This is a genomic window from Verrucomicrobium sp. BvORR106, assembly GCF_000739655.1.
Taxonomy (GTDB): Bacteria; Verrucomicrobiota; Verrucomicrobiia; order Verrucomicrobiales; family Verrucomicrobiaceae; genus Verrucomicrobium.
Genome location: NZ_BATR01000075.1, coordinates 1 through 115,343, shown reverse-complemented (window position 1 = coordinate 115,343; position 115,343 = coordinate 1). Strand labels below are relative to the sequence as shown.

At 58.6% G+C, this 115,343-nt stretch carries 62 protein-coding genes (1 of these 62 running past the window's edge); 30 read left to right on the top strand and 32 right to left on the bottom strand.

Translation table 11 applies throughout. From position 1 onward, the window contains the following. Positions 1–1,747 carry the 5' portion of a tetratricopeptide repeat protein gene (locus BV106_RS11330; RefSeq protein WP_081891665.1) on the bottom strand. 1,259 nt of this gene lie to the left of the window's left edge, so only the first 1,747 of its 3,006 coding nucleotides appear in the window; the start codon lies at positions 1,745–1,747; its stop codon lies off the left edge, out of view. A 203-nt stretch (positions 1,748–1,950) separates the two neighbouring features. Between BV106_RS11330 and BV106_RS11325 the strand changes: the two genes are divergently transcribed. Then, entirely contained in the window at positions 1,951–4,776 is a 2,826-nt protein-coding gene (locus BV106_RS11325; RefSeq protein ID WP_038164530.1) for a hypothetical protein, read from the top strand. A 158-nt stretch (positions 4,777–4,934) separates the two neighbouring features. Here BV106_RS11325 and BV106_RS11320 read toward each other — a convergent pair whose 3' ends face one another. From BV106_RS11320 to BV106_RS11295, 6 genes are all read right to left on the bottom strand, one after another. Further along, positions 4,935–5,579 (bottom strand): glycine zipper 2TM domain-containing protein, encoded by a 645-nt coding sequence (locus BV106_RS11320; RefSeq protein WP_265595558.1) that lies wholly within the window; start codon positions 5,577–5,579, stop codon positions 4,935–4,937. Positions 5,580–5,658: 79 nt separating this feature from the next. Beyond that, positions 5,659–6,126, bottom strand: a complete 468-nt coding sequence (locus BV106_RS11315; protein ID WP_038164526.1) for a hypothetical protein — start codon at positions 6,124–6,126, stop codon at positions 5,659–5,661. Next, entirely contained in the window at positions 6,126–6,950 is an 825-nt protein-coding gene (locus tag BV106_RS11310) for a hypothetical protein (RefSeq protein WP_038164525.1), read from the bottom strand. The genes BV106_RS11315 and BV106_RS11310 overlap by 1 nt, the downstream gene beginning before the upstream one ends. A 7-nt stretch (positions 6,951–6,957) precedes the next feature. Continuing rightward, entirely contained in the window at positions 6,958–8,190 is a 1,233-nt protein-coding gene (locus tag BV106_RS11305; protein WP_038164524.1) for a hypothetical protein, read from the bottom strand. Between the two features lie 14 nt (positions 8,191–8,204). Continuing rightward, complete coding sequence (locus BV106_RS11300) at positions 8,205–10,403, bottom strand: hypothetical protein (RefSeq protein ID WP_038164522.1); 2,199 nt, start codon at positions 10,401–10,403, stop codon at positions 8,205–8,207. Then, on the bottom strand, positions 10,396–10,917 hold the full coding sequence (locus BV106_RS11295; protein WP_038164521.1) for a DUF4062 domain-containing protein: 522 nt from the start codon (positions 10,915–10,917) through the stop codon (positions 10,396–10,398). The genes BV106_RS11300 and BV106_RS11295 overlap by 8 nt, the downstream gene beginning before the upstream one ends. Positions 10,918–11,430: 513 nt before the next feature. Here BV106_RS11295 and BV106_RS11290 point away from each other — a divergent pair. After that, positions 11,431–15,504, top strand: coding sequence for a toll/interleukin-1 receptor domain-containing protein (locus tag BV106_RS11290; protein WP_038164519.1), 4,074 nt, complete (start codon positions 11,431–11,433; stop codon positions 15,502–15,504). 119 nt (positions 15,505–15,623) lie between these two features. On the opposite strand, the gene BV106_RS35445 is transcribed toward BV106_RS11290, so the two are convergent. Next, positions 15,624–16,433 (bottom strand): toll/interleukin-1 receptor domain-containing protein, encoded by an 810-nt coding sequence (locus BV106_RS35445; protein ID WP_051945657.1) that lies wholly within the window; start codon positions 16,431–16,433, stop codon positions 15,624–15,626. 281 nt (positions 16,434–16,714) lie between these two features. Between BV106_RS35445 and BV106_RS11280 the strand changes: the two genes are divergently transcribed. Together BV106_RS11280 and BV106_RS11275 are read left to right on the top strand one after the other, a co-directional pair. Next, on the top strand, positions 16,715–17,383 hold the full coding sequence (locus BV106_RS11280; RefSeq protein ID WP_038164517.1) for a DUF429 domain-containing protein: 669 nt from the start codon (positions 16,715–16,717) through the stop codon (positions 17,381–17,383). A gap of 28 nt (positions 17,384–17,411) precedes the next feature. Beyond that, a complete protein-coding gene (locus tag BV106_RS11275; protein WP_038164515.1) occupies positions 17,412–19,247 on the top strand; it encodes a DUF262 domain-containing protein in 1,836 nt (611 codons plus the stop codon). Between the two features lie 1,224 nt (positions 19,248–20,471). Here the strand turns inward: BV106_RS11275 and BV106_RS35440 are convergent. Together BV106_RS35440 and BV106_RS11265 are read right to left on the bottom strand one after the other, a co-directional pair. Beyond that, entirely contained in the window at positions 20,472–24,440 is a 3,969-nt protein-coding gene (locus tag BV106_RS35440) for an ATP-binding protein (RefSeq protein WP_051945655.1), read from the bottom strand. After that, positions 24,440–25,864 (bottom strand): toll/interleukin-1 receptor domain-containing protein, encoded by a 1,425-nt coding sequence (locus tag BV106_RS11265; RefSeq protein WP_038164514.1) that lies wholly within the window; start codon positions 25,862–25,864, stop codon positions 24,440–24,442. Before BV106_RS11265 ends, BV106_RS35440 begins: the two co-directional genes overlap by 1 nt. A 339-nt stretch (positions 25,865–26,203) precedes the next feature. Here BV106_RS11265 and BV106_RS11260 point away from each other — a divergent pair, with 339 nt between their 5' ends. From BV106_RS11260 to BV106_RS11245, 4 genes are all read left to right on the top strand, one after another. After that, positions 26,204–27,655, top strand: coding sequence for a toll/interleukin-1 receptor domain-containing protein (locus tag BV106_RS11260; RefSeq protein ID WP_038164513.1), 1,452 nt, complete (start codon positions 26,204–26,206; stop codon positions 27,653–27,655). 6 nt (positions 27,656–27,661) lie between these two features. Continuing rightward, on the top strand, positions 27,662–31,459 hold the full coding sequence (locus tag BV106_RS11255) for a hypothetical protein (protein WP_038164512.1): 3,798 nt from the start codon (positions 27,662–27,664) through the stop codon (positions 31,457–31,459). A gap of 49 nt (positions 31,460–31,508) precedes the next feature. Beyond that, positions 31,509–32,591 carry an endonuclease/exonuclease/phosphatase family protein gene (locus BV106_RS11250; RefSeq protein ID WP_051945653.1) on the top strand — a complete coding sequence of 361 codons (1,083 nt, stop codon included), beginning with the start codon at positions 31,509–31,511 and terminating at the stop codon, positions 32,589–32,591. Between the two features lie 185 nt (positions 32,592–32,776). Beyond that, the gene (locus BV106_RS11245) at positions 32,777–34,153 is read left to right on the top strand and encodes a TIR domain-containing protein (RefSeq protein WP_038164510.1); all 1,377 of its coding nucleotides are present in this window, start codon (positions 32,777–32,779) and stop codon (positions 34,151–34,153) included. A 13-nt stretch (positions 34,154–34,166) separates the two neighbouring features. Here the strand turns inward: BV106_RS11245 and BV106_RS11240 are convergent, their stop codons facing one another. Next, entirely contained in the window at positions 34,167–37,313 is a 3,147-nt protein-coding gene (locus BV106_RS11240) for a TIR domain-containing protein (RefSeq protein ID WP_038164508.1), read from the bottom strand. 156 nt (positions 37,314–37,469) lie between these two features. Next, the gene (locus BV106_RS11235; protein ID WP_051945652.1) at positions 37,470–40,121 is read right to left on the bottom strand and encodes a hypothetical protein; all 2,652 of its coding nucleotides are present in this window, start codon (positions 40,119–40,121) and stop codon (positions 37,470–37,472) included. A 230-nt stretch (positions 40,122–40,351) separates the two neighbouring features. Between BV106_RS11235 and BV106_RS11230 the strand changes: the two genes are divergently transcribed. Next, entirely contained in the window at positions 40,352–44,389 is a 4,038-nt protein-coding gene (locus BV106_RS11230; protein ID WP_038164506.1) for a TIR domain-containing protein, read from the top strand. Between the two features lie 298 nt (positions 44,390–44,687). Here the strand turns inward: BV106_RS11230 and BV106_RS11225 are convergent, their stop codons facing one another. From BV106_RS11225 to BV106_RS35435, 4 genes are all read right to left on the bottom strand, one after another. After that, entirely contained in the window at positions 44,688–45,806 is a 1,119-nt protein-coding gene (locus tag BV106_RS11225; protein WP_038164504.1) for a hypothetical protein, read from the bottom strand. An 88-nt stretch (positions 45,807–45,894) separates the two neighbouring features. Then, positions 45,895–46,263: a hypothetical protein gene (locus BV106_RS11220; protein ID WP_038164502.1), complete on the bottom strand. Its 369-nt coding sequence runs from the start codon at positions 46,261–46,263 to the stop codon at positions 45,895–45,897. 223 nt (positions 46,264–46,486) lie between these two features. Continuing rightward, positions 46,487–48,676, bottom strand: a complete 2,190-nt coding sequence (locus BV106_RS11215) for a hypothetical protein (RefSeq protein ID WP_038164501.1) — start codon at positions 48,674–48,676, stop codon at positions 46,487–46,489. Between the two features lie 31 nt (positions 48,677–48,707). Further along, positions 48,708–50,336 carry an N-acetylmuramoyl-L-alanine amidase gene (locus BV106_RS35435; RefSeq protein ID WP_051945650.1) on the bottom strand — a complete coding sequence of 543 codons (1,629 nt, stop codon included), beginning with the start codon at positions 50,334–50,336 and terminating at the stop codon, positions 48,708–48,710. A gap of 452 nt (positions 50,337–50,788) precedes the next feature. Between BV106_RS35435 and BV106_RS11205 the strand changes: the two genes are divergently transcribed. Together BV106_RS11205 and BV106_RS11200 are read left to right on the top strand one after the other, a co-directional pair. Then, positions 50,789–52,582 carry a toll/interleukin-1 receptor domain-containing protein gene (locus BV106_RS11205; RefSeq protein ID WP_038164499.1) on the top strand — a complete coding sequence of 598 codons (1,794 nt, stop codon included), beginning with the start codon at positions 50,789–50,791 and terminating at the stop codon, positions 52,580–52,582. Between the two features lie 35 nt (positions 52,583–52,617). After that, positions 52,618–53,583: a hypothetical protein gene (locus BV106_RS11200; RefSeq protein ID WP_038164497.1), complete on the top strand. Its 966-nt coding sequence runs from the start codon at positions 52,618–52,620 to the stop codon at positions 53,581–53,583. Between the two features lie 76 nt (positions 53,584–53,659). On the opposite strand, the gene BV106_RS38320 is transcribed toward BV106_RS11200, so the two are convergent. The 4 genes from BV106_RS38320 to BV106_RS35430 all read right to left on the bottom strand — a co-directional run bounded on the left by BV106_RS38320 (position 53,660) and on the right by BV106_RS35430 (position 57,608). Further along, positions 53,660–53,980 (bottom strand): hypothetical protein, encoded by a 321-nt coding sequence (locus tag BV106_RS38320; protein WP_265595555.1) that lies wholly within the window; start codon positions 53,978–53,980, stop codon positions 53,660–53,662. A gap of 741 nt (positions 53,981–54,721) precedes the next feature. Continuing rightward, positions 54,722–55,558, bottom strand: a complete 837-nt coding sequence (locus BV106_RS11185) for a hypothetical protein (protein WP_038164491.1) — start codon at positions 55,556–55,558, stop codon at positions 54,722–54,724. Further along, on the bottom strand, positions 55,543–56,730 hold the full coding sequence (locus BV106_RS11180) for a hypothetical protein (protein ID WP_265595554.1): 1,188 nt from the start codon (positions 56,728–56,730) through the stop codon (positions 55,543–55,545). Before BV106_RS11180 ends, BV106_RS11185 begins: the two co-directional genes overlap by 16 nt. 164 nt (positions 56,731–56,894) lie before the next feature. Next, positions 56,895–57,608 carry a toll/interleukin-1 receptor domain-containing protein gene (locus BV106_RS35430; RefSeq protein WP_051945647.1) on the bottom strand — a complete coding sequence of 238 codons (714 nt, stop codon included), beginning with the start codon at positions 57,606–57,608 and terminating at the stop codon, positions 56,895–56,897. A 170-nt stretch (positions 57,609–57,778) separates the two neighbouring features. Between BV106_RS35430 and BV106_RS11170 the strand changes: the two genes are divergently transcribed. The 4 genes from BV106_RS11170 (at position 57,779) to BV106_RS37240 (ending at position 61,348) form a co-directional block, all read left to right on the top strand. Beyond that, positions 57,779–58,417 (top strand): SLATT domain-containing protein, encoded by a 639-nt coding sequence (locus BV106_RS11170; RefSeq protein ID WP_265595553.1) that lies wholly within the window; start codon positions 57,779–57,781, stop codon positions 58,415–58,417. A gap of 171 nt (positions 58,418–58,588) precedes the next feature. Beyond that, complete coding sequence (locus BV106_RS11165; RefSeq protein WP_038164485.1) at positions 58,589–59,644, top strand: DUF2278 family protein; 1,056 nt, start codon at positions 58,589–58,591, stop codon at positions 59,642–59,644. A gap of 40 nt (positions 59,645–59,684) precedes the next feature. Next, positions 59,685–60,689: a phospholipase D-like domain-containing protein gene (locus BV106_RS37245; protein ID WP_051945645.1), complete on the top strand. Its 1,005-nt coding sequence runs from the start codon at positions 59,685–59,687 to the stop codon at positions 60,687–60,689. Next, positions 60,686–61,348 (top strand): phospholipase D-like domain-containing protein, encoded by a 663-nt coding sequence (locus BV106_RS37240; protein ID WP_051945643.1) that lies wholly within the window; start codon positions 60,686–60,688, stop codon positions 61,346–61,348. Before BV106_RS37245 ends, BV106_RS37240 begins: the two co-directional genes overlap by 4 nt. A gap of 84 nt (positions 61,349–61,432) precedes the next feature. Here BV106_RS37240 and BV106_RS11155 read toward each other — a convergent pair whose 3' ends face one another. After that, positions 61,433–62,266 (bottom strand): hypothetical protein, encoded by an 834-nt coding sequence (locus BV106_RS11155; RefSeq protein ID WP_038164482.1) that lies wholly within the window; start codon positions 62,264–62,266, stop codon positions 61,433–61,435. A gap of 18 nt (positions 62,267–62,284) precedes the next feature. Then, positions 62,285–63,523: a hypothetical protein gene (locus BV106_RS11150; protein ID WP_265595552.1), complete on the bottom strand. Its 1,239-nt coding sequence runs from the start codon at positions 63,521–63,523 to the stop codon at positions 62,285–62,287. Positions 63,524–63,839: 316 nt separating this feature from the next. On the opposite strand from BV106_RS11150, the gene BV106_RS11145 reads away from it, so the two are divergent. Continuing rightward, entirely contained in the window at positions 63,840–64,664 is an 825-nt protein-coding gene (locus BV106_RS11145) for an FRG domain-containing protein (RefSeq protein WP_265595551.1), read from the top strand. A 104-nt stretch (positions 64,665–64,768) separates the two neighbouring features. After that, a complete protein-coding gene (locus BV106_RS11140) occupies positions 64,769–67,936 on the top strand; it encodes a tetratricopeptide repeat protein (RefSeq protein WP_038164479.1) in 3,168 nt (1,055 codons plus the stop codon). 11 nt (positions 67,937–67,947) lie between these two features. Here BV106_RS11140 and BV106_RS11135 read toward each other — a convergent pair whose 3' ends face one another. Then, the gene (locus tag BV106_RS11135) at positions 67,948–68,511 is read right to left on the bottom strand and encodes a toll/interleukin-1 receptor domain-containing protein (RefSeq protein ID WP_265595550.1); all 564 of its coding nucleotides are present in this window, start codon (positions 68,509–68,511) and stop codon (positions 67,948–67,950) included. 223 nt (positions 68,512–68,734) lie between these two features. Here BV106_RS11135 and BV106_RS11130 point away from each other — a divergent pair, with 223 nt between their 5' ends. Both BV106_RS11130 and BV106_RS11125 read left to right on the top strand, forming a co-directional pair. Then, a complete protein-coding gene (locus BV106_RS11130; protein WP_081891662.1) occupies positions 68,735–69,913 on the top strand; it encodes a toll/interleukin-1 receptor domain-containing protein in 1,179 nt (392 codons plus the stop codon). A 13-nt stretch (positions 69,914–69,926) separates the two neighbouring features. Beyond that, positions 69,927–71,861: a pYEATS domain-containing protein gene (locus BV106_RS11125; RefSeq protein ID WP_038164472.1), complete on the top strand. Its 1,935-nt coding sequence runs from the start codon at positions 69,927–69,929 to the stop codon at positions 71,859–71,861. A 134-nt stretch (positions 71,862–71,995) separates the two neighbouring features. On the opposite strand, the gene BV106_RS11120 is transcribed toward BV106_RS11125, so the two are convergent. The 5 genes from BV106_RS11120 to BV106_RS11100 form a co-directional block, all read right to left on the bottom strand. Next, on the bottom strand, positions 71,996–74,443 hold the full coding sequence (locus BV106_RS11120; RefSeq protein WP_038164470.1) for a TIR domain-containing protein: 2,448 nt from the start codon (positions 74,441–74,443) through the stop codon (positions 71,996–71,998). Positions 74,444–74,562: 119 nt separating this feature from the next. Next, positions 74,563–78,006, bottom strand: a complete 3,444-nt coding sequence (locus tag BV106_RS11115) for an HD domain-containing protein (RefSeq protein WP_038164468.1) — start codon at positions 78,004–78,006, stop codon at positions 74,563–74,565. Between the two features lie 135 nt (positions 78,007–78,141). Next, positions 78,142–80,046 (bottom strand): hypothetical protein, encoded by a 1,905-nt coding sequence (locus BV106_RS11110; protein WP_038164466.1) that lies wholly within the window; start codon positions 80,044–80,046, stop codon positions 78,142–78,144. Between the two features lie 6 nt (positions 80,047–80,052). Further along, complete coding sequence (locus BV106_RS35415) at positions 80,053–80,895, bottom strand: hypothetical protein (protein WP_051945642.1); 843 nt, start codon at positions 80,893–80,895, stop codon at positions 80,053–80,055. A gap of 89 nt (positions 80,896–80,984) precedes the next feature. After that, complete coding sequence (locus tag BV106_RS11100; RefSeq protein WP_038164464.1) at positions 80,985–83,267, bottom strand: alpha/beta fold hydrolase; 2,283 nt, start codon at positions 83,265–83,267, stop codon at positions 80,985–80,987. 881 nt (positions 83,268–84,148) lie between these two features. Between BV106_RS11100 and BV106_RS11095 the strand changes: the two genes are divergently transcribed. The 5 genes from BV106_RS11095 to BV106_RS11075 all read left to right on the top strand — a co-directional run bounded on the left by BV106_RS11095 (position 84,149) and on the right by BV106_RS11075 (position 97,973). After that, positions 84,149–84,511 (top strand): hypothetical protein, encoded by a 363-nt coding sequence (locus tag BV106_RS11095; RefSeq protein WP_038164462.1) that lies wholly within the window; start codon positions 84,149–84,151, stop codon positions 84,509–84,511. 632 nt (positions 84,512–85,143) lie between these two features. Further along, on the top strand, positions 85,144–86,943 hold the full coding sequence (locus BV106_RS11090) for a hypothetical protein (RefSeq protein WP_265595549.1): 1,800 nt from the start codon (positions 85,144–85,146) through the stop codon (positions 86,941–86,943). Then, entirely contained in the window at positions 86,927–89,557 is a 2,631-nt protein-coding gene (locus tag BV106_RS11085) for a TIM barrel protein (protein WP_038164460.1), read from the top strand. The genes BV106_RS11090 and BV106_RS11085 overlap by 17 nt, the downstream gene beginning before the upstream one ends. A gap of 604 nt (positions 89,558–90,161) precedes the next feature. Then, on the top strand, positions 90,162–92,561 hold the full coding sequence (locus BV106_RS11080; RefSeq protein WP_038164459.1) for a hypothetical protein: 2,400 nt from the start codon (positions 90,162–90,164) through the stop codon (positions 92,559–92,561). Positions 92,562–92,795: 234 nt separating this feature from the next. Beyond that, complete coding sequence (locus tag BV106_RS11075) at positions 92,796–97,973, top strand: toll/interleukin-1 receptor domain-containing protein (protein ID WP_038164458.1); 5,178 nt, start codon at positions 92,796–92,798, stop codon at positions 97,971–97,973. Positions 97,974–98,313: 340 nt separating this feature from the next. Here the strand turns inward: BV106_RS11075 and BV106_RS11070 are convergent, their stop codons facing one another. From BV106_RS11070 to BV106_RS11060, 3 genes are all read right to left on the bottom strand, one after another. Next, complete coding sequence (locus BV106_RS11070; protein WP_038164456.1) at positions 98,314–98,532, bottom strand: hypothetical protein; 219 nt, start codon at positions 98,530–98,532, stop codon at positions 98,314–98,316. Between the two features lie 60 nt (positions 98,533–98,592). Next, positions 98,593–100,584, bottom strand: coding sequence for an SEFIR domain-containing protein (locus tag BV106_RS11065; protein WP_038164454.1), 1,992 nt, complete (start codon positions 100,582–100,584; stop codon positions 98,593–98,595). A 901-nt stretch (positions 100,585–101,485) separates the two neighbouring features. Beyond that, positions 101,486–103,543, bottom strand: a complete 2,058-nt coding sequence (locus BV106_RS11060) for a TIR domain-containing protein (RefSeq protein WP_038164452.1) — start codon at positions 103,541–103,543, stop codon at positions 101,486–101,488. Positions 103,544–103,848: 305 nt separating this feature from the next. Here BV106_RS11060 and BV106_RS38315 point away from each other — a divergent pair, with 305 nt between their 5' ends. The 4 genes from BV106_RS38315 to BV106_RS38310 all read left to right on the top strand — a co-directional run bounded on the left by BV106_RS38315 (position 103,849) and on the right by BV106_RS38310 (position 106,933). Further along, positions 103,849–104,022, top strand: a complete 174-nt coding sequence (locus BV106_RS38315; RefSeq protein ID WP_265595548.1) for a hypothetical protein — start codon at positions 103,849–103,851, stop codon at positions 104,020–104,022. A gap of 1,125 nt (positions 104,023–105,147) precedes the next feature. Then, complete coding sequence (locus BV106_RS11055) at positions 105,148–105,708, top strand: hypothetical protein (protein ID WP_038164450.1); 561 nt, start codon at positions 105,148–105,150, stop codon at positions 105,706–105,708. A 133-nt stretch (positions 105,709–105,841) separates the two neighbouring features. Further along, entirely contained in the window at positions 105,842–106,258 is a 417-nt protein-coding gene (locus BV106_RS11050) for a hypothetical protein (protein ID WP_038164448.1), read from the top strand. Positions 106,259–106,402: 144 nt separating this feature from the next. Continuing rightward, positions 106,403–106,933, top strand: coding sequence for a hypothetical protein (locus BV106_RS38310; RefSeq protein ID WP_265595547.1), 531 nt, complete (start codon positions 106,403–106,405; stop codon positions 106,931–106,933). Positions 106,934–108,565: 1,632 nt separating this feature from the next. Here the strand turns inward: BV106_RS38310 and BV106_RS11035 are convergent. Further along, complete coding sequence (locus BV106_RS11035; protein ID WP_038164443.1) at positions 108,566–108,802, bottom strand: hypothetical protein; 237 nt, start codon at positions 108,800–108,802, stop codon at positions 108,566–108,568. A 338-nt stretch (positions 108,803–109,140) separates the two neighbouring features. Here BV106_RS11035 and BV106_RS11030 point away from each other — a divergent pair, with 338 nt between their 5' ends. Both BV106_RS11030 and BV106_RS11025 read left to right on the top strand, forming a co-directional pair. Further along, the gene (locus BV106_RS11030; protein WP_038164441.1) at positions 109,141–114,924 is read left to right on the top strand and encodes a hypothetical protein; all 5,784 of its coding nucleotides are present in this window, start codon (positions 109,141–109,143) and stop codon (positions 114,922–114,924) included. Between the two features lie 137 nt (positions 114,925–115,061). Beyond that, a partial coding sequence (locus tag BV106_RS11025) for a hypothetical protein (protein WP_265595546.1) occupies positions 115,062–115,343 on the top strand: 282 nt, incomplete at its 3' end.

Below are 115,343 nucleotides of genomic sequence, written 5' to 3'. Positions count from 1 at the left end.
GCACCCCCATATAGGATGTCTTGCCTAGATGAGCGTCGGCCTGCGCCAGGCAGGTCTCATAGAGCTTTCCTGCTTCTTCATTCCTGCCCAGGGATTCCAGAAGCCCCGCCTGTCTCTGTAGGGCCATGATTACACCCAGCTCGTAGTTCCGCCCCGCCTGGCGAAACAGGTCTGCAGCGTCCGTCAGCAGCTGCAGCGCCCTGTCCACATGGTTGTCATCCGCCTCCAGACCGCCCAGCTCCAGCCTCACCGTCGCCTTGAGTGCATAGCGGGCCAGCATATGCCCGTCTACATCCACCAGCGCCGTTTCAAGCAGCCGTTTGGCCTTGCTCCTTTGGGAAGACTCGGTCCGCAGGCCAATCCTGACTTTGGCGATTTTTAACAGGTCACTGGCACGCACCAAGGGATGACGTTCATTGGCGACGATCATTCTCTCCGCCTCCTGGAGCAGCGACTCGATCTCCTGCTCCGTGAGGGCATTGCGCCGTTCGCGAGACAGCCTGGCAGAGAGCACTTCCGCCAGGTTGGCACATTGTTCAGCCAGCTCGGTTGAGTTGTTTCCTTTGCCAACTTTGAGCAGGGCCACCACGGAGCGCTGCCAGTTCTCAGCCTCATCCCACTTGCCCATCCATTGCGTCACCGCGACCAGCCGGTTCACGATCCGTGCCCATCGGCCCGGCTCCGCCTCGCGATCGGCCAGTTTCAACGCGTCTTCATAGAATTGCTTCGCCTTGCCCAGATCCCCCACGGAAAAAAGCGCATCCCCGGTCACCAGCAGCGGACGCAGCAACTGGTCTTGCTTCTTGGTTGAAAAATAGGTCGCTCTGTTCGCCTCCGCCTTAAGTGACTCCACCAACTTGACGCCGCGAGAGGTCACTGACGCGTATTGCCCCGTCAAATAGTCCCGAATGACCAGCTCACAAGGATCAGCCCGCCAACTCGTCGCTACGCGTTGTGCCCAGACATCCAGTTTCTTCCTCAATTTACCCGGTGGTTCGTTGTGCTCTTGAGTCAGTTCATCCAAGGCCTTCTCAAGCAGGTCCTCACCTCCCACTGGATCATTCTCACAAGCAAGTCCTGCCATCCTTTCACTCACGTCATAGGCCAGGCTGGCCAGGTCCGTTGCGTAAGCTCCGCTCAGCACCTGCCCCTCACGCGCCAAGTGCTGCTGGTATAGCCCCAGCGCGACGGCCAGCACCAGCAACAGGCACACTGCCCACCTCACCCACCCATGCCGGTCGCGCAATTTCTCCAGTTTCGGCCCCAACGTCAACACGTGGTTCTCGAGCTGCAGGTATGAAGTCACCTTTTCGCGCGATTTGCCATCCCGCTCGACTGCTAGCCTGTGCCTCTTCTGCAGTTCCTGCAGCACCTCCTCCTCGCGCTCAGGATCCACGGGTCTGGGAGGATCATAGGGATACGCCTCATCACAGAGAAAAAGATAGAGAGGCTTCTTCAACTTCCGAGCCAGGTCCACCTCCATCTGCGTGTAGGAGCGGCGCGATTCACCGTCTTCCCGTCTTGAGGGCTCGAACCCATACCTCAACCCCGCGATGTGGATCACCGCATCGCAGTCCTTGATGGTCCGTCGCAGCACTTCCGGCACCGGACCATGCTCCAGGGGGAACTCGTCATGCACCTTCGGCAGACAATCCATCCTCCGCAAGGTCTTCGCCACCGCCATTTTCGTACTGCGCAAGTCCGCCGAGACCGCAGAGACGAATATGCGAGGCGCCCGAGTCTTCATTACATCATTTTTTGCACAAACCACACCCTCACGCAACCATCACCGCACCGCCGCTCCAGCAACACCCTCTCAGCAAGAACGAACTACGGTGTCTAAAATTTTGCGGAACGGAGTGTTGGCAGGTGACGTATGCTGAACTCAACAACTCATAGACCAAAATCCCCGTATGGCACGTGTCCTGCGTGGAACTTTCCCCATTGCCCATGTCCGCACAAGACTCCCCTGCTGCAGCCCCCCCTTTGCCAGCACCGCCTGCCCCACCCGCCCTGATCAACGACTTTCCCCTGCGCCCCGCATTCATCCTTGGCGTTACAGGAAATACAGACCCGGTGGGCTACGTGCACTGGCCTCCCACTTACTCGCCAGACGGACCAGTCGCCGGGCCAGATCTGCATCCCGCCATCCAGGCCATCTATGAGTCCGTCTTTGGCATTCTGGACTGGCTCACTCACACCTCCGCTCCCGAGCTTCCTCCGGGCCGGCTCGATCCCCAGACGCGCAGATTTCACCCCTTGGTCCCCACTCAGCCGGACACAGCAGGCACCTACCACAGCTGCTGGCAGCCCCTCGGCCTGGGCTCCACTCCCGTTGTCATTCTCAGCTCCCTCGCCCCCGGCATTGACACCCTCGTGGTCGAGGCCGCATTCGCCTACAAGAAATGGCACCCGGAGGCAGACATCACCGTCCGCGCCCCACTCCCCTTCCCGGAGGCAGTGTACCTGCAGTCCTCCACCTTCGGCCCCTGCACACCTCACCAGAATCCCTGCGCCCTTTCGGACGCCCCCCGGCGTCGCTTCCAGCACCTCGTCGGGATGATCCAGGCCCAGCCCGGGTACTGCCAGGAGCGGGATCTCTTTTGCGTTCCCCTTCACGACAGCGTTCGCACCGACCCCTTGCTCAATCCCACTGGGGATCCCGCCGTAGACCTCGACGCCAAAACCGAGTCGCCGGAGAAATTCACCCGCCGGTACATTCGCTTCCGCGCTGCTGGCGAGTACATCGCAGCTTACAGCGACATCCTACTCGCCGCATATGATGAGGAGCATGACCGCGCCACCGAGGAAGATCTCGTCTCCTTTCAGAGTCCCGGCAGTGCCGTCATCGCCCTGGCCAAGCGCCGCGGCCTCTCAGACGGCCTGCTGCCCATCCCCAACATCATCGCCTGGGCAGACACAGGCCCCGTCCTGCATCTCCCGCTCGATCGGGAGAAGAAACTGGCCCCAGCCACCGTGGCCACCGCCCTCCCCTGCACCCGCCCTCTCCAGTTCCTCCAGCCGTTCGACGCCCTTCCAGAGGACATCCCCATTTCATCGAACCCACCCAACCACCATCCCCGCTGGCAGGAGAGCGGGCACCGCCTGCTCCTGGCACTGGCGAGAAACCTGACCGCCTATCACAAGCTCCTGTCGGCCCCGGACACCCCTCCCCAGCCCTCCCGGGACTCCTTGCGCCAGCTCTTCAGCGGCAGCAGCAGGGCCACTCAGGCCAATGCCCGTTTTGAGCCAGCCATTGCCGCCACCCTTGCCTGCCCCACCTTCCCCTTTGGCGCCTACGCCCAGCTGCGGGACCTCACCGCCAGCATCAGCAAGCAATGGGGCGGCTGGGCCACCACCCTGCACCGCATCATCGGCGCACTCGCCATCCTCTCCCTGCTCTGTTTCGTCATCTCCACCACCGCCTTCACGAACTTCCCCTCCCTCGCCCCTCACGAAGCCCTGCTGCGACTGGCCGCCTTTGTCATCGCCACCGGTTGTTTCATCGTAGCCTGCCTGTTGCACAAGGGCATCGGCAGCACCGGCTGGCTGGAGTTCATCCTCAACAGGAAAGTGCCCACACCACGCGAGATCGAGGACCGCCAGTTCGACTATCGCGCCATCGCCGAGGGCATGCGGGTCCAGTCCTACTGGTCCGCAGCCGGGCTCTTCTCCGCCGTGGCCAGCCGCTACATCCAGCGCCTGCGCGGGGAGCTGGGCTGGGTCCGCTGCGTCATCAGCAGCGTCACCTTCCCCTATCTGCGCACCCGGGAGTGGTTCCTCCAGCGCCCCCTCCCAGAGCAACTCCTCCTCCTGGAAGCCGTGCAGAAAGGGTGGGTGGAAGGCCAGATCCGCTACTTCGACAATGCCGTGAAGAACCAGCGCCGCCAGCTCGAGTCCTTCGGAGCGCTCAGCCTCGCCCTGTTCGTTGCCGCCTTCCTCATGGCGCTGGTCTCCCTCTACAGCAGCCTCGCCGCGAGCCACCAGGTCCCTCCGTCCGACCTGCCCCAGACCCTTCTGCACTCCAGCCCTCCCTGCCTCGGCGGCGCCTTGCTCTTTCTTGGCGTTCCATTCCTGTGTTGGCTCATCGAACGCTCACTCAGAACCCCCGCCATGAAGGCCGACGAAGCCCGCTCCTCCACCAGGCACCACCCCTGGCGGATCTTCTTCCCCAGCCTCTGGCTGGATGACCCCCGGCTCCTGCAGGCACTGGCCACCGGGAGCGCCCGGCCGCGCCTCATCATGCAGCCCCTCGGCCGCCTGCTGGCGACAGAGGCCCGGCGGGAGCATCTCGCCCAGGCGCTTCATCTCATCAGCGCCATCGGGTTCGGCCTCGGTCTCACCCTCCTCCTCAGCGCCCTTCCCATGCAGTGTGCCGGACTGCCCGCCGCCGTCTGCACCCCGGAACTCTCCGGGTTCTGGAAATCCTTTCTCCTGGGCGCCAGTGGTCTGGCCGTGGGGTGGATCCAGCACCACACTCATGCGGAAAATGTGCGACGCTATGCCGCCACCCAGAGCCTCTTTCGAGGAGCCAACACCCGCCTCACCCAGAAGCTCAATGCGCTGAGGGCCAGCCTCGCCACCCCCGCTCCCGCACCCGCTCCTGCCCCTGCCCCTGCCCAGCCCCTGCCAGCAGGCGCAGTCACCCCTGAATCCCTCGTGCACGACATCCAGGAACTGCTCCTCTCCCTGGGACAAGAAGCCCTCACGGAAAATGCCGAGTGGGTCGTCATGCGCCGCACCCGCCGCATCCAGCCCATCCCCCCGGCTCCTTGAGCAAAAGCACTCCAGACACCGACAGCGGGACTTTTTCACAGTCCCCCAGAAGCACATCTCCCGCATTACACCGCTCACCTGCCACGTGCCCCATCACCTTTCAGAATCGGGCACGAGGCAGGCCATAGCTGGGACCAGCCTCCTATGTGAACGCCCGGTCAGAGTCTCGTCCCGCTCGGGCGCACCCCATCCGGGTCAGCCGGCGTCCACCTTGATATCTCCCGCTGCAGAGCTCTTTTCTCTCGCTCCAGTTCACCGATCTCATCTCTTAGGTCATTCGCGTCACTGGAGTTTCTCCGGAGCTGTCTCGCCTGCGCCAGAGCCTGCTTCTGGTTCCGGATGTCACGATCCAGACCCGCCACCACCGCACGGGCATCGGCGATCATAGCCGCCCGCTCCCGTGAATCCGCCTTCGTCGTTCGCAATTGCGCTCTCAACACCGCGTTGAACCTCGATGCCCTCGCGTTCGCACTCCGGGAATTGGCGATCGCGTTGTTGAGATTCTCTTCCATGGCCGCGTAGCGTCTCCGCTCCGCCACCTTGGCCTGCGCATACTGGTTGCCCGCCATAGCCCCGCCCAAGCCTCCGATCACCCCGCCAGCCCAGGCTCCGTTCTTGTTGTATCCACGCCCTCCAGAGTGCCCCCCCACCACCGCGCCCAGCGCTGCACCGATGACAGCCCCTCCCACCGTGCCCTGGATGAGGGTGTTGGTCGTTTTCAGCTGGGTCCGGTTTTCAAAGTCCCTCCGCGCCTGACGCACCTTTGAGGGTCCGGGTCCGGTCGGTGCTGCACATGACGCCATGAGCAGCACCAAACAAAGACCTAGCGGGCGAATGACACCTTGCATACACATCTTCATCGTTGCCATGAGGTTGATTCAGTTACTCTGCTTTCATCACTTCCTGATACCTGTCGCGAAGCTCATCCAGCTCATCCTCCAGATCCCTGCGCTGCTCCTCGAGAGCCCGCAGATCCCCTCGCGCCCCGTTCTGAACTTCGTGAATCTCATCGTTTAGATCATCCAGCTCCCTCCGCTTCCTGCGGATCTCATCTCGGAGCCAGTTTAGCTCCACCTGCTGGTTGTAGCTGATGCGCCGTGCACTCCCCAGCTCTTCAGAAAGGTAGCGCGTATCCTCCTCCTCACCTGCCCTGGCGTAGTTCGCCTCTCGCAGCGCCTGCCGCCGCGGGTTCAGCCGCTCTTGCTCAGCCAGGGAGCCAGAGAAGAAGAGACTGTCCTCATAAGGATTGCTGGTGGCACAGGAAGCAAGGCTCGTTACAAGAGCCACGACGGTCAGCAGCTGGATGAGACTGCCGCCGGCACAGAGAGCATGGAGTTTGAGTCTGGTCATCAGGCACCCTTTCTGTAGTCTTGAATCACTTGTTCCAGAGTGACAGCCACCCCGGCCTTGAAACTGTCCACATGCTCCCGGACCAGGAGTGACACCCCGAACTTCCACTGGAAGGAGTCAATCTTGAGGTCCTGCACAGCTGCGTTTGGCTCCAGCCGCGCCTTCTTTTCATTGGTGTCCACGTGTGCGCCGATCAGCGTCTCGACACGCCCGGGGGGCAGTTTTGCCACCTCCCCCAACTTCTCAAAGTAAGCCACCGCCTTGGACATGGCCCTGCCTTCGTGCCCTTGCCCCACCGCCTGAAAAGTCTGCGCATCCTCCACTCGCCGGCGCGTTTCTTTCAGCACCCCGTCGGCGTCGCGTCGCGCGCTCGTTATGCCACTGGCCCCTTCCAGCGCCCCCTTTTCCTGCCTTTTCAGGGAGGCCACGGCAGCATTGATCCTCCGGAGCTCGTAGGCCAGCGTCATCAGTTGTGCCACCTCCTTCTGGATCACCTCATCAGGGACCGGCGGCACCGGCGGCACCGGCTCCTCCAGCTTCTCCCGCCGCCCTCCTATGTCAACCTGCTCTGCCTGCTGCCGTGGCCAGTAGGCGTGCAAGAGCATGGCAGCGATGAAAGCCGCCAGCAGCCCCAGCGCCGCCTTGCTCAAAAAAACATGATCCTTCCAGAAGGGCACCGGCTCGGGCTCCACCCGCCCCTCCATGATCGCCATGCCCAGACAGCCTTCCCAGTCGCACGAGAAGCCCTTCGTCAACTTTGACTGCTTGCTCTTCGAATACCGGAAACACTGCTGGTTGTCACAGATGAACGACCGCGTCTTCATGGCTCAACTAATTCCTCGCCGACCGGCCGTACTTGCGTTGCGATTCTGCGTTCTCCTCAAGCTGCAGTGCCCGGATGAACTTCTCGTGCACGTCCTGGTTCTGCCCCACCTTCGATTCACCCAGCCTCTCAGTGACATGGTTGTTGGAGTCAACCCGTGTCTGCGCCAGCTTCTTCACCTCCTCCTCCGCCTTGGCAAGAGACTCGTCCAGCCGCTGTGCAGCCGGGAAGGAACCCGCGGCAATCAACTGCGCCCGCTTGTCTGCCAGCGCCAGGTAGGTTTTCTTGGCCAGATCCATCCGGGCGTCATACATCTCTGCCAGCGATCCGCTTTTGATCGACTTTACCAGGGCCTGGTTCAGCTCCACACCGAAGTCCCCAAACTTGACTACGTAACCAAATTCGCGGGCGATCTTCGAGCTCACCACCGAGGCAAATCCATCATGCGCCAGCTCGCGGATCAATTCGCGGTTCCAGACATCCACCCCGGTCACCACCGCACGGAAGGCAGACTTCGTCATCTCCCGCACCCGCTCAAAGATCCGCTTCACCTCCGTCCCCGCATCAGAATTCTGTCGGGCACGCCGCTCCGCCACCACGATGTTGGGCAGGTGCACCTTCTCAATCGAAACGGAGAAGGTCAGCGTCAGCGCTGTCTCCTCGAACTCCTCGTTGAAGACAAGGCTGTCCGACACTGGCGGGTGGGTCGCCCCCACGAGCGTCCGGATCCAGTTGGACGTGGTGGGCTCTGGATTCATCGACCACTCAATCTTCAACCCCAGATCATGAGAGATACGGTCCAGAAGCTCACTGGGCGCTTGGTGCTGGGTCGCCACCTTTTCGATCGACTCAAAGGTCGCCCCCTGGGTAAAATATCGACGGAAGATGCCGTCCAGTCTCTCCCGAATGGCAGGTAGTTGATCATCCAATCGCTTGTACAGCGCAGCGATCAGCCTCTCCGCACCCGTCTCCCCATCCACCTCCACGATGCGGATCCTCGGGTATACCGTGGACACCTCACCCGTCTCGCGGTTGGAGATCGTCAGGGGCGTGCCATCCATGTCGACCGGAACTGCCAGTCGGCCCACCGGCACCACAAAAGGCTCCTTCGCCAACCCCCTGGGCAGCATCTCCCCCAGAAACGACTGTGCGGGCGGCGAGTAGTTGATGCGCCTTTCCCCAAACGTTTCCTGCCTCTCCCTGCCTCTTTTCACCAACTGAATCTGCGGATGATTTTGCATGATATAGAAAATTTTTAGCACCCCAGGAGATCCTGACACACCGTGTAGAGGCGCAACGCCTCAGCCTGCCTGGCCACAGCGCGGTCTCCGAGCGCCACCGCAGCCCTGTCCATCTCTTCCAGCCAGTGATTGGAAAACCGGTCCAGCCACTGGCTCACACGGATGCGATCATCCAGCGTGAAACCCTCCAGTATCTGGGAGAACAGATCCAACGCCATGGTGCGTCGGCTGTCAGGCAATCCCGCCCCCAACTGATAGCCAGCCAGAGCCACGGCAAAGGCCTGCTGATGGATCTCCCTGAGATAGTCCATGTTATGAAACGGCGCCGCCGCCGAGGAAAAATCCTCATCCGTCATCGCCTTGCGGCAGAGATCCAGCGCCGTCACTTCGGCGCTCATCTCCAAGTTCAGGACGTTTAGCAACGGAGACTCCTCCTTGGTCGCGTCAAACACGCTGCCCGTCACGTTGTCCAGCACCAGCGCTGGCAGTGCCAAAGCCACCTTCCTCACCGGTTGCATCTGGCGACGCTCAGCCTCCGTCAGCCACTTGTCGGCTATCTGCAGGTACACAGGGGCCAGCCCCTCCTGCTCAGAAACGATGCGGGCCATCCGCCGTGTCACGAACTCCCGCACACTCGCCTTGCCCTCATTGATGATGCGGGAAAACCACTTCAACCGGTTCTCCTCACTGCAGCTCTCCTCCATCGCCACCACCACTTCAAACGCCATGGCATGCAGCCCGCGCGCCAGCATCTGGTAAATAAAATCCTCCGCCACGCGTCCAGCTTTGGCCACTGTCAGGCGTCCACATAGATCTCCCAGCCTCACCGCACTCCGCCACCAGTACCGGGTGAACTCGTGCGCTTGATCAATGAGGACCAGCATTCCCAGGAGATCCTCCTTCGCCACCTGCACGCCCGACTGTTTCTCCAGCCACGATCTCAGGTCGCTCTCCATCAACTCCCGCCATCTCATGGCGAAGAGCCCCGGCGCCTGCACCGCAATCATCGAAGCCGTGGAGGCGAACTCCCAGTACGTATTGCGCTCCGCCTCACTCGTCACGTCCCCGAAGTAAATCGGCCGATCCTTGCAGATCGTCAGCAACAGCTCAAACAACTCCTCAGGGTAGCTCCACACCCACTCAGTGATCCGCTCTGCATAGGCGGTGGACTCGAACTTGTAAGGCGCCTGACCATCTGCCCCACCCCGGCCCACGCCAGCTTGCTTCTCAAACATTCCTCGCCCTTTGCGCCAGAGCTCCCCAGCATTGATCCGCTTCGCCTCCACCTTCTCCGTGGCGGGCGTCACCTCAATCATGCGCTCCCGCAGCGCCCCCTGCAGCAGCATCTCCACACTGGATGCTGCCAGCCCCTGAAAGAGCACCACCAGCCGCGCCAGAGTCCGCGGAACATGCATCTTCTCATCAGATGTCAGGAGACTCTCCAGGCTCTCGGCACTTCCGCCGACGAGGTCTTCCAGCTTGTCCCGCCCTGCCTGCTCCATGTCCACCTGCTGCTCCACACCCAGCCCCAGCAGGTCCAGGCGGTGGAAGTAGGCCCACCGGTTCTCATTCACCAGCGAGACACATCCCTTCTGATGCACACACAAGATCAGCGCATGCGGCGTTCGCTCCAGACCTTCTGCCACCTTGACCAACGACCTAAACCAATCGGCAAAGGTTTTCGCGTGAATCTGATCGAGAAACTTCCAGATAATGCATACCGGTTCGGCATCAAACCTCCGCAAACGCTCCTGCAGCTTCTCAATGTTGATCCCCACCGTCACCGGCTCACAGATGAAAATATGGGCAAAAGTACTGTTGCGCAGGGCGATCTCAGAGGCGCTCCACAGACAGGAGTCCCAGTCGTTGCCTGAAATAGCCAGTTGCCGCACCTTCCCGAAGTCATTGACCCACCGGTCAAACTCCGGAATGTTGCACCGCACCCCCAGGGGACGAGTCACCCGATTGCTGTCTGAAAGAAACTCATCGAACCGGTCCCGCGTGGCATCCGCCCGATCCTCGTCATGGGAAGCCCCTTTTTTGCCAGTGGGATTGGCACTGTTCTCCTCAGGGTCGGCTCCACCGGACGAGCCAACGCCCGCCGCAGCATGACTGCCGCCTCCGCCGCCCACATTACCTCCATTTGCTCCCGCACCGGGAGCTTGAGCGCCCGCAGCTGCAGCCAATCCCGATATCGATGGATCTTCAGCCATTCAACCATTCCCTCCAGTTCACTTTCGCAAGTTCGTACGCCAGTTGCAGTTCAGACGAGACCGTGACCCGGGCGGATGATTTGGAGCCTGCCCTGACCTCATCCCAGAAGCTGCGCTGCCACTCCGTGAACTTCCCCTCGTCAGGGAAGCGCCCCTCCCTTCCGGGCTCCGGCTCGCTCTCCACGCTAGGAAAAAACTTGTCCTCAATGAGATACGTGAGCGAGCGCTTCCCCCACCGCTTGGCCAGATGCCACTCGTACTGGGTGTAGGAATGCCGGCGGGCCAGATCAGGCTGAACATCCTGCATGGGATATCCGTAGTACGGCCCCACCAGAAACAACACGCCGTCCGCCCGCGAGATCTGCTCTTCGATCTCGCGCTGCACGATCTTGGACGCCGGAGTAAAATGCTCCTGCTCAAGCACTTCAATCCGCTGATGCTTCAGGATCATTGCGATCTGCTTCCGGAGCTCTGCAAACCCCTTCGTCGTGGCGCTGATAAACACAGAGTTCATGGACGAATTCCAATAAAGGCTCGAACAGCCAATCAATATTCGATACGCCCCACGTCCAATAGTTTTTCTATTATATTATTTAACATTAGCACACACTTGCATGTAACTTTTACATATACACCTTAATGGGTACGCCCCACATCTTCCTGGTGTCATTCCTGACACACAGGCCGCTCGCCTCCCGCACCCGCCCCCCTCCGGTTGCAGCCTCCTCCGGAAACGACGCACAAGATGTCAGCCCCGCTGAACCACCCCCAGCCCCCCTCACCATGCCAACACCCTCAAACACAACCCTCTGCATCAAATTTCTTGCTCCACCCCTTGTTGTTTACTACTAGATGGCCCCATCAATCGCTCCGTTGCAGCTTTGGCTCCGTTACACAGCCAAGGAAAATGCCCGGAAAGTCGAATCGAGCGCCATCACTTCGAAGGTCCAGCGCGGCCTGAAACCAGAGACGGGTCATAATACCCTGTTTTTCCAGAGAGGCTATGATACGGTTTGAGCATCCGCCCATGACGAAGTCGATCAAATACAAGACCTTCCTCTCCCACAACTCGCTGGACAAGGGTTACGTCAGAGCGCTGGAGGGGTGGCTGAAGCAGCACGGCATCTCCTGCTTCCTGGATGATCAAGTGCTCCTGCCGGGAGATGTGCTGACAGACCGGTTGAGTGAGGCGATGGACCAGTCTGAATCGGCGGTGATCTGCATCGGCCCGCAGGGGGAGGGCCCGTGGCAGAGAGAGGAGGTGAACTCCCTGTTGAACCGTGCGATCAAGCTCTCGCAGGAGAAGGATGAGTTCCGACTCATCCCGGTCTTGTTTCCTGGAGCGGACCGCTCGAAGCTGCGCTGGTTCATGGACACGCGTCTGTGGGTAGACCTGAAAAACGGGATCACGGATGACGAAGCCCCGTTGCACCAGATCAAGCGCGCCATCCTGGGAGAGCACAGTGCGGAGGGCAGGACCACGGAGACGAAGAACCCGTACCAGGGCTTGGACGCATTTGATGTGGAGAACGCGGACTCCTTCTTTGGCCGGGCGAAGCGGAGCCAGGAACTGGCCCAGATGCTGAGGGACTGGCGCTTCGCGGCCATCGTGGGCCCATCAGGCAATGGCAAATCCTCCCTGGCGCGGGCAGGCTTGGTGACGGAGGCAGTGCATCAGGGCGGCTATCTGCCGGGGCTACGGGAGTCCCTCGCTCCCTCGAAGGACGGCACGGTGGGGGCAGCCCAGAATTCTGCCAGCAAGGAGCTCCCCCATTGGGAGCGGCTCGTGGTTAAGCCGGGGCGGGACCTGCTGGGTGCGCTGCTGACGCAACTGTACGCCGGGGCGCCTGCTGAGGAGCGCGGGGACAAGGTGGCAGCGGCACGCAAGCGTATTTTTCCGGAACCCTCGAAGACGACTCCGAAGGAGTGGGCGGTGAACCTGGATGCGGAGCTGCGTCTGTTCTTCCCGGAGGAGCGGCGAAGGCTGCTGCTCCTGGTGGATCAGTTCGAGGAAATCTTCACGCACGCCCCTTCCACAGGGGTGACGGAGGAGAAAAGACAGACGGAGATTCGCTTCCAACTGGAGGCGCTGGCGCACTTCCGCGGGCTGGCGGACAAGCGCTGGCACGTGGTCTTGACGCTGAGATCGGACTTTCTGGACCGGTGTCGCGCATCAGAAGCGTTCTGGCAAATGCTGGAGAAGGACCACCTTAAGATCACGCTGGATGAACTGGACGAAGAAGGCTGGCGCTCCGCCATCAAAGGGCCGGCGGAGCGGGCAGGTGCCTATCTAGAGGCCGGGTTGGTGGAGAAGATGCTGGAGGATGTGTACCGCCAGCGGGGCTCCATGCCACTGCTGCAGGTAGCGTTGCAGAGCCTGTGGAAAGAGTGCTCCGGCCGTTGCCTGACCCACGCGGTATACACCCAGATGGGTGGCGTGGACAAGACGCTGCAAGGACGGGCGGAGGCGAGCCTGGAAAAACTCGAAAAGGAAGAGAAGTTACAGTGGGACATCGCGCGCAACCTCTTCATCCGCCTGACGACGCCGGGTGAAGGTGTCAGCGACTCTCGTCGCCGCATGGACCTGGCGGAACTGAAGTGGGCCGGCGTGGACGCCGATAAAGTGGAGCACGTGAAGAACGTGCTCTCTGATCCTGAGAACCGCCTGATCGTGGCCGATGGCGAGGCTCTGGAGGTGACCCATGAAGTGTTGATCACCGACTGCCCGACGATTCAGGAATGGATCGAGAACGTGCGCGGCGAGATCCCGAAACTAAGAAGACTGACGCATGCAGCCCGGCAATGGGATGCTGACCCCTTGAATCTGGCGCTGTTGACGACGGCGGATCCTTTGAAACAACTGCAAAATTGGCAGAAGACAACCACCCTGTGGCTGACCCAGCTGGAGAAGCGGTTTTTGAGGCGCTGCGTACAGTACTCGTGGCTAAAGAGCGCGGGAGTCTGGTTTCTGATTCTGTTCCTCGCTGTCGCGGCGAGCATCGCCTATTCCATGATGGGCACAGCGAAGCAGGTTGCGATCCTTGCCAAGGCGAATGAGCAAAGGGCACAGGAAGCCTTGTCAAAGACCTACTTCAGAATCATCGGAAGAAGCGAAAAGCTATCCAACATTGAAATAGAGACACTATGGGAACTGGCGGAGACCCCAAAATCACATGAGCGCGTTCGTCAATTATTGATGGATAGTTGGTTCAACCAAAATCCTGAATTTCCGTTCCACAATCATGGGGCAGGCATGAACGCCGCATTAGGACTGGGCACCCAAAGAAGTGACACGTCCAAATGGGCTTCCGCGATTGAAAGATACCTGGATCATACGGTAACGGACGAATCACGGTTCAGAGAAAAATTACAGATGGCATTCGATCGCCTGACGAAGGAGCAACAACTGAACATAATCCAAAAGTCCCTCTACTACCTTGTGCAAACATCTTTCGATAAATACGTGTCCTCGCCTGACGAAAATCGCCTTGCGAGCTTGATCGCACAAACGCACGATGAACTCGGCAACACGCCCCTCATAGATATGGCAACGCGGCTTGGGCGACAGTTCAGAAGTGCCAGTTATGTGGACTCGATGAAAATCAGCAGACCCCTGGCACTCACACTTGACAAAATACCGCCTGCAGAGGCTTCCGCTATTAGCGATTCACTCACATCATATTTGGAACCTCTCATTCCAACAGTCTATTGCTCGCGCCCGACCAAGCACTCACGCGTCCCAGCACTAGCAGAAACGGTGGCAAACGTTAGCAGCAAGACACCATCCGCCTCATCGTCCACCCTAATCCAAAAAACTCTATCACACATAGTTGAAACGCTAGCATACCCAAATGCAAGCACTGATTACGACTTACCCTATTTACTCTTGTCACTAAAGCAACTGAGCGCCAACCCGAACTTCCCTCTCCAAAATGACATACTCCTCAAGTCGTTGCACCGATCAATAAATGATGAAAAACAACCCGACCGCACCCCCTATTTGATAGAGGCATTCTCAATACTTTCTGGTGAAACACATTCTGACGACACGGCTCAGATGGCTGAAAATATCGCACAATTCGTCACCCCACAACTTGATGACTTATCAATTTACGATGACAGATTCTCAAAAATTCACCCAAAGACTCCATCCGAACTACTTCTACTCCTATCCGCACAACTCCCTGAACAAACAGTTTTCGACGGGTCACTCAAGCTGGCTGATGGGATGAAGCGACATGCATCTAGCGAACTCTATTTCCTTTATCGGAACACGAGCATACTCATCTCCCTGCTCGACCACGTAAAAGCCAGTCAAGCGGCTGAATTGTCCAGAAGCATGATCGGCACCTTAGAAGCTGAGGTTGAAAGAATCACAAACCGAGGAGAACCTTCTGACCTCGCTTTTTTCGTAAATTCCATTATCAAGCTGACGACAATAGCAGCCTCTCAATCGGATTTAATCACCCAAAAATTATCAACACGCCTGCCATCTCTAGCCTCCAGTTCGCCAACCAAATATCTTCACGAAATAGCCGAATCATCAATGGCTCTATCGGCAATATTTCCCCCTCAAAAGACAAAGAATCTCAACACCAAGGTTACCCTTGATATCCTCAGCAGGCACGACCTCCCCTCGCTCACAAGTTACCCGAAGTGCACCCACGCACTACTACACTTAGCCACAGACGGCCCCGCTCCCATAAATAACCCAAGCTTGACTGAATTCCTATTGCAACAGGTGACTCAGTCCCGCACGAGCTCGACTTTGCCCAAGCAAGAAACTTTTTTTCCTCCCAATAAAGCCCTCCTCCGACAAGCTTGCGTTACGTTGGATACCCCCCATTTGGTCAACACCCTCAAGACCCCGTTCTGTTCCGGACCGCTACTGAGCGCAGTGCTGGAGGCGCTGGAGGAGAAGACGGGGCAGAAGTTCAACGGGGATGTGTGGCAGTTTGTGGACTATGTGGAGAAGGAGCAGAAAGAGGGGCGGATGAAGGAGATTGACCTGAGCGCTCCAGTGCGGCGCATTACGCTGGAGGAGGTTCGCAAGTCCCTGAATCTGCCGGAATCACCTGATGTATCGGTGGAGAAACAATGAAACATTCACGAAGCCGCACGGCGTACTGCCACTCATGACCGCACTTTGAGAACGGTGGGCATGGAGGATGGGCCATTGCCTCTTGCCAAAAAGGCATAAGAGGGAAAGCGATAGTGGCCTTAAGCGCCGGGATAGGGTTGCTTGATATCGTAGAGTTTGTCAAGAGCATGCCGCGACCTATTCCCCTCACGGAAGTACTCCACAAAGCTCATCCGCGACTGTGCACTCCATTTCTCCAGTTCTGCCTCGCCCAGCTCTAGAATCCCACTAAGGTCAACGGGATAGCGAACATCTAAAAAACTTGCTGAGCCTGCGGATTCTGAGAAATTCTTCATCTCGGTCCGATGAACCTCCTTTTTCCGACGCCCCAGAAGCTTAAGCATAGCAATCTCGTGGAAAAGCCACGGAGAATGGGTAACCGCCTCCCCGGCCGCTTTCTCAACGGAAACTCTCTTGATTGAGTTCGATGTATTCAGGAAAAAGACGCACTCACATTGATTCATCATCTTGGTCAATGAGGTGCTGAGCATCAGGTGAATGTGTGAGGCGGCTTTTCTGGCGTTCTCGTATGAAGCATGCCTCTTCCCCAGCGGACCGAGTTTCTCATCCAGCATTTCAAAGATATTGTCCATATGCCCCCAGCAAGTGGAATCAATGAAGGATGTAAGGCCCAACTTATTTTCCAACCATTCTGAAAGTGCCAACGCTATTTTTTTGTCGCCGCGGGCATGGGAGATGAAGACATGATGTGGCGTGTTGGTGAACCACTCGTCCATAATCTTGGTAGCGTCCACTGTGCCTTCTGGAGTCAGAAAGGAGTCCAGATGAGGACGAACCAATGCTGACTTTTTCTCTTTTCGACTTCTCCCCGTCTCGACGAATTCCATCGCATCTTTCGGGAGTTGGCTGATTTGATAGGCGGCGTACATTGCGTGCTCGAATAAGTTATTACAGATATTTTATGCCGATACGAGCACATTGCAATCCCGGTTGCACAAACATTGTTTGGGGCATCCCCAGACAGGAACCTAGTGACTTGAGGCGTCGGACCTGAGCACCTAGCGATTCAACCACAGAGGAGGCTCTTCGTCAGACACCCTGGGATTTTGGTAATGTCGAAAGCGCAAAAGCTCCTCATCGCGCAACTTTTTGCAATCGAATCTAGAAGTGGCGGTTGCGGCAGGCATCTTCCTCAACACTTTGATTCCCCATGCACGCAAAGTCATCTTCCACCACCGTCGTCGGCATCGATGTGGGTGGCACCAGAAAGGGGTTCCACACTGTCGCCTTGAAAGATGGCAAGTATCTGGATCATGCTTCATTCAAGGAGCAGGAGAAAGACAGGACCCATCTGTTCGAACGCATCGTTAGCTGGTGCCAGGGACACGGGGCCCAGATGATCGCCGTGGACGCTCCCTGCCGATGGAGCACCGATGGCCGCTGCCGGCCTGCAGAGCGCGAGCTGGCGCAGAAGGGAATCACGTGCTTTGCCACGCCGAAACGGGAGACGGCGGTAAATCACGCGACAGGGAACTTCGAATGGATGCGACAAGGCGAGGCGCTGTACCAGGCGCTCGGGCCCACCTTCCCGCTGGCAACCGCGACACCAAAACGCGGGCAGCAATGCAGCTTTGAGACGTACCCCCATGCCATCACCTGGCACCTGAGGGGCGGAGATGCGGATGCCAGGCAGAAGCGCACGCAACGCCGCGCACTGCTGGAGAAGGCGGGGATCAACCTCACCCACCTCACCAACATCGACCTTGTGGACGCCGCGCTTTGCGCCCTCACGGCCCACCATGCTGCCCTGGAGTGGGAGTGTTTGCCATTGGGCACCGTGGAATCCGGCTTGATCATTGTGCCCACCCGGTTGAAATGATGCCCGCCCCTGGCTGGCCCCACCCTACATGAGCAAAGAGAACCACAAGATAGACGCGGATGACCGCAAGATCTTCGACGTGCTGAACGAGCGGAAGTACACGGTGGATTACTTCCAGCGCGAGTACTCCTGGGAGCAGAAGCACATTGCGCAGCTCGTCACAGACCTCTCATCCACCTTCCTCGATGCCTATACTGAGGGAGACCCGCGGGCTGCCGTGGAGCACTATACGAATTACTACCTTGGCCCCTTCGTCGTAAGCAGCAAGGACGGGATGAAAAGCATCATCGACGGTCAGCAAAGACTGACGTCGCTTACGCTGTTCCTCATCTTCCTCAACAACCTGCAAAAGGAGCTGGGCGGCAAGGAGTCCATCGAACCCTTGATCTTCTCAGAGAAGTACGGACAGAAGTCATTCAACATTCAGGTGGAGGAACGCAGGCCCTGCCTTGAGAAACTCTTCCTCACGGGCAGCTACGAGGTGAGAGAGGAAGACGACGAGTCCACCCGCACCATGGCCCTGCGCTATACGGACATTGCCGAGGCCTTTCCCGACGAGTTGAAGGGCAAGGCATTCCCCTACTTCCTGGACTGGCTGAAGTACAACGTCGTGCTGGTGGAGATCACCGCCTACTCGGACGACAACGCCTACACCATCTTTGAGGCGATGAACGACCGCGGAAAAAACCTCAATGCCACGGAGATGCTCAAGGGTTATGTCCTCTCCCGCTTCGCTGACACCAAGGATCGGGAAAAGGCGAACCGGTTCTGGAAGGCATCCATCCAGGAGCTGCATACGCAAAACAGTGAGGAGGACCAGACATTTTTCCAGGCATGGCTGCGCAGCCAGTACGCGGATACCATCCGGCAGGGCAAGGCCGGATCTTCCAACGAAGATTTCGAAAAGATCGGCACGAAGTTCCACAGCTGGTTTCGCGACAATCTCGACAAGGCCGGGCTGAGTGCGGATGCGCCTGAGGACTTTCACCGATTTGTGCATGTGGAGATGAAGTTCTACCTGCATGCGCACCTGCAGATCCTCCAGGCGCAACGCCAGGAAATGCCAGGCTGGGAGCACGTGTTTTACCACTACCAGTGGGGTGTGGCGGACTCCCTGTGTTATCCGCTGATGCTGTCCCCCCTCAAGTCCACGGATCCCGCAGAGGTAGTGCGGCAGAAGATCAATGCAGTGGCCCGCTACTTGGAAGCCTTTGCGGTACGACGGGCGGTGAACTTCCGCAAGTTTGGCGCGAGCTCCATCCGCTACACCATGTACTCGCTGGTCAAGGAATTGCGCGGGAAGGACCTTGAAACACTCAAAGCCACTCTGCGCAAAAAGCTGGAAGAGATGGAGGAGTCGTGGGACGGGCTCGCCAACTTCAGGCTGCATGCCATGAACGGGTATTTCGTGAAGTTTCTGCTCTCACGCATCACCGGCTACATTGAGCAGCAGTCGGGAGCGTCCACGAGCTTCACTACTTATTTCATCAGTCCGGGCACGAAGCCTTACCAGGTGGAGCACATCTGGGCGAACAAGTTTGAGGAGCACAGGGACGAATTTGAGCAGCAGCACGAGTTTGACACCTACCGCAACCGGATCGGCGACCTGGTGTTGCTGCCGCAAGGCACCAACCAGTCCTACGGAGCGATGCCCTATGCGACGAAGGTGGATCACTACCTGAAGGAAAACCTGCTGGCGAAGTCCCTGCACCCGAGCTGTTACCAGAACAACCCCAACTTTGTGGGAATGGCGGGTCGCTTGGGTCTCCAGTTCAAGCCGCACCTCAAGTACGCCAAGGCGGACATTGATGAGAGACAGAGGCTGGTGCAACGGATCTGCGAAGTGATCTGGAATGGGGAATAGAAACACTGACCGATGTACAAGCTCCATGAGCGAGGTCTGGAGGCAGGCTGAGCCCATGGAACCGCTGCGAAGGAGGCGGGTAGGGAAGGCGGGCTATCCCCTTGCCAACAAGACGTGATTGAAAAATCACGTTTCCGCGACATGTTCTCGCATCGTGTCGCTTGAGGGAGCACCTCCCAAGAACATGTCTCAAATGACGTCTTTTTGCGACACATTCCATTAACCTGTTCCCGCTGGCGACATAATCCGCTCCAGGGCTAGGAGCCGACTGTCAGGGCTCAGAAACGATGGCACCGCCGCCTACGGCACCAGAAGATTGCCGTGTTTCCGGGCTTGGTTCAGGTGGTTCGCCGATCCAACCACGGAGGTCGCAAAGCTTCACAGAGGTCGCCTTGGCCACAGTTTCAAGATGCATAAACCCTCTGTGAAACTCCGTGACCTCTGTGGTTAGACGTTCCAGCGCATACCCGCCCGGGCCCGCTCATTGATCACGGTTTCGAAGTGCGGATCAGTCGGCAGAACCGGCGGGGCTTGTCCACCATATCCGTCAATTGTCCCGGTGTTGTGCGGAGCATCAGGCAGCGGCAGCCAGGTGACGAGATCCTCTGGATACGGTATTCAGGATCTTCACCCGCACCGCGGTGCTGTTCCGCACCAGCGTCGCGCCAGCCCCGCTGCTGATCGTCACATCATCACCGGTGGCAGGGACCGCGTTGCCAGACCAGTTGGCCGCAGTGTTCCACGTGAGGTTGTCGACCGCACCCGTCCAGGAAACCGCCGCCTCCTCAGCCGCCCCCTGGCCAGACTACCATCATCAAAATCACCGCCGCTCGAGTGATCCTCAATGCTGCAACGTTAGCATGCATATCGCATAAATACTTAGACGGGGAAACTCTCCGGTTCTTATCACGACGCTCAAACTTCAGAGCGAGAAAGCACGCACGGGCAGCCTGCCACGCAGATGTCCCCGATAGAGATAGAGAAGTTCCTCCTCCATCTCCACCGCCACACCGCGCCTCTGCCTCACGCTCTCTCGATCCTTGGAGTAACTGACAGGTTAAGTCTCATCGCGTGGAACCTCACACTGAAGGCAAACAACTGTTCGTCACCTCATGGGAAAAAGTCACTGCTTCATTGTGGCATTTCCTCCACACATTCTGATGACACCGTGAAGCCCGCAGAACGTGACATCGGGCTTACAGATGCAACCCCTGCACATCCACCCTACTGACCGCCTTCCATCTGGATGCCGTCGACTGGCCCGGCGGCACCGAGCAAATGCTTTCGAGGATCCGGCCTGCGGGGCGGACGCTCAAGATTCTTGATCCCCAGCCCCGGTGCCTTTTCCACGAACTTCCAGACGTCCCCGTTGAACTCAGCGCCCAGCCGTTGCTCCAGCACCTTCAACACAATTTTCTGTTTCTCCCCACCACAGCTCGGCCATTTCAGCATGTCCACCAGCGTCTCAGTGTCCATTTGCTCGCACAACAACCGCACGTCCCTGCGTCTCTCCGGTTCCTCTTGTTTTCCCGAGGAATCGACCTCCATTTCAGGAACTGATTCCTCGAAGGACCATTCAAGGGCGAATTCACGATACATGATTAAACCACCGGGCAAGCGTCTGGCAAAGCCTGCCATGAGCGCCCGGCACTCCGAATCGTTTTGACCTACCAGCCGATTCCAACCTTTCTGAGCAAATAGTTCAGCTGTCTCCTCATCCATTCCTTCCATCGTGGCCAACAACGCAGAGCCGAGAGGGGCGAGCCGGTCACCCTTTCTCTTTGATGTCGGATCCATATGCTGAACAAGCTTCTCCGCCGCGCCTATCCGCAACCTATTTGCCACAGTAGATTCCAACAAGCCGGCTAGCTCGGCAACAGCTCTCCCAAACTCCGACACCCTCATTTCGTCAATACTCTGCGAGCTTGTCATGGCTGAAAGCAACCCTTCTGCCGATTGCTGAAACTGTGACTCAGGAATCCGCCCTCTGCTACATTCAGCCACGGCCCTAAGCGATCGTGCCAACCCCACCAAGTCATCGACCTTGGCTATCCGCTGTCCAGTCATGACATCCTTCATTTGATCTGCCACCCGCTGCAAAATAGAGATTCGATCATTTAGCTCCACTCGCTTCCCCATGGACGACAGTGCCTTGGCGATTGGTGCAATTCGCTTGATATCTGAGCCATGCGGATCCTCCACTAGATTAGCCAACCGAGTCATCAACACCTTCACCGAATCAGTATCCAGTCTAGCCTGAAGCAGATCGAGAAAATCAACCAGTGCATCTAGCCGCTCTGGCAACATTTCATCTTGGGTCTCCAGCAATTTAAGCACTCGTTCGGCTGTATCTCGCACCATTGACGTTTCAGCCCGCTGAATCAGCTTTCGATACGCCGAACACTCTCTCTCACCAATAACCGTAAAAATTGAGGCATCCGGATTCAACTCTAGCACTGAGGCCAGATGGTTGATTCCTCGGTGCGAAATGGACACCGCAACATGCGGATCCAGCCTTGAGACAAGGTAATCAAGCATCTCAGCATCCTCGACTAAGTTGATTCCCGAAGGCTTAGCCGAACCATCTGGAATCGGGAACAACCCTTCTGACAACTTCAACGCCACCTCTGGACTCAAATGTTGGGACATTCCTTTTATCATCTCGCGCAATGAACTAACCCGAACTCCTCTTTTGATCGCCACTTTCTCAATTGCTTCAGCGAGAATATTTGCGCCTTCCACCAGATTGCCTTTCCCAGACTCACTGTTGACCCGGTCCGCCAATGTTTCAAAAGAAGTGACATAAACTCCGATCGAAATATAATCCAGGTTCTTTTCTGCACGAAGTGCTACCAACTTCTGGTTCAAAAGCGATTCCGCTTCGACAGGGGTGAGCCGTCTACACAGACGCCGCAATCCACCAATATCAAAGTACAATGCATTTGCATCAAAGCCGCCAGACGCCCTCAGGCTATCGAGCAAGACACCTACCCCTGAGTCCGCAAGCTTGCCTGCCGACGAATCGTCAACTCGATCCAACAACGCTGCTAAAGCATCGCCTAGGATGAAGCGCCGGGGTTCAACCTGATCCATTCTGGCCGTCTTCATCTCCGCAAGGATTTGCTCTGCCAGGGCGGTGCATGCCGCGGAGTCAATCCGTTTCACCAACTGCCCGACCATCTTAGCCTGTTGGCTCCCTCCATACTCGCCCCCCTCACTCGCAATCAAAGACGTGACTGCAGCATCTGCCATCCGCGGCCAAGAGACCCTGCTTCTATCCAGCCCAACGGCAGCTCTAAGGCCCGCCCACTCATTGCCCTGAGCGAGAGTCGGGGTACCGCCCGGCTGAAACCATGCATTCTGCACCTTGACCCGAACAATTTCATTATTGCCATCCAGCGTCGCGAGCTCCCACAATGCATCCCACTCCACATCAGATATTGAGAATGAGAATCCTCGTCCGATGGTACGTACAAAAGACAAGGCCAACGCGTCTTGTGCTTTCACCTTCGCCAGATTGGCATCCTCCGCAGCCTTCTTAGCAATCACTGCCGCCTCTTTAGCTTCCTTAAAGTACCAGGTAGACACAGCAAAAGCGGTCGCCAACAGGACGACGACTCCTATGACCGCATGCCGCACTCTGGTGGCATCGCGAATGGCCCTGTCTTCAGCGTTTTTTCGGTCAATAGCCCGCCGCCCCGCTGCATCCTGTTCCTCACGATAGAACCCCTCCACCTTGTCCCACTGCCCAGGCACATAGCGCTCCGCCCACGCCTGATCCGGGCATCTGCGATCCCACCATGCTGCCAGTTTTTCGAGTTGGGCATCATCATAGCGCATGCCGCGCTCCGCATCATCCAGCACCCGGCGTAGTTGTCTCGCATCCTCAGCCTCCTCGCGCACCCAGTGCTTGAGCGTGCCCCAGTGGGAGATGAGGGACTCATGAGAAATGTCTAGGGACGTCTCCGATTCCAGCTCCACTGGCGGCGATGCAGGCGTCAGAAAGCCCGCCTGCTCCACACGGAATGGCAGGGTTAGCAGCGTTAGATTCTGAAGAGCCTCTTCCCCGGACAAGGAAGGCCAAAGCAACGCCGCCAGCCGCTGCGCTGTCTCCGGGCGCCGGATCGGCCGGTTGTCGGGTGCCAGTTCCGTCAGGGCCTTGAACAGCTGTTCCACTTCACTCCTCGAAGCCTCATCAGGCAGGCTCTCATACACCTCCTGCGCATGTCGGTGCAGGGCTCCATGCAGCTTCAGTTCCTCTGCCGCCTCCACATCCCCGTCCAGAGTCCCCACCTCCTCCACATACAAACTGAGCGGCATCGCCTCCGCCGATCTGCCCTCACACCCCTCGACCCGGCACGCCTTCCCGTCTTTCTCCCAGCGATCCCACAGCCGCCGCAGCGCATGTTGCAGCAGCGGCAGGCGGTTCGGCTCCTCCCCCAGATCATTGAGCAAGCGCGTCACCAGGGCAGGGTCAACCTCCATCCCGGCCAGCCGCGCCGGCCCCTCGATGGCCGCCCGCAGGTCCTTGCGCTCCAGGCGCGGAATGATGTACTGGCTGCGGTTCAGGTGCTCCGGCAGCCCACGGAACCTGGCACAATCGCCCAAGAAGTCCGAGCGCATCGTCAGCACCACATACACCGGCACCAACCGCTGGTCGGCCGCGGATAACAGCAACTGAATGAACTGGTCCGCCTCATCGGCAGATCCCAAACGCGCAAACCGGAAGATTTCCTCGAACTGATCCACCAGCACCAGCAGGCTGTACGCGTTCGCCCGCTCTCCTGTCAGCGGCTGGCCAGCCAGAGCCGCCAGCCCCGCAGAGCTGTGCCGCAGGGCCGCCTCCGCATAATCCTCACGGGAGCCCAGCTCCTCCGGTGCCCCCTCCAGCACGGCAGACCGCGCCAGGGCCTCTGCCAGATTCCGGATCGGCTGGCTGCGCGGCTTCATGTCCACCACCACCCACTCCCGCTGCCCCGTGGGCAGCCCCCCTGCATGCAGCGCCGGCAGCAGGCCCGCCCGCACCAGGGAAGACTTGCCACTGCCCGAGACCCCCACCACCCCCAGGAAACGGTTCGCCGCCAGGAGGTCCACCATCGGGTCCACCTGGCCATCCCGGCCGAAGAAGTAGCGGGCATCCTTCTCCTCGAACGGACGCAGCCCCACATACGGATTCGCCAGCGCCCCTCTCATCACGCCGCCCTCCCTTCAGTCACCGCTGTTGCCAGCGCCTGCAATTCGTCAAACCGGTCCGCCTGCAGAAAGTTGGCGTGTTCCGGAGTGAAGAACATGCGCTTTTCCTCCGCTCCCTCAGGAGCCAGGCAGTAGTGCAGGCTCGGACCAAAACCAGGCCGGTGTTTGATGATTTCATCGTACCTGGCCTTCAACCAGGGGGCCTTTCCCCGTGCGGAGAACAGCACCATCGCCTGCGCCCGCTCCGCCAGATCCGCCCGACGTCGTCGCAACGCCCCAGGGTCCAGCCCAGCCGTCCAGGCCACCTCCAGCGTACAGCGACCTACGGCTTGTAAGACTGCCAGTCCCGCCATCAGCAGCGGATGCCCCGCATCACTGTCGTGGTGGTCAATCACCAGCAGCGGCAGCGCCGGAGCCGTAGGTGCCTCAACCGGCACCAGCCCCTTCATCAGCCCCTCCAGATCCACCAGGAATTGGTGAAACGGGCACCGCAGCAGCTCCACGCCCGCCACCTGCCCGATTGACTCGATCCACGCCTCCTGCGCAGCGTCAACGGACGTACGACGGTCATCCACCCAAGCCAGGCACTTCAGCCGCTTCTGCTCCAGGCGCGGCCGGATCGCCTCCCACTCCACCCGCTCCACATCCACCCCCGCCTTCACCATAGGCCGGCGGCCCGGCAGCATCACCACCACCTCGCTCTGGTCGAGCATCTCCGTCAACGCCTGCTTCAAGGCAGGTTCGTTCAGCGCCACCGCCCCATGTTCCTTCTCCACGATCTGATAGTCCAACTTCATCAACTCCCGCCTCATCCTCGGCAATTGCCCCTCCCGGTCACTGTGTGCCAGATACACCTTCCGCCCCTCCACCGGCACCAGCCCCTTTTCCAGCGCTCCCCGGATATCTTCGCACAGACCATAGAGCGCCTCCGCAAAGAGCGGCGCGTGGGCCGGGTTCGTCGGGTCCCATTGCTGGACTCTCTCTGACACCTCATCCTTGTGGAAAAACGGCACCCCCAGCTTGTTCGTCAGGAGACTCGGCAACTCGTACTCCGGCGTGGGCAGCTTCACCGCCGGGTGAATGAGCGAAGCCGCGCGCTTTTCTTCCCCGATATCGCAGAGGTGATCCAGGAAGATCTGAAACTCGTCCGAACACCAGCCGGATCCCGCGAAGCAAGGTGAAACCAAAGGCACCAACACTTTGGAACTCGCCACCGCATTCCGGATCTCATCATCCAGCTCCCCCTCGTTCCGCAGCCTGCGGTCCCGCCACACCTTTACATCCCGTTGCAACAACTGGGCCAGATACGTCTGTAGTCGCAGATGAAACCAGTCCACCCATTTTTCTGGGTCCTCCGGTCGCTGTCTCACCGCCAGCGGCAGGTTGTCCTTGTGACTGTAGCTGATAAAGACGTCGTTGAGCATAACCTACTTCCGAATCCGTTCCTGTACTGACGCACCCCATCGTCAGGCACCTGGCAAGGCGCCTGCCCGATTCCCCACCTGAATCGACACGCCATCAAAACTAGATTGTTTACCTCTCTGGAGCAATTTTTTTGTGCACACCACACCAACTCGCAAGAATGCGAGGCACCGGAATCAGACGGGGTCCATTTTTCGGACCGTGCTATTTTTTGTAATATTATTGACACATCGGCAAAAATCCTGCTTAACTTTTTTGTCGCCGAACTATCAAAATCCGGATTCTCCTCTCGCGACGCGTGACACCCCAGTCACCGCCATCTGTCAACCCGCAAGACGACCATGGCCTACACCCCAGGATTCGTTCACGACGTGTTCATCAGCTATGCCACTGCGGACGACAGGGCCACAGATGGGCTCATCAACTATATCGACGGCAAGTTGCGCATCAAACTGGAGGCAAGGCTGTCAAAACGCTGCAAAGTCTACCTCGACAGCAATGAAGGAATAGCGGCCGGCGCACCCATTCAAGACCAGATCATAGCGCATGCCCGCAGGTCTGCTATTTTTGTGATCGTGTACTCAGAAGCCTATCAGCGGTCTGACTACTGCAAGCGTGAACTTCACGAGTACTCCAGCTGCGATGGCAATGCCATCTGCGTTCTGCACCTGGCCTCAACCTCCAACTCGCAGCAAGATCACAGTCCGCTGATCAATAGCCGCCGCGCCCACGAGTTGTTTGAGACAACACACGGTGGCAATGAGCAGCGCAACTTCCGGCACGATGCCAAACCGCAGATACAACGGAACAGGGACAACCGCACCCTCGACGAGGCACTGGACTCGCTTGCCAATGAGATGGCAGAGCACCTGAAAACCGTCCGGGAAAACTCCAAACTGCCCAGGATCCATCTCGCCTGGGCGCTCGACGAGTTCACTCCCCAGGCAGAACAGATTGCCAACAAACTGGAAGCTGAAGGATTCATTACCACATCCTCTCCATCTGTCAGCATCATCACCCCTGCCGCCCAGAACAGTGCTGCGCTGTGCCTGAAATCCTGCTGTCTGTACCTGGAACTTGTAGGCGCACCAGACGCTCTTCGGGAAGAACACGTTGCCGCCCTCTCGACGCTCCAGAGCCAGGCCGCCTCTGCAAAGATGCTCACGTGGGTCAACAGAACCAATGCTTCCACTCCGGTTGAAAAATTCCTCCCGGGCAAACGACGAGTCTTTGTCGGCACCGACTCCGAACTCTACGACGAGGCCGTACACTGGCTGAAGAACGCGGCGGACCTGGAAGGCCAGCCCGCCTATCCCGCCCCGAATGCGGGTGATTCCCCCCGCAGCTTGCTCATTATTGCGTCCTCCGAACAGGCGGACGGCCCGTTCGTGGACTGCGTTTGCGCTGAGGTCGACGCTCACTATCGGGAAGCATTCAATGTTGGAAATGATGCCTTCTTTTGGGCGGCCGAATGTTGCGGCTCAGACTGCCCCCGTGACACCCCACCTCCCCCGGAGTGGATCCAGCGACTGGACAATCGCATCAAGCGCAATCGATCCACCGGCATCATCTTCATCCACGGAGAAACCCCCGGTCTCGTGCAGGGGCAACTTCTGCGCGACTTCTTCTATGCCTTCGAAGACGGGCTGTTCAAGACCTTGCGCGCTCGACCAGGCATTTGCGAGTTCCCTCCTGTTCCCAAGCCCCGTCGCTATTATCGTCCGGCTCCAAGCTCGGTCATTGAGTTCGGTGCGGACAATCTCGCCCCCCTCAGGCACATCGCTACAGCTTAGCTCATCATGCTGGAAACCCTACGTCCTCAGTCGCAGGTCGTCTCTGGTCTGCCCGCAGCCCCCTACCCAGGTCTTCGCGCCTACAGTGAGGAGGAGAGCCTGATCTTCTGCGGTCGTCGTGACCACAAGCTTGAACTCCTCCGGCTCTTGGAATCACGGCGTTTTCTGGCCGTATTGGGAACCAGCGGCTCCGGCAAATCCTCACTGGTTTATGCCGGGCTCCTTCCCGACATCAAAAAGGGCTTCCTGGTGGGAGTAGACCCCGACCGCAACATCCTCGCGCGCACCACACCGGGCCTTGATCCACTTGCCCGGCTGACCACCGCTTTGGCCAATGCTGCAGACTTCAACAAATGCCCCTCTCCGCTCGAGGGAGGAGCCTCCGGTCTCGCCAGTGCGCTTGGTTCGGGGTTGATTCGCATGGACGTCGCAAATGCCCCCCAGCCTTTCGACGGCGCCCGCCCGACACCGTCATCACTCATCATCTACATCGACCAGTTCGAGGAACTATTTGGATTCCTCGACGATGCTGAAGATTCCGGGTCTGCCTCCTCGCCAAACCTGTCCACCAGCAACTACGAGACCGCACTCAGTCAGGCTCAGAGCTACGTTCGGCTCCTGCTGGACTGCACCCAGCAGAAGACGTTTCCCATCTACGTGGTGATCTCCATGCGTTCAGACTTTTTCTGGCGCTGCGAATCCTTCCCTGGGCTGGCCAGAGCGGTGAGCCAGAGCCAGTTCCACACCCCACGCCTGGAGCGGCGTCAGGTGGAGGAAGCCATTCGCAAACCGCTGGAACTGTACAAGAGCGAAATTGAAGACGATCTGGTGGCGGAACTGCTCAACCAAGCCCCCCATGAGGCGGATCAGCTTCCGGCACTGCAACATGTGCTCTTCCGCCTTTGGCACCTCGCCAAAGCCAGAACACCTCAAGACGGACCAGTAGTATTGAAACTGGACGACTTTCGCAATCCCGAAGTCGGCGGCTATGTCTCATCGATGGAGCAGCATGCTTCCGAGGTCATTGCCAGCATTGCATCCTCCGAGCAAGTGCCGGTTGACGAGATCCGCAAGGACGTACGCAGCATCTTTTGCGCCCTGGCATCATTTTCCAGCCGCGTTCAATCCGGGCTGTCCAACTCCACGCTCTGGGTGCGGCGGAGACTCACCTTTGAAAAACTCGATCATTTCACCGGGATCGGCCGTGCCCGGCTGCAATCCATCCTCTTCGCTTTCCGTTCTCCTGAGTGTTGCTTCCTCTTACCTCTATCCCATCCGACGTCACCAACCCGGCAGCAGCACTTAAAGAGGCAGGAAATCATTCAGGTCAGCCACGAGGCCATCTTTCGTCGATGGTCGTCCCTTGTGGAATGGCTCGGGGCCGAGCGCGTTCGTGCACAAACCCTTTCCCTGTATCTTGAAAACACAGGTTCCGGCCCCATACCAGAACGGACCCCCTCCCATCCGAAGGACTGGAATGGATATCTGCATCACGTCCATGACATGCTCATGGGGGCAACAGAGCTGGCGCCTTCCTGGCTCCAGCAGCGCTCCAAGGACTATCTCGAAAACGACCCGGACGACTACGGCGTCGCGTGGGGCAAGCGACATTCGATGGATCTCCCCTTCCTTCACCGTGCGTGGGTGGAAAATGACCGCCGGATCAAGCTCAACCTCCGGAGAAAATTCCTGTTTCCGGTTTTCGTCGTCTTTGTATTGCTGGCATGCATCGTAGCTTCCACACTGCTCACTAAATCAGAAGAACTCAAGGAAAGTAACAACAAGTTGGAGAAATCCAACAGTGATCTGGGCACCGTAAACCACAACCTTGAGTTAGAGAAAAACAACCTTAAACAGGCTAATGCTGACTTGAAAGTAAGCACTGAAAAGCTTGCCGCAGAAACAAAAGCCAAAAGCGATCTTCTTGCTGAAGTCACCATTCAGAAAATGGATCTTGAGTCTACAAAGATCAGCCTAGAGAACACGGTGACGCTTCTCAACTCCAAGATGGACGAGGTTGTCAGTGCCATTGTCTTACGCACTTCAGGAGTCACCTTGCAAAGGCATCAACTGGGCGACGCAAAAAATTGTGGCATCCAAAGCCTCTTCACCCCAGTCGTGCTCAAGAAGCTCGCCGCGGCGGCCAGGCCCAAGGATGCAGGTGTCGCCGCCTGGTGTCGAATCCCCGACCCCAATTCCAGCACAGCGCGCAAGGTGGACTCACTCGTCTACGCTTTGAATGGCGAAGCCGCCATCCAGGCCCTGGGCACTCTTACCTACTGCCCACCCCCACCTGCCATCCCCGCAGATGCATCGGTGAGCGCCGATCGCGAAAGCCTTGTCTACGTGCAAAACCACGCCCTCAAGCTCTTGCAACCAGGCAGAGGTGATGTTTCTGAAGTTCCACTGAACAACCTGCTTAGCGGTCAGAAGTTGACGTGTGCCGTATTCGATCCAACCGATCCTCTTGTGGGCTATGTTGGAACCGAATCGGGAGAGGTTCACAGCTTTGCGCTAGGGCCCAATGGCTTCACCTCCCAGGTTCTCATCAGCGGGAAGGCCCCTAAGGTTCCAGTCACGCGTCTTCACTCTTTGGACACCTTTCTCGCTTACGAAACGATTCCGGGCCGGCTCGCAGGCTGTTGGAACGCGGGAGAAACCATCGTCTTCCCATCAGATTGGAATCTCTCGTCCCCCTGTGCACTCCTTGGCAAGGAAAGTTCCTGGCTCGTCGCCACTCAGGGACCAGAGCTCGTTGCCATTCCCTTGAAATATATCAATTCCCAGGAGTGGGACCAGGCACGTCAAAGCACCCTTCGCCTCAAGTGCGACGGCCGGGTGAAGCAACTTGCTGTGAACAGCGGGGGCGACATTCTCGTGGCAGGCACAGAGACCTCTGATCCTCTTAAAGGTGAATCTCGCGGCAAAGTGATGATCTGGCACGTCTCCGCCCTCAACGCCGCGAACGACATACGAGCAGGCAAAGCAGATCCCACTCCTGGCGAGGCAGTCTCGCCAGGCAGATTGCTTCCCGGTCACAAAGGCGGCATCACCAGCATCCTCTGGGGAAGCCGTAAAGGTGATTTCCTTGTCACGGTAGACGATGATGCGCTGGTGCTCGTTTGGCCCCGCCTTTGGTGGGATTCGCAATTGAAAGCCTTGCGATACAAGGAACCGATTTCTGCGAGATTCAGCGACAGTTCCAACACATCCGCACGGCTCGACAAGGCAGCCCTGTCCTTCAGCGAAGACTTCCTGGCGGTCAATTCAAACAAGCAGGTGGGCCTGATTCCCCTGGCACCACGGCTCCTCGTCAAAGCCTCCCAGTACGAGGTCCAACGAAGTGACTTAAGCCTCCGCCAACCAGCCTCTGCTTACTTCAAGGGGGAAATCACGGGCACCCCCATCGGTCCCAAAGAGACACTCTCCCTCGTTAGCTGGAGTGATGCAGACCCGGAACGCAATCCGTCCCTGAGCAGGCTCTTCAAAGCTGACCCCAACCGTGACATGGGCACCGCCTCGCAACTGGATACTGACAAACTGTTTATCGCCGCCGCTTGGGACCCCAAATTCACCTCCAGAGCTTTGCTCCGCTCCACCAAAGTCCGAGTCTCCCGAGTTCGTGGAAACTCAACGAGCTCTGCCATTGAAGTCACCACCGTGGACATCGTGCCTGATGGTATTCCCATGAAAGCCAGCCTCTCGGAGGGACTTGTCAAAAAGCTGGATCTCAAGGAGACCGACTCCGTCCTCATCGAGCTGCCCCTGATCCCCACCGGCACCGCAGCCGAGAACGCACGGTAGCAAGGTTGACCCTTTCTCCACCTTATTCCCCATACCTTCACCAAACACCATGCCCGCTTACTGGCCCATTCGAAACTTCGATGACGCCGCTCGCCGCGAGTTTGTCATCGAAAAACTCCTCCTCCTCCGCTCTCAGCTCGCCAAGCTGGTCCCCCGCAAGAGTGAGGACACCCTCCTCCTCTGCACCTGGAACATCCGCGACTTTGACAGCGACAAGTTCGGCTACGGCCTCCGCCTGCCCGAGAGCTTCCACTACATCGCGGAGATCCTCAACGCCTTCGACCTCATCGCCGTCCAGGAGGTCAACCGCGACTTGCAGCCTCTGGAAAAGCTCATCTCCTTCATCGGGCCCAACTACGACTACATCCTCACCGACACCACGGAAGGCACTGGCGGCAACGGCGAGCGCCTGGCCTATGTGTATGACCGTCGCAAGGTCCGCTTCCGCAAGATCGCCGGCGAGGTCGTCCTCCCCTCCAAGCGCGGGCAGTCCGCCCCGACCCAGTTCTCCCGCACCCCCTTTGTCACCGCCTGGCAGGCTGGCTGGTTCAAGTTCAACCTCTGCTCCGTGCACATCTACTATGGCGCGGACACCGGCCCAAAACTGAAGCGCCGCATCGCTGAGATCGAAGCCCTGGCCAAGTTCTTCAAAGAACGCCAGGCCAAGGAACCCGGCGACTACTTCCTGCTCGGCGACTTCAACATCGTGGACCTCGCCCACCCCACCATGGAAGCCCTTACCAAGCACGGCTTCCAGTTGCCCCAAGGCATCAAAGGCGACCAGATCAAGCGCTCCGGCTCCAACATGGCCCAGGACAAGTTCTACGACCAGATCGTTCTCCGCCCCTCGGACAAACGCCTGGAGATCGGCCAGTCTGGCGTCCTCAACTTCCGCGAAAGCATTTTCACCGACGAAGACTTCAAGATCTACAAGTCCCATATCCCCGTCGACAAGCTCAAAAACAAGACCGGAGCCAAAGCCCTCGCCGAGTACCGCAAGTGGCTCACCTGGCAGATGTCAGACCACTACCCCCTTTGGGTCCAGCTCAAGGTCGACTTCACCACCGCCTACCTGGAAAGCCTCAAACCCGGCCGCCAGATGCTGGCGATAGAAGAAAACAAACCGGCCTAGCGGTTGACTGAATCGAGCGCCCCCGTCCGCTGCGAAGTGATTGCGACATCGCGTTACGCGAGGTACGCCATAGCGACCTCACGTTTGCACGTGCCCCCCCTCCATCCGCAAGGGAGAGTCGTGTCCGACGTTGATGCCTTTGCATAACAGCATATCGAATCGTTTGCTCACCACCCCTCCCCGCTATGACGCTTTCAAAGCCATTGCTCAAGAGCTCCTGGGCCGCCCGCATCTTCCCACCGGCAAAGATCTTCATCAGCTACGCAACCATTGCCCATAAGGAGCTTGCTGCCGAACTTTGCGAAAAGCTCGTGGAAAACGGGTTCGGGGTGTTTCTCGATGCGGATGGCATCCTCATCGGAGAAAGATTCAAAACAGAAATACCGCAGCATTTGCGGGAGTCCGACGCCATGCTTGTCCTTGTATCTGATGCGTACGGGCAGAGCACCTGGTGCCAGGCCGAGTTCCATGTGGCGCACACCATGAAGCTTCCCGTGCTCCCCGTAAAGTTCAAGGCTGCGACACCCGTGGTGCTGCCGGAGCCTCTGGCAACCCTCATCAATGAGTGCCAGCACGTAGAAGTTCCAACCCCCGCCTCAGCCACGGTCATCTTTGAGGCTCTGAAAAAGCGGTTCACAACGCTGAAAGCCCGTGTCCGTCGGAAGCATCTCATCCGCGCCATGGGCTCCCTCGGCCTGCTCGCGGTGCTCTGCACCGGACTCGCTGCCGGCATCACAGAACTGAGTCGGGAATGGCATCGACGGCATCTCATCAACCGGATCCTGACCGCAGAGCAAATGCTGCCAAACACCTCGGTGCAAGCAGACATCTCCCGCTTCCAGCGCGACGACCGGCTCCGCAAACAACTGCTGCTCCTGGCAGATGACGCCACCGCTCCAGCGCACCGGAGGCTCAATGCCATGGCGCTCACGACTGCCACCGGAGATGATCGCAACCGCTGGTTCGTAGAGGGCTTGAACTGGAAGAATGCCGACTACAAGGGCGGATCATTCACCAACACCACATTCCTCTCAGGCGCCATCTCTGGAGCGACCTTTGAGCGAGTGCACTTCGGCGGCGTTCTCTGGGGAGAGGCCCCTTCCTTCGACATCAGCACAGCTGCTTACCGGGACTGCACCTTCGCCGGCGGAGCCTTCCTGGCGACCAACATCATCGACGCCGAGTTCACGAACTGTCAGTTCATAGGCACGAATGTCGATGTGCAGAACTTTGGTCAGGTCCGCTTCAAGACCCAGCCGCCCGAGGAATCGTCAAAATTTGTCGTCACAGGCAGCGTCTGCTCTTTTGAAAACGCCGTGATCTCCAACTGCAAAGAACCCCCTCCTCCCGGAGTGCTGGACTTTAGCGGTCCTGAAAACGAAGTCACCTTTCATGACGTCGTCTTCGAGTCCTGCCGGTTCCGCGGCTTGATCCGCCCCTCATGGTTCCAGAAGTGCCACTTCACCCGCTGCGTGTTTCCTGAGTCCTTCAAAGTGGAGGAACTCAAGCAGGCCGGCAACCACGTGGTGGGCGAGCTCGTGACGAATGAAGGTTGCCCGTAGTGTTTTACGGCAGTCACTTCCCTGACATAGCCCCCTTCAACACGGCCTCCAATCGCATCCACTCAGCAGAGGTGGCGGCTTCCTTGGCCTCAATGCCCCCATGCGGATTGAAAATCATTCCGGCAACCGGCTCCGCCGCGTCGAGAATGGACCTGGCCACGGCTTCCGAAGGAACAACACCTGACTGGCCACATCTCACTCGCGTCGAACGATCCAGCGCAAACCAACGTGTCCCATCGCTGCTGGACACCGCCATGGCGACATCAAGACTTTCCTGTGGAGCGATCTCCTCCGCCACGGGAAGCCCAGAGGCACACTCCCAGAACCGGACTCCCCCTTTGATCGTACAGGTCACAAGGCGCTGGCTGTCTTCGCTGAATTGAGCGCTGACGATCCAGTTGTCATGCTCCAGATTGCGGGTCATAGGCTGACCCGTTGCGGCATCCCAGATCCTCGCCTGCGGATACCGTCCATATGTGACGAGGTAGCGCCCGTCCGGCGAGTATCGGGCCCCCATAGGCTCTGCTTCAGAGCGCATCTTCCCGGGCAGAGATTCGCCAGAACCGGCCTTCCACTGCAGGACCAGATAGTCATTGCCCCCGCTGCACAGCCTCCCCCCGTCTGCAGAGTAGCCAAGTGTTTGGACTGCCCCATCATGTCCTTCTATTTGACTCAAGAGCGTGCCCCGACAGGCATTCAACTGCCAGATCCTGCCTGCATCATTCCCGACCGCCACCATCCTCCCAGAGGGCGAGACGGCCGCACACTGGATTTTCTCTGTGGCATCCATATTGAGGTCAATGGAACGCGTCTGCCCCCTCTCTACGCACCAGAGGGTCGCCCCCTCTCCCGCTACCAGCAAGGAGTCTTCCTGCGCGACTCCTTCTCGATTAAGAAACTTGAGCACTTCCAAATTCTTGCCGGAGAGTTCGCTTTTCCAGGTTTCCTGCTCTCCATACACCTTCATCACCGCAAGCCCCCCCACGGCGTCCACCCACGCAACGGCATTCCCATCAGCCCGGAGGTCCATGGCAGAGACGCCACTCGGAACGGACACCTCCAACACGGCCTTCACACTGCGCCCAGGATCGATCTCAAACACCCTCACGACGGCCTTCTCCGGCAGATTGGTCACGACTGCCAGCTTCCCCCCATCCGCCGACTGGGCAGTTGTGTAGACATGCTCACCTTCAGCAACTGCCAGTCGCGTGTCAGTTGTTTCCGCGATAGCCGGCATGATTTGCCAGAGTCGCAACCAGGGGGAGGATGTGGCGGTCACCAGACGATCTGACGCACCCATGAACTTCGCCTGACGCACCCCGGCGTCATGCACAAGCGGTTCACAAGCGGGGGCTCCGCCAGGAACCTTCCAAACCCGAGCGAAGCGATCTGTGAAATGCTGAGTGATCATCAACCGATGATCAGGTGCCAGATCCAATCCTCCTGAGCCCATCGCAGTCACGTGGTAGCCAGTCTCTCTCACGGGGTGCACGACCGTCCAGAGAGGAGCCGCAGATTCAGCCCCCTCAAAGGCATAGACCCGCCATGCGTCAGAGAAACCCTGACCAAAGGCTCCATACCAGGACGAAGAATCTGCGCCTGCCATGATCAGATCCAGGGGCTGCCCCATGGGCAACACCCAACTTCGTGCTGGTGGTGCTGAGTCCCACCAGGCGACCCGCCCGTCTTTGCAGATGGCAGCCCCCCGGTTCTCCGCCGCCCACCATGTCGATGAAACAACAGGATGCGAAGCACTCTGAAGTTCCCCCATGCGATGACCGTCACTCGAGCGAAGAATGAGTCCTTCCCCCTCCGTTGGAGCCATCATGACATACTTGCCGTCAGGACTCGCGTGAAGGTGCCCCTGCCTACCCAGGCCATTGATCTGCCACGCCAGGCCGTCATCACGGATACGGTACACTTTCAGCCCACCTTCCACGTCCAGGACCGCGAGCTTTTCCCTGTTGTCCAGGAACTCCACTTGGGCCGCAGGAACAGGCAGAGGCAGGCTCCTCACGAACTCTCCCGTAGACAGTGACCACAGCTCGAGTCGATTCCCCTCACCGTAGGTCGCGATCAGATTCGCTTGCTCATCCACTGCAACCTGTTTGAAGCGGCCTGAGGTCCACTCCCCCTCTTTCGGCAGAATGGGAGTGTATCGTCTCGCTCCCGTCGCGGTATCAAAGACCGAAACTCCCCCTGTTGGAGAGGCCGCCAACACCCTTTTTCCCTGCTCGAGCAGGGCCACCTCATCGATCATTCCCCCGGCGTCCATGGGTGGGACGGTCAAGACTGGCCAGCGACGTTGAGTCAATGCAGAAGTCAGGCGCTGCATCGCGCTGCTGTTCTCCGGATTCTGGCGGACAGCACGAACAAGATGCAGCAACGCTTGATGAGACTCCCCCTGCGCAAGCAGCCGGTGGGCATTGGCAAAGTCGGACTGGGAAAGGGTCACACGCACTTGATGCTCCCGCTTCGCCGCCAGCTGCCACATCCCCAGGGCAAACAGCAGAACTGCGGTAAGGACACAGACAACCACAGTGACATGCCGGAGAATGCGGCGCGTTTCCCGTACGTGGTCCCCGATGAGGTCCTCCTTTCCCTTCCCTTGAAGCTGGGCCGAGATCGAGGCCACATTCTCCAGGAACAGAGGGTCAGACAGGTGATACTGTTCCGCTGGAAGTTTGGAAAAGTCCGCCCAGCGGGGGACCGTTTTGAACACTCCCCTCAACGTCTCGGGGATGGCGTTGCTCAGGGTGAAGTCAAAGTCGCCAGCGTCATCATCCCAGACCAGATCCCCTTTTGTGAGCACGAGCATCAAACTTCCCGGAGGTTTCCTATTGATCCAATACTCAAGCTCTTTCTTAACCCACTTGGAGGCGGCAGCCTGAGGCGATGCCAGCAGGATCAAAAACTCCGTGACCTGCAGGGCCCTCTCGATTTCAGGCCAAAGTTCGGGGGTTACGCTAAGGTTGGTCGTATCGCGAAAGATGCGAAACAGCCGGGGCTTGTACCACGGCTTGGAATAGGTTTGCAGAGCCTTTTGAAGGCTTGCCGCAAGTTCCTGGGTGGCCCCATGACTATAGGAAATAAATGCCCTGTGCTGTGAGACAACAAGGCCGGGATGGGGGAGCTTCTCATTGGCAGGGGCAGAGTTCATGGGACACGACTTTGCAAATTTCTCTCTCTCTCTCGTGATGAACGTTGATAACATGGCAGCGTTGATGCCGCCCCACTGGCCCGCCTCGCATGCCCTCTGTCAGTCTTTGCTACAGAATCAACATCACCAGCGAATAGCAACCCCATTCCCACAGTCTCATTCCAACAGGTTCCTCGCCAGTTTCGTAAACCAGTCCCTCATGGATGTCGGTTGATAGCCACCCGCCGGAGGGACTGCCACCTCCATCAAACACGGCTGAAACAGCCCCTCTGCAGCATGCACACCCAGTTGGCGGTAGGCCTCGAACTGCTCTTCATCAAAGAACTGGTCCAGAGTGGACTGGTGGGGGAAGGCAGGATTCGAGCCCCGATAACGGCGGATCAGCTCACTTTCGTTTCCCGTGACGGAAAGCTTGATGTACAACAAGAGCCCAGTGCCCGCCGGTCTGCCGGGACCACGGTCAGGATAGTGAATTCTGCACAGGTGATAGTGAGACCGGCTGTAAGTCGTCTTGGCGTCCTGCCGCACGTCATCCAAATCTGGGTCAATGCGCACTCCCAGATCGATCTGGGCATGGCGCACCACAGTCATCAGCCCCTGGAAGGTGAACTCCGGGTCGGCCTCGCCATCGACACAGACGATGAACTTGCAACGGCGACGCAGGAGCTCGTACACGCCCAGGTTTTCGATGTGGCCGCCATCGGAGAGGTTCAGCCAGCGCCTGTCCTCCTCCAGCCCAAGGGCGGTCATTTCCTTCAGCAAGCAAGTGAACCCTGGCGAGGCGATTTGTGCCCACCAACCTGACCCACCAATATCGGGTCTGCGGATCCAGAACCCAAGTCGCACATTCAGGAAGGCCAGGAGCGCCCGGAGAGGCGGGATCGATCCCAGGCCCATGTTCGCTGAGAATGCCGCCCCTGAAATAGCCATGGCCGTGGCCAAGTCCATCTCGCTGCTGTTGGCATGCCAGGTAGCGGTGTTGTAATATCCCACAGCCGGAGAACCAGACCAGTACTTGGAGAACAGGAAAAAGTCACTCTTCCTCTCTCGAAGTGCTTCAGCCTTGCTCCCAGGCAGATTCACCGTGGTGTTGATCAGATGGTAAGGGGCAAAGTCCGCGGGATTGATCTTGGACATGGGTGTATTGCCTGGCCCGGCCGCATTCACTTCAACGAACGTCTTACTCAGCCCATCACGGTAGAGACGGTGAGGACCCGTCTGGTTGATATTGAGCGCCAACAACGTCACCAACGTGAGGACACCAAACGTCACCCAAAGGAGATAGAGCCCGCTGACTTCCCCCCCAAAGAAATCTATCGTCCTTACCTCAGCCAAACCCACGAGAAGAAGAAAGACAAACAGCCCCAGCACGGGCACAAACAACGCCGCGACCACCAACGCACCTTTCAAGACCCACTTGCGCTTCTTTGGATCCTCCAGCACGCGGAAGTAGCGAGCAACGGTCGGGACCAGCGTTGAGAGCCCTCCCGCCACGACCCCTGAAACGCCCATTGCCTTCCACAGAGGCGACGACGATAAACTGGCCCAGAGCTTGTCGAGGTTACAAAACTGAGCCCCTGCATTGGGAAACAGAACATCGTATAAGGCAAGACCTCCCTCGACAGTAAAAAAGAGTCCGGTCACCAGCATAGACAGCGCCAGGATCCCGGCGGCGAGCAGGTCGCCCCACTTCAGACGCCAGCGGAGCGCACCGAAATACAAGCAGCCCCCCACAACGGAGCCCCCCAGGCCAACCCAGAGGGGCCACAAAGGCAAATGCTGACGCAGGTTCGTTGAAACTGCAACCGCTGCCATGAGCACCAGAATGGCGAGAGGCACCATCCAGTTGACAAACATCCCAGCCAGCGTCGTCACCGCCATGTCCCACGCCTGCCAGGCACTTCGGGCAGAGATGAATTTGGCATTCAGCCGGAGTTTCCGAATGCCAGCCGTATCTGGGCCATGCGGGGATGCTACCTGGGTCCAGGCGCCCCCACCCCCAATGATCTGCGTCAAAAAGCTGCCCGTGTAACCGCCACCTGATACGGTCGAGAGAAAGTCCACATCCCTGAGCAAGTTTTTCTCTGCCAAAACCTGCGCCACCCCCAGACAAAAGGTGGCGGAGCGAATGCCCCCGCCGGAAAAGGCCAGCCCAATCGCATCTTCCGGTGCGGTTGTGCTACAGGCAGCAGAGGCCATCTTCTTCCGCCGCGCCAGCACATCCGCACTCTCGGCAAGATTGACCGTCGTTGCCATGCTGGCGGCAGCCATCTGTGACCCCACGCATTTCCAAACCTCAGCATCCTGCTCCGGGATGCCAAACGGCAACGATGCCTCAATTTCCGCCATGGGATCCACCGGCGGGTTGCCGCGCGGCGCCATCGGCCCCTCTACCAGGGCATCCCGCACACGGGTGCCGTAAGCCAGCTGCTGCAGATCCAGGGAAAAATCCTGCAGCTTTTTCTGCACCTTCAGCAAGTCGCCACGGAACTCGTCGCCCCCATCCCGCGTGCTCAGCCATCCCTCCTCACTTGCAGCGTGCCACTTGGCCGTCACGGGGCGAATGACGGTGTTCAGCACTTCGGTGGCCAGTTTGGCAAAGGTCTGGCAACCCGGATTGTCATTGATAGCCTTCCGCGTAAGCCCGAAGATCTCATAGAGGCTCTTCAGAGCACAGTCCTCCCTGCCATGCTGGTACGGCAGCGGCTGCGTGGCGATGCGGGTGCGCAGCTCCGTCAGGAGCAGGTGCGCGGCCTTCTGGTCAGGAGTGAGTGGCGAAGACGGTTGTGGCACAGGGTTCACATTCATGGGCGGAGGTCAGGATGCCTGGCGAGACTTCAACCCAATAGAGTAACTACCCAAGAATTTTTCGCCACCGGATAATAACCCAGAAATCAATACCGAGCCGCTGCAGGCAAGCCCTGCCCAACTAAGCAAGCACGACGACCTGCACCATTCTTGCCATCAAAAAAATCCCTGTACCCAAAGATCGCTTTGCGCAATGAATAGTGGTTGGAGTAATCTCACGCCGTCCTGCCATGCCTCCCTACTTTGAGTACGACGTCTTCCTCTCCCACAACAGCCAGGACAAACCAATCGTCCGAGCCTTGGCAGAGTGGCTGAGACGTCACGGTGTGAAATACTGGCTTGATGAGAACAACCTCGAACCTGGCGATATCCTCAGCGACAAACTGGGCAAGGCCATGGAGCGCAGCCGCTCCGCCCTCATCTGCATCGGGCCTCACGGCGAGGGTGATTGGATGCAAGAGGAGGTGAACTCCCTCCTGGGGAAAGCCATCAAAGTGTCCCGGACGACTGATGAGTTCCGCATCATCCCCGTCCTCCTGCCTGGCGCAAACACAAGCAACCTCAGGTGGTTCCTCAAAACTCGCCTCTGGGTAGACCTAACGGAAGGCCTTACGGACAAAGAAGCGGAATTGCACCGCCTGAAACAGGCCATCCAGGGCAAGCCCGACACCTCTGCTCCCGATGAGCCAAAGCTCAATCCCTACCGGGGCCTGGAAGCCTTTCAACCGGACGACGCCTCGTTCTTCTTTGGCCGGACCGCGGAAAGCAAAGCACTCGCCACGAAGGTCAGGGACTGGCGCTTCGCCGTCATCGTGGGTCCGTCCGGCAATGGCAAGTCCTCGCTGGCACGAGCCGGACTGGCCACCGAAGCGGCCATGACCGTGATTCCCGACTTGGGGTCCTGGAAACGGCTCATCGCCACACCTGGCAACCACTTCCTACGTGAGGTCCTGACCCAACTGTTCATCACAGAGCCTGACGCTTCGAGATCCGCCACAGTCGGCGCGGCACTGGAACGGATACTCCCTGGCAACTCCCAGGCTCTCCCCACAGCAGAGCAGTTGGCCGCAGGACTCGATGCGGAGCTTCGTGCTTTCTATCCTAAACCTGAAGACAGGGTTTTGGTAATCATTGATCAACTTGAGGAGATATTCACGCATCGGGGTATCGTGGCAAGCACAGAGGAAGAACAGAGAAACCGTGCCCGCGTCATTTTGGACGGGCTGGTTCATCTGCGCGAAAACGGCGACCGCCGTTGGCACATCGTCCTTTCCCTCCGTTCCGACTTTGAGCAGCGCTGCCGCGTCTCCCCCTCTTTCTGGAACCTGTTGGAGAAGGACCACCACCGCCTCAAGCTCAAGGAACTGGATGATGAGGGCTGGCGCGAGGCCATCAAGGGTCCCGCAGCCCGATCGGGTGCCTACCTCGAAGCAGGCTTGGTGGAAACCATGGTCAAGGACGTCTATCGCCAGCGGGGTTCCATGCCCTTGCTTCAACTCGCCCTGCAGAGTCTCTGGACTCATCGAGTGGGCGCATGCCTTACCCATGCAGCTTACACCGTCATCGGAGGCGTGGAGAAGGCCCTGCAAAATCGCGCTGAGGATTGTCTGAAACAACTCTGCGTCGAGGGCACCGAACATCTGGATATCGCAAAGAACCTGTTCCTCAGGCTGACTTCTCCCGGTGAAGGCGTCACCGACTCGAGGCGCAGGTTGGATTTTGATGAGCTCGACTGGGAGAACATCGATCAGAGCCTGGTCTCAAAGGTCGTCGCATTCCTGACTCTGCCTGAGAACAGACTCATCGTCACGGACAGCCATGCGATAGAGATCACTCATGAAGTGTTAATCACAGATTGCGGCACCATTCGCGGATGGATTGAACACTTCCGGCACGACATTCCCGTTCTCCGAAGCCTGACCCACGCAGCCAAACGTTGGCAGAACAGCGAAAAGGAAGAAAGACTGCTTAATGCCGCAGGTCCTTTGCCAGATCTCACAAAGTGGCTGAAGGCAACCAAACTCCGGGTCACCTTGCTTGAGCGCGCCTACTGGAAAGCATCCCGGGCAAACGTCGCTCGTACCCTTCACGACAAACGCAATCAGCGCCGAGCCTTGCTTGCGGCGGAAAAGCAGCGAACACAGGCAGCGGAGGCTGCCGCAAAGGTTTCGGACGACGCGACAACTTCAGCTCAGCAGGCAGCACATGAAGCCGAAATATCGAGACAGCACTCTGATTCGCTAAGAAGAAAATTTCAGCTGGCTACCATCGTGGCTGGGTCGCTTGTCATCGTGGCCCTGTTAGCCTTCGGGATTGCATTTGGTTACTACCGCACTGCTGAAGATGAGAAGGAAGAGGCTGACAGACAGCGAGTTGCGGCATTCGACTACAGCAAGAAAGCCAAATCGGAACGACGAAATGCCGAAATAACCTTAAACCAAGTGCTCCTCAACTTCAGGGACTCTCTGCGCAAAGAAGGGCGCCTTCACCTCTTGGAGGCGGCCGTCCCTCCCGCGCAAAACTACTTCAAAAATCCTACCTCCGGTGAGATGCCCGACGTGCCACCAGAAGAGCAGCACGCCCTGTTCTTGTTTACGGCTGGCGATGCCCTGCTGGCACTGGGCAGAACTTCATCTGCCAGAGAAATGCTGGAGGAATGCAAACGGCATCGAGAATATCTCTGCAAATCACCAGGCGTGCCTGCCCATTGGAAAGCGGATCTCGCTCGCACCTATGATCGGCTTGCTGAAGCGAACATCAGAGACCAGCAAGGAAGTCGTTCCGAGGCTGTTAACCTCCTTAAAAAAGGTGGGGAACTCAGGGCGACCATAGTCGGCAAATCCAGTCCATCAGGCGTCAATGATGCAGACTGGCGGCACTGGCACGTGGAGTGGGCCAGACAATGCGAGTTGGCCGGCGACCTCGAACGCGATAACAATGATTTGGCCACAGCAGAAGCTCACTATAAAGAGAGCATCAGAATCCTTGAACTCATCCCCAAAATCGGAACCACCTCGCCCGAGGTCCAGGCCAGCAACACATGGAGCCTCTGCCAGGCGCAAGTGCGGCTCGGCCACATCCTCATCGAGCACGGCAAAGCCGCTGAAGGCGAGAAGTTGTGGAAAGATGCTCGGACGAAGCTAGAACACTGCCGCAAGCTTTCTTCAGACGAGAACTACCTGCGCTCCCTGGCAAGCGTCATCGAATTTCTTGGCAATCAAACGGCGCGGGACACCCGACGCACAAAGGAAGCGGAGGAACTCTGGCGTGAAGCCCTGGCCCTCAGGAAACAAGCTCAGACTGCCAATACAGGAAGCCTTGAATGTCAGCGATATCTCGCCCTTACGCACCACGGCTTCGGTAATTTTCTGCTGGGACTCAATCGATATGCCGACGCCGAAATCGAACTCAAGGCCGCAGAAACCTGGATGAAGCCAGTCTACCAAAAGCGAACCACGGAGTCAGACATCCAGTCTGAGTGGGCATCAATGACGGAACGATTGGGAGATGTAGCGATGCGGCGTGGCCAGCCCCAAGTTGCCGCCGAGTACTTCAATGTCTCGCTGGCCTCAAGACTGGAGCTCTACAACCAGGACATGACGCTCCCCCGCTGGTCCAGAGAACTCAGCGCCAGCTATGAGCGACTGGGTGACTGCCAGCGTGAGCAAAAGCAATTCGAATCTGCAGTGGCCCTCTACCGACAGGCCACAGACCTGCGTCGCGCCATGACCACAAGATCTGAGGACAACTGTGAGGCAAAATGGCTGGTCGCACTAGGCCTGCTTCGTCAGGGGGAGGTGCAACTGCTCGCACGGAAGTACCAGGAGGCGCCCCCACTCGCCGTTGAAGCAGCTCAATTCCTGGAATCCGCCTGCAAGGACCGCCCCACTCGAATCGACTGGCGCAACAACCTCGCCGCAGCACACACCCTCGAAGCTGAGGCATGGTTGATGTCTGGCAACTACACTTCCGCCTCGCGATGCGTTCAGAAGTCTCTCGCCATCTTTCGCAATGATAGCACGGGTAAGACCAAGCCACCGGGCTCAGACGAGGTCCTCCTGGCTGCCACCTGCTGCATCGAAACTATTGCCCAGCTACAGAATGGCCTCAAACCGGCCTCCGGCAAGACAGGTCTGCTCAAAACACAGGTGCAAGATTTACAAACCCGCCTGCAGCAGAACCCCACCCGCCGATGGGAGAACCTCCTGGCCCATTGCAACACCGTACTGAATGGCGGGAAGCCCGGTCCCGCAGTCGAGAGCAACTAAGAGGTGTTTGTTTGTTGTAAACCAACACATGGATCAGCAGGACACAAAGAGTCCGGCCCTGACGATATCAGAACCCCTCGCATCGCAGTCTCAGTCTGACGGGACGCGAGAACGGCAAGTGTTCTAGCCAGCCATACTGTAGCTGAATGAGCCTGGTCACTGAGATCGTGACCATCTCTCTCGCCATGAAGAAGACAGCTCACGTTCGATGAGCAGTTTTTTGCCACCTGATGGCGGCAGCGCAGCGGCACAGCCGCCGTCGCAACTTTCAGCCCCATGCTCCTTCGATCCCACTCACCTAAAACCGGATCGAAAGTCCAAAGGTCCACACATCAGCGTCAAATTCGCCTTTGGCCGGGTTGTCACCGTAGGAGTACTTGGCACTCAGGCCAAAGTGCTTTTCCTCTGGAGCAAGGGTCTGGCCGTCTTCCTTGCCACGATCAAGCCAGTACGTGATGGTCGCGCTGAAGTATTCCTGGGAGTCCTCGTAGGCATCATAGCCACCAGAGGTCGCAAAGTGATACCACCAGCCAAAGTTCAATGAAGTCTCCAACCGGTTGCCAAGGTGTTCCGGTAACACGAGCCCGATGAGCGACAGGCCAGCCTTCCCGGACCACCGCTCTCCTGAGGGGAATCGTTTGATCCCGCCATTGCCGGACTCTCCCTCAACCCCCAGGTAGGGCTTGAGCCTGGCGGTCACAGGGCCAAAGGGCTTCCAGAAATCACCAATGCCATGTACCTCCACCGTGGGATACCAGACCAGGCTGCCCGTGATGCCTTCGCCAGAGACCAGATTGTCCCGCTTGTAGCCCCCTTCAAGAGAGACGGCCTGCGCGGTGCCGGTATCGCCGCCAAAGAGAAAGTCGAGGCCCGCCGCGGCCACCACCGTGTCTTTCAACGAACCCTTGGCTTCGTTGTAGTGGTAGTCACCGAGAACCCTCCACGAGGGCCGGCCCGGAAGGTCGATGCCGATGTCGTGCGCCAGACTGATCCCCACATCCGCCTGCCAGCTATCAGATCCGCTGGCCGGCATGGTGTACTGGAAGAGCGCAGGCTCCTCCAGACCACCCTTGTCAAAGACGCTCTGACGGACTTTCAACTGGTACTCTTCGCGAAAGTTGGCGAACCACGCCCCAAAGTCATCCTCCCCCAATGGCGGCACCTCTGAGGGTTGGCTCGGGCTGGCAGCCTCCCCATTCGGCACAGTCGGCTTCCCCGCGGTGATCGCCGTGTCGAGCTCCTTTTTGCGTTTCCTCAACGCCTCCAGCCGGGCCAGGAGGTCCGTCTCCTCCGCCACCAGTTTCTGAGACTCTGCCACCTGCTCAGGCGTGGCTGCAGCGTCCATCCGGGTGGGCCCAAATGCCTGGAGCACCAGCAACAAGCAGGACGTGAGGGGTAGATGAAACAAATTCTTCATAACAGGATTGATGAAACTGGGCTCGACGCGGAAACGCGGTCAGGAGCGCCTTGGACGTTGCCCGGGCTTTCCCTCCGGGCGTATTGCACTACTTGCCGCCCGCCCGCTTGTGAACCAGCGCGATCGCCTTCTTCACAGTGTCTGCACCTTTGGCGGCGAGTTGCCCGACAATCTTGCCCCCTTCATAGCTGGTGCTGATGCCCGTGTAGTCCGCCGACAGGGCAGTACGCCGCGTCCCGTTGATCATGAGGTCCGTCTCCAGGTTCAATGTCTCGTCGCCCGCCCTCAAAAAGGTGCGCTTCCCTTCTGGCGCATGATTGCGGCCGGCCTCGACATCAATCTTGGCGAGGACCCGAATCTTCACCTCATCTTTAGAGGGGCCCGCGGGAAGTTTTCCTAAAGCGACCGCGGCGGTTTTCTTCGCGGGCCCGGCATGTTTTGCAGCTTTCTTGGCCATAGTGGAATGGTTGAGGTGTTCGAGACACTGACCCACCCTGGCAATCATCCCGCCTCTTTCCGCCCCAGTATTCCCCGCCAAGACCGACCACCAGAGTTTGCGCCATTGCATCGGTGTATCGCATAATATTGTCAAACGCAATTTTACATTTTTGTCACACAGAATGTGTGATCGCCCGCAAGGGTTGAACCTGTTTCGCGCCCCATCCCGCATCATCCGCGTTTCAATTGGACTCCGGCGGATCAGGAACAACCGGGAGATCCTGCGCCAGCGGAAGCTTGTTGCAGAGCCTGCGCAGGAGTTCTAGATGTTCACTCTCCGGAAGACTGTCCAGCCGGGCCTCCAGTTTGTCGAGAGCATCCGCCCGTTCCCGCAGGTCCAGCTCCACTGCATACTGGTTTGCTGTCACCCGGTATCCACCTATCCACTCCATCGCTTCCAGAAACCAGTCTGGCGTGCGGCTGTCTCTTCCCGGGCTCACCCGCACCAGATGAACATTGGCAGCGGCATGGTGATCCGGGGTTTCTTCACCCCAGATCACCATGCACTTGCCATCTTCAGTAAAGCCCACCTCTTCGCTATCCCTCCCCACAAGGTGCGGGTCCATCAGCCACTCGTTGGTCTCCAGCCCCCAGACCCCGATATGCTGGTCCACGTCCCCCGAGATCTTCCCGGAAAGGCACCCAAGCCGACCCTCGCTTCTGTCGAAGACCACACTCCGACACCCTGGGCCCAGGGGACGCGCCGCCATGACTTCTCCCGGAGTGAGCAGATTGAAAACCAGAGCCCTGCCGTCCTCCATCGCCAGCCCGAGTTTGGTGCGGGAGGGAGAAAGCACCCGCATATACATGTTTGAATCCGGGCTGAACAACCGCACCGCATCGGATCCGCCTTTCGTTTGCATCTCAAAGTGCCCAGGATCTCCCAATACGTAACGGACCTCCCTGCGCCTTTTGCCAACGGGCACCCATTCGACGTCCGGCATCGTTTCCGTTTTGGTGACTTTGACTTTCGACGAGGAAACAACCTGCCCAACTTGGCTCGCAGCCGGAACTGGGCCAAGCATCCGGAATCGCTGCGTGGCATCCTCCCAGTCATTTCCCGCCCCGACTTTGCGGAACGCGACATTCACAGTCTCCGCCCGGCACTCGGCAGCTGTCGCACGCCATGGAAGCATTGCCACTTCTGAAGTGAATCCTTCTGCGCCCGCCAGCACCATGTAGCTGCTGGCATCGGCCACGACGAGCACGAGGTGAGCCTCTTTGCCCGGCTGCTTGTAGACAAATGACTGGGCCGACCATGGCACCCCTTCTGTCGTCTCAAAATCGACCGTCTGATCGCCCACCACCTCAGAGGCACCACCTCCCTCTTCCAATTTCGAAAGCTGGACCTTCAGCGATTGGGAAGACTTGCTCTGACGCACCGGCAGCAGCACCTCTTCGCCAACTCCACCGTCATCCTCACGCAACGTAGGTACAAGGAACCTCCGCTGGACCAGCACATTGTAGGCACGGTCTCTGGCATCTTCAAACTTGGGATCCAGCCGCAGTGCTGCCGCCAGATACCCAAGAGCCTTTCCAGACTGGTTGGCTTCCATCAAGCGCGCCGCCTGTGCGAAGTGCGAGCGGGCCAGCTCCTTTTTCGTACGGATCCAAAAATGCAATGCCACCGCAGCCAGCAGCGCAAACCCGATGGCGGCCACCCCCAGCTTCACGATCAGCCGCAGCCTGTGCCGCGCCATCGCGGCCCACCACTGCGGCACCAGTTCATCCGCAGTCAGCATTCGCGTCCCCCCGTTTGCCAGCTTCGCCTCCGGTTTCAGCACCTCCGCAGCCAGGGCCAGCCTTTCGCTTTCCATATCCCTGACCTTCCCTTGGCGGGCCGCCTCCTTGGGCCTCCACTCCCTGAAGTCAAAGTAGATCTGCTCGTGCAGCCCTTCCTTGATTTGCAACGGCGTCCAGAACGGCTTCGATTCCGACAAGGGATCTCCCTGCGTCACGACCACGAACACAGGACGGGCCCAACCTGCCTCGCGATTCTGATGCTGAAACTCAGCCAGCTCATCGTCCTGCCACTTCATCGCCGTCGGATCACCCGGGGTGAGCAGGATCAGCGCGGCACTCCTCTTCAGCATCTCCCGGATGTTGGCCTTGATGATCTCCTCAGTCTCCGTTCCTGCACGAGACCTCCGGAAAGAGCCATCGTCCGTACAGATCTTCATGGGGCGCCACTCCTGCTTTGCGAACTGCCGTCGCACCGGCGGCCAGCGGTGGAACGTCTCCAAGAAGCGTTTGGTCGCTTTTGCCAGCTTGTAGTCAGGATGAGTGCAGTAGCTCAGAAAGGCTGAAAACTCCCCGGCCGCCGTCCCATCCGGCTGCCTGACACCACCCACTGGATTGCTGTCCTTGCTCATGCTTGTTCCAACAGCCCAACGGCAGGATCCCTCACACCAGTTGCAGTGCCACCTCAATGTTCCGCTCCCGGCCTGTCATCACGCTGGTGCCAGCGTGCACATACGTCGTGGTCTCCATCATCTTCGCCAGCGGCACGTCCGTCTGGTAGCAGTGGACGAGGTGCTCATAGGGGGCTGGCCCCGGACGGTAGTTGGGACTGTAGAAATAACCGTGCACCGCCCCGGCCAGCACCTTCGCCTGCCGTGCCGCGTGCCCAGCGATGCCCTTGATCTTGAACAAGCCCCCATACAGGTGGCGCGGCGCCCCTGTCAGATCCTTGTTCTTCAGGTGGCCCAGGTACAGATAGAAGTGCTCCAGATTCCGTGCCACCGGCATGGGCCGATCCCACACCGGCGCATCTGGCCCGTTCCAGTCCCGCACATTCTTCGGCAGCGGCAGCATCCCCCGCTCCCCCTCAGAGTGGCGGTGGTCCGGGTCCACCTTCCCGTCACGCAGGCCTGCCTCGCAATACGTCAGCACCCACACATCCTCCCGTGTCAGTCGGGTGCAGTTCGCCCCGTATCCCCCCTGGAGCCGCACATTGACCGCCGCGATCAGCTTCTCCAGTTCGGCGTCATTGCGCTGGAGGAACTCGTCCTTCGTCAGATTGTCCGTCACAAAGGTGAACTTCGCCCCCGGCTCCACCTGGCTGGCAGGCTCCCTCCCGGAGGTCAGCGTCACAGGCGGGTTGGAGAGCGTCACCGCATACGCGTCGATCGCTGTTGCGTAGGCCCGCGCCAGTGCCGCCTTCTTCCCGCTCACTGCGGCAAACTCCGCGGCGTTGGTGATGAAGAACGGCTCCCCGATCACGATCGTCGCCCTCGTGCCCGCCAGTTGCGAGCCGCCGCGCTCCGCTGCGGTGCGCGGCTTCAGCCCCCTGTCCCGCAACCCCAGTTCCTTGAGGAACTCCCTCTGCAGCAGCGTGGCCAGCTTCCTCCCCTCCGTGGACCCGTCATAGTACAGCACCTCGCTCCCGTGCGCTGTGGATCCGTTCCCGTTCGCGTGCAGACTGATCACAAAGTTCGGCTCCATCGCATTCACCTTGGCAGGCAGGGCCCGATAGCCCGCCGCGCTGCCACTTTCCCGATGCATGACGCTTACCCTCGCCTCCTTCACCAGCGGCAGGATCATCTTCGCCAGCTCCTCATTGAAGCGAAACTCGCAGCACTTCACTCCGCCCAATACGCCGCACGCCCCTGGAGCATCAGGGTGGTGGCCAATGTCCAGCACGCACAGTGGCAACGGCCCACTTGGTGCCACACTCAACGGCGTCTCCACCTCGTCCACCGGCTCAGGCTTGCCCACCAGTTCGTCCCGCACCTCTCGCACCAGCCCCAGCACCTGCCCCCGCAGTCCAGACTCCTGCTCCAGCAAGCGTGCCAGGAGCTGGGAGGTGATCGGGGGTGCCGCCTCCACGATCGAGCAGCCCAGCATCACCCCACCATGCACCACTGCCCGCAGCGCCACGTACTGCCCCTCCCGCTCCCGGGCCGGAGCGTAGGGATGACTTCTCGCGTTCGCCACCGCCTCCTCCGCCACCGCAGACAAAAAGTACGTCCCCTCCGGTGTTGCAAATTCATGATTCGACAGGATGAGGCCAAAATACAGTTGCTTTTCCATGGGTCAGACTGGGTGCAGGTCATAAAGACGGCAGCCACCAAGCATGCGCGGCTCTGATATTTCATCAAGCAAATTATTACACATGCGCATGGCATAATCTTTGCCTCCAAGCATACGCGATCCTCCTGGATATCCCTTTGTCGCTCCAGATTACCTTTCACCTCCTGCTTCGGGGATACCAGCCCGACACCAAGTTGGCGCACGCGCACTTCAGCATTTGACCCCGTCTCAGGGTGTGGTCTGTCAGGCACCATGCCCCCTATCCTCCGGGCACCGCGATCCATCTGCACTCTTGCCTTTTCTCCCGTTTTTTTGTATCCCTTATTGTATAGTCCCAACAGCCCCTATCCGCTCACCGTCGTGCCGTGATGCACCAGTAGAAGCGCGCAACTCCCCTCTTCTGCGGCGCCCGGCATTTCAGAGGAACGCAGCCTACCCAAACCCATCTCATCATGACCAAGCCCGTACCGGCACCTGCTGCCATCGCGGCCCGGAATCCGTTCGGCCATCTCATTGAGAGGCTCTACGGCTACGATGTCTTCATCTCATATACCAGAATGGATGATGAACAGAGTGCGTATCCCCTTGCACTACAGGCCACCCTCACCCAAGGCTCAGAGAAGGAAAGGCGCCCTCCCATGCGCTGTTTTCTGGACCTGCGTGACCTGCCGCATGACGATGAGCTACGCCGGGCCATTGAGGCCAAGGTGAGAGCGAGCCGCCATGTGGTTTTCATTGCCGGCCCAAGTGCTGCTGACCACCCCTGGATGTGCTTCGAGGCGGAGATGGCGCGCAAACATCGCAGACCCATGATCGTACTGGACCGGGGCATCGACTGGGTGAACTCCAAGGGAAAGCTGCGTGAGTTGGTCGACAACGTTCTCGCCATACCCAGTGCCCCCGGCCAGGCCCAACCCGGAACCGAGGTCGAGAAACTCTCCTCAACGATAGGAAGTTTTCGCGTGTCCAAGCTACGCCGCCGCATCTGGACTGGGGTGGTCATCGCTCTGTGTGCGTTTCTCGCTGCCGCAGTAAATTGGGCCTTGGTCGCCTCCCGGGCCAGGGATGCGGCCGAGAAGTCCCGGATCGCGGCGGAGCAAGCCCTCACCAAGGAGGCTCTTGCCCGACAAGCGGAAGAGAAGAGCCGCATTCGTGCTGAGAAGGAGCAGCACAGTTCTGAGCAGCTGGTGGAAAAGATGCAGACCGACATCCGCTTCTCCCTGCTCACGCTGGGCCGCCTGGATCTGATGAGCAACATCCACAATGCCATCCAAGCCTACCTGGCAGAAAGCACCACGCCTAGCGAGGGCAAACTCTCCTTGAAAGCAGTCCAGGAGTATGAAGAAGGGGAGACTTTCCTGGAGCTGAAGAATCTTGCTGCTGCAAAGGCTCACTTTGAGAAATCCATGGACTATGCCCGCCAGGCGGGTTGGTCCCAAAAAGAAGGCTGGCACCTCCGCCGCTACGGATGGCTCCTCTATCGGCTGTCTGCATCAGAGGGTGATTCAACACGGCCCGCTGTCACCTCGCCAGCCGCCTCAGCACAGCCTGTGGCCGCCGTCACACCCCCGCCATCATCCCCCACCCTTTCCCCTCATTGGGCGGAAGCACTTCAAGTGGCAGAACGCATTGTGAAAGAGGACCCCACCTCGCCTGTAGCCCAGCAGCTGTGGTCATCAGTGAGACTACGCCAGGCAGCCCTGCTGCCGTTGGACCAACGGCTCGGGGCGATCGAAAAAATAGCAGGTGGTCTGAAGACCGCGCTCGATGCGACACCCAAGGAACAGATGATGGCGCGGGCAGATCTCGTCATGTCCTTGGCCACTGCACAGAGCAAGGTGATCACCACTCTGCGTGAGCTGGGCAGAGTGGGCGACGCCGCGACCCTGGCCGACAACAGCGCAACGGCCGTTGAAGCACTAAACATGGAGTCCTCGATCTGGGAGCTGGAACTGGCCCGCGCATTGGCACTGGCTGGAGACATGCACCTATGCGGCAACGGCTTCGCTTCTGCCAGGACACGGTACAACAACAGCATCGTTCGTCTGGACAACCTACTTGCCATGGAGCCCCGGAACACGGCAGCGCTCAATCTTCTCGGCTACTGTTTGACCCAGCTCATCTACAACGAAGAGCGTGCGGGCATCCCGGTCAGTCAGGTCGAGCCTCTGAAGCACCGGCTTCAGGAAGTGCGAATCAAGACCCAGAGTCTCTTTCCCGCCAATGATATTCTGCCGTCCGAATAACACCGCACTTCAGCTCTACTCACCCGTTGCAGATCATGAGCACTTCATTGCGAAGCTCGATTCTCCTGGCGATCCTGCTCCTCACCCAACTCGGAAGCAACCCGTGCTCCGCCAAGAGCGAGGAGTACTATATCAATGCCCTGTCAAAGCTGATTAAGAAACAGCCGTCAGCGGATCCCAAACCGCTTGCTCGCGACCTACTGAAGAAGAACTCCGCCGATCCGGAAGCTCATATCGCCATCGCCAACTGGTTTTACAATCTCGGCGAGGACGTCATCTTCATGCCAGAGAATCTTCCCGCCGGCCTCTTTGTCCCGGAAATCCGCGACACGAAAGAGGACAGGGAACAGGGGCGCGTTCACCTCGGCACTGCCGGATATATGCATGGTGGAAAATTCTTGGACTCAACAGGTCGGCAGGAGGCTGTCAAAATTCTGGAGAACGCCAGGACGCTCTTTCCTCAACGCTTGGACATCGCGTTAGGTGTACAAGAAATTTTCGACTCGCTGGGAGACACCACAGGCCAGATTGATGCCATTGAAAAATTCATCTCCGCCACCAAAACTCACGCCGCAGACTTGTGGTTGAATGGCTCCAAAAGACTGCCCGGGAAACCAGAAGACTTCGTCAAGCACGTCATCATGGAAATCCTCAATGCGAAGGTGGAGCTCGCCACCACGCGCGATGCAGATGTCCTCGTAGCTCTGTCCCGCATCTTCGTGCGCGAGTTGCCAGCCTCATTTGAAGCCTGGAATTTTCTTTCCATCTCCTGTGACATCCGAAATGACGCCATGGGCCGCTACCGATGTCTTCGAAAGGCAAGACAACTCGCCCCTGAAGACGAGATTATCACGCGTAATTGGATGCAGGCCAATTTCCGGTTGCACCTCTGGTCCGACACCCTCGAAGCTGCTCACAGCCTGCTTGAAAAACACCCGAATACCCGCTACAAGCAAGAGACCGAGTTCTTCATCAACGCCATCACCGAGGCCAGGCAGTAGCCGAGTTTCATCTGCGTTTCGACGATCGCTTTTGCCCCATCGGAGGTCACGGCTGGCCGTTACTGCCTCACCGCTTCTAGTTGTCGCCCCTACCCGCAGGAAGCCGCTTCCATTGTTCCGTCAGCTTCCCACGCAGGGCAGAGGCAGACTCAGGCGTCGGCTCGATTCGGCCAGTCAATCCATGTTCATCCAGCTTCAATCCCGACAACTGCTCCGCGTAGTCTGCCAGCACAGGGAGCGACTCCAAAGAGGGACGATAAACGATCCCCTTCTCCAGGCTGGCATGCCCATCACTTAGACTCCACTCGTTTCCAACTTTCCCGCTGTAGAAGTCATCCTCATTGAAGCAAGTCTTCCGGTCAGAGAGAGGAATTCCTGACTCAACGTCCCATAACATGGCCCAGTAAAGCATATTGGGAGCATCGGAACGCTGGCTTCGGGTGAGAAGGACTTTCTCCTCTGGATCATATATGGCCAAACTGGGATCGGTGGCAGCCCTGTCAGTCCCGAAATAGGCCTTCTCATCGCATACCTTTGATCTCCATCTGGGGTCGTCCGGCCGGAGCAACACTTGCTCACAGTCATCCGATGTGGCGATGATGTACTCCCCACCCCGTACCCTGCCCAGCAGTCCTACTCCTGCATTCCACGGGAGTGTTTCCCGCCCGAGATCAAGACGGCCTTCGGTTGCCTTCGCCAGCACTTCCCCCTTGGGGGAGACTCACCAGGACCAACTCCCCGTCTTCCATGTGCAGCATGGCACCGCTCTCTCCGGCACCAGCATTCACTTCAACAATCTCCCTCCCAAAAGTCTTGGTGGCGATCACCGCCCCTTCCCTGGATTGCTTCCGCACATCGAGCAAATCTCGCCTGTCAGCACGAATCGAAACATGCAGCCGATTGCCCAGATCAGCGGTTCGCTCAGCTTGCAAAGGCTCCAATCTGGCGAGTTTCCGCCAACCCGAAGCTGACTTTGCCAATATTGCCCCTTTCTGCTCCGCCCACAACTGCGTTGCCGCCTCTGGAAGCACCAAGGGCGGCACCCCTCCTTCATCATCATCACGTGACAAATCGGAGAACGCTATGCTGGCATCAACATATGACACCACAAGGGTGGGATCGCCGCCCGGCGGCTCCCCTATGCCGGAGTCAGTTTTTCGTCCAAAAGCTTGATGAGTGCACCCACGGCAAACTCTTTCGTTTCAAGGAACAAACCTTTGTCTTTCGCTCTCCTCACCAGGCCGCCCATCTCGTCTAGATAATCCTGGTCGCGCTTCACCTTGGTGCCCGCCACCACCTCTCTTCCCGATTTCGTTTCGGCAATTTTTTTCGCCATGCCATTGAAGCCGGTGGAACAAATCAACAGCTTCTCGCGCTTCAGCGCCAACCAGCTTTCTTCCAATACCCCAGAGACGGACCTCGTCGAACTGGTGGGCCGTCCACCGATGACAATCCTTGCGTCACACTCGCCCACCAAACGTTCACGGTTCGCAAAGAGATCCCTCGCTCTCTTTGAGTCCGGTTTCCCTTTTGGGGGGAGATAGGATGCGTCATGATGATCAGGCCACTCCGTGGAATCAATCCTGATGTAGTTGCCCAGCTCCACCTTCTCCGTTTGGGACAGCTCTGGCGCATCTGGATGTGCGAGATAATTGACAACAATGGGGGCTTCCGGTGTCGCATTGACGGCCTTGTAGGCCAGGGCAAATTTCCCAAGCGCCTCCATGATCCCACCAATGTGCCATTTGTGCCCCAACACCACCGTCCCCCCCAAGGCAATGACTCTGCGTGACAGGTCGATCACAAAGTCATTGATGGCATCCTTGCTGAATCCCAGAGGGGACAGGTCGGATTCATCCGCGGAACAGGTGATCCCGATCTTTCTCCCCCAAAATGGCCGTCCATCGTCTCCACCGGTCCTTCCGCCATGAATTCGGAATTCGTCCAGCGAACATAAAATCACTCCCTCTCGCATTTTTTTGCCACATCCTTTGCTATGATCTCCACGTCATCTGGCAGAGCCGGATTAGGATAGACAAGAAAACCGGGTGCGCGCGTTTTCCCCTTGTTCAACCGTTCTATGGCTCCCGCTAGTGAGGCCAGCGTAGGATATCGCGATATCTTCTCGTATTTGACGCGATTGCCATTCTGAACCGCGGCCAGTTCCACGCGGGAATCAAAAAGGCCGATGCGCAGCCCTTCCTTCATTGCCGCCAGCAGAATGCGGGTGATGCTTCCATCCGGAATCCTCACCGATGGGCTGCCGTCCAGGCCAATGACAGCAGGACCGTGTTGGACGTTCCAGCGGGCATCAACTGTCACGAGCGGCCTGTTGTACATCTCTGCCCAGTAAACTTCCTTCTGACACCAATATCGAGAATCATAGACTTCGGTACGCAGGGCCACGACAATTGAACCCGCTACGGCGCTTTTCAATTGTTTGCTGATGTCACCAGTCAAGTCCAGGTCGTCCGTGTCGTAGAATGACTTGAATCCTTTCAAGCCTTTCAACCAGTTCTTGACTGACTTCGCCAGAGGAACACCGTCCTTCTTCGCATGGCTAAAGAAGATCTTGGGCCGCTTCGGCCGAACGCCCCTGCTATTCCCCGGCACCGTCCTCACCTTCTTGAAAAGCAAACAGATGGCCATTTGCATGGTATGCAAGGTCAGAAGGTCCTGACGGAGATCTCTTTCATCCAGCTCCTTCAGTCCCAGCGCTTCAATCTTTCCCCAACGTGCTTCCCCCACTGCCTCCGGTACTTGATCGGACGACAGTGAGACAAATAGGACCGAAACATGGTCTTCCGCATCCGCCAGTTTTCGCCAACTGCTGGCCAACTCCGTCGCATCGTCGCCATTTGCCTTTCCCAGCAATACTACGACGAGCACCCGCTCCGAACTCCCAACGATATCTTCAGTCACCCCGTTGGGAGCGAGCACTTTCCGCACTTCATCACCATTCTTCTGGTTCTCTTTTGTGTACGAAAATGCCCGAAAGTCCAACGGATGCAGCCATTCGTAATCGGGTGCCGCATTAAGGTCCCGGGAATCCATCCCCAGAAAGGCCCGCTTCAGCGATTTTACATAGGGTTCGGTGTCCGCAGCATCTCCCTGGCTGATCAAGACAACAGATAGTGGTGATTTCATGGATTCACAATGAAGAGCTCCAGATCGCTGAACTCAATCAACTCCAGCGAGCCCACTGATCAGCAGCAAATTCATCCACAATCAATATCGGCAGTGCAACTTCTTTTTTCTCTTTGCACCCATTGACCATTCTTCACAATAAACCGAATTTGACATCCCTCACCTCAGTACCTCCGCGGCATCCTCAGCCACGTGTCCCAGGTGGCGCTCCACGGCGGCACCGCCTGCGGGTCCGTCAAGATCAGATCCTGCCCCTTGGCCGCTCCCGCCGGACCTGGCCCCACCTCCGGATACAACTCAAAGTACGACTGCCGGTTGAACGTCACATTCGGGCGCGGCGCAATGAACAATACCGCAGCCTTATTCATTAAGCCATCGGCAAAGCCCATCTCCCAGGGCACCCAGTCAGAAGTCAGTGCATGCGGGGACGTCGCCACGAACAAGCTCCGGGATTGCACGATGCGACGCCGGATGATCGTGGCCGTGGCCCGCGTCACCACGGCCGGGTTAAGCAACCGGTCAAAGCGATCCAGATAGACACGATAGCGCCGGGCCACCAGCCAATGGTACAAACCCACCACCGCCACCGCGTCTGGGGAACTGTAGGAGAGAAAGATATCGAACAAATGCCGCGGCGATGACGATGACGGGCCCCCAGACCCGGCAGAAGGCCGCACCTCCCCCTCCGGCAAAGAAACTGCCTCCATGAAGACATCCTCCTGCGGCGTCTCCTGTTCCAGGTTATCAGCGCGACGGTCGAGATAAACCACCGCAGACTCTTCAACAAGAATGCGAGTCTGCTCCGTGGCGAGCTGCTTCAACTGGGACTCCAGAAAGTACTCCATAATGCGCCGAGCTTCTGCACGACGGTAGTGCACGGCACACGACTGGTCAATCGCATCGGCATCTTTCCAAATGCCAACTTGACGTTGCTATTTGCAACTCTATAGCGCAACTTATACTCCATGCCACCATGTATCCGTCCAGCAATGGCCGACACCCTCGCGTAGCTACCTTAGCAAGATCACGACCTCAAGCATGCCTGACCATGCAGGACTCAACGAACTATCCCAGAAACTCTATGGGGAACATCCCGGCGACTGGATTTTCTGAACTGAGGTGGGACGCAGCCAGCCGGGAGGGCTCCCAGCGGGAATTGCACAACTATGTGACTACCACCTACCAGAGTACGAGGGACTGGTACGGAAACCGGAAGGCGGCCAAAAGAGACTTCAGCCTCTTCCTCCGGGTGCTGGCCCTCCTTGGGGTGGGCTGCTCAGGATTGGTTCCCATCGTCTCCGAGTTGAAGGTGACACCGAAGATCAGCCCCCTGTGGTCCACCGTTCTGCTCGCCCTGTCGGGCTTCATCGTCATGTTTGACCGGCTCTACGGCTTCACCAAAGGCTGGATCCGCTACATGCGCACCATGCAACAGATGGAGCGTGTCATGTCGCAGTTCTGTTTTGACTGGGAAACGCTCAAGCTCACGCCCCCAACACCCAATGCCTCCACACCGGAAGCCCCATCGTTGCCCTATCTGAAACTCGCCAATGAAGCGATCAAAAAACTTCAGGACCTGGTTACCGCAGAGACCAATGAATGGGCGACCGAGTTCAGCTCCGCCGTGCAAGACCTGGACACCGCGACCAAGGGCAAGGGAGGAGGCGGGAGTCAACCCAGCTCATGATCTTCATCCTTCGATCAGATTGATTTATTCACTTTTCAGGCCTTGCATTCGCAACTTTGTCGCCAAACTTTCACTTGTGCCGGGTTATTCAACCCATCAGCTCCGCACTCCCACCCTGCAGCCGGTGATTGAATCACGCCCGGCCTCAAACCACCTCGCCCTCCTCTTCCCATGCCTGTACCCAACTACGGTGTCCTCAAAGCCCGCCCCGTTGACCGCCGCCTCGGCGCTGGGCAGAACCCGCACTACCAGATCCGCGCCGTCGCTGGCAACGATGACTACCGTCTGGCCATCAATGTCAAAAGCCGCCAGAGCCCTTCCGAACTCCTGTTCATCGTTGACGAGCACTTCCAGCATCCGGTCACAGAGATCCTCACCACCTTGCCCGGGGATGGATTTCACCCACTCGAGCACACCCCAGCCAGCGGCGCCCTGGACTTCATCCGGGGCAATCTCTTTGACCCCATGGCCATGGTGCCCCTCCCTCATGATGTGCCGGGTCCAGACAATGACTTGAATGAAAAGTTTGATGGCATCATTCAGCGGGCTCTCTCAGATGAAACGGCCGTGATCTACGCCTTTGGCTCCAGCTGGAGGCCCGACAACCGTCCTGACCCATACTTTGGCTTCCGCCCCAATCGCGGGATCCATGAGATTCACATGAACCAGGGGAATGACCCGGAAGGCGACTTTGCCGATGCCAACGGGCCCTACAACGACGGCGGCATCATCGTGCACTTCCCCGAGCAGCAGCAGTGGGTCGCCGTGTTCACCGCCTTCCAGAGCCAGGCCTGGCACACCAACGACCAGACGGGTGAACCTCTGGAGGGCTCCGCTCCCGGTCAGCCCGGCACAGATCCCCGCCCGCCTTTCCCGACCGACGGCGATCTCCCCACCACCGATGTGCCCGACGGGCTCGTCCGCATCGTCGGTGCCCTGGTCAACACCATCGAGTCTCCCGAGAAGGAGACCGTGACTCTGATCAATCGCAGCACCGCAGAAATCGACCTCAGCGGCTGGGCTCTCGCAGACAAGAACAAGGAGAAAACTCCACTGTCCGGGAAACTCCCCGCAGGCGGCGTCTTCGTGGCCCCCGTGCGCTCCCCCATGGCCCTCTCCAACAAAGGCGGCCTCATCACCCTGCTGGATGCAGACGGACGGAAGATCCACGGTGTTTCCTATACCCGCGAACAGGCCCGCCATGTCGGCTGGACCATCACCTTCTAGGCCCACCTCTTAACTCTTAACTCTTAACTTCTCACCACCCATGCGCAAGAAAGCCACTCATGATGGACTCACCGTGCACGCGGTGGCGGGCACCTACGTCGTCCTTCTTACCTTTACCCTGGGAGAAGCAGACTGCCCCGGGCTCAAAGGCTTTGCCATCCACCGCACAGATCACACCGACCAGGAAGCAGGCTGGCTTCAGGGTATGAAGGTCTTCAGGGCGACTGACCCCGGCCTCGCCCCAGGCATGAAGCACTCCACCCGCCTGCAGCCCATTCAGGACTTCTGGTGGTCAGACTACACCGCCAAGGCCGGGCACAAGTACACCTACAAGGTGGTCGCCCTCAAGGGAGATCCCCAGAACCTCATCCCCCATGCCGAAGTCTCGGTCACGCTGCACGCAGAGTCCACGGAGGGCGAGGAACACGGCATCTACTTCAATCGCGGAGCCACCGCCTCCCAGGAGTACTCCCGCAGGTTTGGCAAACTAAGGCCCCCGGAAGACAACATGGCCCACCCCGTATGGGGCTGGCTCTCGCGCGGCGCTCATGAGGCCATCATCGACTTCATCGGCCGTGCGCAGGGTGACACCTGGGGCATCCGGGTGGGCGCTTATGAATTCCGCCTCCCCTCCGTGTCAGATGCGCTGGACAAGGCTCGTGACCTGGGTGCAGATGTCAAAATCCTCTTCGACGCCGGCAAGGAGTTCCCTCGTGAAGAGAACCGGGCTGAAGCCGTCCGCGCAAAGATCAAAGGACTCTGCAAAGAGCGCGTCCCCAAGCCTGCCGCCCTCTCGCATAACAAGTTCATCGTCCTTTTGAAGAAAGGAAAGGCCGTCGCCGTGCTGCTGGGCTCCACCAACTTCTCTCTCGGTGGCGTGTACGGGCAGTCCAACGTTGTCCACACCGTGGAAAACAGCGATATTGCCGCAGCCTATCTCGACTACTGGGAGCAACTCTCTAAGAATCCAGAAAAGGCCGTACTGGCCCCCTATCTCACTGAGAACTACCCCGCCCCCTCCGCCCCCCACCCGAGCAGGGCATGACGACCGTCTTCAGCCCCCAGTCCACCCTGGATGCGCTGACCTTCTACGCCGACCTCGCCGCCGCCGCCAAGCATGCCGTGTTCATGACCTTCGCCTTTGGCATGAATGCCGTGTTCGACGAAGCCTTCACCCACGGCCCCTCCGGCATCCGCTACGCCCTCTTCGAGAAGCTACTGGGCCCCGGCGTACGCAAGGAGAAACGCCCCGCCGAGGAGGCCCGCATGCTCGCCATGCGCAAGATGGCCGTCAACCGCTTCGCCGTCGGCAATCACATCCGCCGCCAGGACCTCGGTGGCTGGTTCGCGGAGAAACTCACCGGGCTCAACACCCATGTGGAATACGTCCACACCAAGTTCATGCTCATCGATCCCCTCGGTGAGTCTCCCATCGTCGTCACCGGCTCCGCCAACTTCAGCGCCGCCTCCACCAACAAGAACGACGAGAACATGCTCATCATCCGCGGCAACAAGCGCGTGGCCGATATCTATCTCGGAGAATTCATGCGCCTCTGGGAGCACAACGCCTTCCGGGACTGGATCGGCAGCCGCCCCGCCGACGCCGCCCTTGAGCCCTGGTACCTGGACGACACCGACACCTGGTGGCAGCGCTACTTCGGCAAATCCGGCTACAGCCGCCACCGGGAGTACTTCACCAGCTAGACTCGTCGCCACAGCTCCCATATTTCCAGGCAATACAGCGCGACCTGTCTTTTGCCTTTCAACACCCTTGGACACTGCGCTCGATCACTCTTCTGTGAGAAAAGATGGCATATCGCCAAGTGATGCGTCTTCACGAAACCGCAGCACCTTCACCATTTGAGCAATAAGTGCACCTGTAGACAGAGAATTGGAAGGAATACACAGAGCATCCCGACCAGAACGGCCGCGAAAGCGATCGAGTTTTCGAAACATGTCCATGGCGTGAGACACCCAAGGTAATTCCTCGTTCCGGGAAGGATCGACGATACGCTCCGCCACCCCTCCCAGCCCAGTGGAACACAACACAGGCTTGCCAGACTCCATTGTGAGCCAGGCCTCTTCAATCAAGCCCGGCACTTTGCCCTGATGCCCCAAAATGCGCCCTCCAATGACAAGCCGTATGTCACAGCGCTTGGCCAGTTCATACCTCATGGCGAACAAATTTGCCGCCCGAGACTCTGACCCCGGATGAAAAGATTTCGAATACTGGGAGATCTCGGACTCAGAGTTCTCTGTTCGAATCTCTGGTGCCCATGTCACCGATCTGGTGACGACATAAGACTGCAGTTCCTTTCTCTCATCTTCGGAGAGCCCCGGCATATCCGGAGCTGCCAAAACGTTTTGAATCAACGGATGACTGGGCTTCCCATGTTCGCCCCGATAAGCCAGTGCAAACTTAGTCACCGACTCCATGATTCCGCCAGCCCGCCAGTCGTGCCCCAAAACCACGCACGCACCCAGGGCGATGAGGCGCCGACAAATATCCACAGTAAAATCATTGACTGCCCGCGCATCCAGCCCAATCGCGGGGAGATCTTCACTTTCAGAAATGGAAATGCCGATGCATCTACCGGCGAGGAGGCGGTTGTCAGTGCTCATAGGGGCAGCTTCAAGATTTTAGCCGAGGCAGAGGACGCGGAACTGATCCAGTGAGACGAGGTTGATTCCTTTTACCAAGCTTTCCGCCACCCGGCGCGCTGATACTTCCAACTCGTCGGGCATGGTTGGATTGGGGTAGACAAGATAGCAGGGTGCCGGATTCGGCTTCGTAGCAGCCTCCAAAGAGATCAAGGTTGGGTATCGGGAAAGAACGGAGCAGTCGTCAAAGCTCACCACCGTCCGCCTTGATGCTGAATCCTGACTTGCCAGCGCTGTCTCCCGAACCCGCTCACGCAGCAAATAGACACGCAGTGCCTCCCGGTAGGCCGCCAGCAGGATGCGAGTGAGGCTGCCGTCGGGTACACGCACCGAAGGCGTGCCATCAAAGCCGATTACGGCTGGACTGTGGCGAATGTTCCAGCGCGCATCCACCGTGAGCACCGGCACGCCGTGATGCTCCGCCCAGTAGACCTCCTTCTGACACCAATACCGAGAATCGAACGCCTCCGTTCGCAGCACTACTATAATGGAGCCAGACCCGGCTACCGCATCCTGCAATTGAGCGCTCAAGTCTCCCTTCAGGTCCAGATGATCCGTGTCATAGAAGTACCGAAACCTCTTCAACAGGCCATTCATCCATCCCCTAAGGGAATAGGCCAGAGGCACTCCATCACGCTTTGCGTGACTGAAAAAAATTCGAGGCTGCCCCCCGCTGCCTGGCGATTTGGCCAGCTGCCTTCGGTTCAGAAGCCAAACTGCTTGGTCCAGAGCATAGAGGCAAAGCATGTCCTGCCTCAAATCGCGTTCCCCCAGATCGTCCAGGCCGAGGAGCATCACTGGTGATGGCATCGGATTCTGACGAATTTGGGGGGCTTGGGCACTGCTCACAGAGATGCCCAGCACACTCATGTCTGTGATCTCCTGCTGTTGGGAAAAGTTTACCCATCGTCTCAGGAGATCTTCTGCTTGCGAGGTCGCTTCAGACAACAGCACAATCACCAACACCGCCGAAGAATCCCGCCAGATCGGAGACTTGCGTTCGGCATCCGGCTCCAAGAGAGAACTGTCCAGCGGAGCCTCTGACCTTGCTTGCGTGAACACTCTGAAATCAAGAGGATGCATCCATTCGTAGTCTGGTGCCTCTAGAGCCTCCGCTGCATCCAGTCCTAGAAAGGCCCGGCGCAAAGCCTGAGTGTAGAGCTCGGTGCTCCCGGAGGCACCCTGCCTGACCACGATCACAGTGAGAGGAGTTTTCATTGGAGTCAGTGACCAGGGCACCATTCCTGCGACCCCGTCATCCGACAACCTCAAGAGTTCCATGATTCCATCAAGCAAATTTTCTCCACAGCTTTCAAGCCGGCACTTTCTAGTGCATGCCGCAACATAACCAAGAACAGATTCCACCCCACTCGGCCGGTTCCGGAACCTGCATCCACCTTCAACGGCCTGAGTCTTAGCAGATTCCAAAGACACGATATGCGAACTCTCCAGCACAACGCCACCGACCGCTGAAGCAACAACCCTCCAACGTTCGTTTGACACACCGTGTCATGCAGTTTCATCATCCCTTTCTATGGGCATGGCATCCAAGGGCATCAAAACAGTAGCCGTCGAAAGCTGGTCTGAACTCCAGGATCTACTTTTTGACCAGACCTGGAACCGCGAAATCAAGCGATGGCGCTCCACCTTTGCATATCGCGGGCTCGACGATGCTTCGTTTCAGCTCAACAACAGCCTTTCAAGACTGGGGGAGCCATATGAAAACATGGAAAAGAATTTGCTCAAACAGTTCAAAAAGTATGGTCACCGGGATCTGGTGGAGCGCGATACAGACTGGCATTGGTTGAGCGTGGCTCAACACCATGGGCTGCCAACCCGGCTTCTCGACTGGACCTACTCGCCGATGGTGGCCCTTCATTTTGCCACAGCCGACCTTTCGAAATTCCACTTGGACGGATCCATCTGGAAGGTGAACTTCGCGGACGTCCACGCCCTTCTAATGAGCCATCTCACCGCCGCACTGGACTCTCTTGGAGCAAAGATTTTTACCGTAGACACGCTTTACGACACCCTCAAAACCACTGAGGAGCTGGACAGGCTGCACAAACCTCAGGATGACGCCGTCATCTTCTTTGAGCCCCCATCAATCGACGACAGGATAGTCAACCAATTCGCCTACTTTTCGGTGATGAGCGACCCAACTCTAACAATGAATGAATGGTTGGCCCGTCCACAAGTGGCTGGCAAAGTGGATGCAGTCAAGATAGTGATTCCTTCGGGGTTGAAGTGGGAAGTCCGGGACAAACTCGACCAGTCAAACATCACCGAGCGTGTATTGATGCCCGGGCTGGATGGACTGTGCAAATGGCTGGCCCGACATTACAAACCGAGAGGTTGAACCGACACATTGCAAGTGTCCGTCAGCTTCACTCGAACTACCATTAGGCAGCGCGACATACATGACATTGCACAGATCTCCGTTGCAGACATCACTGCCCCCCCATGCCCACCCGCCCATTTCGCCTTTTCATCAGCTCCACTACGGCTGACCTGCATCACTGCAGGACAACAGCCGCCCGCATCCTGAAAGAGAGAGGGGTGGAGGTCATCGTCGAAGAGGAATTTGCCACCCTGGACTATGTGGCGATCAACCGCCATCTTTGGGAATTCATCCAGATCAGCGACGCCGTGCTTTTCATTGTCGGCACGAGGTACGGGAGCGAACCCACAAACCTTCCCCCAGGGGTGCCCCGGCACTCCTATGCACAGATCGAGTGGGAGTTCGCTCGGCAGTTGTCCAAGGCCCGCTATGTCTTTGTGACCGCGCCAGCGTTTGAGGCTGGAGGCGCCCACCTCCTCCCGGAGTCTGAAGACCGCCAACGTCTACAGGCCCGGCACCGTATGGAAGTCGCAGGGGCCAAGGTGGACGCGCTGCATCATGGCTTCGCAGACCTGGCTCAGTTCGAGGAGTTGATACAAAGAATCGACTTCCCCACCCAAGTCCCCCAGCGGCCCCGCAAGGTCGTGGCACTGCCCTACGGCACGCTGGGCCCCCTTTTCAAAGGGCGCGACTCCGCGATGGAGTCCCTGCATTCTCATCTGCACACTCAGGGCAATTTGACCGCCCTCGTGGGCAGCCATACCCTTTACGGGCTCGGTGGCATCGGCAAGACGCGCCTGGCAGTGGAGTACGCCCTGGCCCATGGAGACGAATACCAGGCGGTGCTCTTCGTCACAGCGGACACTCCCTCCAGCCTGGATGCTGGACTGAGCCAGCTAGCACATCCACGGGCGCTGGCTCTCAGTCCGCCCTCGGAGTGGGACGAAGCACGCCAGCGCGAAGCCGTGGTGCACTGGCTGGAGCGCGAGCCGGGGTGGTTGCTCATCCTGGACAACGTGGACAGTGAAGAGGCTGCAACCGCCGTACGCGCCCTGCTGCCTCGCCTGAGCCAGGGCCATGTGATCATCACTAGCCGACTGGCAGGCTGGGAGGAGGGCGTACAGGCACTGGAGCTCCACCCCCTGGCCCTGGAGGCCGCCACCGCCTTTCTGTTGGAAAAATGCAGCACCCGCAAACATGAACCCGGTCAGGATGAACCGAATGCCTCAACCCTGGCACAGGTACTGGGCACCCTCCCCCTGGCTCTGGAACAGGCCGGCGCCTACATCAACGTCCAGGGCCTGACATTCCACGAATACCTCGAACTCTGGCGGCGGCAGGACGGCCTGGTGCAAAAGTGGTTCAACGAAGACCTCATGCGCTATCCCCGGAGCGTCATGACCACCTGGGCGACCAGCTTCGAGAAACTGAGCGAGGGAGCCAGATCACTCTTGAAGATGCTCTGCTGGTTCGCACCGGACCCAGCCCCCCGTCGCATCTTCATCGGTGAGACCATGACCAGGATTCTGGCTGACCGCTTGAATGTGGGGCACACCGCTCCCACACTGGCCGTGACTGAACTGCGGCACTACTCCCTGCTGCGCATCACGGGAGAAGACATGGTTCAAGTCCACCTCCTGGTGCAAGAAGTCACCCGTCACCACCTGCCTGAGCCAGGGGACCGACATCCCTTCATCACGGACTGCCTTGAGGCCGTGGGTGGCTTTGCCACCGGCAATCCTCACGAACCTCGCGCCTGGCCAGTGTGGGAGCCTCTGCGCCCTCACATCCTCGCCCTGGCCCATTGGGCCGAGCTTCTGGACATCCCCCGCCCCACCGCCTGGCTGCTTAGTCAGCTCGGCGTACTGCTCATGCGGAAGGCCGCCTACCTGGAGGCGCAAGCCTGCATGCAGCGGGCACTAAGACTCTACGACCGGAGCAGCCCACCTCTCCATGAGCAAATAGCCTCGCTGGAGTCCAACCTGGGCACGGTGGCAGAGCGGCTGGATGCTCCCGATATCGCTTTAGCTCACTACCAGCGTGCTTTGTCGATGGTTACGGGAATCGACGCCACCAGTCTCAGCCTTGCCGCCACGCTGCACAACAATCTTGCCGCCCTCTATGTGGACAGGCACAAGTACGTTGAAGCACAGCACCACCTGACCCTGGTTCGCGAACTCGAAGACCAGCTTCCGCCCGCGGGCAATCTCGACCCCCAGCCCGGCTCCACCCGCAGCAACCAGGGGGTGCTGCTGTGGCGCATGGGCAGGTACGAGGAAGCAATCACTGCCTACGGGGAGGCGCTGGCCATCATCGAAGCTCACCCCAATAGAGGCCCGAATCACCCGGAGGCGTCCATCATGCGGAGCAATCTGGGCCTGTCGCTGCAGGAGCTGGGACGGTTCGAGGAAGCAGAGGCGTGCTTTCGCGCGGCGCTGCAGGCGGACCAGGCCGTGTTCGGCCTTAAGCATCCGGCCGTGGGGCGAGACTTGAACAATCTGGCCCTGCTGCTGCGGATGCGTGGAGACCTCGCCTCCGCAGAAAGTCTGCTGAGGGAATCCCTGGGCAACGATGAGGAGACCTACAGCCAAGCTCACAGCGAGGTGGCGGATGGCCATGCGAACCTGGGCCTGGTGCTGCTGGATCTGCACCGCCTGGAGGAGGCGGAGGAGCATCTTCGCAAGGCCCTCCAACTGGATGAGGCGCTGCGCGGTGGAGACCACCTGCGCATCGCGGCCACGTGCCTCAATCTCGCCCTGGTGGCCCGGGAGCAGGGCAACCTGGCGGAGGCGCTCCGGCTTAACTCCCGCGCTCTACAGCTTCAGACGGACACTCTTGGCCCGGAGCATCCCGACCTGGCCACCACGTGGAACAACATCAGCCGCGTCTTTCAGGAGGATGGCGACAAGGGCACGGCCCGGCTCGCAATGCGCCGTGCCATGGCAATTGACCGCAAGGCCCTGGGGCACCGCCATCATCGGCTCGGCACGAGGTTGGGCAATCTGGCGCAGATCTACTGGCAGATGGGCCGCCTCCGCCGGGCCGGGCACCTGTACCGTGCGGCCATCACCGCGGACCAGGCCACGCTGGGCGACTCCCACCCTGCCATTGCTGTTGACCTCTATAACCTCTCCGAACTGCTGCGCGCCCAGGGGCGGGAGGAGGAAGCGAACGCCCGGCTTCAGGAGGCGGCAGATGCTGCACGAGCGCACGCGGGAGCGGATGGGGCGGTGGCGGACCCGAGGCTGCGAATGATCCTGGAGAAGGCGAGCCGGGCTAAAGAGGCTTAGGGACGAATTGGTTAGTCGACAAATTTGAGATCACTGAGAGGACGACTCTGAGGAAGAAATGGCAAAAGCGTCACCGCCAGTTCAGTAAGGACCTGATTCAATTTGCCTGTCGTCGCCTCTTTCAAGAACGGCCTAAGCGATTCTACCCATGCCACCACCAATCCATCGTTGCACAGAATTCTGGAAACCTGGATGAAGGAAGGCAGCTCCTTCACCTCCTTGGTAATCAAGTGTGCGCACGCCAGTCCCACATTCTTGGCCATTCCAAACTCAAACGGAACCCACCATGAGCCCACGGTATTGTCCGTGATAACCCCAAGAAAATGAGTACTTTTACTCAGTCCAGCCTCTATGTACTCGACCACTTTCTGATGATCTTTGACCGCATCCGCGACTTGCAACGGTTTATCATCCTCATCCAAGTAGATGTCGATGTCGGCCGTTTTGATTATTCTACCCACCTCAACCGCCTTATCACGATCCTTCTTCCTGTGGGCAATAAAAACACACGGGCCAGAAGCTCCAGCCATCTTTATTCCAGGCTGGGATTCGTGAAATAGGTTTCTTCCTGCCATGGTGGGATGCAAAAACTATACTCCTCCGCAGAACATCCACAACCTGTGAAAGAGAAAGAATTTGTCTCAGTGACGCCACCCCATCAGGCTTTTCGGTTTACGCTTACAACTACAAAAACTTTTTGCGCTTCGTGGTAAAAATATTGCCACCATGCACCGGCTAATGCTATCTCATTCCTGAGATCGCGCAGGACGAGCCTCCTTCCCTTTTCGTACCGTTGCCATGCCCCACCGAGTATTCACTAGCTACGCTGTGCTGGACCGCTCTACGCAGATGGAGAAGTTCATGAAACTGTTCCATGAAGTGCTGCGCACGAAAGTGGGTGCCTATGAGGCTGAGGAAATTGAAAAACTAGTGTTCTTTGATTTCAGAGGCATCAGACCCGGCAATGTCTGGACGCAGGCGCTGGCCGATGAGGCGGGCGAGGCAGAGCTGCTGGTATGCCTGGTGTCTCCCACCTACCTCAACAGCCCCTGGTGCGGGCAGGAGCTGGAGGTGTTTCACCAGCGCCATACGCAGTGGGAGTCCAGCAACCCCGGCAGGGCAGGGCAAGCGACCTTTGTCTTTCCTGTATGGTGGGAGCGCGATCCATTCCGGCCCCTGCCCGACAAGCTGAGCAAGTTTCAAGCCGTCACCTTCGACTCCCCTAGAGGGTACAAGGGAGGCCTGCGGCAGCTTGCCGACCTCAGCAAATATCGTGATGCGTTCAAGAGCTTTGTCGAGGCGTTGGTGACTAACATCCGTACCGCACTGTCATCCCGGTCCAAGCTGCCGACCATCAAGGTGGACTTTGCGACCGTGGCGAATGCCTTCATGGACCAGCCCCGCCCGTACGATATTCACACCTGGTTTGCAGTACCCGGTGGTGAGGCGTGGCTGCCTTCCGGCGTGGGGCGCCCCATCTGCCAGGAGGTGGCGGCATCTGCGGCCCTGATGCGAGTCTCCCTGCATGGCTTCAATCCGAGTGCACTACTGGGCTCACAGATCTCTGTCCTACAAAACGAACGCCAGATCCTGCTGGTGATTGCAGACGCAAACACCCCGCCGGGCGGTGCACTGGCGCAGCTGCACGGGCTTCCCCAGGGGGCTCCACTAGCCCTGCTCCTGGTGGACGGCAAGACCGCACCAGGGCAGACGCCCCGCTCCGTGGCGGACTGGCTGGCAGGACTGCCTGAAGGGAACTTCCATGCTGCCGCCAAGCTCCAGCACGTCTCTTCCACGCTGCCTGGCAATGTCACCGTAGAAGTGGAAAAGATTGTAACTCGCGTGCGGCTCAGCCTGATCAACGGTGATGCGGGCGCGACCGTGCAAAACGAAGCCTTGGCCAATGCAGCTGCCAGCCGCGGCATCACCACTGCCACCAAGGCCAGCCTGACGGGCTCGGTGACAACGTCTGCCTAAGCCTCCCCCAGCCATGCCTACACGGAAAAAAGCGCCCGCCCGCAAGGCGAAAAAGGTCGCCCCGAAGATGGGGCTGCTAGTTCAGCCCCCGCCTGCTGTGGAGATTCCTGAACGCGACCGCATCTTTACGTTCTATTCATACAAAGGCGGGACGGGCCGCTCCATGGCGCTGGCCAATGTGGCCTGGATCCTGGCGAGCAACCGCAAGCGGGTGCTGGTGATAGACTGGGACTTGGAGGCTCCGGGTCTGCACCGCTACTTCCGCCCCTTCCTGCAAGATCCTGAGCTGCTGCGTAGTGACGGCCTCATCGACTTCTTCTGCGAATTCGCCGAGGCGGCACGGATGCAGAAGCGCAAACAACGGCAAAGCGAGGGCCAGGAGGAGGAAACTGAATCCCTGTGGTACGAGGACTACACCGACCTGCTCCGATGTGCAGTCTCCCTGGATCACGAATTCCCCTCCCCTGGCACGATCGACTTCGTGCCCGCCGGTCGCCAGGGACCCTCCTACGGCATCCGGGTGGGTTCCTTTGACTGGACGGACTTTTACCAGAAACTCGGCGGTGGGGTGTTCCTGGAGGCCGTGAAGAAGCAGCTCCTGGAGGACTATGACTACATCCTCATCGACAGTCGCACGGGCTTGAGTGACACCGCCGGCATCTGCACAGTGCAGATGCCGGGAGAGCTGGTGGTCTTCTTCACCCTCAACCGCCAGAGCATCATGGGAGCGGCGGCGGCGGCACAGTCCGCCGTGGAGCAAAGGCGCAAGGGCACGGGGGAATCCACCCTGCGCGTCTGGCCGGTGGCTACACGGGTGGATGAGAATGAGAAGGAGAGACTGGAGGCCGCCCGCACCATGGCGCGGGAGACGTTTGCCCCCTTCCTCCAGCGCACCGTGATGCGAAAGATGCGGGAATCCTACTGGGCGCAGGTGGAGATCCCCTACGTGCCCTTTTACGCGTACGAGGAAATACTGGCCACGGTGGCGGATCGCCCAGAGCTGCGCTCCAGCCTGCTGGCAGCGATGCTGAACTTGACGCAGGCGATCACGGAGGGCCAGATCAAAAAGCTCCCATCACTGTCATCCCGGGAGCAGCACAACCTCCGTGCGCGCTACGCCACTTTCTCCGAGAACCGGACGGTAACCCGGCCGCCAAAGTTCTATCTCAGCTACTGCCAGCGAGACGTCGAAGAAAAGACGATGCGCAAGATTGCGGGATTCCTGGAGATGGCGCTGGGTGAGGAAAGCATTGTGTGGGATGGCAAGATCCCCCTGGCAGAGCGCTGGGACCTCTGGCTGGATCGGGAGCTGGAGGCCGCCACCTGCGTTCTGTTCTTCGTCGGTCCGGCCTGGCTGGAATCTGCCAACACGGCACGTGAGCTGGAGATAGCCCGCAGCGCGGGCAAGGCGCTGGTGCCCGTGATCATGCATGACACCACGGAGTGGAGCGACCTCCCCAAGCCCCTCCGGGAGGTACGGGGCCGCACCATCTCACAGAAGACGTTCAAATCCGATCTGGAGGGACTGGTGCAGGGCCTTCAACCCTTTACAAGGTCAGCCAGGCAACTGAAGCTAGCCTCCCAGCCTATTGACCCGGATGATCCCCAGCGGGGCCGGTGGGGCGGACGCGCCATGGCAAACGGACGCCGCCTGACGGCCACCGTCTCCGCCATCTCCAAGTACTGGTTCGAGATTAAACTGGTGGTGTCCAGCACCAACAAGGATCCGCTGAAAGGCAGGGTCAATTTTCACCTGCACCCGTCGTTCGAACCCGACAAGGAGGTGGTCGAGGTCGATGACGCAAAAGGGGAAGTCTACAGGGTGGAAGCCGTCCTCCATGCCTATGGCGCCTTCACCGTGGGCGTGGAGGCAGACAATGGCGAGACGCAACTGGAGCTGAACCTGGCAAAGCTGCCTGATGCGCCCAAGCTCTTCAGGGAGCACTGAGCCCCCTTGCGATGATAGTCGCAGGCACAGGTGCCTTTTCAAAGAAACTATTTGGATAAAAACATCCGGTGGTGGCAGAGATTTTAAGTGTACTGTGAACAGTGCGGCTGCGCAGGATTTTATCCAAACAGGGTCTAAGGTTGCTTTTCCATGCCCTCCCATACGAGCTGACAGATCCTGCCGGTGTTTTTTGCTTCCAGCAGCTCGAGATTCTTCTCCCATGTCAGACCGTTCTTGAGGAGCTCACCCAGTTTGGTGGCATCCCTCACACTTTCTACGCGCTCCCAAAGAGCATCCATGATGTCCTGACAGAAGGCTTTGCATGCCACCTGCAAATCTGCAGCAGTGATGCCGGCAAACATGCGCGCGTAGACGGGATCATGCTCGATGTAATGGTCCACCGTCAACTGCGGAGGCTGCTTGGCGGGTGGGTGCAGCAACCACTCTGCGAGCATCCCTGCGGCGCCTCCCGCGGCGGAGATCAGGAAGACGGGTTTGTTTTGCTTGATGGCGTACAGGGCTTCCTCAAAGAGACCGGGCATCCATCCGGTGAAGCCCTCAGTCTTGCCCCCCATGAGCAGGTGGGCAGAGGTGTCGATCTCCTGGTTATTGCCGCCAGCGCTGCCCAGGGGAGGATCGGGCAATTTGCAGGTGAGGTTCCCGCCGATGCCGCAGATCCGCCGGCGCATGATGGTGAGCGCAATGGCATTGCGAGCGGGTTCGAAGGCCTTCGCCAGTTGTTGCCGCGCTTCTTTGGCCCGCTCCCGCTCAGATTCAGGCATTTTAGCGAGCTCCACTTCGGTGAGGGGTTGGGGACGGGTTTTGTCATCGAACGGAGCCCCCACCTGCCAGTCTTTTGCAGGCACCTTCACGAAGGAGCAGATGTCCGTCCATTGAGCGATTTTCTGGGCATCTATTTGATCCCCCCCGTGATGGCGGATGGGGACGTACAGCCGGGGTGGCGCCTGCAGCGTGCTGGTGGTGACGTCGCGCTCCGCCAGGAGGAGCTGCAAAAGCGATGCGGTGAAGTTGAGCTCTTCCTTCCAAGGCTCGGCTGGGCGGAAGGACTCCGGCAGCCTCCCACCGTACAGGAGGGAGGCCTGGGCCCGCAGCAGTGGTCTCATGAAGCGCAGCAGTATCTCCTGGGTGTGCTCGCTCCAGCAACCGGTGTTGAGGATCTCCTCCGAATGCCCTACGGAGATGGAGATGATCCTTCCCCGCAAGTTGAGATCTGGTGCTTTGTACTTTCCTGAACTCTCGTTGAAGGATCTGAAGTAGTAGCGGGGGAAGGATGCCTTCAGCCCGTCTTTCTCCATGTTGCTCAAACCGTAGCCCGGGTGGATGAAGGAGACTGGTTGGGGGCTGGCGGCGAGGCTCTTCATCTCCGGGGTGGCCATGATGCGAGCAATCATTACCGGGTCCGGGCTGCGATTGAGAAACACTTTGCGTGATCCCGGTTGCAGCGCGGCATACTTGGCGGCCAGGCGACGGTAAAAGAGGCCGAATAGAATCTCCCGCAGCAGGGTGGTGATGACAAAACGTGCTGACTGGGCATCCTGCCAGCGCACACAGGGTGAGTACCCGAGTTCAGGGATGGTGCGCGCGATCTGCTTGCCCTTCATGGTCTGCACCACCACGGCTGGCGCGACGAAGTACTGCCGCCCTTTTCCCGCGCCGCATGAATCCTCGACGGGTCTCAGGAAATCACGGATCTCCTTGCGGCACCAGGGGCGGTCGGCGTAGTTGTCGCCCTGGATCACGATGAGCCCTGCGGACTCCCGGGTGACGGCGGTGTCCAGGATGGTGGTATAGTCATACCCTGAGGCGATGTCTGTTTCATCGAAGAAGGCTTCGCATTGCGTTTCCCTCTGGATGTATTGCTTCAGGGTGATGGCCTCCTCCGTGTCGTCCGCCTTGGCGTGACTGAGGAAGATCTTGATCTTTTCCGGCACCGCGGCTGCCTTGCGTTTGTTCGCGGGTTTCTCCAGGGACTTATCTGAAGGATGACACCAGGCGCGCATGTCCCGGCAGAGCACTTCGGTGATGCGCGCAATGAGCTCGGCATCCTCCGGGACCATGCCTGCAGGGGTGATGTGTCTGAGGAAGTTGAGCTTTCGCATGGACTCCGGCATGTTGTAGGCCACCGGCTCCACTGCCACGGGCAGCAGGCGGAAGGTGGCAGGGCTGTTTCGCTTGAGCGGAGCGGCGTCGGGCTGCCGGGAGGACTTGGCGGCATAGTGCGCCACGTAGGCCCGCCAGTCCGGGCTGGCGACCATAGTGGCATCAACGAGGGGGATGATGTAGTTGCGGACTCCGGGGTCCTCGGGAATGGGCGGCGGCGTCTCCCCCAGGCTGGCGTTCTCCGGGGTACTGCGGAAGTAAACAGGAATACCCTCCATATTCTCCAGGCGGAACCAGTAGTAGAGGCGCCTGGCCAGAGAAAGGCCACGCAGATGGGTGGCCAACTCCAGCGGCGTGAGCTTTTTGAGATCGCGCCCCTTGAACTCCTCACGTTGGTCCAGCCCGGGATGCCAGAGAATGTAGATACGGACGGGCGGCGGCAGCGAGGACGGAGTGGCCATAGTTTGCAAAAAAATGTGTTCGAGTGCAATTCCCGGAGGAATCGGGAGATCCAAGCACTACTTTGATACTATGTAAACAAACCCCAGAGCTGACAGGGGCCAGAGCAGTGAATGGACGGTCAGCGAGTCGGTTTCGAGTCTCTAGATGTCTCCTTGAACCAGCTTAGCGAGTCAGCGCCCTCGTGCCTCAGGTTCTTGAAGATGCGTCTTCCCTGCACCGTGTACAGCCGACTGGACACTCCTTCGGCCCATGACTGCGCATCTTCGACGACCGCATCATCGTCCCAGTGGTACCTCAACATTTGGAGATACCCCTCCAAGGCATCGATGTCTGCCGCAATCCTTGCGTTGATCGTGCTGAGTTCCTTGAACTGAGTCCAGATGGTCCGCCAACCTGCAATTCCCCTGAACTCAGCAAGAGCAGACAAAGAGACAATCTTACCCATGGCTCTCTCCTCCTTGACTAAATCGTCACTTGTCTTCAGGAAAGATGGAATATCCCCAGTGTAGGTCTCGGGAAGATCATGTATCAGCAGCGTCCTTAGAATCGTCAACTTGTCGTACCCTTCATCGTCAGGAGATATCTCGGGAAGAAAGGCGTCGGCAATCAACAGACATCCCCACGTGTGGTCTGCGACTGACTCTGGATCCTTGCACTGCCTGTGATAGGTCACCCCATCCTCAGTGGTTCGAGGAGTTGTCCAACCCGCTCTTTTTTGGCGCTTCAGCGCATGAAGCTCTGAAAAGATCGACCCGATGCTTACCTGCCCCTTCTTAAGCATGTCCAAAGTTTGATGGAGGAATGCTGTGAAGGCCTTGGTCAGGTCCGTGAACTGGCGGGCCAGCGTTTCTTGGACCAGCTTCAGCAAACGTTGGCGAATGTCTGATGGCAACACCCCTGCCACGTGCCGGTTGATGCAGAGCGAACAGATCGTATGCAGTTCTACAAACGTCATGGCCCGCTTCCTCCCACTTCTCACATCTCCCTCAAGCTTCTCGGCAAGGACTTCAAAAGTGTTTCGAGGCACAATTCGAACATCATCAAATCCGATCATGTCGTCTGCCGGAGGCGGCAAAGACTGATCCTCGTAGTACTGGAGGTGAAAACCCCGGTTTAGATTGTCACAAACGGGATAGCTCAGCAGGATTTTCAAGTATTCTTCTGCTGCAGTTTCATTGCCAAGGTAGATGAGACTGATGTAAATGGTTCTGTGGAGCAGCAGCATGCGCCTCCCCTCCTCCTCCCCGGGACCCTCGAGAACACGCTCTTGCATCTCAGGGAGGCTCTTCGGGAACGTTCTGCGCAGTTCATTCAAGATGGATATCGCCACCCGGCAACACCCAGTATCAGAAAACCGGCCCAGGACATAAGCCAGGTGGGTCTTTTGCTTGATGGGCGGCCCCTGGTCGAGGATGAGTCTGATGCTGTGAATCGCCTCGACCTGAGACTCCGTGGATCGATTGATAATGGCCCGCACAAACCTGTTGATACCGTACGGGTAGATGACGCTGTCGCTGATGTCTTCCGCGACCACCCCGCTCAAAAGCAGCTCCACGGCATGCTCTGCGATGAGGAACTCCCTCAAACTGGAGTGCAAATGGGGAATGACCGCCAGCACTTGCCGCACCAGATTGTCCGGAACGCCTGGGACGTAGTAGTCTTTGTACGTCAGGCCAACCCTTCTTGCGTAGATATCAAAAACCGATTTCGCGAGCTTTTTAAGCACCTGCTTCGTGATGCTTTCTGAGAGAGTTCCTGGCGCTGATGCATTGACCTGCTCAATACAATAGTCAAAGTACAATGAGCCGATGCCCGCCTCCTTTTGATGCCAGTGCCTGCGTATGGCCATGGTTAAGAGGGACAATACAAACAAGTCCACCTCGGCAGTACGGCATTTGACGATGAGTTCCCGAATCTGCTTCACCAGGGGTGCAGCCCCCTCGCCTGCGTTTACTTTTGTGTAAGCATCGATCACGGCAGGCAGTTTGGGACTGTCGCTTCTCACCCGCCCCAGGTGCAGCATCGTCTCCTTGTCGGCCCACTGGAGCATGTCTGCAGCGAGCGCACTTGCCGGTGATGAATCCCTGATGCCAGCTCCTACGAGCTTGACCGTTTTGCAGTGCTCATGCACTGCCGCCAACTGACGGCGGAGCTCTCCGTCAAGAATGGACTGCATCGGATGCCTCAGGTAACTGTCGCAGCCATCCACAATGAGGAGCAGGCTGTCGCTGTGCGCCTCATGCGCCGCCCCAAAGACCAGTTCTTTGAACAGCCTGGCGAAGTTCTCCACGACCTCTTGCTCAGAAGGTGGATCAGCCTGGTCTTCAGGAAGAAGGTTGCGGATGTTAACGCAGATGGGGAGCATGCGTGACTCCCCTTTCTGATAGCGCTCCAACTGGGTGAGATAGAAGCAGGTCAAAAGGGAAGACTTCCCAGTGCCAGGATAACCTCCCACGACAGCCAGCTCCGAATTGCCCTGAGTCATCGACTCGAGGGACTCCAGCTTTGTGTGAAACCCTTCGAATGGTGTCTCACCATCCAGCAGCAGATTGAACAGGATCTCATAATCAGCCAGGACTGTGTCTGGATTGCGCTTGTAGAGCTGCAGAGTCTTGTGATCCAGGTGCGGCTCACACTTGGCATTGAGCCGATGCACCACATCATTGATCAGCGGCACGCGTCTACCGCCGCCTCTAGCTGATGCTTTCAACACCATCTTGACGACTCCAAGCGCATTCCCCAGGGCCCACTGCCGGATGGCATTCCCATCATCGAGCCCAACTGCGTCGATCTGGTCCTTCCTTGCATCTGCGAAGTCAGAAATGCCCCGAACTACGAGCAACTTGCACCCTGCCCCCCTGGCCTCATCTGCGGCGAATGCGATGGCGGCGGACTCCATGTCGATGGCAAGATACTTTCGATCGCGCTGCAGAATGCCTTGCTTCCATACCGCTGACTTTACCACCTCCCCAGCGCAGGCCAGGTGCCCAGTCAGCACCTTGACTTCCTTCCCAAGCAGACCAGGCGGAACAGCATTTTCCCTCCCTCCCAAAATCTTCTTTCGTCTACCAGCGCATGCTCTGACCCAATCTGCGTGTTCGATCTTGTGCTCGAACGGAAGGTTGTCGACCAGGGCTTTGAAGTCTTCCGTCCTGAGCGGTATTCCTGAGGGCCGGAGAACCGTTTTCCCCTCAACCTCCTCAATGGCTCCAGCCTCAGCAAAGAGGTCCGTCAAGCTGGCACAAACGACATCACCAAGCTTCACATCATGGTTGAAGCTGCCTGAGACTCCGATGTTGACGATGACATCAGCCCGGTAGTTCTCCAGCAACTTTGTGGTAAAGGCGATGGATTCCGCCGAACCCATTCTCCCGATGAAGGTGACGTTGACTTTGACGCCAGGTTCGAGCTCAAGCTCATACCAAACGCCGAGCCTGGCGGGCATCGCCTTCTTTCTTCTCAGCTTGCTGTCGTGGAACAAGTGCCCAAACTCTTCTTGAAGCGCGACGATGACCACGGTACCCAGATTCGGCTTTGTCGGGCGTTTGGTTGGTTTCGGCATAGGAAATGAATAGCGGTTGGTGATCCGAGTTGCTTCCCTGGCTTTTGCATCTTTCAACACGACAGGAGGAGGGAGAGGCCTGCATCCTTAAAGCCTCTATTTATCCGCTCACACTACGAATAAGACCGTGACCGGTCAAAGTGACACAGGCACCGACCTGGAGCGGATGTTGCGGAGGCACTTGCGGTACTGCTCATAGGTGAAGGTGGGGGTGTCCTGGAGCCAGATGTGGTCGATGGCGGGGCATTTGCTGAGGCAGACGCCGGCGAGCTGGGAGCTGATGTGGATGCGGCCGCCGGGCTGGTCCCAGTCCCAGAAAGAGCCGAACACCGGCGGACCGTTGAACAGGTAAAACCGGACGCGCTTGCAACAGCGGGGGGTTCGCTGAAAGAACGTCTTCAGTCGGGAGATCACCTTGTCCCGCTCATGCCGTACGCTCCTGACGGTGCGACGCCGGCCACGGGGGCTGTGGTACTCCACGGACTCCAGGAGGGAGTCTGAGGCGAAGTAGATCTCCATGGACTCCCAAGGCTCCTTCCGGAGCAGGAGCGTCTCCTCCAGGGCCTTCAGCAGCCACTTCTGCGTGGCGCCGAGGAAGGCGATCTTGTGGTGGTTGAGGAGGAGGACCCTGGGGGGGAACTTGGTGACGCCATCCGTCCCCATGATGGTGGGGCGAAGGCTGGGAAGATAGTCCTTGGTGAAGGCCCAGTTGCTGGTGGTCTGGGTGTGCCAGCCGGGCACGTTGTTCTGCCTCTTGTAGGCTTCGTGCCAGTGGTGCAGGCTCCCCCAGGAGTAGTAGTCGGCCACCCGGCCGACGGCTTGGGTGATCACGGAGGGAAGCGCACGAAGCGGCTTGCGCTCCCAAAGTTTCTTGGCGTCTACCACCAAGGCATCTCCAGCCAAAGCGGACGCCCGCACGAAGGACTCCTCGGCGACGGGGTCGGGCACGGCAGCAAAGATGCACTGCTGCAACTGTGGCAAAACGAATGCTGCGAACTCCTCCTTGAAAGGATGATACTCAGGAAGCTCTCCTGGTGGGAGCTCAGGAAACTCCGGCGGTACAGCGGGAGCAAGCTCACTACGGCTGGCGAGCATCTGGCGGATGAACTCACGCCGCAGCAAGGTGGGTGGATAGGCATTGCTGCAGGTGAGATCCCTCTGCCGCTTCAAGGGCATGACGTAACGCCACCAGGCGAGGGCGAACGCATCCCCCGAAAGGGCGACCCCGGCGGCATCGGCCACGATCTCCCGCATCCAGGCCCTCCAATAGTCCAGGCGTTGCAAGCCTGCCGCCTGCTTCCCAATCTCTGCCAGGATGAGTTTCGTGATGCCGAAGGCGGCATCGGCGGCGTGCCCGACCTCATGTGAGAGCAGGGCGTAGTACTCCGGAAGTTCGGACAGATCCGCAGGCAAGGTGATGACGGGGAAGACGGCGAGACCGCTCAGCGAGCTCTGGGGGGTGCGCATGACCCGGGCGGTGAGATCGAAGAGGGAGGGAATGCTGAGCTGGGTATCATCATCCCACACGGCAGGGGTCCGCCGGGAGTCGATGGCCACCAGGGGCCCCAGGGGATAGTTTTGCGCACTGACGGCGGGTGTTGACTCCTCGCCCGACTTCCGTTCGGTGTACTTTTTGACAAAGAGCTGGAAGCCTTCCACGCAGATCCAGTCTGCCACCTCCAGAGCGAGCGGACGTGTCCCGGAAGTACGCGGCTTGATGAAGGCCTCCTGTACGAATTCGCGGGCGGTCTCCAGCTCGAAGCGCTGATCGTCCAGCAACTGAATGTAGAGCGCGGAAGGTGAGGTACCTGCGGCATGCTCCTTCTTCAGCCTGGTGTGGAACCCCTCCAGCCGATCGCGATATGCCTTCAGATAGCGATACAGCTCCAGCGCATGGCGCGGCGTCATCCAGAACTGCTCAACCGCTGCAGGCTGGCCGCCAGGAGGCGCGAACCTGACGGCCAGAGTCCCGAGCAAGGTGGCGGCTTTGTCCAGGGTCGACTGTGCATTGCCCAGTACGACCTCAATATCATCGCTCATGCCGTTTCAGATTTTGACATCGAATTCCTGAATGGTCTCCGGGTCGTACGTTGCGCTATAGAGGGCAGCGAAGCCTTCTTTGTCGAGTTTGGAGATTTTGAAGTCGTAGGTGCCCTTGCCCGTGGTGGGGTCGATGGGGTAGTGCATGACGGACTGCCCGTCATACTTGGTGAGCGCAGCACCACCGATCTTTCCTATAACCCACTGCTCCATGTCTGCCTTCTCCTCCTCAGTCATGCCAGCCTGGGCCTGGGGGAGGATGTGCTCATGGCGGCAGCCGATCACATGGCCGAGTTCATGGCGGATGATGCCGACCTGATCATACCCGATGTATTCATCCAGGGCCCCGGGGCCGATGTAGACGAAGCGCTCGTCCTTGGTCGCATTGGGGAAGAAGGCGAGCGCAAGCAGCCCGGGCGAATCCGGGAACGGGTGGAAGGCGAACTGGAAGGCCGCCTCCCCATCCGTCTGCTCGAAGTGGATCTTGTCATAGATCCCCTTCTCCGTGGCGGCATCGTTCCAGTCTTCGGCAGCTTTTTTGCAGAACTTCGTCGCGTTTTCCAGCCGCTTCTTGTTCCCCAGGAAGCTGGCTTCGTCCATCTTCCAGGTGAGGATGGCGGGGGCGCGCCAGCGCATCTTCCGCTTGCCCAGGGTGGCGGAGACGAGCTCGGAGGACTTGGCGTTGGTCTGCGCCGCGCATGCGGAGCTGTCGCACACGGATTCGGCGTAGTCTGGCAGGTCCTCCTCCAGGACTTTGCGGTCGTTTTCAACGATGTAGTAGACTTTGCCATTGAGGGTGATCTTGGGGGCGCTGCTGAGGATCTTTTGCAGGAGTTGGGCTGAGTCCATAGGAAGATGGCAAATGGCAGTTTACAGTGAAGTAGTTTCATCGCCGCCCGCAGTGGGAAGCGGACCGGCGCAGGCGGAGACTGGCACGTTTACACGTACTTGCGGATGATGGGGACGTACTGATTGGCCAGGGAGTGATCTGAGATTCCGAAAGAGGGAATCAGTGAAAGCCCCTCGATCTGGTAGTCGGCACGCGGCAGGGCGAGACCGCCGCGCGTCGCCGGGGTGGCAGCGGCATCGAGTCTTGCCTTCAAGGCATCAAACTCCGCCTGGGTGAGCTCCGTGCTCTTTTCCAGCACTTCCGGCGGCAGTGACAGAGCCGTGCCGCGAGTGCGGACCTCCTGCTGCAACTCGCCGTTGCGATTGAACCAGTAGAGCTTCCCTACGTGGTCATAGCCGGGGGGCACCCGGGTGACGATGTCATTGTTATTCTTGAACCTGAAGTAAGCGCCGGGGTACTTGGCAGCATAGAATTCGACAAGCTGCTCACCGGCGAGCTTGGGCTGGCCGTAGGTGGAAAATCCGGATGCCGGGAAGCTGTCGTAGAGCTCTGCACCAGCGACTGCAGCGAGTGCGCCCCCCAGACTGTGGCCGGTGATCCAGAGCTTCTTCCGCCCCGCCCCCGTGCCCGCACCCGCTTTGGCGAGGAGTTTTTTCACTTCCCCCTCCGCCTTTTTGTAACCTTCATAGAACCCGCCGTGAACGGCTCCGAAGCGGCCGGATCCTTCTGGGACGACGTTAAAATTCCGCAGCCAGTCGCTGATCTTCTGCTCCGTACCCCGGAAGCTGAGAAGGACGACGTCATCGTCCCAACTAACAAAACCCTGAGTCTCCGCAACGTCAAAGGGCTCATAGCCGTGGAAGCCCCAGTCCCCCTTGGCACGAGCCGACATCTCTGACTGATGGCTGCGATAGGCGTCCAAGCTCGCAATGGCGAGAGACAACGCGTTGTGCCAGGAGAAGCCGGCGACCTTCAACTTGCTGCGATCAAACCCAGGCTCTCCTGCCACTTGTGTGCGGGCGCGAACGGCGGTCTCTGAGGAGAAGTGGAGCGCAAGCTCCTGGCCTACACGGACCTCGCGAACAGCCTCAATCGCAGCGGACCCGCTCGTAGGAATCAAGGGAGCACTCAAACCTGCCGCTGCAGCGGAGGCAGGCAGGCTCCGGGTCGCAGCAACTGGCCGCGTGGGATCGTATTCCTGAAGTTCCGGCACTTTGCCCGTGGCAATCGCCATGATGGCACCGTGAATACCAGGCTCGTTTACCAGGGTGCCATGCTCCCCGGTTGCGAGGTAGGTTTTCAAGCCAGGCACCACCGAGGACTTGGTAAGCGCCGCACCATCACCTTCACTGCTCACGAGAGTTGCAGTGCGGTCTGTGTGGCTGCCGTTCCACGGCATGCTGGAGGTGGTGGCATGCCCTTGGGAAATGATGTGCGTGGATTTCGCAAAGATCGGGCTGCGCCAGATTACCGACTTCAAGGCACGGCTCGCATCAAGATGGGCCTGCTGTGGCTTGATGCCACCAGGCCAGCCCGCCTGAGTGTAAAAATCCTCCGCCTCAGGCATCAGCTCTGGATTCGGCAGCATGTCGATCAGACCGGGAAAGCTGGCAGCCATGCGCTGGAAATCCTCAAGTGAATCCAAGATGGCCAGGCGGTCCATCTGGCGGAAGGACGGCGAGTGACCCAGCACCGTCATGGGGACACTGTAGGAACCTCCGAGTGGAGAACCAACAAAGATGCAGTGATGGATCAAGTCCTCCCAGTCACCCCACTTGGCCGCGAAGGTGGCTGCGACCAGACCGCCCATGGAGTGACCGACTAAGATCACCTTTTCCCCCGCTTGCACCGACGGGAGATTGCGCAGCGTCGTATGAAGCTGATCTGCCGCAGCGGTCACACTGCGCCGCCAGTCATAGCAGAAGACGCGGTTCCGGAAGCCCTCCTGCGTCCACGCAGCAAGGGCGCGGTCATACTTCTTGCTCACATAACCGTCCGGTTCCAAAGCGACTCCCGGCTGATCGCTGACGCCATCACTCTGCAGCGGCAGCTGCCGGATGAAGCTGCCTTTGATGAGCTCCAGGAAATCCAGCCAGATCCGGTTGCGACGTCCATTGACATTGGCCAGGTGGCAGTCCGTGATGCCATGCAGCAAGACGATCTCGGGCAGGTCCAGCCGGGGAGGCGGCGCAGGCAGACGTCGTTCAAAGAGGCCCCGCGTCGCTGCGGCAGCGCCACTCTGCAAACGCACCACGGAAGCCTCACCCAGAATGTCCTCAATCTGGCTGGCAGTCCCAGGGTCGAGTCCCGCAACTAACTTACTGAGGTCGGCCTCATCGAAACCAGAAATGATGTCCGTAGTTGTGCTCATAGGCTAATGCACCCCCTATTTACCATCACGAAGAAAAACACAACTGAACTGTTTGCGAAAAATTTGCCCTGGCAACCAAATGCCACTCCTCTCTCGCTCCTCCCGGCAACGGCATGTATTTACATTCGAATGACACGCCCCGATGTGCCAACGACGCAGCCAACGGAAGGGGCGACTGGCCCATGCGCTCCCCCGTTGGAGGCGGATAGTCCCCTTCAACACCCGATGATACCACGAACCCCAGGCGCGAATTGGAAGTCACAGCCTTCAAGCCCGCAATGCCCCCCTGCACGAGCTCGCTCCTTCAGAAGGCCAGGTTTGGCAGGCAAGACCCTCCACCCCGGCATCCATCTGTCCAGCATCCTATTTGAGTCCTCCTCAAGGGGGCTTCGAATATCAACGGAGACAGCCACGTCCCATGCTCATGAAAAAAAGTTACCCTCCCTCAATTTCTGTATTGCGTAGCACAAAACAACCAGATAGGGTCCATTTTATCTCCCCTGACTGACGCGATCCGCACCAGTCAGCCCAGCCCTTCACCCTTCTGCTCTCTCCACTGGTGGCCGCCGGATCTATCATTGCCATTGCGCGAGAGTCCGCCGTTAGCGGGCCGCAGAAAAGCTACCCGGGCCTCCGGATATTTCCCAATTCGAAACAGACCCGTCTACGGTCCCAAATTCGAACCGGGTATGAAATGAGACGGATGCCCGCCTCTAGCACCTCCCTGACACTCAGGCCACCCCAGTTATTAACCAGCAAAGAAGGTTTGGATATCTGCACCAGTTCCCGCGGCGTATTCTCTTTGTCCAAAGACATCTTCGCTTGCGGTTTCCCCCCGTGTCAGTTAGCCTAAACCTTCCCTTGCTGCATTCCTCCCCGCCATGGATCATCTGACTGTTGTCATTACCGGCTGTAAAAACGACCAGCTCCTTGGCCTTTTAAACGATCTCCACATCGCCCAGACGTCATTTGAATTCGACGGACTGGACGCCATTGGAACACTTACGGAAGCAAACGCCAAAGTCCTCTATGCAGCGCTGGACGAGGCCGCCAGAACAGCCTGGGAAGACGAAAGCGCCGACGTCTTCGAGTTTGACAGCGCCTTCTTCCCGGCCGGCCCCACAGCCATTCACCCCGTGCGCCAGCTGCGGGGCAAGGTCGCAGCCAGACTCTCTCGGCGCCGGGAGAATCTGGCGCCCGCATGCGCATCCCCTGGACTGATTTTTGGCACCGCCAAAGCATAGTCCACCTCCCGGGGCCTTCGCCTCGCCCGAGGAGCATTCATACCCCTGACATCCCAGGAAAGCCACGCCCAAGGCAAGGATTGAGACTTGCTTGGATAACAAGCCCGGCGGCCGCGAGCCTTCTTGAGGCTGACGAGGAGCGAAGAGGGCGTGAATGAAAATTCACACCCGGCCAGCATCGCAGTCCAGACTCAAAAGGACCGCAACCCGCAGGAGCAGGCCCTCCTCCCAGCGGGGCAAGAGCGACAAATGCCCCTGCTGGGCCCGGCCACCCGCGCTGCCCTCCCGGCACCCCTCCGCCCCCATGTGCACGCGGCCGCCATGTGCAGCCCTCGGCTCATACCACCCCGGAGAAGCCCGCCGCCTGCGGCAAGCTTCAATCCGCGAATGGCGCACCTCTTCCAGCAGGTTACAGACGGAAGCCGCCGCAAAGCCCCACTTGCGGCTGATGCCGCCCCGTCCGATCTGTTAACACCTATAACCGATACGACAGTTTAGCCAGGTGGACGGAGAGGGAAATCAAGCGCACCATTTGTGCCGTAACAAGAGCAAGTATAAAACTTTTTTGTCGACATCGTAATAATTTTCGTTCTCATTGGATGGTTTTTCCACCTTAGCCCCGTAAGATGCCCATGGAAGATCACGTCGATCCCTACCGGTACTATCTGCACTTCCCAAGCCCGAGCAGCGCCCTGCAACTGGACACCACCCATCCGCAGCAAGGACCGTCAGAGCGGGCCCATTCACTCTCGGACTTTTTTGATTCTGACGAGCAGGATATTGTCCGCGCAGAGCTGGATCGCCTCTTCAATTCATTCCGTACAAAGATTGTCTACGGGCAGCGCCACTATGCCCCCAGCCCCACCTGGAGGGATGAGCTCACCCTCGCAGGCCATGTACCGGCACCGGCAAGATTCGTGGTCAGAGTCCATATCTTTGAGAGCCGTGGGGCAGAAGCCGGGCGGTACCTTGGCTTTGTTTCCTTGCGCCCCCCCAACTACGTCAGCCGGAGGTCAAGGACCAGCCTCGCCGCCCGCCACGGGTTCAGTTATGTCATCGATGCCGAGCTGACCGCTCCGGCGCACATGCAACGTCCCCGGTACCATTTACTCACAACCACAGCCTCATCCGCAAGGCTCGGGGTGCTTCCTTTTCGCAGCGCCGTCTATTCTGCGGCAGGCGTCACAGCACTGGAGGGCTCCGTCTGCGTCCACCTTGCCGTAAGTCAGGCGCTCAATCTTATCATGGGACGTTTCGCTTGCCGGCCCGTCAGCCAGGTGGAGTTCGACTGTCGTCTTCTGGAGATCCTGGCTCGAAAGGGCGAGACCTCCGTCAATCCACAACAGCGGGGCGCCAAGCTGCTCGAGGCGCTTCAGGTCATCCGCGAATGTTGCAATGGAGGCGGTTTCCAGATGACCATCGAACCACGCGCCAATCCACAAGGCCGCCTGAACTCAGAGGAACGCCGCATCGCCTTGCGCTTCCTCACTGACGCTCTCGCGTGTGGCCTGCCAGTCATCGCCCTCGTCAAAGCCGGCCACCTCATTGAGAGCGATGCCAGAGAGCAAATGATCGCCGAAGGCCGGCAGGCCTACCTGGAAAAGCCTCACGCTGTTCTGATCCTGGGCATGCATTTGCTTCACACCGTCGAGGAGTTGGGACGCAAGTTCTTCGACGATCTTCACGGCCGCTTTTCCCCGCTATCAGACAAGGACAAAAAGGAGAAAGAGGAGGAGAAGAACAAGAAACACCACAGGGATGATCTCTACGAACTACCGGGGCGCCTCGTCATCCATGACACGCTCAGTCGCGGCCCCTACTTCGAATGCCTCACCACCGACTTCATGGAGGCCGCAGAATGGGCCTATGGCGATCCCGATTCAGCTGAATCGCGGGAAGACCGCGGCGTCCATTTCCTGGTCATCGGCCCGCCCAATCTGGAGCTGAGCCATGCCCAAGCCCGCACCTTCGCAGAGAGGGTGCTGAAACTCCTTCTTTACCAAAATGGTGACTGGGTACCAGGCAAGAGAAGCCATCATCCAGACTGTGACTCGCTCCGTCTGTATCTCGAGGCAGGCAACGTCCCTCCCAACGACACCCCGAAAACCGACGACTGGCGCTTTATTTGCCGGCTGCTGAATGCGCCCGAGATCGCAGCGCGATACGAGGAAGACGCCAATCTCGAACCCTCAGCCACATCCATCCCTCTCAACGAGCTGCCCTCGGGACACTATTGGGTTGTCGAAGTCCGGCACCCTGCCGCAGACCCGCAACGCACAGGAACCACCATTCACGGTCCCGCCCAAAATCCTCCCGCTTTGATCTACATCTGGAACTCCAACCTGAAGGGGAGGAAAGAAAATCAGCTCGGTATTTCTCCAGTGGTAACCCTTAGATACAAGCAAGCTCACGACCATGGCCAGCCTTCCTGAAGTCAGCCTCATCACCTCGTGGTACGCAGCCCCGCCGTTGCAGCCAGCCCCTTTCAAGGGGCCCGCAGGCCTCGTCCACGCGCTCGAAGCGGGCCAGCCCCTTCTGGACCTCTACTTCCTCGCCCACGGCGACATGGCGTGGTATGCCGACGCCTCCCACCGTGACTTCCCCGATGAGGTGCGAAACTGCCCCCTGGCCCTGGCCGCAGCGCTCGATCTCGCAGACGTCAAGAGGATCGGCGAAGCCCTGCGGGCACTGGTCGTGGAGCACTACAAAGGGAGACTCGTCGGCCCACGCCCCAGGTTTGCGGCGCTGGCCACTTACTGGCCGCACATCAGTGCCGACAATGAGCATTGCCAGCAGGCCGTGAAAGCCGTGCGAAACTCCCTGCTGCTGGCACGCGAACTGGGTTGCCAGCACGTGGAGATTGTGGGAGGAGCAGCCTTCGGCAGCCAGGATCTGGCCAATGGGACCAACCTTCCCAAATCCGCAGGCACCCAGATGAGCATGAAAGAGGTCTTTCGCGCCCAGGCCATGAACCGGCTCTGCGACAGCCTGCGTGAAGTGTTCGACACCCTGCCCTCCGACGGGGCGGGCCAGCACGAGGCCCCCTACCTGTGCGTCGAGATGGAGCCCGGCGACGCCTATCTCATTCAGAATGTAGGTTGTTTCCTAGAACTTCGCCGAAAAATGCTCAAACACACCCAGTTCGCTCCCCGGGTGCTGTTGAACGTTGACCTTGCCCACGTTTTCCTCGCAGACGCCAGCCGTCCTGTCGATGCTTCCGGCAAGCCCGAACCCACACAGATGGAGATGATCTCCAGATACAATCTCTCAGAGTGGATCGGGCATTTTCACATCTCAGACCATGCGCGGAGCCATGCCTCTGATCTCTGCCCGGGCACCTACCACTTTCTCCGTCCAGACTATGAGCCGTGGTTGAAGCTCGCGGCACAGCTCATGGATCAGCGTAAATTCCCCCGGTTCTCCGGCAGCCTCGCCGTTGAGATGGAAGGGTGCGCAGATGTTCATGAAGTCCTGCGCGCCGTGGGCCGTACCCAGCACTGGCTGAGGTCCATCGCCCCCAGCAACTCCAATTCGGAACATCAGAAAAACAAGGGCATCATGATGGCCGTTGACATCGTCAACAGCACCAGCGTGTTTCTACGCGACGGACATTCGCTGGAGCAGAGGGCCACCGTGCTCAACCTCGCCGTTTCCGAACTGTGCAAGGCAGTCCACAAGGCCAATGGTTCGGTCTATTCATTTACCGGAGACGGCGTCATCGCCTTTTTTGACGAACGGCATTTCCCAAGCCCCACCCATGCTGCGGCTCAAGTCATCTCCACTTGCCAGTCCCTTTTTGATGACATGCTGGCGGCAGTCAGACCGCACAACCTCCTGCGCAAGGATGAGGAAAAGAAACTCGCCCTGCGTATCGCCCTGCATGAGGGAACACTCGTAGTTCCCAGCCACGGTCATCTGCAACATCAGGCACTGGGCGCAGATGTCGTCATCACCTGCCGGATGCTCAATTTTGTCAGGCAAATCATGGAAGAAGCCGCCTCCAGCCCTGGTGGGAGCACCTGGAAGACGGGCCTCGCCATCAGTGGAAAGGTCCGCGAACAGCTCTCCGCGAAGGACCAGCTCAACTGGGTGGAATACGCAGCAAAGGATGCGGAGGAGAGCCACAAGCTGCATGGCGGCTTTTCACAATCATCCTTCATGGCCTTGACTGAGGGCGTGTTCACCCGTCAGACAGACGCATCAAAGATCAATGGCAGGTCCGCAGCGAGCATCCGTGGGTTTGTGGCATGCGACTTCTCCATGTTTGACAGTGGCGACTTCGGGAATCTGTACGAGCACACCCTGGAAGAACTGAAAAAGCGCCAAGAACCACCCGAGCTGGAACTGCACTGGTCAACTCCGGATTCGCACCGGCCAGAGGGAGTCATCTGGCGTGATTTCGTAAAGCCCCAGCTAGACCAGGCTCACAAAGTCCTGGCATTCCTGGACAGGGCCAATGCGAACGTGGGCTATGAGATAGGATATGCACTGGGCCAATCCAAGCCCATCGCCTTGGGAAGATTTAAGTCCACCATGCCTGAATGGCACTCCCATCCACCGATGAATATGCAGTTCATCAACCAGATCAACACTGCCGAGGGGGTGTTCGATAGCTTTCTGAAGAGCAATCTGATCGAAGCATCTGGCATCCCCACAGGTGGTTCCAAGATCATGGCCCTTTGTCCCGACAATCCGAAACGCTACTACTCCGGCAAGATCCCGAAGTCGTGGGAACGTGAACCAACCGGCAGATGGGACCTGGCACAGATCTCATCGTTGTTTCATGAAGTCGGCCTGGTCGTCTGGGTTGTACTCCCACCCGATGACTCCGAGGCGCATCGGGACGGCAGAGCCAATTCGACCTTTGCCATTCTCGCCGGCTACGCTCTGGCCCGCCCGGAACTGACTCTCCGTGTTCTCGTTCACGAAAACGCCCCTTCGGTCGCAGACGCCCTCGACCGTTCCGATTGGTTTAAAACGAATGCAGATCTCCAACAGAAGCTCGAAGTCATCCATGAGCAATGGAATGCCGGCACACTCACCTAGCCCTGCATCGGCGCTCCTCTCGTCAGAGGTCACGCAACGGACCAGATCATCTAGCTGGTAGATCAATCTATACGTAGACAGCAGGTCGGGAACTCCGGCCCGCTCAGCCTGTATCTTGCCGAGGAAGTTGATGAACACCCGGAAGTCCAAGGGATGCAGCCATTCGAAGTCTGGGGCCGCATAAGCATCCTTCAGGTCCATGCCCAAAAAGACACGTCGTAATGACTCTACAAATGCTTTGGAATCCGCTTCATCGCCGTAGCAAAAGATCGCCACGCGGAGCGGTGTCAGCACTGCCGGTGTAGGATGGCTCATCGTACTTTGTCCGATAAGAGTTGAGGCGGTCGGCCTGCGGGAATGGTCAGAGTGTCCCACAAGCTAAAGCAAGAAGCTACCTTGCTTCACGCCAGAGGACCGGAGCGCTGGAACCACCCTGGTGGGGCGATCAAATGAAGCTGAATATCACCCTCTCCCGCAGGGTGAACGCTTGCACAAATTTCTCTTTGCGCAAGTGTACCCACCAGGATTTCCCTCTGTTCCTTCTACTGCGTGCGAAAAGTTTCATTTCGCCCACACCCCTCCCCCCCACTAATCTTGAGACACCATGAACCAAAACAACCCACCGCAGGGCACGCCCGCTTCAGAAGCACCCCCGGCCCCTCCGGCGTTCAATGCCTTCATCAGCTACCGGCGCAAGGACGGCGGGAGGGCCGCACGGTGGCTGCGATCATGGCTCACCCAGTTCCGGGTGCCCAAAGCCGTCAAGGCAAAGATGCCCGGTCACAAATTCGTCGAACCCCTTTCCATCTTCATTGACGAGCCCTTCAGCCGCGGGGTGCCAGACTACTATGATGACAACATCCTCCCCGCCCTCCAGAGCTCCGAGTTCCTCGTCGTCATCGCCTCCCCATTGTCCCTCGTCCCCGCTGCCGATGGCAACGCCAACTGGGTGGAACGAGAAATAGGCGACTTCCTCCAGACCCCCAACCAGCACCATCTGATCGTTGCGGCGACGGAGGAATTTGCCACCGATCCTGCCAGTGTCACCCGCCTTCCGGGAGGGCTGCTGCAACTCTACCCCCGCTTGCAGATCCTCTGCCTTGGCTCCCTTTCCTGGCTGCGTGCCTTTCGGCACTCATGGCGGTGGCAGCCACGTGATGCTGCACTGGCCTGTGCCGCCAGCCTGCATCACATTCCCGCAGACTTGCTGCCCCTCCTCAGGCGGGAGGACCAGCGCCGCCGCACCCGTACCCTGGTCGCTTTTTGCACCAGTGCCGCCCTCATCGCCAGCGCCCTGGGTTGGACCACCTACCAAGCTTCGCAGGCGGAGAAACGCGAGATTGAAACCGCCATCACCTACTCCACCGATCTCATCAACACGGACTTCACCGACTCCGGCCTGGAGGGCTTCGCCGCACGTTTCACGGAAAACCGAAACCGCCTCCACCGGCTCATCGAGAAGAGAGGCCTCTCCAACCTCCCCAGCAAGCTCCTGGAAACACTCGTCAGACTCAATCATCACGTTCTCCTCAACCAGCGCATCGGCCTGAACGCCGGCACCACAGCGGGAGAAGAAATAGAACACCAGACACCGCTCCTCCTCGCCGAGCTCAAACGGAGGTCGCCACGAGATCTTACCGTGGCTGAGCTTGAGCTGCAGTTTCACCATCAAATGTTGGTCTCATGGCTAAAAGGGCCGGGCGCCTACAATGCAGAGTCCCTCCGCCACTGTGAAGACAGCCTTTCGCTGCTCAAGACCACCCGGCCCCGGACCCTGGTCAACTGCGTCCAGGAGCTCCAGATCCGGACCGTCGGCATCCAGCATCGCATCGTGTCCGCCGCTGCAGACCTGCCGGAGTACGCGCTCCTCGTCGCCCAGCTCGCCGTGGAGACCGAGCATCTCGCCCAAGGGGACAAGCAATCGTTGAGCACCTGCGCCTCTGCCTACGGAAAGCTTGCTGAATTCGAGACGTTCAAGAAAAACATGCCAGCGTCGCTGGCACAGCTTCAGTCCATGGAGAGGACCTCCGCTGCATCCGGTGATCATGCCCTTTCTGCCACCATGTACCGGCAGAGGGGCCAGCTCCACATGGCCAATCAGGCCTTCCAACAGGCCGCCCAAGATTTCCGGTCCGCAGTGGAGGCCACGGAGACCGTCGTAAGCACGGCTGCCCCGCCGTCAAGTTACTCAGGCCTGGCCCAGATGCAGGGAAACATTCTCCAGATCAACCGTGCCACACTGGTGCACGACCTGCTCAATCTCTGCCAGGCCGTGAGCCTTCTTTCCCAGCCGCCAGACACGGATCGCCTCACCACCCACATCACCCGGGCCGCAGAGGTTTTGAAGGACTTCCATGCCAGCCCCATCCCCCCTGGTTTGATCGAGCTTCCGGACGCGCGCTATGACCTCTTTGCAGCTCAACTCGCCATCATGAAGAACTCACCCCTCGAGGCCGAGAAGAACTTCGCCCTCGGCAGCAAGCATGCCCATCAAGTGCTGCGGCAGACCAACTCCCTCCCCCTCACCGAAATCGCGCTGCAGTGTGACACCGCACTGTTTGAGTTCATGATCAAAGACGAACGCACGGTCGAGGCCAGCGCCATCCTCGGTCGTCTGAAATCCTTGGCCGGCCATCTGCCCCCGGGCACCCCGCCCTTCGCCAAGGACTCCCTCCTCGCGTACAACCAGCTCCGCCAGGCCCGGCTGCAGAAGTCGCAGTCCCAGCCTCAGGACTCGCTTGTTTCCTTTATCCAAGCGGTCGCCAGCCTCCGGCACCTGGCCGACTCCAACCCCGGAAGCTTCCAGGTAGTCAATGATCTCGTCCTCACCGTGCTCGACAACGGTGAGTCCCTCCAGGCATCCCAGCCAGGTTTGGCCGCAACCTGGTATCGCGATGCCCTCCGGCTCCTGGAAAGCGTCCCCGATGCAGCCCGCAATCCCGTCTGGATCGACCAGCACACCAAGCTCCAGAACAAGCTGGACCTCGTGCCAGCCTCTCATTGATTCAGGCACGCTCCCAATAGGAAATGGGCGCGGAGTTCGCAGAGTTCTCCGGGCTTGTAAGAAGAGAAGCCAACAGGGAATGCCGACCATCACCCTCAAAATGAACACACCTGCGCCCGTTTTTCTTTGTGCAAGTGTCTCCACTCCACACGGTTTCGCCACCCCGCTGCCCTGATCCTATTGGCACCTGATTCACCTTTCGCCCTCGCGCCCACGTTAGCCGTCTCTTCAGCGATGCCCCGATCCCTTCCCTACGACGTTTTCCTTTCCCACAACAGTGTGGACAAAGCTCTGGTCCGTGCCTTGGCGGACTGGCTCCAGAGGAACGGCGTGACCTGCTGGCTGGATGAGACCGTTCTCCTGCCTGGTGACATCCTCACGGACAAACTCGGCCACGCCATGGAGCAGAGCATCTCCGCCATCGTCTGCATCGGCCCTGAAGGCGAAGGCCCCTGGATGGCAGAAGAGGTCAACACCCTCCTCAACAAAGCCATCAAGGTCTCCCGACAGCAAAACGATTTTCGTATCATCCCTGTCCTCCTCCCGGGAGCCAATACCGCCGACTTGCGCTGGTTTCTCAAAACCCGCCTTTGGGTAGACCTCACCCAGGGACTCACCGACAATGATGCAGAACTCCTCCGCCTGAAGGCAGCTATCCTCGGCGAAAGGGGGACCGAGGTCCAGCTCGACTCAAACCTGAATCCGTACCGGGGCCTGGAAGCCTTTCAGCCGGAGAACGCCCCCTTCTTCTTTGGACGTACCGCAGAGTGCAAAGACCTGGCGAAGCGGCTCAGAGACTCCCGCTTCGCCGTGATCGTGGGCCCCTCCGGCAACGGCAAGTCCTCTCTGGCCCGGGCGGGCCTGGCGACTGAGGCAGCCCAGAGCATCTTGTCCGGTGTAGCCTCCTGGCGCCGGGTCATCGTCACGCCCGGCGGCCACCTGCTGCGTTCGTTTCTCACCCAGCTCTACGCGGCCCTCCCTGACGAGACCCGGGCCACCACGGTGGATGAGGCGCTGAAACGGGTGCGGCCAGTCTCGAATGACGGGCCCACCCCAGCCGCAGCATGGGCTCAAGGTATTGATGCTGAGTTGCGCAGCTTCTACGCAAAGCCCGGCGAAAAGATTCTCATCATTATTGACCAGTTCGAGGAAATATTCACCCACCGCGGACTGGGCACCACTACCGACGATGAACACATGACCCGCATCCAGCGCACCCTGGACGGTCTGGTCCATCTGCTGAAGAAGGGTGATCCCCGCTGGCACCTCGTGATCGCATTGCGCTCAGACTTCGAACAGCGCTGTCGCGTCTCTCCGGGCTTCTGGGCTCTCTTGGAAAAGGACCACCTGCGCCTGCCCCTGGATGAGCTGGAGGAAGACGGCTGGCGCGCTGCCATCAAGGGTCCCGCCGCGCGGGCCGGAGCCTACCTCGAGGCGGGACTCGTCGAGTCCATGGTCAAGGACGTCTTCCGACAACGCGGCTCCATGCCGCTGCTGCAGCTTGCCTTGCAAAGCCTCTGGGAAAAGCGGGAGGGCGCCAGCCTCACCCACACCGCCTACACCGCCATTGGCGGCGTGGCCAACGCCCTGCAAATCCGCGCTGAATCCTGCCTGAAACTGCTGAAAGCAGAAGACCCCGAGCACCATGAGATCGCCCGCAACCTCTTCCTGCGGCTCACCTCCCCTGGTGAAGGCGTCAGTGACACCCGAAGGCGCCTGGACAAAAGCGAACTGGACTGGGAAAACACGGATCCGGGAAAAGTGGAGCACGTCATCAAAGAACTCTCCTCCACCCACAATCGCCTGATCACGACCGATCGGGAAGCCGTGGAAGTCACTCACGAAGTCCTCATCAGAGATTGTGCCAGCATCAGGGGATGGATCGAAGCCGTCCGATCAGAGATCCCCCCTTTGCGACGGCTGACCCATTCTGCCAGGCAATGGCAGGCCGCAGGCCACGCACCGGAGAGACTCCGCCACACAGATTCCATCCAGGATCTTATCACGTGGGCTGGGAAAACCAGCCTCCGACTGACCTCACTGGAACGCACCTTCATGGACAGCCTCGTCAAGGCCGATCATGAGGCCCAAAAACGTGAGATTGAAAACAAGATCCGGCTGAAAAGAGCTGCGCTAACCGCCTCCATTTTTGCCAGCTTCACCTTGCTCGTCGCGATCTTGGCCCTGTACAATCTCTACCTCGCTCAGCGGGCACAAAAAGCAGCCGCCAAAGCCACCGCCAGCGCCCAGCAGGCACTTGTCACCTCCTTCGTCAGGACCATCGGAGTTCAAGACTACGGCAGCACTTCCCCGGCTATCGAGCACGAGGCCCTGTGGGAAGTCGCCACCTTGGATCACGAAAATGAAGCCGTTCGGAAAGGGCTCCTTCAGGCCTGGAGCACAGAAGGCCCCCTCCCCTATTCCCCCTTCATCCGCACAGGCACGGGGCTTCACGCAGTGACCGGACTTCAACCATCCAGAGTCCCCTGGCTCAAATTTCATCACCAGATCGTGCAAAGCCTTCGCACGCCTGAAAAGGCTGGTGACGATGGCATAGACAGTCTGGCAATCGCGCTCCCCGATGTCATCACCCGGCTCAGCCCGGATGAATTCGACTCCGCCATCACCGCGATACTTCAGTCTCTGTCGTCAAGTCAGCCCGATCATCTTCATTACGACCTTCGGTGCATCATACCGCTGGCCTCCAGAACCAATTCCGATCAGTCAGCACGAGTCGCAAGTCACCTGCTTTCCATGATCGAAGCATCGCTCAATGAAACTACTCAAGTCTCAGAGCTGTTGAGCGCCCTGGCATTGTTCCTTGAGCGCATGACCACCCCAGACCGTGCGGCCTTGCAGGCATCTGCGCTGAAATTGACTCACACCTCTCTCTCATCCCCCGCTCCCCCTGTCCCCATACTGCTGCAGCTGCTGGACAGCTTTGACTCTCCCCACGACAAGGCCTCCATCGACTCACTCCAGCACGCCAGAAAGGCAGTCTTGCTCCACGGCATCGGACAGCTCGATCTGGAGATCGGTGCCTTCATTGGCTCGCTCAGAGACCTGCCTCTCGAACCAGACCACCCAGAGGTACTGAGACGAGCCTGGTTACAGACCCTCATCTTGCGCGGCCCACAACTGGTCGACATAAGTCCGGCGCCATTAGGAAGCTTCGGCGGTCATGCTGTCCTTTTGGCAGGCCTGCAGGATCTCATGAGCCCCGACCAGGCAGGTTGGTTCGCCGGGATTGCCCTCAATGCGTCCCTCAATCACCTGGAAGCTTCACCCACGCTGCCAGAAATGGAATTTGAGCAGACCATGTCTGCCATCACCAGCCTTGCTCCCAGAATCCGCCAGCAAGCCCTCATGCCTATCCTCACTCGACTCATCAGGTATGGAACTTCAACCCACGGCGAATATGGCTGGACTACCCAGATGGAGGAGCGTACGTCGCTTGCTCTTGTCGAACTCTCCAAACGCCTTGATGCAGGTCAACGCGCGTCCCTGATTGACTTGGTGACAGACACCTATGTGTCGCCAACTCCTCCCGAACGATTTCCACTCAGGTGTTTTAATAATTTCATCGAAGATGCGGCAAAGGGCATCAGCCCGACCGACGCCAGTACGCAACGGAAGAAAATTGCCAGGGTATTCGACAAGCCCGGCATTCCCGAAGGATTTCGAGTTGACCACAGCGCCCGCCTGTTGGTCTGCTTCGTAAAGGCCGGCCCATCTGACGAGGCCACGAAAGCCCTCTCTGAGGCGGCGCACCAGCTGCTTCTAAATGGACGCACTGAGGCCCACGACGAAGCATCCAGTTACCATCAATCTCTGCTCGATGCTCACGAAATCTTCGTGAATCAGGCAGGGGAGAATGATCGCAAAGCAATGCGTCTTGAAGCACTTGGTTTGACCACGAAGCTAGTGAAGGCCAGCACAGGCAAATCAGCCGCATTGGACGTCCTGCTGCGAGAACTCGGGACCACAATCAGCAGATTTCCGTCCAACAACTTCGCCTCAGAAGATCAGAATCCAACACCTGCCTCTTCAAAGCTCACCTCCGAAGAGGCCAACTCCATCGGGACCATGCTCCTGAGCTTCCTGTTACCGCAAGAAATATCCCGAGAAAGGGAGCACTACATCCTCGTCAGCCTGGCACATGTGCTTCCCGCCATGGAGCCTCTGCAAGCTTCAGAAATCGCCGGCAGCGCAGCACGGGCCGTCCTGCTTTCCGCCACAAGCGATGAACCCAAGCCGGGGCATCGTGTGAGCGTGGCCAGCCTCATCCCCCATCTATCCAAAGAAACTGTGGCCGAGCTGGCGCTGGCCGTTGAAAAGGACCTCGGCGAGAACGTGCACACCGCCACAGAAGAAGTGCTCACCATACAATTGGATCATTGGAAAGCCCTGACCCTGCGTCGCCTCCCCTTGCAGGAAGCCTCCCAACACATTGCCGCATACGTCAAAGCACAGCTTTCTACAGCTCCACCTGGCAACATGCTCATCGACCGTTGGATGCAGTTCCTCACAGAGTGGGAAGCGCCACTCACTCCAGCTCTCTCAGAGGCCATGGACCTGGCTGCACAAGCATTGGCGAAGTCCCTTGGAGAAAACCATTCCGTCAGAGCTCTGGATGTAGCGCTGGCAAAACATCCAGAGTCCCTCTCCCTCCAGACAAATCACGCCGTCGCACTTGCCACCTCACTCCAGTTGAAGCAGCCAAAGGCTGGATATGACGAGCCCGTGAGACTGATGCAGATCTTGTTCATGTCCATGAAGCGCCTGCCTCAGCAGCATCGCGTGGACATCCTCCCTCCAGCCCTCACCCACCTCGTCGACAAGATTACAAGCAACAAAGCCAGCTACGAACTACAGTCAATCAACGCGACCACCCTGTTTGCGGACCTCGCCAGCCTTGACAGCAGCCCGGCAGAAGCCTCCCGTTGGCACGCCAGAATCGCCTCGGCACTCCTGCCCGCCCTGGAGGAGGCAGAAACGAGGTGGCGCTATGGGGAAGGCGCAAGTTGCCTTCTGCAGTTGACCAGACGCCTCCCGGTCAAAATGAATGCCGTTGAACACTATGCCCTGTCCGCCATCTTCAGAGCAGTTGGCAACCAGACTGCCTCCGGCGAAGCCGTCAATCAGGCCCATGCGATCCTCAATGCCATGACTCTGGACGAACTTGTTGACGTCCTGAAGTGGCCCACCTGCATAGGAAACAACCGGAACAAGGTCCTCCAACTTCTGGAGGAAAAGACCGGCGGGAAGTTTGGCAACGACCTCTGGCAGTTTGTAAAAGCGGCCCCGACCCTTGACCTCACAGAGGACACCCTCAAGCGAGCCCCAGCACGCCCCACCGCAGGGATGGCGGCCAAAGAACTGGAGCAATTCCTCAACTCATCACAGCTCTGACAAGAATGTCAGGATGGCACCAGCCTGGCACCTGTCGGTTCCCAGCAACACCCGCCCCGGCCAGCTGACATCCGCCCCGCAAATACCGCCATCTGCCAACAGGCAATCCCGGGATAGATAAGGATGACTTCACCTTCTGGAGCTCCGTGGCATCCACAAATTTGTCACACATGGCAGATCACCTTCCAGCAGACCTTTGCGCACCCGCTAGACTCACCTGACGAGATTCGCAAAACTGGAATAAGTTCGCCTCGCATCTAACACGATTTGCCAGTCACGATCCTGGATTTCCCCGAACCCGCATGAGGACATCCCGGATGCGGATCAATTGATCCGCCACTTACAAAGACGCATCGATGCGTTCGAAATCAAAGACTTGCATAGGCGGCGGATCGGTAATCCCAATGACGGGTAAATGTGTCAATCCCGTCAAAGCCAGCCACTGCAACCTGCCTGTTTGCAGCCTCAACTTTCTGCGATTCATATCGTCCGGATCCACTTTGAAAGCTGGAGCAGATGCGGTATGTACAATCACCTTCCTTTGTGATTTGGTTGCCATTGATTGCGTCAAGTAAAGAGTTTTGCCACGGAAGAGCGAAAGGTTTCGGATGATAACCTCTCATGTTCGTTTGTCCACGAGAAGACTGAGGAGTCCGCCGTATTCTTCTTGAAGCAGACTTGCAAGGGCCAGTCCATCCTCCTGAGCCATCCAGGAAAACTCCCCGGCCAGGTCCATGCACACGACCATCGTGGGGTGATTTGGCACCAGCCCCATGGGCAGGCACATGTAAGTTCGTGCATACCGTTTCATATTCTTTGCCACCTCTCTGGATACGCCGCAGTTGCATTCATCGAGCGCATCAAGATAGCCAGCAAGGCTGCCTGACGTGGGTTTGCCATCCTTGATTTTGACCACGGGCAGATCGTTGATGAAGATGCAACGATTGTCCGCGAACGCAGTACCAGCAGGACCACGTTCCCCATCCTCACTCAGCGGATACCCCGTAAAAGGCTGCGCCAGAGCCGCTTCTTCAGGCGTACCCTCCCAGTCCAGCAACCTGAAATTCGTGCACAACAGCTTCCCCTTGGCCTCGCGTGGATCCTGGCAAAAAAGTGACACGCGAAGCTTGCTCTGCGACCTCAATTTCTCCTGGGACAGCAGCAGCGAGCTTTCCTTGCCTTCCATGTGGGCCATGTAGTCGGGATAGAGATACTCCCAAAGCCGGGCAACCATGTTACCCATCAAAGTCAGGATCAACTTGCTCAGCTGGGCGATCTCCGCAACTCCAGTTGGAACCAAGGGGGAAGCATCGTAGACATTCAGCACGCGAAACTTCTGGACGTGCCCGGCCTTCGACAGTTTGGCACAAGGATCCTGCACCAAATTGGGGAAAATAGCCGGCTCTATGAGGGCACGGAATGGCTTGAAGTAGCGCCCTTCAAAATCACGAAGAAATGCCTCATCCACGACCACAAACCCCTTTCCACCCACCTTGTCCACCCCTGCAATTCGCGCCAGCCGGTTCACTTCATTCACTCCCTGACCAAAGGGAATCAGATCCGTGTTGAAACTGCTCGCTGCCAACTCCGCGTCAGCGGGCGCCGGCGCCGGTTCGCCTGCTTCTCCAGCTCGCGATTCCAACAAAAAGTTTCCACGCCCAATCCCGACGCGCAATTGCACTTTTACATTGGACCGTTCCAGCTCATCGGAAACATGCCTGACCCACTTGCAGGCAAACTCCAGTGCCTCTTTGTAGAGCGGCGGGCGGAAGCAAACCACCGCACCGTCCAACGTATTGTCACAAAAGACACCTTTGGTGCTGCCCCCCTTCAGCATCTCATGCGTTCGCACATATCCCCAGACTGCCGCATAGATCTTGGCGCGCGCTTCATCATCGTAGCTGTCGGAAAAGTCCGCCACGTCCGCCACCATGATGGTGCCGGCATTCACAGTATCATGATTGTTCTCCATGCTGCTTTCCTTGATCCCTTTCCGCGGTGAAGCAGGCCCTAGCCCGGCAACCTCGTCAGGGTTCTTCCACTTCACCTCTCCTTTCCCAACTTCTTCGATTCTCTTGATGGCGCTCCCGGCACGCCGCACAGGCAGTTCTTGTATCGGGCCAATCGGATGCTCCTCCACCGCCCGCTGGTTGGTAATCAACCGGTAGAGGTTTTCGTAACCCTGATCCTCCTCCAACTGGAAGCTTCCGAGCAAGTAGGAAGAGTCTCTGTCCACATAGGGCGGCAGGCACTGGATTCCGGACTCGTCAAAGGACACCGCCACAAAGCGGTCCTCATTCGACTTCCCGCGATAGACACGGTTCTTGATTATCCGACCCTCCCAGAACACGCCGCATCCTTCATCAGCCGGCACCTCATCATTCACCCGATCCCAGTAAGTCTTGGTGCTGACCATCAGCACCCAATCATTCATCTCGGGTTTCAACTGCCGCTCACACCATGTGGGCCAGCCTTCAACGGGCCGGGTATGAAAGCGGTCCAGCGCCACTTGTATTCCCCCCCGCTGCAATGCCCATGCGAACTGAAGCACCGTCTCACGGTGCTTCTCACTCTCATGGCTGTAGCTGATAAATGCCCGGGGATGTTTCATCGATACATTGGCCGATGGTCTTAACGTGCCGCTACAGAATGTTCAATAATTTTTTCCAGCAATTGATTCATCAAGATTCACGACGTAAAAAAACAGACTTAACCGCCGACCTCCTCACAATCACATGGTCACAATCTTTTAAAAATTCGCCGCCTGGAAATCCAAGGAAACGGTATTTTAAAAGTATTGGGCCCAACCGCAGAAAACACATTCCCCCTCCGGACTACTGCCCCTCATATTTGACGGCGACAAACTTCACACAGGCTGATTGTTAACTTCACAAACCCGCTGGCACTCAGAACCTGTTTGGATAAAAGCGCTGGGGGTGTTGCGAAGCGTCACAACCGATGCGCAACGCCGTCCAGGCTCAAAAAGGCGCAACCCGGAGGGGCTGTTTCAGCCTCGGCGAGGCCTCTCTTATCTTAATCCCTTAATTTATCCTGCCACACCCAGATCTTGGCCAAGACCCTTCACAGGAAGTTGAGCTCAATTCCATAAACTCTGTTATACCCGTCCTGACTTCAGTTTCAGTCCCTGTGTCGTTTTTCCAGTTCGCCCGGTCCTGCTTTTGAAAGCTCCACGGGATCTGGCCCGCCTCGTTCACGGACAGGGCATGGATTCATTATTACCTAAAACCCGTTGCGACAGGGCCTGCCAGGCTTGGTCCGGCTTCCCATCAGGCTCCCCCCCTGCCACAAATGATCAAACACGACCATCGCCCCCCGGCACAATGAGTCGGCGTCCGACAACGTGGACATTGCTTCACCGTCCACGCTTTCCGCTATCGATTCATTGCTCGCAGCCTTCCGGTCCAACGGCCGCAACTGAATCCGTCTCGGCACGCCGGTCACTCAGCGCTTCAAGCACCCGATCCAGCTTCCCCTCGCGGTCTATGGCGCCTCTACAGCGCCTTCTCCAGACCCTTTAAGATGAGCTCCACCATGCGATGCGGATCCACGGTTTCAAACAAGTCGTCCCGCTCTCCCGGGCTTAGACCCGGGTTGACCAGCGTGGGAGCCTTCTCGCGGAGGAGAGCTGCGATCTCAGGGTAGTCCAGCCAGGGCACATGGCGCTCCTGATAGAGCTCCCGCATCTCCTCGGCAAAGGGGGCTTTCTTCTGGTAATGCCACGACGCCTCTGGCCGGTCAATTCCGCGGATGAGGTCGATGGCCAGCTTCGCAGCCCCACCAAAGGCCCCAATGAGGAACACCGGCTGCCCCGCCTGCAAAGACAACACCACCTCCTCCAGCACGCCGGGAATGCGCCCTGCGTACCACCTCAGCGTGCGCTGCCCGTCTGGCGAGACTTTTTCCGTTGGACCAAAGACGCCACCGAGCACGATACGGGCCACCACCCCGCTGCGCGCCTTGTCCGCCTGGTAGGCGCGCATCTCCGTCATGCCGCGAGCCCATGCGAACCGGTGCCGGGGGGACTTTTCCGCAGCAAAGAAGGCAGGTTCAGGAACAAACTCCGGATCAAGGGTCTCATCCACATCCGTGGGTCGCGGCAGGGCTTCGATGGTTGCCACTGCCTTGAGGTCAGACCTGACCTTGGGCGAAGGGCGGGGAATCGGCCATCCGAGATAATTGACGACACGTTCCGGTGGCGGAGCGTCGTCGAGAGACTGGTGAGTGCGCACGAGTTCGAAGAGCCGCTGGGTATAGCCCTCCGCCCCCAGGTGACCACCGTACGCCAGAGTGGCACCTTTGATGAGCAGGTAGCGGGAGATGTCGACCATGCAGTCGCCGAGTTGGAGCAAATCCATCCCACATTCGGCAATATCCGTGCTTTCCGACATGGAAAGAGCCACCTTGGTGCCTTGAGGCAGGCGCACCTTCGCCAGGCGCTGTAGGGGCGTCTGAAAGGGGACCTTCGCCTTGCCCAGTCGCCGCTTTTCTCCCTCACCGACAGGCGGGTCGGGATAGAGCACGCTTGCCCCGTTCGGCAGGCCCACCATGGTAGCCAGCTCTGGCGCCCGACAGAAGACGGTGTCAGTGGCCAGGCTGGCCCGCTTGAGAACCTCCCCAGTGTGCAGATGGCGCAGACTTTCCTTGAGCAGCAAGTCGATCCCCTTCTGTGGATCCCCATCCCAACGAATGCGCGGGACATTCCCCAGATACGGAAAACTGCGCACCTCGCAGCCCGAGAGCGCATCCACCACCACCACGGGACGATGATTCTCTTTGGCCAGCAGCACCTCTTCACGGCACCATTCGCGAGTGGCGTAGAGATCAGTGAGAATAGCAAGCAGCCCCGAGGATTCGGCCACCCCCTCCGCGATTTCCTTGGCGAACTCTGATCCAGTGTCGATATTCCCGGAGTCCACCCAGGCTTCAATAGGCTGCTCCTCGGTCAGGCAGGCAATGAACTGCTTCGTCACCTTTGGCTCCTTCTCCATGTCGAGCTTGGTGTGGCTCAGGAAAAGGCGCACCGGAGCCTTGGAACTATGATTGCCCGCCCCCTGCGTCAGGGCCGCCAGAAACCGGCACAGCTCCACCACGACACGCCGCACCACCGCTGCCGTGACCTTCAGTTCTTTGAGCTTTCTGGTAGCCTCGTCCAGTTCAAGGTCAGCGTCAGAGAGAAATGCCCGCAGGAAATTCACCTTTCTCAGCCGATCATCCAGTGGCCAGGCACCGCCGCTCAATTGCACGGGTACAAAGCGACAGCCAGCTTGCTGGCTCTGCTCCCAAAGATCTGCAACATGGCTGCACCAGGCACTGTCCAGATTCATGCAATCATCTGCCAGCACCAGGACAAAATTCCGCAACGCCTGCCCATACCGAAGAGGGAGCGGGCGGCCATTCTCCCCAAATGGAGAAAACATCGTGGGGATCCGCAGCCCCGGCACGAGTGGGTTGCCATTCAGCTCTCGATGCAAATGCCGCGCCAGTTCCAAGGAACCGCTCGATTTCGGGTGGAAGACGATATGAACGAGAAGAGGCAGGGTGGGGTTCATCGTTTTGTCTTTCAGAGGGTCAAGAACAGCTTACCCCACGCGTCAGCAGTGCAAGCCTGCTCTGCCGGAAGTAAACTACGAGAGCGTCACCCGTCTCCACGGGATGTCAACGTGAGGAACAAAAACGCCACACATTTGGGTGATCACGCTGGAAGAGACCTACGGAGTCAGAAAATAAGCCTGTGGTCTGAGTCATTCTAGAGTGGATCGTGAGAAGGGCTCAACCCGCGCAGGCTTGAACTTCAATGTCTCCAGTGAAGATTGAATGACCGGAACATTTCTCCGCCCCCTTTCCTCCACCCCCGATGAAACTCACTCGCCGACTTCGCAGAATATTTGCCCTCTTGATTGCGCTTGCCGCATTCACCTGCCTGCAGTCCACCTGGGCGGTCTCCTACGCCATTGTCCTGCCACTGGGCCTCCTCCTCGCCATTTTGGCCGTCCTCCTGTGGCTTCCGCTTGGCAAAACTTCTAATTGATGATCACCTCGCAAGATGAGCTGGTTCTCCACAAAAATCAGGGTCGTGTGTTTTATAGGAACACACGAAGCGATACGTCAAGGAGCTTGTTTCACTCGACATGCTCGCGGATGGCATTCTTGATGGATGCGAAGTTTATTCTGAGCCGAGTCCTTTGACCGGCGACGACTTGATGCTTGCAGAGTCGGATCTCTGTCCTGAGAAGTCGTTGCCAACGCAAACCATTTAGATCTGCGACGTCATGGCAGAACGAGCGCACCCTGATCGCCGCCCCTTCAACCGTGATGCCGCTCCAGTCGGAAGACAGTCCATGCCATCTCCTTCGCTCCCCAACCAGGACGGCACGTCCGGACCACCCCGCGGCCACGCCACAGGAGTAGTCCGACGGTCCCCGTCGGCTCAGTGCGCCGCAGGGACACACGGCCAAACGCCAGAGCACGTACCTCCCACCCGGCCCTGCATTGGCCACCAACACGAAGTCCTATGCAGAAGTGCAAGCCGGGAGCCATGATCGCCCCCCCGGTGACAAACATTCGGAATTGCCAATCCAGCCTCCAAGCAGCCTTGAAAATCTCGTCCTACAGCGTCAATAGCCGATCAAAATCGGAGCAGTGCGCTTGGGAAGTGAAACGCGCCAGCGACCGGCGAGTGGAGGGCCAGTGTCCGTCGGAACTTGGTGGCATCGGCGAGGATACGAAGCTTGCAGACGCTTCAGCTAGTGCCTCCTCACCTCGTCAACTACAGGAGCGCTGGTTAGTTGATGATCAAAGACTAGTGGGTGGGGGCGGCTGCATGAGCCATCGGGGAGGGTTCGGATACAGAGGGCGTTTGAGCATCCCTCCTGTTGTGCGACCGCCAAAGTCAGTCGTACTTGACCACGTGAGGAGGACAGTCCAACCGCGCGAGTTTTGGGGCGGCCACCAGGGAACCACCTGGAAATGCCCGTCTCAATTCGAAGCTAATCCCCAGCGGGGATCTCTAACACAGCCCAACGTTGGACGAGCCCTAAGCGAGTCAACGTTGGGCACCTTCGCAGAGGATGATCAGGTGGGAAGGCCGATCGCATCCGCTGCCGCCCCATCTCCATCAACACCTCCCTGTCACGCAGCATCACCACACAAGATCATGACACCCAAATGGAAGCATCATCTCCTTATCAGCCGCCTGGTGCTGGGCGCCCTGTCATTGCTGCAATTGTCGACAGCATTTTCCCAAGAACCAAAAGCCCCACTGAAGCTGGTGGTTTACTATTCGACCATCCAAGGGGCTGATCACTCAGAGAAAGCGACCAAGGGCTCAACGGTATTTCGCACCACGTTCTTTGTGTATCTAAAAAACGTGTCGGACTCCCCCATTTTCGTGGCAACCCGATCACCTCATTGGCCGGACCGAATGGATGGATCTCGCATAGCGATGCTGTCAGTTAGCGAAAAGTTCACACCTGTCGACGAACCGATAAAGCAGGCTCCTGGGGATTTTGCGATCGTGAAACTGGAGCAGGGCGATATCGCCAGTCTGGGAAACTACGACTTGATGACGGGAGAAGCCCCTCTGGATCTGGATCTCTACAAGTTCATCTATTCGGTAGATCCGGCATCCGCCAACCAATTGAGTCTTTGGCAGGGAGAAGTCATGAATACCAGTATTCAATCCGTCAAGGCGGCCAGAGCGGCAATGAAGAAATAGTGTTTCTATATTCCGCTGGCCACACGCACTCAATGAAGAGCACCATCAGACGACTCGCAGCCAGAAGAGCCTCACGAGGGCTTTGGAGCGCGGATCTCAGCGCTGCTTCCAGTTTATCTTACAAAGCACCTGCATGAAACCACGCGTACTCCCCAGCGGACTCCTGGCATTTGGCCTGATCACCTCCCACTTGTTGGCGGCAGCCCCCACCGCTCCCAACGAGAACTGCGGCGTCATGGTGTTAAGCTCAAAGGCAGCCGTGATGTACAGCTCCATCAAGTTGCCCAGCCCCCATTGGGAAAACATCTCCTTGGAGGAGGCATTGGTACTGCTCAATCGAATCTTGGTGGATACCACCATGCGGTCTCCCTCTGAAGTCGCCAGAGCCTCGAGCCTGAACCTCGATCAAAAGAAGGTCCGCGTCACCGTTGCCGAAGATGGAGACATCAGCCTCCTGGAAGTGCTGGCCATCATCGCGGAAACCAACTCCTTGAAAATCACCGCTTCAGACAGGGAAATCGTGTTCAGGCCCGCCACACAGGGCAAGTAATCCGCATCGGCAGATTTGATTCCCGCGTAGCTCCTTGAATCACCAGGCGGTTGCCGCGCCGTACTCATCCCAAGACCGATCGAGAGCACTCCACTTCACCACCATCGCCGTCAAGCGACACCGTTGCCCCTCAGGGAGACCAACATGAAATACTACGTCCTGAGTCACGAATACACCGTGGCTGATCTTCATGACTTCCCCAGGTTCATCGGGGCCTTCTCCACCAAAGCAATGGTCGAATCAGCCCTCGCAGAATATCGTGCGCTACCCGGGTTTTGCGACTGGTCAGACGGCTTCCACATTGACTGGCGCACGGTTGATAATCCCTCATGGTCAGAAGGGTTTTTGTATCCTCATCCAACTGGGCAAATCCGCGCCAGCCAATCGCCTCGTAGCTCGACATTTGTTGCCGCACCAGGCGAGGGTGAGGTGGGCAGCAGTTCGCCGCTCACGCATCCAGCACCATCCTCCGTCTATTGCCTTCGCCACGAATACACCGACCAAACCCACGCCAGCGTTTTTTTCATCGACCTTTGCTCATCAAGAGAGAAGGCCGAAGACACAGTCCAGCAATATCAATTCCTCCCTGGATTCCGGGTTTGGCCAAACGGGTTCATCATCGAAGAATGGCCCATCGACAAGCCCTGCTGGAGAGCAGGTTTCCAGCATTCTTGAAGGCTTGACATTTCCGGTCAAAAAGGAAGCTTATTGCAGTCAACCCATCCAGGGCTGACCATGCGGATGCCCCTTCTGCAGCTTCGCTGAAATAGGCCAGGAGCCGAGCAGGAAGAGGCTGGGGCATCTGCTGAATCCAGACTTTTGGAAAGGGAATCCGCCACAATGCGACTAAAGGAATCATCATCCGCCTTGCTGACGAGGGCAGCAGTTTTTCTGGCACTGGGAAGCTTGCTCGTCACATGGATCATTCTTTCAAAAGAGTCTGGACCATCGACTACATCAGCAGCCCCCTTGGGCGGATGCCTCGTCACCGCCATCATGTCCTACAGTTGTTTCCGTGATGCCCGGTGGATCCGCCGGGCTTCCGCAATCCCATTGCAACTGGCAGATACAGTTGTTGAACTTGACGTTTCCATACCCGCCGGCAATTCCATCGTGGGCTTCTACCCCTACTCTGCCGTTTACCTAAGCTGTCGTAATATTGTCGCATTGTCACCGACGGGAGAGCAACTTGCCACTGTCGTGGTATGGCGGGAGCCCTGGACAAACAAGCTTCCCAGATGGCTCCAAGGTCTCGAGTATGGCCCAAGACAACCGCTGGCCCGATTGGATCCCGTGACCATGAAGATTGGGAAATCCAAGCAGGACCGACGGGTGATCCTGCGATTCACTCCGCGTCCCCCATCATCGGAGAAACTTGAAGATGCCGAAATAGGCGTCATCATCAAGTAGCGCACTTTGCTCTTCGGCCGTTCGCAAGATGGCTTGCACCCACCTTATTCTCGAAAGTTGTCGGGACGGTCCGTTACCCCACCCATTCATCCAGATTCACATGATGCCCGCAATAATTTTCATTCCATTCGCCCTGGGCTTCATAGGAATGATTGTCTATACCGTCGCAGTTTTTATCTACGCGCAGAGATTCACCGGAACCTCATCAAGGGCGGTAAAGGCAGCCTTCTATAACGGACCGAAGTGGATTCGTATTTTGCACTGGTGGTCTTGGGGTGCCATGTGCACCAGCATACTGATTCCCCTCATTTCCGCGATTTGGTCCAAGCTATGGGAGCAGGGTTAGAACCTGTTTGGATATAAACGCTGGGTATGTTGCGAGGCATTTTGAGTCTGGACAAAACGCGAAGAGGGCGTGAATTGACATTCACAACCGATGAGCAACGCAGTCCAGGCTCAAAAGAACCGCTACCCGGAGGGGCAGTTCCCAGGCTCAGCGAAGTCGCTTTCATCTCATTCCCCTGATTGGACCTGCCACACCCGGATGTTTTTATCCAAACAGGTTCTGAGTCAGTGTTTAAGGGTCACTGCGTGATTTAATATTGACGTATGGCATTCAATAAAAAAAGGTAATTCGATCGGCTTTTGGCTGTTTTGGGTACTGTTTTACGGTGGACTCTTCTGCCTATTTGAAGGCCATCTCGCAGAGAAACTGCAACCGAACAAACTTTCCCTCTGGGCAAGCAGGATGTTAGTTTGGGTATTGGCCACTGCCTCCGTGTACGAATTATTCCACTTCATAAAGTACTCCTGGAAACGGCAGGAAGGTGGCAGACGCCGTCGGAAGTAACGCACTCCATTGTTTGACTGCACTCAGACCACCTCAGGCATCGCTTACTATCGCGGCCCGCCAGCCAGGGCCGCAAGCATCATATCCTTCATCTGACGATTGGTCACGGTTGGCGACCAGTTCATGAGTTCGCGCAGATATTCAAATGGATCGAGCCTCCACCGGCGGGCGTTCCCGATGATGGTCAGGCTCACCGCCGTGTGATCCCCGGCCTCTGCCTCGCCCATGAGCGGCCAGTTCTTGCGCGCCAACGCAGCGGACCGCATCGCGTTCTTGCTGGACATCTGGTTGGAATCCCGCTTTACCCCACTCCATGGCAATATCAGACGCCCGCCATTTCCAATCGCAAATATTGCGCCATTCCCCTCCTCCTCTGCATCGCACAAATGGGAACCTTTCCATTCCGTCTCAATAGACGGCTCACAAAAGCCTTTTTTGCGACCGACAACTATCCAAGTGGTTAGTTTTCCAAGCTTTTTCCGCGTTAGTGGATAGCCGCAAATTTGACACCTTTTTCACAACTTAATCCCGAAAATAGGCCCGCGCTAATCCACATCAGTTGTAGCATAACTGAGATATAAAATGCATTGACGCTTACGGTGACTTAAGAAAGTATTTCGCCATGCTTTCTAAAAAGCGGGTTAAGGTAAACCTCCCAAAAAATCTCCTTAGCGTCGCATGTGCCACCTCCTTCGCCCTCGGCGGAACGGTCGCCTTTGCTGACTACGCGTCGTGGCAATCCTCCAGCTTCCCAGGGCAGGCGGGCAACTACGCCGTGATTCACCAGGAAGCAGATCCCGATGCGGATGCTGTGGGCAACTTGTACGAATATGTCTTTGCCACAGACCCCAATGTCTCGGACGCCGCCAGCAGCACCATCACCTACTCCACCGTCTCTGATCATCCCGCCATCACCTTCCGGCGGCTCAAAGGGATGACAGACTACGCCGTGGTCCTCCAGACCTCGCCAGACGCCGTCAACTGGACCACGATCCCGCCCCAGGTGGAGGCCACCGTGGACAACGGCACCTACGAGACCCTCACGTGGAGTGACCCCAACATTCTGATGTCCGTGGTGGGCACCCACCACCTGCGCATCGCCGTGCTGCCCACGGCCGGCATCACCCAGTCCCTCTACACGCCGGAAAACGTCCGGCTCAAGCTGCTCACCTCCACCACCGCACAGCTGGACTGGGAGGAGATGTCCCCCGCAGAGACAGGTTATGTCATCGAGCGCCGCTCGACCGATACTGGCAGCTGGGTGATCCAGACGACCACGGCGGCCAACGTCAACACGTGGACTGATCCCGCCGTCCCGGCCGCTTCCAATGTCTACTATCGCCTGCGCGCCCGCAATGCCACGCCCGTCTACTCCCCTTACTCTCGCAAGGTCCTCCTCATCAACCCGGGCGACAGCGACGGCGACGGCATCAGCGATACTGCCGAAACCACCGCAGGACTGAACCCTTATGATTGGACAGACGCCACCGGTGACCTGGATGGCGACGGCGTGCCCAACCTCTGGGAGCAGGCCCTGGGCACCTCCATGACCAACGGTGCCGCCCGACCCGCCGCCAACATTGTGGTGGATCCCACGTTCGTCAGCGAAACCGCCACCCAGAAAAAGACCATCGGCGCCGCCATCAGTGCGGCGCCTGGCAACACCACCACCCCCCCCTTCAGCATCATTGAGGTGCGGGCGGGCGTGTATGCCGAAGCCCTCTCGTTGCCCTCCAACAAGAGGATCCTGCTGCTGGCCGCTGCCACATCGGGGAATATCCCAGAGCTGCGCACCTCCACGACCAACGCGGTGGTGAGCATCTCCGGAGAGAGTGTGGTGGACGGTTTCCGCATCACCCGCTCCGCCACCAGTGAAGGACGAGGCATCACGGTTGACCTGCCTGCCGCAGACCGCTCCCTCGCCAGAATCGTCAATTGCGTCATCCACGGTCATAACACCACCAGTGGAGGTGCCGGGCTGTACGTCACCGATGGACGCGTCGCCATCTCTCACTGCACCTTCTTCGGCAACTCCATGACCGGCGCCGGTTCTGCCAACGCCATCGCATTCTCTACCAATGGCGAGCTGTCTGTAACAAACAGCATCCTCTGGAATCCAGCCGGCGCGGCGGACGAGGAGGTGGAACAAGCTAGCAACATGGTCTTTGGCTACGGCAACCTGGTGTACGATGGCTCCATCCCTGGCTCGCTCATGGTGGATCCCCTTTTCGGTTGGATGGGCGGCCTCTCATCGAGTTCCCCAGCCCGCTTGCAAGGTGCCAGCGGTTTGCTCGCCCCCAAGGACATCCATCGTGAATCCCGTCCCGGCACGCCTGACATCGGTGCCGATCACTTCATTGACACCGATGTGGACGGTCTGGCCGACTGGTGGGAGGTCAAGCACTTCGGCAACCTTACACCCACCGCAGCCGCAAACCCAGACAGCGACGGACTGACAAACGCGCAGGAGTTTGCCATCGGCACCACGCCAAATGTCGCCGACACAGACGCCGATGGGGCCAACGATGGCGCAGAGGTGGCTGCCGGGAGCGATCCTCTGGACAGTGACACCGACAATGACCTCATGCCCGACGGCTACGAGATCACCCATGGGCTCAATCCGCTCGACCTCCGGGACGATCTCGATGACAAGGATGGAGACCGCATCCCCAACTACTATGAATACGTGAGAGGCACCAGCGCCTCCAGCGCAGCCAGCTTCCCCGCCAATGACTACACTGTGAACCCGGCAGGAGGAGGCACTCATACCACGATCGCTGCCGCCATCACCGCCGCCAAGGCCGCTGCAGGAGATTGCAAGATCGTGTTTGTGAAGCGGGCCACCTACGCCACCTCGAACATCACCTTGGATGGTAAACGCCTCCTCCTGCTCGGTGAACAAGGTGGGAGCCCACCCGAGATCGTGAGTCAGGATACGAACAATTGCATTCGGCTGCACGCTGACGGCACCGTGGTGAACGGGTTTCTCTTTAGAAACCAATCCTTTGTGAACGATGCCAAAGGGGTCTCGGTCAGCACCACCACGAACGGCGGTCACGCCCGAATCACCAACTGCATCGTCACCGGGAACTATTCCAACTTTGGCGGGGGGGTCTCCATTACCCAAGGCCTTCTCACGGTGGATCACTGCACCATTTTTGGCAATGGCAACGGGTACACCAGCACCGCCACTCCCACCGGTATCGGCATTGGAGTTGAGACCTACGGGAACCTGAGGCTGAGGAACTCCGTGGTGTGGAACCCACATGCTCATCCCGGAGCCACACAGATCTGGAAGCAAAGCAGTTCCAACTTGGTTACCGTGAGCAATAGCATCATCCTGGGAGGGGAGTTCTCCAGCATCAGTTCGGATCCACTCCTCGATCGCTACGGCTGCCTTCGCCCGGGAAGCCCCGCCATCAACCCAGCCGGGGGAGACGTGCTGGACCCCGCCAAAGACATTCATGGAGAAACCCGCAGCACACCGGCCGACTGGGGGGCTGATGAGTACATCGACTCCGACGCCGACGGTCTGCCTGACTCCTGGGAGATGCGCTTCTTTGGCAACCTCGCTTCCAACGGCACCACCAACACCGACGCAGACGGCCTCACCGCCGCCCAGGAGTACACCTTTGGGAGCAATCCTGCCGTGGCAGACACCGATGCAGACGGCCTCAACGACGGCGGCGAACTCACCGCGGGCACTGACCCGTGGGACACAGACTCCGATGACGATGGCATTGCCGATGGTTACGAGGTCTCCAAGGCCCTCAATCCTCTCAACTATCAGGACGCCCTGGAAGACAAGGACGGAGACCGCATCCCCAACCTCTATGAGTTCATCCGCGCCACGGACGCCAACAGCGCCGCCAGCAAGCCCGCTGCGGACTATACCGTGAACCCCGCCGGAGGAGGCACCCATACCACCATCACCGCCGCCATCACGGCCGCCAAGGCAGGCGTGAATGACTGCCGCATCATCCTGGTGAAACCCGGCACCTACACTGAGGCCATGCTGGATCTGAGCGGCAAGCGCATCATGCTCATGGGTGAGCAGGGCGCATCCCCACCCGTGATTTCCTCAACCCTTGCCTCCTCCTGCATCACCGCGAAGATCAGCGGCGTGGTCATTGACGGCCTCGTCTTCACCCACAATGTCCTCTACTTCAATGGTTGGAGCGGCATCCACGTCGATGCCCCGGGTTATCGCTCCCAGGTGAGACTCGTCAACTGCGTCGTACGAGACAACCCCTGCGCCAGCGGCGGCGTCATTCTGGCGGGCGGTGAAGTACTGGTGGATCATTGCACCGTGGTGAACAACCGGGGTGACGAAACTACCGGGGAAGGCGGCACCGGTCGCGGCTTCTATGTCTCAGATGATAGCTACCTTCGCCTGCGGAACTCCATCGTCTGGAATCCGACGTCGAGCCCGAGCATTCCTCAGATCAACATCATATCTGGTGGTCAGTGCTCGGTGAGCAACAGCATCGTCCTCGGCGGTGAGCAGGGCGGGACCAACCTCGATCCTCAGGTGGATCGATTTGGCAACCTCAGGCCCACCAGCCCGGCCATCAATCCCGTCGGCGGCGTCACCCTGCCAGTTTCCCTGACAGACATTCACGGTGAAACGAGAACCAATCCGCCCGACCTCGGTGCGGACGAGTACCGCGACTCTGATGCGGACGGCCTGCCAGATGCCTGGGAAACCCGCTTCTTCGGCAACCTCGCTTCCAACGGCACCACCAACACCGACGCAGACGGACTCACCGCAGCTCAAGAATATGCCTTCGGCAGCAATCCCGCCGTCGCAGACTCCGATGCTGACGGTGCCAATGACGGCGCCGAGTTCACCGCCGGATCCGATCCTTGGGACACCGACACCGATGACGACACGATGCTGGATGGATATGAAATCTCCAAGGTGCTCAATCCGCTCGACTACCGCGACACCATGGAAGATCGCGACGGCGACCGCATCCCCAACCTGTATGAGTACTCACGCGGTACGGATGCCAACAGCGCAGCCAGCAAGCCAACGGTGGACTACACTGTGAATCCTGCTGGAGGCGCGGGCATCTACACCACCATCGGTGCCGCCCTCACGGCCGCCAAGGCCGCCGCTGGTGACTGGAAGATCATCGCCATCAAGCCTGGCACCTACGCCGAGGGAGCCCTCACCTTGACGACCAAGAAGATCCTTCTCTTGGGCGACCAGGGTCTCAATCTCCCGGTCATCCAGTCCACGGCGGCCAATGATGTGATTGCCATGAACCTGCATGGCTCCGCCATCGACGGTCTGGTCATCAGCCACCTCTACCCCATGACGGGTAGCGGCGTCCGGGTTTCCATTCCCAGCCCGAACTACCGGACGCTCGTCCGCATCGCCAACTGCATCATCCGGGGCAACAAGACGCAGTACGGGGCCGGCATCTACCTCAATAACGCAGAGATGGTGGTCGATCACTGCACCATTGTGGACAACACGGAGACCATGGCCGACTCCCTCAATGCGTATGGGCTGGGAGTTTATCTGAATTCAGGAACCCTCTCCAGAATCAGAAACTCCATCATCTGGAACCCTCCGTACGACACCACCAGCACGCAGATCTACAAGAGCGCCACAGCAACGCTGAGCCTCGTCAATACCATCGTGAGAAGTGGGGAGCAAGGCGGCCTCAACCTCGATCCCAAGTTGACTCCTGAAGGCTGGCTCCGCTCCACCAGTCCCGCCATCAACAGACCCGGAGTCACGGCTCTGTCCACCTCGTCCACTGATATTCAGGGGGAAACCCGCACGGCCACCCCGGATCTCGGTGCTGACGAGTTTGTGGATACCGACACGGATGGCATGGCCGACTGGTGGGAAGTCTTCTACTTCACCAACCTGGCGCAAACCGCCACGGGCGATGTGGATCTGCCAGCTCCCGATGGCCTCAAGAACCTCGACGAGTACCTGTGTGGTCTGAACCCGAAAGTGGCGGACACCGATGGTGACGGTCTGTCAGATCTCGCCGAGGCCATCGCCCTGGCCGGGGTGCTCTATGACTCCCCCAGTGAGACAGCCGACGATGACGGAGACGGTCTCACCAATGCGCAGGAAGCCCTGCTGGGCACGCAAAACAACGTGACCGACAGCAACGGGGATGGACTGCTCGACGGCTTGTCGTGGAGCTCAGGCATCAATCCTGCCAGCCTCGACTCCGATGGCGACGGCGTCTCCAACCTGGATGAACTGGCCAAAGGCACCAGCCCCCTCTCCGCCGATAGTGATGGTGACGGCGTCGCCGACAATCTGGATGCCTTCCCGCTCGATCCATCCGCCAGCACACTGCCCACAGTGCCAGGGGACGTGACCTCACCGGTCATCACCCTGATCAAGCCGCCAGGCGCAGTGCTTGTTCCCTGAGTTAACACTCTCGGCGGGGCTTCTCCGGAAGCCCCGTTTATTTTGCGTTTTGTCTCGAACTCATGCCGTCCATGCTTCGTGAAAAATCAATGGCCGCAAGGGCCACAGCTGCCACACTGCTCCTCATTCATCCCTTGATGATGCTGCCCTCAGACCTCTGGGCACAGGCCGCAGCCTCACCTGCATCCGGCAAGGTCGCCCCGCGCTTCACAGACCTGCCCGACACCTTCAAAGAGGACTGGGTGCCGCCAGCCCCCGTCCTCAGCGCCAGGGACATCACTCTCAACAAAGCCGCTCCGGTCTCCGCCCCCGTTCTCGACCTCCCCCAGGGCAAGGTTCTATCCCAAACAGACATCGCCAACGCCAAGGTCTTCTCCACCCCGCTGCGCGCCACCCAGCGCAAGCAAGCGGGCGAACCT

Coding starts and splice junctions, on each gene's coding strand:
- BV106_RS35440 (WP_051945655.1), bottom strand. CDS start 24,440: ATGAGAGGGGCGCTGGCGAATCCGTATGTGGGGCTGCGTCCGTTCGAG.
- BV106_RS11170 (WP_265595553.1), top strand. CDS start 57,779: ATGCAGGACTCAACGAACTATCCCAGAAACTCTATGGGGAACATCCCG.
- BV106_RS11075 (WP_038164458.1), top strand. CDS start 92,796: ATGCCCCGATCCCTTCCCTACGACGTTTTCCTTTCCCACAACAGTGTG.
- BV106_RS11320 (WP_265595558.1), bottom strand. CDS start 5,579: ATGGCGTCATGTGCAGCACCGACCGGACCCGGACCCTCAAAGGTGCGT.
- BV106_RS11205 (WP_038164499.1), top strand. CDS start 50,789: ATGACCAAGCCCGTACCGGCACCTGCTGCCATCGCGGCCCGGAATCCG.
- BV106_RS11110 (WP_038164466.1), bottom strand. CDS start 80,046: ATGAGCGATGATATTGAGGTCGTACTGGGCAATGCACAGTCGACCCTG.
- BV106_RS11120 (WP_038164470.1), bottom strand. CDS start 74,443: ATGGCCACTCCGTCCTCGCTGCCGCCGCCCGTCCGTATCTACATTCTC.
- BV106_RS11030 (WP_038164441.1), top strand. CDS start 109,141: ATGCTTTCTAAAAAGCGGGTTAAGGTAAACCTCCCAAAAAATCTCCTT.
- BV106_RS35435 (WP_051945650.1), bottom strand. CDS start 50,336: ATGGAAAAGCAACTGTATTTTGGCCTCATCCTGTCGAATCATGAATTT.
- BV106_RS35415 (WP_051945642.1), bottom strand. CDS start 80,895: ATGGACTCAGCCCAACTCCTGCAAAAGATCCTCAGCAGCGCCCCCAAG.
- BV106_RS37245 (WP_051945645.1), top strand. CDS start 59,685: ATGCGCAAGAAAGCCACTCATGATGGACTCACCGTGCACGCGGTGGCG.
- BV106_RS38315 (WP_265595548.1), top strand. CDS start 103,849: ATGAAACTCACTCGCCGACTTCGCAGAATATTTGCCCTCTTGATTGCG.
- BV106_RS11200 (WP_038164497.1), top strand. CDS start 52,618: ATGAGCACTTCATTGCGAAGCTCGATTCTCCTGGCGATCCTGCTCCTC.
- BV106_RS11290 (WP_038164519.1), top strand. CDS start 11,431: ATGACGAAGTCGATCAAATACAAGACCTTCCTCTCCCACAACTCGCTG.
- BV106_RS11050 (WP_038164448.1), top strand. CDS start 105,842: ATGAAACCACGCGTACTCCCCAGCGGACTCCTGGCATTTGGCCTGATC.
- BV106_RS11250 (WP_051945653.1), top strand. CDS start 31,509: ATGCCCGCTTACTGGCCCATTCGAAACTTCGATGACGCCGCTCGCCGC.
- BV106_RS11245 (WP_038164510.1), top strand. CDS start 32,777: ATGACGCTTTCAAAGCCATTGCTCAAGAGCTCCTGGGCCGCCCGCATC.
- BV106_RS35445 (WP_051945657.1), bottom strand. CDS start 16,433: ATGTACGCCGCCTATCAAATCAGCCAACTCCCGAAAGATGCGATGGAA.
- BV106_RS11300 (WP_038164522.1), bottom strand. CDS start 10,403: ATGGCTGAAGATCCATCGATATCGGGATTGGCTGCAGCTGCGGGCGCT.
- BV106_RS11305 (WP_038164524.1), bottom strand. CDS start 8,190: ATGCAAAATCATCCGCAGATTCAGTTGGTGAAAAGAGGCAGGGAGAGG.
- BV106_RS11080 (WP_038164459.1), top strand. CDS start 90,162: ATGAACCAAAACAACCCACCGCAGGGCACGCCCGCTTCAGAAGCACCC.
- BV106_RS11310 (WP_038164525.1), bottom strand. CDS start 6,950: ATGAAGACGCGGTCGTTCATCTGTGACAACCAGCAGTGTTTCCGGTAT.
- BV106_RS11095 (WP_038164462.1), top strand. CDS start 84,149: ATGGATCATCTGACTGTTGTCATTACCGGCTGTAAAAACGACCAGCTC.
- BV106_RS11185 (WP_038164491.1), bottom strand. CDS start 55,558: ATGCGAGAGGGAGTGATTTTATGTTCGCTGGACGAATTCCGAATTCAT.
- BV106_RS11235 (WP_051945652.1), bottom strand. CDS start 40,121: ATGAATGTGAACCCTGTGCCACAACCGTCTTCGCCACTCACTCCTGAC.
- BV106_RS11265 (WP_038164514.1), bottom strand. CDS start 25,864: ATGCTCAACGACGTCTTTATCAGCTACAGTCACAAGGACAACCTGCCG.
- BV106_RS11315 (WP_038164526.1), bottom strand. CDS start 6,126: ATGACCAGACTCAAACTCCATGCTCTCTGTGCCGGCGGCAGTCTCATC.
- BV106_RS11135 (WP_265595550.1), bottom strand. CDS start 68,511: ATGGCAGGAAGAAACCTATTTCACGAATCCCAGCCTGGAATAAAGATG.
- BV106_RS11150 (WP_265595552.1), bottom strand. CDS start 63,523: ATGAAAACTCCTCTCACTGTGATCGTGGTCAGGCAGGGTGCCTCCGGG.
- BV106_RS11275 (WP_038164515.1), top strand. CDS start 17,412: ATGAGCAAAGAGAACCACAAGATAGACGCGGATGACCGCAAGATCTTC.
- BV106_RS11085 (WP_038164460.1), top strand. CDS start 86,927: ATGGCCAGCCTTCCTGAAGTCAGCCTCATCACCTCGTGGTACGCAGCC.
- BV106_RS11280 (WP_038164517.1), top strand. CDS start 16,715: ATGCACGCAAAGTCATCTTCCACCACCGTCGTCGGCATCGATGTGGGT.
- BV106_RS11230 (WP_038164506.1), top strand. CDS start 40,352: ATGCCTCCCTACTTTGAGTACGACGTCTTCCTCTCCCACAACAGCCAG.
- BV106_RS11140 (WP_038164479.1), top strand. CDS start 64,769: ATGCCCACCCGCCCATTTCGCCTTTTCATCAGCTCCACTACGGCTGAC.
- BV106_RS11035 (WP_038164443.1), bottom strand. CDS start 108,802: ATGTCCAGCAAGAACGCGATGCGGTCCGCTGCGTTGGCGCGCAAGAAC.
- BV106_RS11065 (WP_038164454.1), bottom strand. CDS start 100,584: ATGAAACATCCCCGGGCATTTATCAGCTACAGCCATGAGAGTGAGAAG.
- BV106_RS11070 (WP_038164456.1), bottom strand. CDS start 98,532: ATGGCAACCAAATCACAAAGGAAGGTGATTGTACATACCGCATCTGCT.
- BV106_RS11090 (WP_265595549.1), top strand. CDS start 85,144: ATGGAAGATCACGTCGATCCCTACCGGTACTATCTGCACTTCCCAAGC.
- BV106_RS11255 (WP_038164512.1), top strand. CDS start 27,662: ATGCTGGAAACCCTACGTCCTCAGTCGCAGGTCGTCTCTGGTCTGCCC.
- BV106_RS11130 (WP_081891662.1), top strand. CDS start 68,735: ATGCCCCACCGAGTATTCACTAGCTACGCTGTGCTGGACCGCTCTACG.
- BV106_RS11165 (WP_038164485.1), top strand. CDS start 58,589: ATGCCTGTACCCAACTACGGTGTCCTCAAAGCCCGCCCCGTTGACCGC.
- BV106_RS11100 (WP_038164464.1), bottom strand. CDS start 83,267: ATGAGCACAACTACGGACATCATTTCTGGTTTCGATGAGGCCGACCTC.
- BV106_RS11220 (WP_038164502.1), bottom strand. CDS start 46,263: ATGGCCAAGAAAGCTGCAAAACATGCCGGGCCCGCGAAGAAAACCGCC.
- BV106_RS11145 (WP_265595551.1), top strand. CDS start 63,840: ATGGGCATGGCATCCAAGGGCATCAAAACAGTAGCCGTCGAAAGCTGG.
- BV106_RS38320 (WP_265595555.1), bottom strand. CDS start 53,980: ATGTTATGGGACGTTGAGTCAGGAATTCCTCTCTCTGACCGGAAGACT.
- BV106_RS11060 (WP_038164452.1), bottom strand. CDS start 103,543: ATGAACCCCACCCTGCCTCTTCTCGTTCATATCGTCTTCCACCCGAAA.
- BV106_RS11155 (WP_038164482.1), bottom strand. CDS start 62,266: ATGAGCACTGACAACCGCCTCCTCGCCGGTAGATGCATCGGCATTTCC.
- BV106_RS37240 (WP_051945643.1), top strand. CDS start 60,686: ATGACGACCGTCTTCAGCCCCCAGTCCACCCTGGATGCGCTGACCTTC.
- BV106_RS11115 (WP_038164468.1), bottom strand. CDS start 78,006: ATGCCGAAACCAACCAAACGCCCGACAAAGCCGAATCTGGGTACCGTG.
- BV106_RS11325 (WP_038164530.1), top strand. CDS start 1,951: ATGTCCGCACAAGACTCCCCTGCTGCAGCCCCCCCTTTGCCAGCACCG.
- BV106_RS11260 (WP_038164513.1), top strand. CDS start 26,204: ATGGCCTACACCCCAGGATTCGTTCACGACGTGTTCATCAGCTATGCC.
- BV106_RS11180 (WP_265595554.1), bottom strand. CDS start 56,730: ATGAAATCACCACTATCTGTTGTCTTGATCAGCCAGGGAGATGCTGCG.
- BV106_RS11225 (WP_038164504.1), bottom strand. CDS start 45,806: ATGAAGAATTTGTTTCATCTACCCCTCACGTCCTGCTTGTTGCTGGTG.
- BV106_RS11215 (WP_038164501.1), bottom strand. CDS start 48,676: ATGAGCAAGGACAGCAATCCAGTGGGTGGTGTCAGGCAGCCGGATGGG.
- BV106_RS11055 (WP_038164450.1), top strand. CDS start 105,148: ATGACACCCAAATGGAAGCATCATCTCCTTATCAGCCGCCTGGTGCTG.
- BV106_RS11125 (WP_038164472.1), top strand. CDS start 69,927: ATGCCTACACGGAAAAAAGCGCCCGCCCGCAAGGCGAAAAAGGTCGCC.
- BV106_RS11295 (WP_038164521.1), bottom strand. CDS start 10,917: ATGAACTCTGTGTTTATCAGCGCCACGACGAAGGGGTTTGCAGAGCTC.
- BV106_RS11240 (WP_038164508.1), bottom strand. CDS start 37,313: ATGAACTCTGCCCCTGCCAATGAGAAGCTCCCCCATCCCGGCCTTGTT.
- BV106_RS38310 (WP_265595547.1), top strand. CDS start 106,403: ATGAAATACTACGTCCTGAGTCACGAATACACCGTGGCTGATCTTCAT.